Origin of the sequence: Streptomyces sp. NPDC102402, from assembly GCF_044765765.1 — a bacterium.
Lineage (GTDB): Bacteria > Actinomycetota > Actinomycetes > Streptomycetales > Streptomycetaceae > Streptomyces.
Map to the genome: position 1 here is coordinate 460,751 of NZ_JBIWKR010000001.1, position 114,336 is coordinate 575,086.

The 114,336-nt window shown below is 71.0% G+C and carries 99 protein-coding genes, 5 tRNA genes and 1 riboswitch (2 of these 105 only partly in view); of the genes, 61 read left to right on the top strand and 43 right to left on the bottom strand.

Annotation, left to right across the window (positions count from 1 at the left end; translation table 11 throughout):
• Both ACIRJR_RS01835 and ACIRJR_RS01840 read left to right on the top strand, forming a co-directional pair.
• A protein-coding gene (locus ACIRJR_RS01835) for a precorrin-8X methylmutase (RefSeq protein WP_403772288.1) crosses the window boundary here: on the top strand, nt 1–177 show its final stretch. The gene continues 450 nt to the left of window position 1, outside the view; only the last 177 of its 627 coding nucleotides appear in the window; its start codon lies beyond the left edge, outside the window; it ends in the stop codon at nt 175–177.
• 2 nt (nt 178–179) lie between these two features.
• On the top strand, nt 180–1,697 hold the full coding sequence (locus ACIRJR_RS01840; protein WP_403772291.1) for a precorrin-2 C(20)-methyltransferase: 1,518 nt from the start codon (nt 180–182) through the stop codon (nt 1,695–1,697).
• Between the two features lie 152 nt (nt 1,698–1,849).
• Here the strand turns inward: ACIRJR_RS01840 and ACIRJR_RS01845 are convergent, their stop codons facing one another.
• A complete protein-coding gene (locus ACIRJR_RS01845; RefSeq protein WP_403772294.1) occupies nt 1,850–2,599 on the bottom strand; it encodes a cobalt-precorrin-6A reductase in 750 nt (249 codons plus the stop codon).
• A gap of 15 nt (nt 2,600–2,614) precedes the next feature.
• Between ACIRJR_RS01845 and ACIRJR_RS01850 the strand changes: the two genes are divergently transcribed.
• Nucleotides 2,615–3,733 carry a cobalt-precorrin-5B (C(1))-methyltransferase gene (locus ACIRJR_RS01850; protein WP_403772296.1) on the top strand — a complete coding sequence of 373 codons (1,119 nt, stop codon included), beginning with the start codon at nt 2,615–2,617 and terminating at the stop codon, nt 3,731–3,733.
• A 39-nt stretch (nt 3,734–3,772) separates the two neighbouring features.
• Here ACIRJR_RS01850 and cobM read toward each other — a convergent pair whose 3' ends face one another.
• Nucleotides 3,773–4,522, bottom strand: a complete 750-nt coding sequence (gene cobM / locus ACIRJR_RS01855) for a precorrin-4 C(11)-methyltransferase (protein WP_403772299.1) — start codon at nt 4,520–4,522, stop codon at nt 3,773–3,775.
• Entirely contained in the window at nt 4,519–5,853 is a 1,335-nt protein-coding gene (gene cbiE / locus ACIRJR_RS01860) for a precorrin-6y C5,15-methyltransferase (decarboxylating) subunit CbiE (RefSeq protein ID WP_403773750.1), read from the bottom strand. Before cbiE ends, cobM begins: the two co-directional genes overlap by 4 nt.
• Nucleotides 5,854–6,045: 192 nt before the next feature.
• Between cbiE and ACIRJR_RS01865 the strand changes: the two genes are divergently transcribed.
• The 6 genes from ACIRJR_RS01865 (at nt 6,046) to ACIRJR_RS01890 (ending at nt 11,385) form a co-directional block, all read left to right on the top strand.
• Nucleotides 6,046–6,468, top strand: coding sequence for a YciI family protein (locus ACIRJR_RS01865; protein WP_403772302.1), 423 nt, complete (start codon nt 6,046–6,048; stop codon nt 6,466–6,468).
• Nucleotides 6,469–6,495: 27 nt separating this feature from the next.
• The gene (locus ACIRJR_RS01870; protein WP_403772305.1) at nt 6,496–7,740 is read left to right on the top strand and encodes an RNA polymerase sigma factor; all 1,245 of its coding nucleotides are present in this window, start codon (nt 6,496–6,498) and stop codon (nt 7,738–7,740) included.
• A 66-nt stretch (nt 7,741–7,806) separates the two neighbouring features.
• Entirely contained in the window at nt 7,807–8,418 is a 612-nt protein-coding gene (locus tag ACIRJR_RS01875; protein ID WP_403772308.1) for an HhH-GPD-type base excision DNA repair protein, read from the top strand.
• A 176-nt stretch (nt 8,419–8,594) separates the two neighbouring features.
• Nucleotides 8,595–10,118 carry a M28 family metallopeptidase gene (locus ACIRJR_RS01880; protein WP_403772311.1) on the top strand — a complete coding sequence of 508 codons (1,524 nt, stop codon included), beginning with the start codon at nt 8,595–8,597 and terminating at the stop codon, nt 10,116–10,118.
• Between the two features lie 232 nt (nt 10,119–10,350).
• Nucleotides 10,351–10,647, top strand: a complete 297-nt coding sequence (locus ACIRJR_RS01885; RefSeq protein ID WP_014155093.1) for a type II toxin-antitoxin system VapB family antitoxin — start codon at nt 10,351–10,353, stop codon at nt 10,645–10,647.
• Between the two features lie 141 nt (nt 10,648–10,788).
• Nucleotides 10,789–11,385, top strand: a complete 597-nt coding sequence (locus ACIRJR_RS01890; RefSeq protein WP_403773753.1) for a LytR C-terminal domain-containing protein — start codon at nt 10,789–10,791, stop codon at nt 11,383–11,385.
• Nucleotides 11,386–11,464: 79 nt separating this feature from the next.
• Here the strand turns inward: ACIRJR_RS01890 and upp are convergent, their stop codons facing one another.
• Nucleotides 11,465–12,100: a uracil phosphoribosyltransferase gene (upp, locus tag ACIRJR_RS01895; protein ID WP_056793563.1), complete on the bottom strand. Its 636-nt coding sequence runs from the start codon at nt 12,098–12,100 to the stop codon at nt 11,465–11,467.
• Nucleotides 12,101–12,215: 115 nt separating this feature from the next.
• Here upp and ACIRJR_RS01900 point away from each other — a divergent pair, with 115 nt between their 5' ends.
• From ACIRJR_RS01900 to ACIRJR_RS01945, 10 genes are all read left to right on the top strand, one after another.
• Nucleotides 12,216–12,452 (top strand): hypothetical protein, encoded by a 237-nt coding sequence (locus tag ACIRJR_RS01900; RefSeq protein WP_403772314.1) that lies wholly within the window; start codon nt 12,216–12,218, stop codon nt 12,450–12,452.
• Nucleotides 12,453–12,669: 217 nt separating this feature from the next.
• Nucleotides 12,670–13,245 carry a hypothetical protein gene (locus ACIRJR_RS01905; RefSeq protein WP_403773756.1) on the top strand — a complete coding sequence of 192 codons (576 nt, stop codon included), beginning with the start codon at nt 12,670–12,672 and terminating at the stop codon, nt 13,243–13,245.
• A gap of 81 nt (nt 13,246–13,326) precedes the next feature.
• Nucleotides 13,327–13,755 carry a tRNA adenosine(34) deaminase TadA gene (gene tadA / locus ACIRJR_RS01910; RefSeq protein ID WP_403773759.1) on the top strand — a complete coding sequence of 143 codons (429 nt, stop codon included), beginning with the start codon at nt 13,327–13,329 and terminating at the stop codon, nt 13,753–13,755.
• Nucleotides 13,756–13,834: 79 nt separating this feature from the next.
• A tRNA-Ser gene (locus ACIRJR_RS01915) sits at nt 13,835–13,922 on the top strand.
• Between the two features lie 331 nt (nt 13,923–14,253).
• Nucleotides 14,254–14,901 (top strand): TetR/AcrR family transcriptional regulator, encoded by a 648-nt coding sequence (locus ACIRJR_RS01920; RefSeq protein ID WP_403772317.1) that lies wholly within the window; start codon nt 14,254–14,256, stop codon nt 14,899–14,901.
• 99 nt (nt 14,902–15,000) lie between these two features.
• Nucleotides 15,001–16,698 (top strand): MDR family MFS transporter, encoded by a 1,698-nt coding sequence (locus ACIRJR_RS01925; RefSeq protein ID WP_403773762.1) that lies wholly within the window; start codon nt 15,001–15,003, stop codon nt 16,696–16,698.
• Between the two features lie 282 nt (nt 16,699–16,980).
• Nucleotides 16,981–17,145: a hypothetical protein gene (locus ACIRJR_RS01930; RefSeq protein WP_376368441.1), complete on the top strand. Its 165-nt coding sequence runs from the start codon at nt 16,981–16,983 to the stop codon at nt 17,143–17,145.
• Nucleotides 17,146–17,153: 8 nt separating this feature from the next.
• Nucleotides 17,154–17,447: a Dabb family protein gene (locus tag ACIRJR_RS01935; RefSeq protein ID WP_329230960.1), complete on the top strand. Its 294-nt coding sequence runs from the start codon at nt 17,154–17,156 to the stop codon at nt 17,445–17,447.
• 186 nt (nt 17,448–17,633) lie between these two features.
• Nucleotides 17,634–18,491, top strand: coding sequence for an RNA polymerase sigma factor SigF (locus tag ACIRJR_RS01940; protein ID WP_403772321.1), 858 nt, complete (start codon nt 17,634–17,636; stop codon nt 18,489–18,491).
• Nucleotides 18,492–18,725: 234 nt separating this feature from the next.
• A complete protein-coding gene (locus ACIRJR_RS01945) occupies nt 18,726–19,592 on the top strand; it encodes an RNA polymerase sigma factor SigF (protein WP_014155104.1) in 867 nt (288 codons plus the stop codon).
• A 264-nt stretch (nt 19,593–19,856) separates the two neighbouring features.
• On the opposite strand, the gene ACIRJR_RS01950 is transcribed toward ACIRJR_RS01945, so the two are convergent.
• On the bottom strand, nt 19,857–20,072 hold the full coding sequence (locus ACIRJR_RS01950; RefSeq protein ID WP_403772324.1) for a hypothetical protein: 216 nt from the start codon (nt 20,070–20,072) through the stop codon (nt 19,857–19,859).
• A gap of 326 nt (nt 20,073–20,398) precedes the next feature.
• Between ACIRJR_RS01950 and ACIRJR_RS01955 the strand changes: the two genes are divergently transcribed.
• From ACIRJR_RS01955 to ACIRJR_RS01975, 5 genes are all read left to right on the top strand, one after another.
• Nucleotides 20,399–20,911 (top strand): MarR family winged helix-turn-helix transcriptional regulator, encoded by a 513-nt coding sequence (locus tag ACIRJR_RS01955; RefSeq protein WP_403772327.1) that lies wholly within the window; start codon nt 20,399–20,401, stop codon nt 20,909–20,911.
• A gap of 23 nt (nt 20,912–20,934) precedes the next feature.
• Entirely contained in the window at nt 20,935–23,445 is a 2,511-nt protein-coding gene (locus tag ACIRJR_RS01960; RefSeq protein ID WP_403772330.1) for an MFS transporter, read from the top strand.
• Nucleotides 23,446–23,626: 181 nt separating this feature from the next.
• Entirely contained in the window at nt 23,627–24,442 is an 816-nt protein-coding gene (locus ACIRJR_RS01965) for a YceI family protein (RefSeq protein WP_403772333.1), read from the top strand.
• Nucleotides 24,443–24,585: 143 nt separating this feature from the next.
• Nucleotides 24,586–25,056 (top strand): PPOX class F420-dependent oxidoreductase, encoded by a 471-nt coding sequence (locus ACIRJR_RS01970; RefSeq protein ID WP_403772337.1) that lies wholly within the window; start codon nt 24,586–24,588, stop codon nt 25,054–25,056.
• Between the two features lie 8 nt (nt 25,057–25,064).
• Nucleotides 25,065–26,012: an NAD(P)-dependent oxidoreductase gene (locus ACIRJR_RS01975; RefSeq protein WP_403772340.1), complete on the top strand. Its 948-nt coding sequence runs from the start codon at nt 25,065–25,067 to the stop codon at nt 26,010–26,012.
• Between the two features lie 129 nt (nt 26,013–26,141).
• On the opposite strand, the gene ACIRJR_RS01980 is transcribed toward ACIRJR_RS01975, so the two are convergent.
• From ACIRJR_RS01980 to ACIRJR_RS02015, 8 genes are all read right to left on the bottom strand, one after another.
• On the bottom strand, nt 26,142–26,915 hold the full coding sequence (locus tag ACIRJR_RS01980) for a TetR/AcrR family transcriptional regulator (protein ID WP_403772343.1): 774 nt from the start codon (nt 26,913–26,915) through the stop codon (nt 26,142–26,144).
• 82 nt (nt 26,916–26,997) lie between these two features.
• Nucleotides 26,998–28,497 (bottom strand): MFS transporter, encoded by a 1,500-nt coding sequence (locus tag ACIRJR_RS01985; protein WP_403772346.1) that lies wholly within the window; start codon nt 28,495–28,497, stop codon nt 26,998–27,000.
• 196 nt (nt 28,498–28,693) lie between these two features.
• Nucleotides 28,694–30,907 carry a glycosyltransferase family 39 protein gene (locus tag ACIRJR_RS01990; protein ID WP_403772349.1) on the bottom strand — a complete coding sequence of 738 codons (2,214 nt, stop codon included), beginning with the start codon at nt 30,905–30,907 and terminating at the stop codon, nt 28,694–28,696.
• The gene (locus ACIRJR_RS01995; protein ID WP_403772352.1) at nt 30,904–32,199 is read right to left on the bottom strand and encodes a glycosyltransferase; all 1,296 of its coding nucleotides are present in this window, start codon (nt 32,197–32,199) and stop codon (nt 30,904–30,906) included. The genes ACIRJR_RS01990 and ACIRJR_RS01995 overlap by 4 nt, the downstream gene beginning before the upstream one ends.
• 26 nt (nt 32,200–32,225) lie before the next feature.
• A complete protein-coding gene (locus ACIRJR_RS02000) occupies nt 32,226–33,962 on the bottom strand; it encodes an ATP-binding protein (protein ID WP_403772354.1) in 1,737 nt (578 codons plus the stop codon).
• A gap of 4 nt (nt 33,963–33,966) precedes the next feature.
• Nucleotides 33,967–34,704: a response regulator transcription factor gene (locus ACIRJR_RS02005; protein WP_403772357.1), complete on the bottom strand. Its 738-nt coding sequence runs from the start codon at nt 34,702–34,704 to the stop codon at nt 33,967–33,969.
• 138 nt (nt 34,705–34,842) lie between these two features.
• Entirely contained in the window at nt 34,843–35,691 is an 849-nt protein-coding gene (locus tag ACIRJR_RS02010) for an amidohydrolase family protein (protein WP_403773765.1), read from the bottom strand.
• Nucleotides 35,692–35,898: 207 nt separating this feature from the next.
• Nucleotides 35,899–36,789: a DUF2797 domain-containing protein gene (locus ACIRJR_RS02015; protein WP_403772360.1), complete on the bottom strand. Its 891-nt coding sequence runs from the start codon at nt 36,787–36,789 to the stop codon at nt 35,899–35,901.
• Nucleotides 36,790–37,438: 649 nt separating this feature from the next.
• On the opposite strand from ACIRJR_RS02015, the gene ACIRJR_RS02020 reads away from it, so the two are divergent.
• Both ACIRJR_RS02020 and ACIRJR_RS02025 read left to right on the top strand, forming a co-directional pair.
• A complete protein-coding gene (locus tag ACIRJR_RS02020; protein WP_403772364.1) occupies nt 37,439–38,383 on the top strand; it encodes an RNA polymerase sigma-70 factor in 945 nt (314 codons plus the stop codon).
• 93 nt (nt 38,384–38,476) lie between these two features.
• Entirely contained in the window at nt 38,477–39,673 is a 1,197-nt protein-coding gene (locus ACIRJR_RS02025; RefSeq protein WP_403772367.1) for an NAD(P)/FAD-dependent oxidoreductase, read from the top strand.
• Between the two features lie 95 nt (nt 39,674–39,768).
• On the opposite strand, the gene ACIRJR_RS02030 is transcribed toward ACIRJR_RS02025, so the two are convergent.
• The 3 genes from ACIRJR_RS02030 to ACIRJR_RS02040 all read right to left on the bottom strand — a co-directional run bounded on the left by ACIRJR_RS02030 (nt 39,769) and on the right by ACIRJR_RS02040 (nt 40,860).
• Nucleotides 39,769–40,293, bottom strand: a complete 525-nt coding sequence (locus ACIRJR_RS02030; protein WP_403772370.1) for a GNAT family N-acetyltransferase — start codon at nt 40,291–40,293, stop codon at nt 39,769–39,771.
• A gap of 197 nt (nt 40,294–40,490) precedes the next feature.
• Nucleotides 40,491–40,563, bottom strand: a tRNA-Arg gene (locus tag ACIRJR_RS02035).
• A gap of 206 nt (nt 40,564–40,769) precedes the next feature.
• Nucleotides 40,770–40,860, bottom strand: a tRNA-Ser gene (locus tag ACIRJR_RS02040).
• A gap of 367 nt (nt 40,861–41,227) precedes the next feature.
• On the opposite strand from ACIRJR_RS02040, the gene ACIRJR_RS02045 reads away from it, so the two are divergent.
• Both ACIRJR_RS02045 and ACIRJR_RS02050 read left to right on the top strand, forming a co-directional pair.
• Entirely contained in the window at nt 41,228–41,698 is a 471-nt protein-coding gene (locus ACIRJR_RS02045; protein WP_403772373.1) for an SSI family serine proteinase inhibitor, read from the top strand.
• 344 nt (nt 41,699–42,042) lie between these two features.
• Nucleotides 42,043–46,176, top strand: a complete 4,134-nt coding sequence (locus tag ACIRJR_RS02050) for a PAS domain-containing protein (RefSeq protein ID WP_403772376.1) — start codon at nt 42,043–42,045, stop codon at nt 46,174–46,176.
• A gap of 103 nt (nt 46,177–46,279) precedes the next feature.
• Here ACIRJR_RS02050 and ACIRJR_RS02055 read toward each other — a convergent pair whose 3' ends face one another.
• From ACIRJR_RS02055 to ACIRJR_RS02065, 3 genes are all read right to left on the bottom strand, one after another.
• Entirely contained in the window at nt 46,280–47,926 is a 1,647-nt protein-coding gene (locus ACIRJR_RS02055; RefSeq protein WP_403772378.1) for a long-chain fatty acid--CoA ligase, read from the bottom strand.
• Nucleotides 47,927–48,161: 235 nt separating this feature from the next.
• A complete protein-coding gene (locus tag ACIRJR_RS02060; RefSeq protein ID WP_382093958.1) occupies nt 48,162–48,716 on the bottom strand; it encodes a SigE family RNA polymerase sigma factor in 555 nt (184 codons plus the stop codon).
• A 214-nt stretch (nt 48,717–48,930) separates the two neighbouring features.
• A complete protein-coding gene (locus ACIRJR_RS02065; RefSeq protein WP_403772380.1) occupies nt 48,931–49,248 on the bottom strand; it encodes a hypothetical protein in 318 nt (105 codons plus the stop codon).
• Nucleotides 49,249–49,498: 250 nt separating this feature from the next.
• Here ACIRJR_RS02065 and ACIRJR_RS02070 point away from each other — a divergent pair, with 250 nt between their 5' ends.
• Nucleotides 49,499–50,383 (top strand): bifunctional DNA primase/polymerase, encoded by an 885-nt coding sequence (locus ACIRJR_RS02070; RefSeq protein ID WP_403772382.1) that lies wholly within the window; start codon nt 49,499–49,501, stop codon nt 50,381–50,383.
• Between the two features lie 450 nt (nt 50,384–50,833).
• Here the strand turns inward: ACIRJR_RS02070 and ACIRJR_RS02075 are convergent, their stop codons facing one another.
• Nucleotides 50,834–52,162, bottom strand: coding sequence for a hypothetical protein (locus ACIRJR_RS02075; protein ID WP_403772385.1), 1,329 nt, complete (start codon nt 52,160–52,162; stop codon nt 50,834–50,836).
• A 323-nt stretch (nt 52,163–52,485) separates the two neighbouring features.
• Between ACIRJR_RS02075 and ACIRJR_RS02080 the strand changes: the two genes are divergently transcribed.
• The gene (locus tag ACIRJR_RS02080; protein ID WP_403772388.1) at nt 52,486–52,791 is read left to right on the top strand and encodes a hypothetical protein; all 306 of its coding nucleotides are present in this window, start codon (nt 52,486–52,488) and stop codon (nt 52,789–52,791) included.
• A gap of 57 nt (nt 52,792–52,848) precedes the next feature.
• On the opposite strand, the gene ACIRJR_RS02085 is transcribed toward ACIRJR_RS02080, so the two are convergent.
• Nucleotides 52,849–52,935, bottom strand: a tRNA-Ser gene (locus tag ACIRJR_RS02085).
• Nucleotides 52,936–52,994: 59 nt separating this feature from the next.
• Nucleotides 52,995–54,485 carry a S1C family serine protease gene (locus ACIRJR_RS02090; RefSeq protein WP_403772391.1) on the bottom strand — a complete coding sequence of 497 codons (1,491 nt, stop codon included), beginning with the start codon at nt 54,483–54,485 and terminating at the stop codon, nt 52,995–52,997.
• Between the two features lie 197 nt (nt 54,486–54,682).
• On the opposite strand from ACIRJR_RS02090, the gene ACIRJR_RS02095 reads away from it, so the two are divergent.
• From ACIRJR_RS02095 to ACIRJR_RS02105, 3 genes are all read left to right on the top strand, one after another.
• Nucleotides 54,683–55,510, top strand: coding sequence for a glycerophosphodiester phosphodiesterase (locus ACIRJR_RS02095; RefSeq protein ID WP_403772394.1), 828 nt, complete (start codon nt 54,683–54,685; stop codon nt 55,508–55,510).
• A gap of 230 nt (nt 55,511–55,740) precedes the next feature.
• A complete protein-coding gene (locus ACIRJR_RS02100; protein ID WP_403772397.1) occupies nt 55,741–56,265 on the top strand; it encodes an ATP-binding protein in 525 nt (174 codons plus the stop codon).
• A gap of 127 nt (nt 56,266–56,392) precedes the next feature.
• Nucleotides 56,393–57,358, top strand: coding sequence for a DUF5926 family protein (locus tag ACIRJR_RS02105; RefSeq protein WP_403772400.1), 966 nt, complete (start codon nt 56,393–56,395; stop codon nt 57,356–57,358).
• Between the two features lie 684 nt (nt 57,359–58,042).
• Here ACIRJR_RS02105 and ACIRJR_RS02110 read toward each other — a convergent pair.
• Nucleotides 58,043–58,726: a bifunctional DNA primase/polymerase gene (locus ACIRJR_RS02110; RefSeq protein ID WP_403772403.1), complete on the bottom strand. Its 684-nt coding sequence runs from the start codon at nt 58,724–58,726 to the stop codon at nt 58,043–58,045.
• Nucleotides 58,727–59,326: 600 nt separating this feature from the next.
• Here ACIRJR_RS02110 and ACIRJR_RS02115 point away from each other — a divergent pair.
• Together ACIRJR_RS02115 and ACIRJR_RS02120 are read left to right on the top strand one after the other, a co-directional pair.
• Entirely contained in the window at nt 59,327–60,751 is a 1,425-nt protein-coding gene (locus ACIRJR_RS02115; protein ID WP_403772406.1) for a PP2C family protein-serine/threonine phosphatase, read from the top strand.
• A 109-nt stretch (nt 60,752–60,860) separates the two neighbouring features.
• Complete coding sequence (locus tag ACIRJR_RS02120) at nt 60,861–62,324, top strand: aminopeptidase P family protein (protein WP_403772409.1); 1,464 nt, start codon at nt 60,861–60,863, stop codon at nt 62,322–62,324.
• Between the two features lie 48 nt (nt 62,325–62,372).
• On the opposite strand, the gene ACIRJR_RS02125 is transcribed toward ACIRJR_RS02120, so the two are convergent.
• Nucleotides 62,373–62,960: an ATP-binding protein gene (locus tag ACIRJR_RS02125; protein WP_403772412.1), complete on the bottom strand. Its 588-nt coding sequence runs from the start codon at nt 62,958–62,960 to the stop codon at nt 62,373–62,375.
• 259 nt (nt 62,961–63,219) lie between these two features.
• On the opposite strand from ACIRJR_RS02125, the gene ACIRJR_RS02130 reads away from it, so the two are divergent.
• From ACIRJR_RS02130 to ACIRJR_RS02170, 9 genes are all read left to right on the top strand, one after another.
• The gene (locus ACIRJR_RS02130; RefSeq protein WP_403772415.1) at nt 63,220–64,035 is read left to right on the top strand and encodes a hypothetical protein; all 816 of its coding nucleotides are present in this window, start codon (nt 63,220–63,222) and stop codon (nt 64,033–64,035) included.
• A 106-nt stretch (nt 64,036–64,141) separates the two neighbouring features.
• The gene (locus tag ACIRJR_RS02135) at nt 64,142–64,876 is read left to right on the top strand and encodes a YcnI family protein (RefSeq protein WP_403772418.1); all 735 of its coding nucleotides are present in this window, start codon (nt 64,142–64,144) and stop codon (nt 64,874–64,876) included.
• A gap of 48 nt (nt 64,877–64,924) precedes the next feature.
• On the top strand, nt 64,925–65,584 hold the full coding sequence (locus ACIRJR_RS02140) for an SCO family protein (protein ID WP_403772421.1): 660 nt from the start codon (nt 64,925–64,927) through the stop codon (nt 65,582–65,584).
• Complete coding sequence (locus ACIRJR_RS02145; RefSeq protein ID WP_403772424.1) at nt 65,581–66,027, top strand: copper chaperone PCu(A)C; 447 nt, start codon at nt 65,581–65,583, stop codon at nt 66,025–66,027. The genes ACIRJR_RS02140 and ACIRJR_RS02145 overlap by 4 nt, the downstream gene beginning before the upstream one ends.
• A 14-nt stretch (nt 66,028–66,041) precedes the next feature.
• Nucleotides 66,042–67,985: a copper resistance CopC/CopD family protein gene (locus ACIRJR_RS02150; RefSeq protein WP_403772427.1), complete on the top strand. Its 1,944-nt coding sequence runs from the start codon at nt 66,042–66,044 to the stop codon at nt 67,983–67,985.
• A 5-nt stretch (nt 67,986–67,990) separates the two neighbouring features.
• Nucleotides 67,991–69,307, top strand: a complete 1,317-nt coding sequence (efeB, locus tag ACIRJR_RS02155) for an iron uptake transporter deferrochelatase/peroxidase subunit (RefSeq protein WP_403772430.1) — start codon at nt 67,991–67,993, stop codon at nt 69,305–69,307.
• A 39-nt stretch (nt 69,308–69,346) separates the two neighbouring features.
• Nucleotides 69,347–70,282 (top strand): prephenate dehydratase, encoded by a 936-nt coding sequence (gene pheA / locus ACIRJR_RS02160; RefSeq protein ID WP_403772433.1) that lies wholly within the window; start codon nt 69,347–69,349, stop codon nt 70,280–70,282.
• Nucleotides 70,283–71,035: 753 nt separating this feature from the next.
• A complete protein-coding gene (serS, locus tag ACIRJR_RS02165) occupies nt 71,036–72,313 on the top strand; it encodes a serine--tRNA ligase (RefSeq protein ID WP_403772437.1) in 1,278 nt (425 codons plus the stop codon).
• The gene (locus tag ACIRJR_RS02170) at nt 72,310–73,125 is read left to right on the top strand and encodes an HAD family hydrolase (RefSeq protein ID WP_403772440.1); all 816 of its coding nucleotides are present in this window, start codon (nt 72,310–72,312) and stop codon (nt 73,123–73,125) included. The genes serS and ACIRJR_RS02170 overlap by 4 nt, the downstream gene beginning before the upstream one ends.
• 18 nt (nt 73,126–73,143) lie before the next feature.
• Here the strand turns inward: ACIRJR_RS02170 and ACIRJR_RS02175 are convergent.
• The 6 genes from ACIRJR_RS02175 to ACIRJR_RS02200 all read right to left on the bottom strand — a co-directional run bounded on the left by ACIRJR_RS02175 (nt 73,144) and on the right by ACIRJR_RS02200 (nt 78,015).
• Nucleotides 73,144–73,230 (bottom strand) — tRNA-Ser (locus ACIRJR_RS02175).
• Between the two features lie 242 nt (nt 73,231–73,472).
• On the bottom strand, nt 73,473–74,165 hold the full coding sequence (locus tag ACIRJR_RS02180) for a hypothetical protein (protein WP_403772443.1): 693 nt from the start codon (nt 74,163–74,165) through the stop codon (nt 73,473–73,475).
• 280 nt (nt 74,166–74,445) lie between these two features.
• Nucleotides 74,446–75,165 carry an ABC transporter permease gene (locus ACIRJR_RS02185; protein ID WP_329230849.1) on the bottom strand — a complete coding sequence of 240 codons (720 nt, stop codon included), beginning with the start codon at nt 75,163–75,165 and terminating at the stop codon, nt 74,446–74,448.
• 30 nt (nt 75,166–75,195) lie between these two features.
• On the bottom strand, nt 75,196–76,107 hold the full coding sequence (locus ACIRJR_RS02190; protein ID WP_403772446.1) for an ABC transporter ATP-binding protein: 912 nt from the start codon (nt 76,105–76,107) through the stop codon (nt 75,196–75,198).
• Nucleotides 76,104–77,012: an ABC transporter permease gene (locus tag ACIRJR_RS02195; protein ID WP_403772450.1), complete on the bottom strand. Its 909-nt coding sequence runs from the start codon at nt 77,010–77,012 to the stop codon at nt 76,104–76,106. The genes ACIRJR_RS02190 and ACIRJR_RS02195 overlap by 4 nt, the downstream gene beginning before the upstream one ends.
• Nucleotides 77,002–78,015, bottom strand: coding sequence for an ABC transporter ATP-binding protein (locus ACIRJR_RS02200; protein ID WP_403773768.1), 1,014 nt, complete (start codon nt 78,013–78,015; stop codon nt 77,002–77,004). The genes ACIRJR_RS02195 and ACIRJR_RS02200 overlap by 11 nt, the downstream gene beginning before the upstream one ends.
• Nucleotides 78,016–78,395: 380 nt before the next feature.
• Here ACIRJR_RS02200 and ACIRJR_RS02205 point away from each other — a divergent pair, with 380 nt between their 5' ends.
• From ACIRJR_RS02205 to ACIRJR_RS02220, 4 genes are all read left to right on the top strand, one after another.
• The gene (locus tag ACIRJR_RS02205) at nt 78,396–80,177 is read left to right on the top strand and encodes an SDR family oxidoreductase (protein WP_403772453.1); all 1,782 of its coding nucleotides are present in this window, start codon (nt 78,396–78,398) and stop codon (nt 80,175–80,177) included.
• A gap of 352 nt (nt 80,178–80,529) precedes the next feature.
• A complete protein-coding gene (locus ACIRJR_RS02210; protein WP_403772456.1) occupies nt 80,530–81,072 on the top strand; it encodes an RNA 2'-phosphotransferase in 543 nt (180 codons plus the stop codon).
• 215 nt (nt 81,073–81,287) lie between these two features.
• Nucleotides 81,288–82,199 (top strand): LLM class flavin-dependent oxidoreductase, encoded by a 912-nt coding sequence (locus ACIRJR_RS02215; protein WP_403772459.1) that lies wholly within the window; start codon nt 81,288–81,290, stop codon nt 82,197–82,199.
• A 181-nt stretch (nt 82,200–82,380) separates the two neighbouring features.
• Complete coding sequence (locus tag ACIRJR_RS02220) at nt 82,381–83,241, top strand: Cof-type HAD-IIB family hydrolase (RefSeq protein ID WP_403772462.1); 861 nt, start codon at nt 82,381–82,383, stop codon at nt 83,239–83,241.
• A 128-nt stretch (nt 83,242–83,369) separates the two neighbouring features.
• Here the strand turns inward: ACIRJR_RS02220 and ACIRJR_RS02225 are convergent, their stop codons facing one another.
• The 5 genes from ACIRJR_RS02225 to hisC form a co-directional block, all read right to left on the bottom strand.
• On the bottom strand, nt 83,370–85,073 hold the full coding sequence (locus ACIRJR_RS02225) for a GAF domain-containing protein (protein ID WP_403772465.1): 1,704 nt from the start codon (nt 85,071–85,073) through the stop codon (nt 83,370–83,372).
• A 61-nt stretch (nt 85,074–85,134) separates the two neighbouring features.
• Nucleotides 85,135–88,716 carry a thiol reductant ABC exporter subunit CydD gene (cydD, locus tag ACIRJR_RS02230; RefSeq protein ID WP_403772468.1) on the bottom strand — a complete coding sequence of 1,194 codons (3,582 nt, stop codon included), beginning with the start codon at nt 88,714–88,716 and terminating at the stop codon, nt 85,135–85,137.
• Between the two features lie 138 nt (nt 88,717–88,854).
• On the bottom strand, nt 88,855–89,856 hold the full coding sequence (cydB, locus tag ACIRJR_RS02235; protein ID WP_403772470.1) for a cytochrome d ubiquinol oxidase subunit II: 1,002 nt from the start codon (nt 89,854–89,856) through the stop codon (nt 88,855–88,857).
• A gap of 19 nt (nt 89,857–89,875) precedes the next feature.
• On the bottom strand, nt 89,876–91,384 hold the full coding sequence (locus tag ACIRJR_RS02240) for a cytochrome ubiquinol oxidase subunit I (protein ID WP_403772474.1): 1,509 nt from the start codon (nt 91,382–91,384) through the stop codon (nt 89,876–89,878).
• 319 nt (nt 91,385–91,703) lie between these two features.
• Nucleotides 91,704–92,783 carry a histidinol-phosphate transaminase gene (gene hisC / locus ACIRJR_RS02245; RefSeq protein WP_403772477.1) on the bottom strand — a complete coding sequence of 360 codons (1,080 nt, stop codon included), beginning with the start codon at nt 92,781–92,783 and terminating at the stop codon, nt 91,704–91,706.
• Between the two features lie 403 nt (nt 92,784–93,186).
• Here hisC and ACIRJR_RS02250 point away from each other — a divergent pair, with 403 nt between their 5' ends.
• The 3 genes from ACIRJR_RS02250 to ACIRJR_RS02260 all read left to right on the top strand — a co-directional run bounded on the left by ACIRJR_RS02250 (nt 93,187) and on the right by ACIRJR_RS02260 (nt 96,536).
• Nucleotides 93,187–94,299: a LacI family DNA-binding transcriptional regulator gene (locus ACIRJR_RS02250; protein WP_376368300.1), complete on the top strand. Its 1,113-nt coding sequence runs from the start codon at nt 93,187–93,189 to the stop codon at nt 94,297–94,299.
• Between the two features lie 159 nt (nt 94,300–94,458).
• Complete coding sequence (locus ACIRJR_RS02255; protein ID WP_403773771.1) at nt 94,459–95,532, top strand: metallophosphoesterase; 1,074 nt, start codon at nt 94,459–94,461, stop codon at nt 95,530–95,532.
• A 179-nt stretch (nt 95,533–95,711) separates the two neighbouring features.
• Entirely contained in the window at nt 95,712–96,536 is an 825-nt protein-coding gene (locus tag ACIRJR_RS02260) for a hypothetical protein (protein ID WP_403772481.1), read from the top strand.
• Nucleotides 96,537–96,641: 105 nt separating this feature from the next.
• On the opposite strand, the gene thiC is transcribed toward ACIRJR_RS02260, so the two are convergent.
• Nucleotides 96,642–98,444, bottom strand: a complete 1,803-nt coding sequence (gene thiC / locus ACIRJR_RS02265; protein ID WP_403772483.1) for a phosphomethylpyrimidine synthase ThiC — start codon at nt 98,442–98,444, stop codon at nt 96,642–96,644.
• Nucleotides 98,437–98,570, bottom strand: a riboswitch (TPP riboswitch). It overlaps the preceding gene by 8 nt.
• A 71-nt stretch (nt 98,571–98,641) precedes the next feature.
• Here thiC and ACIRJR_RS02270 point away from each other — a divergent pair.
• Nucleotides 98,642–99,997 carry a YibE/F family protein gene (locus ACIRJR_RS02270; RefSeq protein ID WP_403772486.1) on the top strand — a complete coding sequence of 452 codons (1,356 nt, stop codon included), beginning with the start codon at nt 98,642–98,644 and terminating at the stop codon, nt 99,995–99,997.
• A 63-nt stretch (nt 99,998–100,060) separates the two neighbouring features.
• On the opposite strand, the gene ACIRJR_RS02275 is transcribed toward ACIRJR_RS02270, so the two are convergent.
• The 4 genes from ACIRJR_RS02275 to ACIRJR_RS02290 form a co-directional block, all read right to left on the bottom strand.
• The gene (locus tag ACIRJR_RS02275) at nt 100,061–100,498 is read right to left on the bottom strand and encodes an SsgA family sporulation/cell division regulator (RefSeq protein ID WP_403772489.1); all 438 of its coding nucleotides are present in this window, start codon (nt 100,496–100,498) and stop codon (nt 100,061–100,063) included.
• A 101-nt stretch (nt 100,499–100,599) separates the two neighbouring features.
• Nucleotides 100,600–101,367: an IclR family transcriptional regulator gene (locus ACIRJR_RS02280; protein ID WP_403772492.1), complete on the bottom strand. Its 768-nt coding sequence runs from the start codon at nt 101,365–101,367 to the stop codon at nt 100,600–100,602.
• Between the two features lie 294 nt (nt 101,368–101,661).
• A complete protein-coding gene (locus tag ACIRJR_RS02285) occupies nt 101,662–101,871 on the bottom strand; it encodes a DUF5326 family protein (protein ID WP_073751047.1) in 210 nt (69 codons plus the stop codon).
• Between the two features lie 157 nt (nt 101,872–102,028).
• Entirely contained in the window at nt 102,029–102,346 is a 318-nt protein-coding gene (locus ACIRJR_RS02290) for a cupin domain-containing protein (RefSeq protein ID WP_403772494.1), read from the bottom strand.
• A gap of 78 nt (nt 102,347–102,424) precedes the next feature.
• Between ACIRJR_RS02290 and ACIRJR_RS02295 the strand changes: the two genes are divergently transcribed.
• From ACIRJR_RS02295 to ACIRJR_RS02310, 4 genes are all read left to right on the top strand, one after another.
• The gene (locus ACIRJR_RS02295) at nt 102,425–102,802 is read left to right on the top strand and encodes a phage holin family protein (protein ID WP_403772497.1); all 378 of its coding nucleotides are present in this window, start codon (nt 102,425–102,427) and stop codon (nt 102,800–102,802) included.
• A 62-nt stretch (nt 102,803–102,864) separates the two neighbouring features.
• The gene (locus tag ACIRJR_RS02300; RefSeq protein WP_403772500.1) at nt 102,865–103,989 is read left to right on the top strand and encodes a cystathionine gamma-lyase; all 1,125 of its coding nucleotides are present in this window, start codon (nt 102,865–102,867) and stop codon (nt 103,987–103,989) included.
• Nucleotides 103,990–104,259: 270 nt separating this feature from the next.
• Complete coding sequence (locus ACIRJR_RS02305) at nt 104,260–105,156, top strand: LysR family transcriptional regulator (RefSeq protein WP_403772503.1); 897 nt, start codon at nt 104,260–104,262, stop codon at nt 105,154–105,156.
• 52 nt (nt 105,157–105,208) lie between these two features.
• Nucleotides 105,209–105,688, top strand: a complete 480-nt coding sequence (locus tag ACIRJR_RS02310) for an NUDIX domain-containing protein (RefSeq protein ID WP_403772506.1) — start codon at nt 105,209–105,211, stop codon at nt 105,686–105,688.
• Nucleotides 105,689–106,063: 375 nt separating this feature from the next.
• On the opposite strand, the gene ACIRJR_RS02315 is transcribed toward ACIRJR_RS02310, so the two are convergent.
• On the bottom strand, nt 106,064–107,341 hold the full coding sequence (locus tag ACIRJR_RS02315; protein ID WP_403772509.1) for an MFS transporter: 1,278 nt from the start codon (nt 107,339–107,341) through the stop codon (nt 106,064–106,066).
• Nucleotides 107,342–107,478: 137 nt separating this feature from the next.
• Between ACIRJR_RS02315 and ACIRJR_RS02320 the strand changes: the two genes are divergently transcribed.
• The 3 genes from ACIRJR_RS02320 to ACIRJR_RS02330 are packed head-to-tail and all read left to right on the top strand — an operon-like array spanning nt 107,479 to nt 109,621.
• The gene (locus tag ACIRJR_RS02320; RefSeq protein ID WP_403772512.1) at nt 107,479–107,955 is read left to right on the top strand and encodes a MarR family winged helix-turn-helix transcriptional regulator; all 477 of its coding nucleotides are present in this window, start codon (nt 107,479–107,481) and stop codon (nt 107,953–107,955) included.
• A 10-nt stretch (nt 107,956–107,965) separates the two neighbouring features.
• Nucleotides 107,966–108,418 (top strand): GNAT family N-acetyltransferase, encoded by a 453-nt coding sequence (locus ACIRJR_RS02325; RefSeq protein WP_403772514.1) that lies wholly within the window; start codon nt 107,966–107,968, stop codon nt 108,416–108,418.
• A 39-nt stretch (nt 108,419–108,457) separates the two neighbouring features.
• On the top strand, nt 108,458–109,621 hold the full coding sequence (locus ACIRJR_RS02330; RefSeq protein WP_403772517.1) for a winged helix DNA-binding domain-containing protein: 1,164 nt from the start codon (nt 108,458–108,460) through the stop codon (nt 109,619–109,621).
• Nucleotides 109,622–109,850: 229 nt separating this feature from the next.
• On the opposite strand, the gene ACIRJR_RS02335 is transcribed toward ACIRJR_RS02330, so the two are convergent.
• Nucleotides 109,851–111,230 (bottom strand): serine hydrolase domain-containing protein, encoded by a 1,380-nt coding sequence (locus ACIRJR_RS02335; protein ID WP_403772520.1) that lies wholly within the window; start codon nt 111,228–111,230, stop codon nt 109,851–109,853.
• Nucleotides 111,231–111,518: 288 nt separating this feature from the next.
• Between ACIRJR_RS02335 and def the strand changes: the two genes are divergently transcribed.
• The gene (gene def / locus ACIRJR_RS02340; RefSeq protein WP_403772523.1) at nt 111,519–112,181 is read left to right on the top strand and encodes a peptide deformylase; all 663 of its coding nucleotides are present in this window, start codon (nt 111,519–111,521) and stop codon (nt 112,179–112,181) included.
• A 168-nt stretch (nt 112,182–112,349) separates the two neighbouring features.
• Here the strand turns inward: def and dnaB are convergent, their stop codons facing one another.
• Nucleotides 112,350–113,807, bottom strand: coding sequence for a replicative DNA helicase (dnaB, locus tag ACIRJR_RS02345; RefSeq protein WP_356709443.1), 1,458 nt, complete (start codon nt 113,805–113,807; stop codon nt 112,350–112,352).
• 476 nt (nt 113,808–114,283) lie between these two features.
• On the opposite strand from dnaB, the gene ACIRJR_RS02350 reads away from it, so the two are divergent.
• On the top strand, nt 114,284–114,336 hold the beginning of the coding sequence (locus tag ACIRJR_RS02350; RefSeq protein ID WP_403772526.1) for an MATE family efflux transporter. It continues 1,285 nt past the right edge of the window; 53 of the gene's 1,338 nt are visible here — the first part of the coding sequence; the start codon lies at nt 114,284–114,286; its stop codon lies off the right edge, out of view.

The window sequence follows — 114,336 nt, forward strand, 5'->3', positions numbered from 1 at the left end:
GCCCCGCGCCCCGCCGCCGTCATCGGCGTGCCCGTCGGCTTCATCGGCGCCGCCGAGTCCAAGGAGGCCCTGGCCGCCCACCCGTCCGGGCTGGAGCACCTCGTCGTGCGGGGCAGGCGCGGTGGCAGCGCCATCGCCGCGGCCGCCCTCAACGCGATCGCCAGCGAGGAGGAGTGAGCATGCCCGAGCAGCAGCGCGCCACCGGCTCCGGACGGCTGTACGGCGTCGGGCTCGGCCCCGGCGACCCGGCGCTGATGACCGTACGGGCCGTGCAGATCATCGGCGAGGCCGACGTCGTCGCGTACCACTCCGCACGGCACGGCCGCTCCATCGCCCGCTCGATCGCGGAGCGGTACATCCGCGCCGACCACATCGAGGAGGCGCTGGTCTACCCCGTCACGACGGAGACCACGGACCACCCCGGGGGCTACCGGGGCGCGTTGGACGAGTTCTACGCCGAGGCCGCCGCCCGTCTCGCGGTACACCTCGACGCCGGGCGCACCGTCGCGGTGCTCGCCGAGGGGGACCCGCTCTTCTACGGCTCCTACCAGCACATGCACAAGCGGCTCGCGGACCGTTACGAGACCGAGGTCATCCCGGGGGTCACGTCGGTCAGCGCCGCGGCCGCCCGCCTCGGCACCCCGCTCGTGGAGGCCGAGGAGGTGCTGACGATCCTGCCTGGCACCCTGCCGGAGGAGGAGCTGACGGCACGTCTGGCGGCCACGGACTCCGCCGTGGTGATGAAGCTGGGCCGGACCTTCCCCGCCGTGCGCCGGGCGTTCGAGGCATCGGGGCGACTGCCGGAGGCCCGGTACGTCGAGCGCGCCACCATGGCCGGGGAGCGGACCGGAGACCTGGCGGACACCGACGCGGACTCCGTGCCGTACTTCGCGGTCGCCGTGCTGCCCAGCCGGATCGACGCGCCGCGTCCCGAGCGGAGTCCCGGCACCGGAGAGGTCGTCGTGGTCGGCACCGGACCGGCCGGGCCGCTGTGGCTGACGCCCGAGACGCGTGGGGCGCTGGCCGCCGCCGACGACGTGGTCGGCTACACGACGTATCTGGACAGGGTGCCCGTCCGGCCCGGCCAGCAGCGCCACGGCTCCGACAACAAGGTCGAGTCGGAGCGCGCCGAATTCGCCCTCGACCTCGCCCGCAGGGGGCGCCGGGTGGCCGTGGTGTCGGGGGGTGACCCCGGGGTCTTCGCGATGGCCACGGCGGTGCTGGAGGTCGCCTCCCAGGACACGTACACGGACATCACCGTGCGGGTGCTGCCCGGGGTGACCGCGGCGAACGCCGCCGCGGCCAGGGCCGGCGCGCCGCTGGGCCACGACTACGCCACCATCTCGCTCTCGGACCGGCTCAAGCCGTGGGAGGTCATCGCCGAGCGGCTGCGCGCCGCGGCCGCGGCCGACCTGGTGATGGCGCTGTACAACCCCGGCTCCCGGAGCCGGACCTGGCAGGTCGGCAAGGCCCGCGACCTGCTGCTGGAGCACCGCTCCCCGGACACCCCCGTGGTGCTCGGCCGTGACGTCGGGGGCCCGACGGAGAGCGTGCGTACGGTGCGGCTGGCCGACCTGGACCCGATGGAGGTGGACATGCGGACGATCCTCATCGTCGGCTCCTCGCAGACCCGGTGGGTGCACCGGGGCGACGGGCGGCAGATCGTCTGGACACCGCGCCGCTACCCGGAGGCCTGACGGGACGGGCCGAGCCCAGCACGAACCACGGCGCCGCCTCCCACCCGGGGAGGGGGGCGGTGTGGGAGCTTTCCGCCCGGTGAGAACGGGTGCGGGCGCGGTCTCCCGGCGGTCCGGCCGTTGCGGTCACCGCCGCGGTCCGGCCGTTGCGGTCACCGCCGCGTGAGGGTGCTCAGCAGAGCGAGCGCCTCCTCCGGGGTCCCTGCCACCGGCACACCCGGGGGGACCGGCGGCCGGGCGACCACGACCACGGGGATCCCGGCCTCGCGGGCGGCGGTGAGCTTGGGCGCCGTCGCGTCTCCGCCGCTGTCCTTCGTGACGAGGACGTCGATCCGGTGGCGCCGGATCAGCTCCCGCTCGCCCTCCAGCGAGAACGGTCCGCGGTCCAGCAGGACTTCCATCCGCGCCGGGCACGGAGCCTCGGGAGCGTCCACCGAGCGCATCAGGAACCACAGCTGGTCCAGGGCGGCGAACGCCGCCAGGCCCATGCGTCCCGTGGTGAGGAAGACGCGCGACCCCAGTTCCGGCAGCAACTCCGCCGCGTCGGCCAGGGACTCGGTGACACGCCAGCGGTCGCCCTCGACGGGCACCCAGCCGGGCCGCCGGAGAGCGAGCAGGGGAACATGGACAGCGGTGGCGGCCGAGGCCGCGTGGAAACTGATCGTTCCGGCGAAGGGATGGGTGGCGTCGATGACCGCGTCCACACGGTGTGCGCAGAGCCACTCGGCCATGCCCTCGACCCCTCCGAAGCCGCCGACGCGCACCTCGCCGGGCGGCAGCTTCGGCCGGGCGACGCGGCCGGCGAGCGAGCTGGTCACCCGGATCCCGTCCGCGGCCACCAGGGACTCCGCCAGCCGGCGGGCCTCCGTCGTGCCGCCGAGGACGAGTACGTGCAAGGACATCCGATCGGTCCATCCATGAGCAGTGAGCCCCAGGGCGGGCGCGCCGCCCAACTCAAGCACACCGGTCTGCGGCCGGGATGGACGACCGGGGCCTGCGCGACGGCGGCGACCACGGCCGCGTACACCGCCCTGCTGACCGGCGAGTTCCCCGATCCGGTGACCATCACGCTGCCCAAGGGCCAGCAGCCCGCCTTCGCCCTGGCGGTGGAGGAACTCGGCGACGGACGGGCCACGGCCGGTGTGGTCAAGGACGCGGGCGACGATCCGGACGTCACCCACGGCGCCCTGGTGCGCTCCACCGTGCGGTTGCTGCCCGCCGGGTCCGGCGTGGTCTTCCGGGCGGGACCCGGGGTGGGAACGGTGACGCTCCCCGGGCTGCCGCTCGACGTCGGGGAGCCCGCGATCAATCCCGTCCCCCGCCAGATGATGCGGGACCACGTCTCGCGGGTGGCGGCGGAGCACGGCGGCACCGGCGACGTCGAGATCACGGTCTCGGTGGACAACGGCGAGGAGATCGCACGTTTCACGTGGAACATTCGCCTGGGCATCCTGGGCGGGATCTCGATCCTGGGCACGACCGGCATCGTGGTGCCCTACTCGTGCTCGGCCTGGATCGACTCGATCCGCCGCGGGGTGGATGTGGCACGCGCGGCCGGACACCGTCATGTCGCGGGGTGCACGGGCTCGACCTCGGAGAAGACGGTGGTGGCCGAGTACGGACTGCCGGAGATCGCCCTGCTGGACATGGGGGACTTCGCGGGCGCCGTACTGAAGTACGTACGGCGGCACCCCGTGGAGCGGCTGACCATCTGCGGCGGGTTCGCCAAGCTGTCCAAGCTGGCCGCCGGACATCTCGACCTGCACTCGGGCCGCTCCCAGGTCGACAAGCCGTTCCTGGCACGACTGGCACGCCAGGGCGGCGCGAGCGAGGCGCTGGCGGAGGAGATCGAGGTCGCCAACACCGGCCTCGCGGCACTGCAGTCGTGCATGGCGGCCGGGGTGCCGCTCGGCGACCTGGTGGCGGTGGCGGCCCGGGACGAGGCCCTGTCGGTACTGCGCGGAGCGCCCGTGGCGGTCGACGTCATCTGCGTCGACCGGGCGGGAGCAGTCGTGGGGCGCAGCGAGGTGCGCTGAGCGGGCGCGGGGCGGCAACCGCCGCCCCGCGCGGGCCCGTCAGCAGCTGTGGCGATCCCGCTCCGGGGAGTACAGGTGGCTGTCACGGAACTGCTCCGCGCCCAGCGTCCGGCCGACCATGATCACCGCGGTCCGGATCACCCCCGCCTCCTTCACCTGCCCTGCGATGGAGTCCAGCGTGCCGCGCAGGACGATCTCGTCCGGGCGCGAGGCCATGGCGACCACGGCGGCGGGGCAGTCCGCACCGTAGTGCGGCAGCAGTTCGTCGACCACACGGTCCACGTACCGTGCGGCGAGGTGCAGCACGATCAGCGCGCCGCTGCGGCCCAGGGTCGCGAGGTCCTCGCCCTCGGGCATGGCCGTGGCCCGCTGGGCGATCCGGGTGAGGATCACGGTCTGGCCGACCGTGGGCACCGTCAGCTCCCGCTTGAGCGCCGCCGCGGCCGCGGCGAAGGCGGGCACCCCGGGCACCACTTCGTAGGGCACGTCCGCCTCGTCGAGGCGGCGCATCTGCTCGTTCACCGCGCTGAAGACCGACGGGTCGCCGGAGTGCAGCCGGGCCACGTCATGGCCCTCCGCGTGGGCGCGCACCAACTCGGCGGTGATCTGGTCGATGTCGAGCTGGGCCGTGTCCACCAGCCGTGCGCCGGGCGGGCACTCGGCGAGCAGTTCGCGCGGCACCAGGCTGCCCGCGTACAGGCAGACCGGGCTGGCCGCGACGACACGGGCGCCGCGCACCGTGATCAGGTCGGCGGCACCGGGGCCCGCGCCGATGAAGTACACGGTCATCTGTCGTCTCCTGGGGCGTACGGGGGTTCTGGAGCGTGTGAGGGTTCAAAAACGGGAGCGAGTCCGGAAGCGGGCAAGGGTCCGGAAGCGGGCAAGGGCTTCCGTACGGACCACTGGGTGACGGGCATCGCCTGACGCCAGCCCGTGAATCCGCCGACGGGTACGGCGTGCGCCACCGCGAGGCGGACCAGGTCACCGCCCAGCCGCCGGTACCGGTCGGCGAGGAGCGCCTCCGACTCCAGCGTCACGGTGTTGGCGACCAGCCGGCCGCCCGGGCGCAGCGCGTCCCAGCAGGCGTCGAGCAGCCCGGGGGCGGTCAGCCCGCCGCCGATGAACACCGCGTCGGGCTCCGGCAGTCCGGCCAGGGCGTCCGGTGCCCGGCCGGTGACCACGCGCAGCCCGGGGACGCCGAGCCGGTCCGCGTTGCGGGCGATGCGCCCCGCCCGTACCGGATCGCGTTCCACGGTCACGGCACGGCAGGCCGGGTGGGTCCGCATCCACTCCGCCGCGATCGACCCGGAGCCGCCGCCGACGTCCCAGAGGAGCTCACCGGGGGCGGGCGCGAGCACGCCGAGCGTGGCCGCCCGGACATGGCGCTTGGTGAGCTGCCCGTCGTGTTCGTACGCCTCGTCGGGGAGGCCGGGCACAGCTCCGAGCCGCAGGGCCTCCGGGGTGCTACGGCACTCCACCGCGATGACGTTGAGCGGGTCCCCGGGCGGGTGCTCCCACGTGTCGGCCACCCCGTCCACGCACTCCTCGGCCATGGAGCCGAGCTGTTCGAGCACCCGCATCCGGCTGGGCCCGAAGCCGCGCTCGCGCAGCAGGGCGGCCACGGCCGCGGGCGTGGCGGCACCGGCGGAGAGCACCAGCAGCCTGCGCCCGTCGTGCAGCGCGGCGGCCAGCCGGGCGGTGGGCCGTCCGACGAGGGTGACGGTCTCGGTGTCCTCCACCGGCCAGCCGAGCCGGGCGCAGGCGTACGACACCGAGGAAGGGTGCGGCAGGACCTGAAGCGCCCCGGCGCCCAGCTCCTCGGTGAGGGCCCGGCCGACGCCGTAGAACATGGGGTCGCCGCTGGCCAGCACGGCGGTCCTGCTCCCCGCGTGAGCGGCGAGCAGACCGCGCACGGCGGGACGCAGAGGCGAGGGCCAGGGCACACGGCGGCCCGCGCACTCCGGGGGGAGCAGCCTCAGCTGGCGCTCCCCGCCGATCAGGACCTCGGCGTCCAGGAGCACCGCGCGCGCGGTGCCCGGAAGGCCGGCCCAGCCGTCGGCGCCCACGCCCACGACGCTCACGGCGGAGGCGCGCGCCGGGACGGCGGGCGGGGGTGACACGGGTGGCACAGCCGGTACCTCGGGGTTGGCGGGACGACGCAGCCGAACTCTACGGGGGCGGCTCCCGGACCCGTGCGGCGGAGTGATTCCGGAAAACCTCCCGCGTGGTGTCGAGAACCCGCCGCCGGCTCCGACGTCCCCTGTGAGAGTTGCCCACAAGGGGCGGCGACCGAGAAGCCGAGGAGCGACACCATGAAGTACCTCGTGATGGTTCAGGGCTCGCAGGCCGACTACGAGGCCATGAACGGCCGCCCGTCGGCCGGGAGCCCCGCGTGGAGCAAGGAGGACGTGCAGGCGATGTACGCCTTCATGGGAAGCCTCAACAACGACCTGGCCGAGACCGGAGAGTTGGTCGAAGGCCAGGGCCTGACCGAACCCGCCAGGACCCGCTCGGTGCTGCCGGGCGCGGACGGCCGGCCGGTGATCACGGACGGTCCCTACGGGGAGACCAAGGAGCAGCTCGCCGGGTACTGGGTGCTCGACTGCGCGAGTCTGGAGAGGGTCACCGAGATCGCCGGGCGCATCCAGGAGTGCCCACAGCCCGAGGGGGCGCCCGTCTACCCGGTGCTGATCCGTCCCATCGACGAAGGCGGGGACCCGGGCGCTCGTGAGTAGGGTGCCCGCGCTCCGGGCGGGAGCCGTGTGAACGAGACGCCGGCCACCATCGAGGACCTGCTGCGCCACCACGCGCCGCAGGTCCTCGGCGCGCTCGTACGCCGCTACGGACACTTCGACACGGCGGAGGACGCCGTGCAGGAGGCGATGCTCGCGGCCTGCCGGCAGTGGCCCGCCGAGGGGGTGCCCGGCAATCCGCGCGGCTGGCTCATCAGGACCGCGTCCAGGCGGCTGACGGACCAGCTGCGAGCGGACTCCGCCCGGCTGCGGCGTGAGAAGAGGGCCGCGGCGCTCACTCCCCGCGACGCCTTCACCTCCCCGGCCCCCGGGGAGAGCCGGGCACCGTCCGCCGACGACACCCTCACCCTGCTCTTCCTCTGCTGCCACCCCGAGCTGTCCCCGGCCGCCCAGATCGCTCTGACGCTGCGCGCCGTGGGCGGCCTGACGACCGCCGAGATCGCACGGGCGCATCTGGTCCCCGAGGCGACGATGGCGCAGAGGATCAGCAGGGCCAAGCAGAAGGTGCGCGGCGTGCCGTTCCGGCAGCCGGGCGCCGCCGACCGCGACAGCCGTCTCGCCGCGGTGCTCCAGGTCCTCTACCTGATCTTCAACGAGGGTTACACCGCGACGTCCGGCAGCGATCTGCACCGCGCCGACCTGGCCGGGGAGGCGATCCGGCTGACCCGCGCCGTGCGCGCACTGCTCCCCCGGGACGGCCGGGTGACCGGACTGCTGGCCCTGATGGTGCTCACCGAAGCCCGGAGCGCGGCGCGCACCGGGCCGCGGGGCGAGCTGATCCCGCTCGACGAGCAGGACCGCACCCGCTGGGACCGGGCCGCCGTCGACGAGGGCACGGCCCTGGTGGAGGAGGCCCTGTCCGAGGGGCCGGCGGGGGCGTACCAGCTGCAGGCGGCGATCGCCGCGCTGCACGACGAGGCGGCCCGTGCCGAGGACACCGACTGGCCCCAGATCCTGGCCCTGTACGACCTCCTCGTACACCGGACCCCCGAGCCGATGGCGGAGCTGGGCAGGGCGGTGGCCCTCGCCATGGTGCAGGGCCCCAGGGCCGGACTGGCCGCTGTCGCGGCCCTGGAGGACCGGCTGGCGGACCACCACAGGCTGGACGCCGTCCGGGCCCATCTGCTGGAGAGGGCCGGGGACCACGAGGCCGCGCGCGCCGCCTACCGGAGGGCGGCGGGCCGCACGCTCAGCGCACCCGAGGCCCGCTATCTGCGGATGCGGGCAGCCAGGCTGACGCCGCCGGAGCCCTAGCCCGGGCCCGCCGGGGCGGTTCGCACCGAGTCGCCGATCCGGATCTCTCTCGCAATCATCGAATACATGACCAAGAGCGACAACGGCAAGGCGCGCACCCTGCGGATCGCCCAGGAGCCCGAGGCGGACGAGCTGCTGGGCCGCAGTCCGCTGGCCGCCCTCGTCGGCATGCTGCTGGACCAGCAGGTACCGATGGAGTGGGCGTTCACGGGACCGCACACGCTGGCGGGGCGTATGGGGTCGGACGATCTGGACGCCCGGAACATCTCCGCGTACGACCCCGAGGCCTTCACCGGTCTGTTCACGGAGAAACCCGCCCTGCACCGGTATCCCGGCTCCATGGCCAAGCGGGTGCAGCAGCTCTGCCAGTTCCTGGTGGCGGAGTACGACGGGCGCGCGGAAGCGGTCTGGGAGGACGCTGCCACCGGGGCCGACCTGCTGAAGCGGCTCAACGCCCTGCCCGGGTTCGGCACCCAGAAGGCACAGATCTTCCTGGCCCTGCTGGGCAAGCAGCTGGGGGTGCGTCCGGCGGGCTGGCGCGAGGCCGCCGGGGCGTACGGCGAGGAGGGCTCGCACCGGTCGGTGGCCGACATCACCGGACCCGAATCACTCGCCGAGGTGAGGGCGTACAAACAGCAGGCCAAAGCCGCGGCCAAGGCGGCGGGCCGCTCCACATGACCGCGTACGGCCGAGCGCCCCGGCGGGGAGGCGGCACCGGCACGTCCGTCCGGAACCGGCCACGCATCCGGCCAGGAAGGGCCGGACCTGTTCACAGACGCCGGCCCGCTCGCTAACTTGCCCGCACATCCGTTCACACCGGAAGGACTCCTGTGCACGCACAACGTCGCAGAGCCATGGCAGTCGTGGCCGCCACCGCCCTGGCCGCACCGCTCCTCCTCGCCGCGTCCCCCGATCACGGACACGCGCCGAAGGACCCTGCCCGGGACGCCGCCAAGCTCTCACGGCAGCTGGTCAAGAGCTCCTCCGCCAAGGACGCCCACCGGCACCTGGAGCGTTTCCAGGCCATGGCCGACGCGGCGGGCGGGCACCGCGCGGCCGGGTCACCCGGCCACGACGCCTCCGCCGCCTACGTCCACCGGCTCCTGCGGAAGGCCGGATACCGCGTCGAGTACCAGGCGTTCGAGTTCCTCTACACGGAGACCCTCGCCGAGAAGCTCGCCGTGGTCTCCCCGACGCCCCGGGACGTCTCGATCCGGGCGATGACGTACACGCCCTCCACCGCCGAGGGCGGCATCACGGCGGCTCTCGCGGCCGTGCCGACCGACGACACCACCGGCTGCGAGGCCGCGGACTACGCCGCCGAGGCGTTCACCGGCAGGATCGCCCTGATCGAGCGGGGCGGCTGCTCCTTCGCTGACAAGCAGGCGGCGGCCGCGGGTGCGGGCGCGGCCGGTGCGGTCATCTACAACAACACCGACGGGGCCCTCTCGGGCACGCTCGGCGACGCCGCGTCGGGGAGGATACCCACCGGCGGACTCACGCGGGACGAGGGCGAGAAGCTCGTCGCGGACCTGGCGAAGGGCGAGGTGAAGGTCTCCTTCGAGATCCGTGAGTTCCAGGAGGAGCGCACCACCCGCAACGTCGTGGCCGAGACACCCGGCGGGAACGCGGCGAAGACCGTCATGCTCGGCGCCCACCTCGACTCGGTCACCGACGGCCCGGGCATCAACGACAACGCCTCGGGCTCGGCCGGACTCCTCGAAGTCGCCCTGGAACTGGCCCGGTCCCACCGTTCCCCGGCCAACAAGGTCCGTTTCGCCTGGTGGTCGGCCGAGGAGAACGGCCTGCTGGGCTCGGAGGCGTACGTCACGAAGCTCTCCGAGGCGCAGCGCGCGAAGATCGCGCTCTACCTGAACTTCGACATGATCGCCTCCCCGAACGGGGTGCAGTTCGTCTTCGACGGCGACGACTCCGACGGTGAGGGCGAGGGTCCGGGCCCGGCGGGATCCGCCCAACTGGAGCGTGACATCAACGCGTTCCTGGACAGCGAGGGCAAGCCCCACACCGGCACCGACTTCACCGGGCGCTCGGACTACGGGCCGTTCATCGAGGTCGGCATCCCGTCCGGCGGCACCGACACGGGCGCCGAGGGCATCAAGACGGCCGCGCAGGCCAAGACGTACGGCGGCGAGGCCGGCGTCGCCTACGACCCCTGCTACCACGCGGCCTGCGACGACATCGACAACGTCGGCATGAAGTACTTCGACACCAACATCGATGTGATCGCCAACGCGGTCGGCACCTACGCGTACGACCTGCGCTCCCTGAGCCGCCCGGTACCGGCGGCGCCGGCCGCCGGCGAGCACCGGAGCGACGGGGGGCCGCGCGAGGGCCACGCGCACGGCCTCACGGAGTAGCGCGCACGTGCTCCGCGGGCGGCGGACCCGTCCCGCGCGCGGAGCACGGCCCCGGAGCTTCACCGGGCCGCCACCGGGCCGCCGCCGCGGATCCACCCGGATGACCTCACCGAGATGACCCGGACGCATCACGGAGCGTTCGGCAGTATGCACCGCTTCATCCGCATACGACCGGCATTCTGGTCCCGGTCCGCGGCTGCGCCCGGAGGCCCTTGCCCGGTAGGCTTTCCGTGTGATCTTCAAGCGCATCGGAAATGGGCGGCCATATCCCGACCACGGCCGGGAAAGCACCCGACAGTGGGCGGATGTAGCGCCGCGCCCGGTCCGCCTGGACCAGCTCGTGACCACCAAGGGGCAGCTGGATCTCGAGACCCTGCTCGCCGAGGACTCCACGTTCTACGGCGACCTGTTCGCCCACGTCGTGAAGTGGCAGGGCGACCTCTACCTCGAGGACGGACTGCACCGGGCCGTGCGCGCCGCCCTGCAGCAGCGCCAGGTGCTGCACGCACGTGTGCTCGAAATGGGCTGAACCCGCCACTCCCACCCCTGGCGCATTTCGGGCCTTTCGGGTGCTTTTATGCTCGTACGGGTGCCATAGGTTGATCGTTTAGTAGGCATCATCACCAGGTCGCACTACGCTGCGCCCATGAGCATGCTGACCCCTCCGGGCATGGGCGGAAAGTACCGCATCACGGGTAACACCTATCCCCGCATGCGCCGCCCCCGTCATCGCCGCAAGCTGGTCCTTTCCGCGGCTGCCGCCGTGGTGGCCCTCGGCCTGGCCGGTTGGGGCACACTCCAGCTCATCGACGTCTTCACCGGCGGCGACAAGCAGGCCAGCGCGGCGGACCGACCGAAGGCCTGCCCCACCCCGAGCGCCACGGCGGCCGCGAAGGCGCTCCCGAAGCCGGCCGCCATCAAGGTCAACATCTACAACGCCACGCCCCGCAGCGGGCTGGCCAAGGCCGCCGCGGACGAGCTCAAGAAGCGTGGCTTCGCCATCGGCAAGGTGGACAACGCCCCGGCCGCCTACGACAAGAAGGTGCCGGGCACCGGGATGCTGCTCGGCGGCCCGACGGCCATGAACGGCTCCTTCCCGGTGCTCGCCACACAGCTGCCGGGGGCCGCGCAGAAGACCGACGCCCGCAGGACCACGGACGTCGATCTGATCATCGGCACGAAGTTCAAGGCGTTCAGCACGCCCGCGGCCGCCGCCTCGGCGCTCACGGCCCTGACGAAGCCGTCCCCGGCACCGTCCTCCTGCTGAGACAGCTGACCGCCGGCCGTCCGGGGCCCCGGACGGCCGGCGGTCAGTCCGGTCAGTCCGGTCAGTCCGGTCAGTCCGGTCAGTCGACGGTGCCGTACATCCGGTCACCGGCGTCGCCGAGTCCCGGCACGATGTAGCCGTTCTCGTTGAGCCGCTCGTCCACCGAGGCCGTGACCACCGTGACCGGCGTTCCCGCCAGCTCGCGCTCCATCACCTCGACGCCCTCGGGCGCCGCGAGGAGCACCACCGCGGTGACGTCGTCCGCGCCACGCTTGATGAGCTCCCGGATGGCCGCGACGAGCGTGCCGCCGGTGGCCAGCATCGGGTCGAGGACGTAGACCTGACGGCCGGAGAGGTCCTCGGGCATCCGCGTCGCGTACGTCTCCGCCTGGAGCGTCTCCTCGTTGCGGATCATGCCCAGGAAGCCGACCTCGGCGGTCGGGAGCAGCCGCACCATGCCGTCCAGCATGCCGAGGCCGGCACGCAGGATCGGGACGACCAGGGGGCGCGGATACGACAGCTTCACACCGGTCGTGGGAGTCACCGGGGTCTCGATGTCGACCTGCTCGGTCCGCACGTCCCGGGTGGCCTCGTACGCCAGGAGGGTGACCAGTTCGTCGGCGAGCCGCCGGAAGGTCGGGGAGTCGGTGCGCTTGTCGCGCAGCGTGGTGAGTTTGTGCGCCACCAACGGGTGGTCGACGACGTGGATCCGCATGCCGACAACAGTAACCGGGCCCCGGACGGGCTTCCCGCCGGTCCGCACTGGCATCAAGCACCTGTTCGGGGGGAAGGTGGGGGCATACGGACCCGGGCTTGGGGTGGTGTGTCGATTGCGCGACGGGGAGCAGCGGGATCAGCGGCAGGCCGGACGCGACGCGCGCGACCTGCCCGACGCCGGCGAGAACGTGGCGGACGCGCAGGAGAGTGACGCGGCGCGCCGGAGGCGGAGGGCGCAGTTCCTCCGCGAGTTGCACGAGGCGAAGCAGTTGCGCGACCGGGTTCAGCCGCGCCGGGCCCGCGCGGCCCGTATGCGCCAACAGATGCGGATGCGAACGTTCCGCTGGTGAGGCCGTCCGGCGGGGCCGCTCGGGACCTTCCGCGGGACGCGGGCGGACACCGTCGCCCGGCACCCCCTCCAGGAACTGATGGCCGACGCAACGGCCGAAGAGGTCTCGCATCGCGCTCGTTTCTGCCACGATGCCGATTGGGCGGGGCCCAGAGCAGCCGGATGACCGGCTGCCCTCCCGTCGGACCGATTCACCTATGACCAGTGGGAGAGTCACGGTGTACTTCGCCGCACTGCTCGCGCGCACCGAAGACGGGTGGGAAGCGAGCGATACAGAGCTCGACGATGTGGAAACCCTGTCCGACCTGACGGATCTGGCCCGTGAGGCCTCGGTGGACGAGGACACGGTCCTCGTCTACATCGAGCAGGAGGACGCCTGGTTCGGCGTCGTCCGGGTGGACGGTGAGGAGGACCCCCGTATCTACGTCTCGGACGCGTCCGCCGCCGCCCGCTCCTCGTACGGGGAGATCCTGCTCACCGATGAACTGCTCGGCCGCGAACCGGGGGCCGAGGACGAGATCGCCGCACTCGAGGAGCTCGTCGACCTCGACGGTACGGAGGACGGCGAGCCGGACGAAGCCCAGGACAGCGGCGACGGCCGGGCCGGCGCCGCTGTCACCGAACCCGACCTGGATGACGACCCCGACGCCGTACCGGCGGGGCCGCTCGGCGATCTCGGGGTCCTCGCCGACCTCGGGCTGTCCGAGAAGGATCTGCTGACCCTGCGTACCGACGCGCTGGCGGAGATCGCGGACGCGCTGGGAGCGGCCGAGGTCCTGGAGGCCGTCCGTTAGGGTCCGCGGGTGACCGCACCACCATCCACCCCCTCCTCACCGCCGCCCGCCGATCCCGTACGGGACCCGTGGATGGCATCCATGCGCCAGGCCCTGGACGAGGCCGCGCAGGCGGCGTCGGCCGGCGATGTGCCGGTCGGCGCCGTCGTCCTCGCCCCCGACGGCGCCCTGCTGGCCACCGGCCACAACGAGCGCGAGGCCACGGCGGACCCGACGGCGCACGCCGAGGTGCTGGCCCTGCGCCGTGCCGCCTCGGCACTCGGCTCCTGGCGGCTGACCGGCTGCACGCTGGTGGTCACCCTGGAGCCCTGCACGATGTGCGCGGGCGCCCTCGTCCAGTCCCGTATCGGCCGGGTGGTCTACGGGGCCCGGGACGAGAAGGCCGGCGCCGCCGGTTCGCTCTGGGACGTCGTACGCGACCGCAGGCTCAACCACCGCCCCGAGGTGATCCACGGCGTCCTGGAGGACGCCTGCGCGGACCTGCTGACCGCTTTCTTCCGCGAGCGCTGAGGCCGCCGGGCGGGCGCTGCGGGCGGGTGCCGGGAAACGGATTTCGGACCAGGGCCCGGCATGGTCTAAGCTCTCTCTCGGTAGCGTGTCCGAGCGGCCGAAGGAGCTCGCCTCGAAAGCGAGTGTGGCGTAACCCGTCACCGTGGGTTCAAATCCCACCGCTACCGCTGTGAATGAAGGGACCGACCCTCTCGGGGGTCGGTCCCTTCACTGCGTTCCGGCCCGTGCCGAACCGCTGGAGCGGCTTCGTCGACGCAACCTCCACCGATGGCTGGTCCCGGGGCCGCCGCAGGTCACGCTCTCCCTGGTCCGGGCCCGTCGCGCCCGAGGAGCCGAACGGGCCGTTCCGCAGGCCGGCCACGAGGAGGGCGACATCCCGGTGCCCGGCGGTCGTTCCGCGCACTGCCCAGGACGCGGCCGGGCGGGTGAGGGCACCGTTCGGCCATCTTCACGCGGGCGGGGCCAAATAATTTTGCATGATGTGCATCTTTGCCTACTATGCACGTTGTGCCGAAGACGACGACACCCGTTCCCGGGCTGCGGGAGCGCAAGAAGCAGGCCACGCGCAGGGCCATCGCCGAGGCGGCCGTACGGCTCGCCGCCGAGCACGGCGTCGAACACGTCACCGTCGAGGCGATCAGCGAGGCCGCCGGTGTCTCGCCCAGGACGTTCTTCAACTACTTCCCCAGCCACGACGACGCGTTCGTCCTGGTCGACGAGGAAGTGGGCGAGCGCATCCGGGAGTCCGTGCGCCGGGCCCCCGCCGACCGGTCGCCGCTCGATGTCGTGCGCGGCGCCCTCGCCACCGAGCTGGGCGGATTCGAGAGCCGACAGGAGCTGTGGGCCCTTCAGTCCAGAGTGCTCCAGCGGTCCCCGCACCTCATCCACCGCGGGCTGAAGGCCCAGGTGGCGGAGGAGCGGGCGCTCGCCGTCGCCATCACCGAGTGGCTCGACGCCACTCGGCCGGACCAGGCGGGGGCGTCCGGCACCGGACTCTTCCCGAGGCTGCTGGCCGCCGTCACCCAGACCGCCCTCCGGGTCGCCCTGGAGCACTGGTGCGAGCACCCCGGGGAGAGGGTCCTGGCGAACACCTTCCAGGAGGTCTTCGCCCAGCTGGCGCAAGGGCTCCCGCGGCCTGCCGAGTAGTCCGGCCCGCCACCCGCCCACCACCGAACCCGTTCTGATCCTGCACCGAAGAAGGACACCGTGACCGCAACCGAGGCGCCCGCACAGGCGCCCGCCCCCATGTCCAACCGCCAGATACTCCAGGCGATGTCCGGCCTGATGGCGGGCATGTTCGTCGCCATCCTCGCGGGCACGGTCGTCGCCAACGCCCTGCCGCGCATCATCGCCGACCTCGGCGCGAGCCAGTCCTCGTACACCTGGGTCGTCACCTCCGAGCTGCTCGCGATGACGGCCACCGTGCCGCTCTGGGGCAAGCTCGCCGACCTGTTCAACCAGAAGCTGCTGCTCCAGCTGTCGCTCGCCCTGTTCGTGGTCGGCTCCCTGGTGGCCGGCTTCTCCCAGGACGTCGTCACCCTGATCATCAGCCGGGTCATCCAGGGCGTCGGCGCCGGCGGTCTCACCGCGCTGGCCCAGATCGTGATGGCCGCCATCATCCCGCCGCGCCGGCTCGGCAAGTACGCGGGCATCTTCGGCGCGGTCTTCGCCGTGGGCACGGTCGCGGGGCCGCTGATCGGCGGCGTCCTCGTGGACACCTCGTGGCTCGGCTGGCGCTGGTGCTTCTTCATCGGTGTGCCGTTCGCGCTGGCCGGGATCGTGCTGCTCCAGCGCACCCTGAAGCTCCCGACGGTCCGCCGCCAGGTCAGGATCGACTGGACGGGCGCCTTCCTGATCGTGGCCGGCGTCTGCGCGCTGCTGATCTGGACCTCGCTCGCGGGCAACAGCTTCGACTGGGCCTCCTGGCAGACCGCCGTGCTGGTGACCCTGGGCGTCGTGCTGCTGGGGGCGGCGGTCTTCGTCGAGTCCCGGGCCGCCGAGCCGATCATCCCGCTGGACATCTTCCGTAACCGCACGGTGTCGCTCACGACCCTGGCGAGCTTCTTCGTCGGTATCGCGATGTTCGCCGGGACCGTGTTCCTGTCCCAGTACTTCCAGATCTCGCTGGGCAAGTCCCCGACCGTCGCGGGGCTCATGAGCCTCCCGCTGATCGGCGGTCTGCTGGTGTCCTCGACCGTCGCCGGACAGATCATCTCCGCCACCGGCAAGTGGAAGATCTACCTCGTCGCGGGCGCCGTGGTGATGACGGCGGGCCTCGGCCTGCTGTCGACCATCGACGCCGACACGCACTTCGGCCTGCTCAGCGTCTACATGGCGTTCATGGGCATCGGCGTCGGCATGCTGATGCAGAACCTCGTGCTGGCGGCGCAGAACGACGTGCCCGCGCACGAACTGGGCGCCGCGACCTCCGTGCTGTCCTTCTTCCGCAGCCTCGGCGGCACGATCGGCACCAGCGTGCTCGGCGCGGTCCTCGCCAACCGGGTGGCCAGCGAGATGAGCAAGGGCCTCGCGGAGAGCGGCATCCCGGTGACGGGCGGCGGCCACAGCAGCGCCGTCCCCGACATGACCACTCTGCCCGAACCCATGAAGAACATCGTCGAGCACGCGTACGGCGTCGCGACCGGCGACCTCTTCCTCATCGCCACCCCGTTCGCCTTCCTCGGGCTGCTCGCCGTGCTCTTCATCAAGGAGAAGCCCCTCAAGACGACGAGCGGCATGGAACGCCTCGCCGCCGAGGACGCTGCCGCGGTCACCGTCCCGGCACCCCGAGTCGGCTCGGACACCGCTCCCGGCACGGTCGGCCTGCTGAAGGACCGACCCGCAGGCGCGGAACAGCACGAAGGGCCCGGCGCGTGCGCCGGGCCCTTCGGACGTCAGGTCGGGGGGAGCGGCATCGGGGGGACAAGCCGCTCCCCCCGATGAGAACGGGGACCGGGGTCCTCGCCGCGGTCGGGGGGAAGTCACGCGGTGGGGACCTCGTGGAGGTCCCGTTCCTGGGCCCGCGCATTCCTGCGGGTGCGGCGGGCACGCGTCCCATCCTCCCCCTCGACGTAAGCCGCAGCCGCCGACAAAGGGCCTGAATCGCCGGGCCCTTCGGCCTTAAAAGCCGCGTAAGTGATCGGAAACGGCCCATGGATACGGCCATACGTGCGGCTAGAATCACGCGACTGCACAGGTGATCGAAGGGGAGAGGCGGGGCTGGCCGTGGTGCAAGCGAGGAAGATCGCGCTCTACATGATTGTGGTCTTCGTGCTGTACACGATCATCACCTCGCCCGAGCGGGCCGCCGACCTCGTCCAAGTAGGGTTCGAGGGTATTTCGAGCGCCGCGCAGGGCGTCGGAGACTTCATGTCCGAGCTCGTGAAGTAGGAGAACCCATGATCCGCCACCTGGTCCTGTTCAAGCTGAACGACGGCGTCGAGCGGGACGATCCGCGGGTCGTCGCGGGCGCGGAGGCCTTCCGGGAGCTCGGCGGGAAGATCCCCGAGCTGGAGTTCTGGGAGTGCGCCTGGAACATCACCGACCGGCCCATCGCCTACGACTTCGCCATCAACTCGGCGGTCGCCGACGAGGACGCGCTCAAGCGGTACGTCGAACACCCGGAGCACCAGGCGGCGGCCGGTCAGTGGCGCGAGTTCGCCACTTGGGTGATCGCCGACTACCCCTTCTGACCCTTTCGAGCACCCGGTACCGCGAGCCCCTCCCCTACAGGAGAGGGGCTTTTCGGCATGTTTAAACCAAAACACCCTCAACACGACTCCAAGCGGTGCTTGCACGCAGTGGACATGTCTTGTGATGCTATGACCGCTTTTGACGGATGAGTTGACCGTAGTTGACCGCGAAGGGGTGGCGACACCGTGCCGGCCAGTACAGCGCCTCAAGTCCCGCCCCAGAACGTCCAGACGGAGGACGTCCAGACCGAGACCCCCGATCCGACCACGCCCGCCAGGACCCGGGGCGCGGACACCAGGGCGCTGACCCAGGTGCTCTTCGGGCGGCTCAAGGACCTCGAACCCGGCACCGCCGAGCACCACCGGGTGCGCACCGCGCTGATCGAGGCGAACCTGCCCCTCGTGCGGTACGCGGCAGCCCGTTTCCGCAGCCGCAACGAGCCGATGGAGGACGTCGTCCAGGTCGGGACCATCGGTCTGATCAACGCCATCGACCGCTTCGACCCGGAGCGCGGCGTCCAGTTCCCCACGTTCGCCATGCCCACGGTGGTCGGGGAGATCAAGCGCTACTTCCGGGACAACGTGCGGACCGTGCACGTGCCGCGGCGGCTGCACGAGCTCTGGGTCCAGGTCACCGGCGCGACGGAGGACCTGACGACCGCTCACGGCCGCTCGCCGACCACCGCCGAGATCGCGGAGCGCCTGAAGATCTCCGAGGACGAGGTCCTCGCCTGCATCGAGGCGGGCCGCTCGTACCACGCCACCTCGCTGGAGGCGGCCCAGGAGGGCGACGGGCTGCCCGGACTCCTGGACCGGCTCGGCTACGAGGACCCGGCACTGGCCGGTGTCGAGCACCGGGACCTGGTGAGGCACCTGCTCGTACAGCTGCCGGAGCGCGAGCAGCGGATCCTGCTGCTGCGCTACTACAACAACCTGACGCAGTCACAGATCAGCGCCGAACTGGGCGTCTCACAGATGCATGTGTCAAGGCTTCTCGCCAGAAGTTTCGCCCGGCTGCGATCCGCAAACAGGATCGAAGCGTAACCAGAACGGGTAGACCCCCAGAGGGCTGGATCCCGGGGCTCAAAAGCCGTACACCCCCTGTTTCCTGCGCAGTTCAGGCGCTGACTTGTCGACATGTCACTACAGCGTGTTGCCGACATGTGACATTCTGCTCGAACCGCGTTTGCCGCAGCCCTACCTCCGGTATTCAGGTGGAGGCTGCGTTCCTCCGATGGTCGTGGCCACCGCGACCGTCCGCGACCTCAAGGGGGTGGCATGTCCACAGAACAGGGCAGCTCGAAGGTGCTCACGCTCACGAAGAGCGTGCCGGCACCTGCCGTGCTCACCAGCTCGCCGGAAGCCATCGACACCCGCACCCTGTCCCGCTCCCTGTTCCTGCGGCTCGCCGCGCTGGGTCCCGCATCGGGCCCCGACGGAACGGACAGCCCGGAGCGGGCCTATGTGCGGGACACACTCATCGAGCTCAACCTCCCGCTCGTGCGGTATGCGGCGGCACGGTTCCGGAGCCGTAACGAACCCATGGAGGACATCGTCCAGGTCGGGACGATCGGCCTGATCAAGGCGATCGACCGCTTCGACTGCGAACGGGGCGTGGAATTCCCCACGTTCGCCATGCCGACCGTCGTGGGGGAGATCAAGCGCTTCTTCCGCGACACCTCGTGGTCGGTGCGGGTGCCGCGCCGGCTCCAGGAGCTGCGGCTCGCCCTCACCAAGACCAGCGACGAGCTCGCCCAGAAGCTGGACCGCTCGCCGACGGTGCCGGAGCTGGCCAAGGCGCTCGGGGTCTCCGAGGAGGACGTGGTCGACGGCCTGGCCGTGGGCAACGCCTACACGGCCTCCTCGCTGGACTCCCCGTCCCCCGAGGACGACGGCGGCGAGGGCTCACTGGCGGACCGCTTGGGGTACGAGGACGCGGCGCTGGAAGGCGTCGAGTACCGCGAGTCCCTGAAGCCGCTGCTGGCCAAGCTCGCCCCGCGCGAGCGGCAGATCATCATGCTGCGCTTCTTCGCCAACATGACCCAGTCGCAGATCGGCGAGGAGGTCGGCATCTCGCAGATGCACGTCTCCCGGCTGCTGACCCGGACGCTCACCCAGCTCAGGGAGGGGCTCATCGCCGACTGACCCCGCAGCGGGTCCGTACGGCACGGCTCACGAGGCCGCCGGGGCAGCACGATCGCCGCCCCGGCGGCCTCGCCGCGCCCGGGTGCCTCGCGGCGCGGGGGGCAGGGTCACGGCGCCCCCTGCCCGGACGACGCAGACGCTCCCGCCCCGACGTGCGGAGCGGGAGCGGATACGGAAAGGCGGCGCGCACACCCAGGTGGGCGCCTGGCAGGCCCTGAGCCCTCCGGAGAGGGGCGCGACGGACCCGCCGTGAAGGGGACGGGGTCAGCCGAGCGCGAGCCAGGCGACCGCGCCGAGGACGACGATGACCGCGACGACGGCCACGATCACCCCGGACTTCGAGCCGGACGAGGCCGGAGCGGGCTGCTGCCTGCGCTGCGGTTCGCCCTCGTCGACAAACGCGCGGAACATCTGCGTGCTGCCCGCCGGGTCGTGAGTGCCCTCGGGGCCCGGCTGCGGGGCGTGGGGGTTGTGTGCCATGGCCCAGGACCCTAGCGAACACAGGCCTTCCGCCCAACCCCCGGGTCAACGACGGCCGATGCCCCCTCTACGCGCACACGGCCCCTTCACCCGTACGCCGGAGCGCTCCGCACCGCCTCCACGAGCCTCCTCCGGTGGGTCCGCCTGTGTCGAGGAACACATCCGGAGCACCACACCCCCTGTGCGCTGCGGGCTTGACCACGCCCCTACGCAGGCTTTTGCGTTCCTTTACTCCTGCAAGGCCCATTTCGTTTGCCTGCGGCAACCAACCGCTTCTATCGTTGCCCTAAGCAACAAGATGACCTCGCGAGACGTCTGGAGGGTCAGTGGCCGCACGGAGCCAGTACGAAGAACTGGCCCGGCAGCTCAGCGCCGTCGGAGCCGTCAAACGGGGCCTCGCCCGCATCCTGCCCGCCGAGTGTCCCGGTGGCTCGGCCACCGTGCTGACGCTGCTGGGCAAGTACGGGGAGATGCGGATCTCCAGGCTTGCCGAGCTCTTGGCCGTGAACATGTCTGTGACCAGCAGACATGTGACCCACGCGGTGGAGAACGGCTGGGTCGAACGGTCTTTGGACCCGGCGGACAAGCGGTCCCGCATCCTGCGGCTGACCCCCGCCGGCGCCGAGATGATCGATGAGCTGGGCCGACGGACCACCGAGATGTTCGCTCAGAACCTCGACGACTGGTCCGACGAAGAAGTCGGCCAGCTCAACACGTTGTTGTCCCGGCTGCGCGACAGCTTCTCCTGCCGCGTCCCCGGAGGGTGCGCCCCCGGACGGCACAGCGGCGACTGCCGCGCCGGGCACTCCGACGATGCGCACACCCGTACACCCGTGTAACAGAAGCAAAGAGAAGGAATTCAATGGCTACGACCACACCATCCGGTGTGCGGGGCGGCCACGCCAAGCACGGGGCTGCAGAAGCCCCTGCCGGCACGCCGATGACACACCGGCAGATCATGGAAGCGCTGACCGGGCTGCTGCTCGGCATGTTCGTCGCGATCCTGTCGTCGACGGTCGTCTCCAACGCCCTGCCCGAGATCATCTCCGACCTCGGCGGCGGACAGAGCGCCTACACGTGGGTCGTGACGGCCTCGCTGCTGGCCATGACCGCCACCACCCCCCTGTGGGGCAAGCTCGCGGACCTGTTCAGCAAGAAGCTGCTGGTCCAGATCGCGCTGATCATCTACGTCGGCGGATCCATAGTCGCCGGTCTGTCCACCAGCAGCGGCATGCTCATCACCTGCCGTGTGGTCCAGGGCATCGGTGTCGGCGGTCTCTCCGCCCTCGCCCAGATCGTGATGGCCGCGATGATCGCCCCCCGCGAGCGCGGTCGCTACAGCGGCTACCTCGGCGCGGTCTTCGCCGTCGCCACCGTCGGCGGCCCGCTCCTGGGCGGTGTCATCACCGACACCAGCTGGATGGGCTGGCGCTGGTGCTTCTACGTGGGTGTGCCGTTCGCGATCATCGCTCTGATCGTGCTCCAGAAGACCCTGAAGCTCCCCGTGATCAAGCGCGAGGGCGTCAAGGTCGACTGGACCGGCGCGTTCCTCATCAGCGCCGCGGTCTCGCTCCTGCTGCTCTGGGTCACCTTCGCGGGCGACAAGTACGACTGGATCTCCTGGCAGACCTGGACGATGCTCGCCGGGACCGTCGTCCTGGTCGCGCTGTTCCTGTTCACCGAGACGAAGGCCCGCGAGCCGATCATCCCGCTGCGCCTCTTCCGTAACCGCACCATCGCGCTGGCCTCGCTGGCCTCGCTGTTCGTCGGTATCGGAATGTTCGCGGGCACCGTCTTCTTCAGCCAGTACTTCCAGCTGGCGCGGGACAAGTCGCCGACGATGTCCGGCGTCATGACCATCCCGATGATCGCCGGGCTCTTCCTCTCCTCGACCGTGTCCGGTCAGGTCATCACCAAGACGGGCCGCTGGAAGGCCTGGCTCGTCACCGGTGGCTTCCTGCTCACCGCGGGCCTCGGCCTGCTGGGCACGATCCGGTACGACACCGAGTACTGGCACATCGCGATCTTCATGTTCGTCATGGGTCTCGGCGTCGGCATGATGATGCAGAACCTGGTGCTCGCCACACAGAACCAGGTGGCTCCCTCCGACCTCGGTTCCGCCAGCTCCGTCGTGACGTTCTTCCGTTCCCTCGGTGGTGCGATCGGCGTCTCGGCGCTGGGCGCCGTCCTGGGCAACCGCGTCACCCACTACGTCAAGGACGGCATCGCCGACCTCGGCCCCGCGGGTGCGGCCTTCGGCCACGGCGGAACGGGTGGCGGGGGCATCCCCGACCTGGACAAGCTCCCGGCTCCGCTCCGTACGGTCATGGAGGTCGCCTACGGCCACGGTGTCGCCGACGTCTTCCTCTTCGCCGCGCCCGCCGCGCTGCTCGCCTTCCTCCTGACCCTCTTCATCAAGGAGGTCGCCCTGAAGACCAGGTCGGGCAACGACAGCGCCTCCCCCGAGGGCGCCTCCCTCGAGGCGTCGACGGCGACGGAGTCCGACGAGTCCGCCACCGGCACCGCGCCGGTCGCCGGGGGCACGGCCGCGGCCACCTCGGCCGACGTCCTGGAGCAGACGGCTGCCACGAAGGAGCTGACCCTGCGGGGAACGCCCGTACGCGGTGTGGTGCGGGGCGCCGAGGGCGCACCCGTCGCCCGTGCCGCGGTCACGCTGATCTCACTGGGCGGCCGGCAGCTGGGGCGCTCCGTCGCCCAGGCCGACGGCAGCTACGTCCTGGACGCGCCGGGCTCCGGCAGCTACGTCCTGATCGCGTCCGCCGACGGCTTCCAGCCGCAGGCGTCCACCGTGGTCGTCGGCGACGAGCCGCTGGCCTTCGACATCCTGCTCGCGGGTACGAGCGGTCTCTCCGGGACCGTGCGGACCGAGGAGGGCCAGGCCCCGGTCCGGGGTGCCATGGTCGTCGTGACCGATGTGCGCGGCGATGTGCTGGCCACGGGTGTCTCGGGCGACGCGGGTGAGTTCACCTTCGGTGAGCTGATCCCCGGCTCCGTGACCGTCGCCGTCACGGCCGCGGGCTTCCGTCCGATGGCCCTGCCGGTCGAGGTCGGCGGCCAGGGTGTCACCCGGGTCGACGTGGCCCTGCGCTCCGGTGCGCTGGTCCAGGGCGTCGTCCGGGCCGGCTCCGGCCGGGGCCCGCTGAACGACGCCCGGGTCACGCTGATCGACGCGGCCGGCAACGTGGTCGCCACGTCGACGACCGGGGAGGACGGCGTGTACGCCTTCACCGACCTGGACGCCGGTGAGTACTCCGTGATCGCGACCGGCTACCCGCCGGTGGCCGGCTCGCTGACCGTGAGCGGCAGCGGAGTCGACGGACACGACATCGAGCTCGCCCACCCGGGCCAGTAAGAACCGGAAGATCCACAAAGACCCCTGGCGGAACAGCACTTCGAGCGGAGAGGCTGTGTCGCCGGCGGAAACGGGCTCCGTGGCGGGATCGGCAGGCAGGGGACGGCCTGCCGGTCCCGCCCGGGGCCCGACTCATCGGGTCGCTGCTTCACCAGTGATTTGAGCAAGGAGAGAACACGGGATGGGACTTCGCGCACAGGTACGCACACGGGACGGCTGGGCGGTCCAGCACGCGGTCGTGACGGTGACCGACATGACGGGCACGCAGGTGCTCCGGGCCGCCGCCGACGAGAACGGGGCCGTCCGCACCGACGATCTCCTGCAGGCCGGCGCGTACACGGTGATCGTCACGGCGGTGGGTTACGCCCCCGCCGCGTCCACCGCACTCGTCACGGCCAGCGGACGGGTCGAGGCCGGGACGGTCGTACTGGCCCGGCAGGGCGGTGTGGAACTGCCGCCCCCCGGCACCTGGTCGCTGGACCCGGTGCACTCCTCGGTCGCCGCGGTCGCGCAGCACCTGGGCATCTCCAGCGTGCACGGCCGGTTCACCGAATTCGGCGGGCGCATCGAGATCGCCGAGGACGTCCAGCACTCCCGGGTGGAGGCCTTCATCGCCTCCACCAGCATCGACACGGGCAACGCCATGCGCGACAAGCACCTGCGCTCGCCGGACTTCCTGGACGTGGAGACGTTCCCGGAGCTGACCTACCGCTCCCGTGCGCTGACCCCCGCCGGACCGGACCGCTGGACGGTGCACGGCGTGCTGACCATGCACGGCATCGCACGCGACGTCGATCTGGACCTCAGCTACCTCGGCACCGGACCCGACCCGTGGGGCGGGGTGCGGGCGGCGTTCAACGCCACCGCGGAGCTGCGCCGCGACGACTTCGCCATGAACTACAACCAGGTGCTGCAGGCCGGCATCTCCGCCATCGGCACGACGCTGCGCGTCGAGCTCGACATCCAGGCGGTCCAGGGCGACTCCGTCCCCGGATAGGACCGCCCCGGGCCTGGGCCGTGTCACGGCGTAGGACCGCCCCGGGCCTGGGCCGTGTCACGGCGTCACGCCCGGCACACGACGTCCCGCACGTGTCGCGGGCGTGCGCCGGGACTTCGCGGACACGGCCTAGGGTTGGGCGTATGGCACCCAACATCGCGACCAACACCGCTGTGGAACTCGGGGAACTGCTGGACTTCGTGCGCCCCAGGCACCGGGCGATCCTGCTGACGACCCGGTCCGACGGCCGTCCCCAGGGCTCTCCGCTCACCTGCGGCGTCGACGACGCGGGACGGATCGTCGTCTCGACCTACCCCGAACGCGCCAAGACCCGCAACGCCAAGCGGGACGAGCGGGTGAGCGTGATCGTCCTGTCGGACGACTGGAACGGCCCGTGGGTCCAGATCGACGGCTCGGCCGAGGTCATCGACTCACCGGACTCGGTGGAGCCCCTCGTCGAGTACTTCCGCACCATCTCCGGGGAGCACCCGGACTGGGACGAGTACCGGGCGGCGATGGTCAAGCAGGGGAAGTCCATCATCCGGATCACTCCGGAGCGCTGGAGCCCGGTCGCCACCGGCGGCTTCCCGGCCCACCTGGCCGGCGGCGGCTGAGCCGGCCGATGCTCCTGCCCCACCCCGAGCCGCTCGCACACGCCCGGCTGCTGACCTCCCCGTCCGTGGACCCGTCCGTGGTCCGTGAGCTGGAACGGATCACCGGGCGACCGGCCGGACCGGCGCACGCGACCGCCCCCGACGGCCCCTTCGTGTACGTGGGGGACGTCCTGCCCGAGTCGCTGCGGAGTCCGCGGCTGCTGTGGTTCCACAGTGTCAACGCGGGGACGGACGCCCTGCTCGCCGCGGGGCCGTGGCCCGAGGGGGCCCTGCTGACACGGACCGTGGGACGGATGGGCGAGCGCATCGCCCAGTACACGCTGGCCTGGGTGCTCGCCGAGTGCCAGTCCGTCCCCGAGCACACCGCCCAGCACTCCAGGGCGCAGTGGCACCGGATCCCGTCCGAACTCGTCGGCGGGCGTACGGCCGTCGTCCACGGCACCGGACGCATCGGCTCCGCCGTCGCCGGCCTGCTGCGGGCCTGTTCCGTGCGCACGGTGGGCGTGGGCCGCACTCCCCGTGAGGCGCCCGAGGGCTTCGACCGGGTGGTCCTGGCCGGTACGGAGGAGGAGGCCGCCGCGCTGGCGGACGCCCGGTGGGTCGTGTCCGCCCTGCCCCTCACCGGCGCCACGGCGGGCTTCTTCGACGTCTCCCGGTTCACCGCGATGCGGGGCGCCTCCTTCGTCAACGTGGGGCGGGGAGCGACCGTGGACCTGCCGGCCCTGGACGCCGCGCTGCGTGCGGGGAACGTGCGCCGGGCCGTGCTCGACGTGCTTCCCGACGAGCCCGCCGGCCCCGGCCACCCGGCCTGGCGGCTGCCGCGCACGGTGATCACGTCGCACTCGGCCGGAATCACGGCCGACGAGGACGTCGTCGCCGACTTCGGGAGCTGCTGGGAGGCGGTGGCCGAGGGGCGTACGCCCGCGCTGGCCGTGGACACCCTGCGCGGTTACTGACGTCCGGCGGCCCCGCGGGGACGGGACCAGGGCCTCGCGTCCGGATCGTGCCGGGCTCGCGTGCCCCGGCCCCGATCCAGTCCGGTCCGGCCTCGTCCGGCCTCGTCCGGCCTCGTCCGGCCGAAGACCCTAGGACCGGTGCGCCGCCCGGGCGCACATCGCCTCGATGCCCGCGATCAGCAGGTCCAGCGCGAACACGAAGTCCCGCTCGCGCATCTCCTCCACGGTGCCCCCGCCACGCGCCGCCATCAGTTCCTCCGAGGGCCGCATGACCTGCCGGAGCTCCGGATCCGCGCGGATCGTGCCCATCGCGCGCTCGACGTACTCGTCCTGGGTGAGGCCGGCCTCCAGCGTGCGCTGCACGAAATGGCCCTCGGTGGTACCGAATCCGTAGACGAACTGGAAGACGGCCGCCGTCGCACCGGTCTGCCGCTCCAGGGGCAGACCGGTGGTGCGCACGACGTCCTGGACCGCGTACGAGAACAGCATCGAGTGCGGGCCGATGTTCAGGAACCTGCCCGCGAGAGCCGATGCCCAGGGGTGGCGTACCAGCATCGCGCGGTAGCGGCCGGCCAGTTCGCGCAGTCGTTCGCGCCAGTCGGAGTCCTCGGGCGTCGCCGGAATCTCGCCGAAGACCGTGTCCAGGGCGAGTTCCAGCAGATCGTCCTTGGTGTCGACGTACCAGTAGAGGGACATCGCCGTGACGTCCAGCTCGGCGGCGAGGCGACGCATGGAGAACTTCGCGAGGCCGTCGGCGTCCAGCAGGCGCACGCTGGCCGCCGTGATCCTGTCCCGGTCGAGTCCGGTCGGCTGATCCGCCTTGCGGGCGCGCGAGGGTGTCCGGTGGTCCAGCCACACACTGACCCGCGAAGGGCTGTTCTCACGGTCTGCCGCGGACCCCATGGCGCACGCTCCTCGTCTTGCTGCGGCACTCCTGCGTACCGGCACAACCCCTGTCACGATGCTATGCCCGCCACCTGGGGTCTCAGTCCGTTTCCGTACGCTCCGCCCTCCGCAGCAGTGCCGCGGCCAGCAGCCCGCCGGCCAGGACCGCCGTGGCCCCGACGAGTTGGCTGGTCTCCAGACCGGAGGCGAAGGCGTCCGTGACGCGCTCCCGCTCCGCCGGACCGTCCGCCGAGGCGAGCACCGTCGGGAGCGAGGCGGCCCCGACGGCACCGGGGACGAGCGCGGCGAACCGCGAGTTGAGCACGGCACCGAGCACGGCGACCCCGAGCCCGTTGCCGAACTCGGCGAGCGTGCCGTTCACTCCGGCGCCCACGCCGGCCTTCTCGCGCGGGATCGCACTCATGATCGCGTTGGCCATGGCGGGCATGGCGAGCGCGACGCCCGCCCCCATCACGACCAGGCCCAGCAGCATGCCGGCGTAGTCACGCCCGCCCAGCACCGCGATCGCGGCGAGCCCCGCGGCCAGCAGGGACATCCCGGCGCCGATGACGGCGGGTGTCCCCAGCTTCCCCACGAGCCGGGCGCCGAGCCCGGTGAGGTTGAGCGCGACGACGGTGAGGGCGAGCGGGGCGGTGCGCAGCCCGGCCTCCAGCGGCTCGTAGCCCAGCACGAACTGCAGGTGCTGGGTGAGCAGGAAGAGGGAGCCCGTCATCCCGAAGGCGACGAGGATCGCACCGGCCACCGCGCCGGTGAACCGCTGGTTCCGGAAGAAGTGCATGTCCAGCATCGGGTGGGGGATGTGGAGTTCCCACAGGACGAATCCGGTGAGGACGGCGATCCCGGCGAAGGCGGTGAGCAGCACCGGGCCGGATCCCCAGCCGTGCTCCGGCCCGGAGATGATCGCGTAGACGACGGCCGCCATTCCCAGGGTGGAGAGCAGCGCCCCGATCAGGTCGGGACGGTCACCGATCGGGTTCTTCGACTCCGGTACGAGCCGGACCACCGCGATCAGTCCGATGACCGCCACGGGGATGTTGATCAGGAAGATCGCGCCCCACCAGAAGTGGTTGAGCATGGCCCCGCCGAGCAGCGGGCCGGCCGCGAACCCCAGGGAGTTGACGGTGGACCAGATGCCGATGGCCTTCACGCGTTCGGTGTCGTCGAAGATCTGGACCACGACGGACAGGGTCGTCGTGATCAGCAGTGCTCCGCCCACGCCCATCCCCGCGCGGGCCGCGATCAGCTGTCCGGAGGACTGCGCGAGCCCGGCCGCCAGCGAACCCACTCCGAAGACCAGAAGGCCCGCGACCAGCATCTTCTTGCGGCCGTAGCGGTCGGAGGCGCTGCCCGCGGTGAGCAGGAGTCCGGACTGGACGAGCGAGTAGGCGTTGATCATCCACTGCACGTCGGCCGTGGAGGCGTTCAGTTCCGTGGTGAGCGAGGGGATCGCGACGTTCAGGACGGTGTTGTCGAGCAGCACCGTGAGCTGGGCGAGGCAGATGACCCCGAGGATCAGCCAGCGTTGCGCATGGCCGTTCCGGGGGGCGAGGTCGTTCTCCTCGGGCGTGGTCGCCGTCATGCGGACTCCTGGTTCCGGTGCGGTCGTACGGTGTATGGCCAGCGCGTCGCCATACACCGTATGGCAACTCCTGTACGCCGTACAACTCAGTTGTGGAAGGAGCCGCAGCCGACGCGACGGAGGGGCGGTGGTCCCGGAGCCTCCGCCCCGGGACCACCGCCCCTGTCCACGCCGTCGTGCCCGGTGGCCGCGACCGTCAGCCGGCCGGCCGGGTGAGGTCGTAGAAGGTCGCGCTTCCCACCGTGACCTCCTCGAAGTTCTCCTCCACCCACGCCGAGATCCGGGACGAGGTGCCCTCGCCACCGGCACCGCCGCCCATGCCGCCGCCCATGCCGCCGCCCGAGATGAAGTAGTGGATCTTCCCTTGCTCCACGTACTTCTCGAACTCGGCGAGCGTCGGGGACGGGTCGCTGCCGTTGAATCCGCCGATCGCCATCACCGGGTCGCCGGTGGCGAGCTGGTAACTCGCGGCGTTCTGCGAGCCGATGGCCGCGGCGGTCCAGGTATAGGCGTCGGAGTTCTGCTTCAGGAGCGTCCTGGCCTCGGAGCCGACGGAGGCTCCGCCGAGCAGACCGCCCATGCCACCGCCTCCCATGCCGCCTTCGCCCATGCCGCCGCCTCCCGTACCGCCCTGCTGACCACCGGGTGCCTGCCCCTGACCCTGCCGGCCCTGGCCCGGCATCCCGCCGCCCGGGAAGCCGCCGCCCTGCGGCGCGTTGCCCTGCGGCGCGTTGCCCTGCATGCCGCCCGGGGCCTGGCCGCCCTGCGCGTTGCCCGGCGCCTGACCGCCCTGCTGGGTGCCCTGGCCGGGAGGCTGCATGCCACCACCGGGGCCCTCGCCGCCGGGGCCGCCGCCCCGCCCGCCGCCGGGACCGCCCATGCTCGCGCCCGACGGTCCCGCGGTGACGATCGAACCCTGATGCCCGGTGTTCAGCGTGCTGATCGTGTACGCCGTCGGCCCGGCCAGCGACGCCGCGAGGCCCAGCCCCGCCACACCCAGCGCGAGCGCCCGGCCCAGCCGTGCGGCGAACAGCAGCCCCACCGCGGCCACCGCTCCGCCGATCAGGACGGCCCAGCGCAGCCAGGGGAGGTAGTCCGGCGTGCGTCCCAGCAGGACGTACGACCAGACCGCCGTCACCGCGACGGCCGCCCCGAGCGCGGTACCCGCCCACCATGTGGCCCGCTCCTCCCAGAGGACCGCGGCACCCATGCCCACCAGCGCCGCGACGTAGGGGGCCAGGGCGACCGTGTAGTACTGGTGGAAGATGCCGGCCATGAAGCTGAAGACGAGGGCCGTCATCAGCAGCGAGCCGCCCCAGGCGAGGAAGGCCGCGCGGGCCGTGTCGGTCCGCTTGGCCCGCCAGGTCAGCCAGACGCCCGCGACCAGCAGGATCAGCGCGGCGGGCAGCAGCCACGAGATCTGGCCGCCGATCTCGGAGTTGAACATCCGGCCGATGCCGGTCTCGCCCCAGCCGCCGCCCTGGCCACCACCGCCCCCGACACTGCCGGTCTCCTCGCCGTTGATCCGGCCGAGTCCGTTGTAGCCGAAGGTCAGCTCCAGGAAGGAGTCGTTCTGCGAGCCGCCGATGTACGGGCGCGAGGAGGCGGGCCACAGCTCGACGATCGCCACCCACCAGCCGCCGGAGACGATCATCGCCAGCGCGGCCAGACCGATCTGGCCGAACCGCTTCCGCACGGAGACCGGTGCGGACACCGCGTACAGGACGGCGAGCGGCGGCAGGATCAGGAAGGCCTGGAGGGTCTTCGACAGGAACGCGAGGCCCACCGCGACGCCCGCCCAGACCAGCCACTTCGTCCGGCCGCCCTCCAGCGCGCGCAGCACGCAGTAGACGGTGACGGTCATCAGGAGCGCGAGGAGCGCGTCCGGGTTGTTGAAGCGGAACATCAGCGCGGCGACCGGGGTCAGGGCGAAGACCGCCACCGTGATCAGCCCGGCGGCGGCGTTGAAACGACGGCGCACGGCCGCGTACAGCACGCCGGCCGTGGCGACGCCCATCAGCACCTGGGGTGCCAGGATCGCCCAGGAGTTCAGGCCGAAGACCCGGACCGACAGGGCCATCGGCCAGAGGGTGGCGGGGGGCTTGTCGACGGTGATCGCGTTCGCGGAGTCCAGCGAGCCGAAGAAGAAGGCCTTCCAGCTCTGGCTGCCGGCCTGCACGGCGGCGGAGTAGAAGGAGTTGGCGTAGCCGGACGCGCTGAGATTCCACAGGTACCCGAGCGCGATGACCAGCAGCATCCCGAGGAGGGCGGGCCTCGCCCAGCGCGGGTCCTCCGGCCTGCCCCGGAGGACCCGCCGCGCCGCCGGTCCGGGCCGGACCGCGGCGTGCGCCGGCGTCCCGGGGGTGCCGGGTGGTGCCTGGAAGTGGTCGGAGTGCGTGGCCGAGGTCATCGGACGTTCCTCAGTTCGTGTGCGGCGCCCTCGCGGGCGTCCTGATGGTCGGTGCGCCGGTCGGGGAAGACCCAGGCGCGGAAGAGCAGAAACCGCAGCACCGTTGCCGCGAGGTTGGCCGCGATCAGCACGGCGAGCTCCGTGCCGTGCGACGCCGATCCGGACGCCGTGCCCAGCGCGGCGAGCGAACCGCTGGTCAGGGCGAGCCCTATCGCGAAGACGACGAGGCCCTGCGCCTGGTGGCGCACGGCGCCTCCCCGGCCGCGCACTCCGAAGGTGAGCCTCCGGTTAGCCGCCGTGTTGGCGACGGCGGACACGAGGAGAGCGGCGGCGTTGGCGAACTGCGGGCCGACGCCGAGCCGGAAGAGGGAGTAGAGGGCGAGGTAGACCAGGGTGGAGAGCGCCCCCACGACGCAGAAGCCGACCAGTTGCCGTGCGAGTCCGCGCGGCACCCCGGGGACGACCCGGTCGCGCGGGTCGTCCCCGAAGGGGCGTGCCAGCCGGTCCAGCGGCAGCGCTCCGGTGGCCAGGGCCCGGCCCACCCGCCAGACACCCTTCAGGTCGTCGGTCGCGGTCCGCACGATGTGCACCGTGGAGTCGGGGTCGTCGACCCAGTCGACCGGCACCTCGTGGATCCGGAGTCCGGCCCGCTCGGCGAGCACCAGCATCTCCGTGTCGAAGAACCAGCCGGTGTCCTCGACCATCGGCAGCAGCCGCTGCGCGACCTCGCGCCGTATGGCCTTGAAGCCGCACTGCGCGTCGCTGAACCCCGCGGCCAGCGAGGAGCGCAGGATCAGGTTGTAGGCCCGCGAGATGAACTCCCGCTTCGACCCCCGCACCACCCGCGAACTGCGGGCCAGGCGCGAGCCGATGGCCAGGTCGGAGTGGCCGGAGATGAGCGGGGCGACCAGCGGCAGCAGCGCGTTCAGGTCGGTGGAGAGGTCCACGTCCATGTAGGCGAGGACGGGGGAGTCCGAGTGGGACCAGACGGTCCGCAGCGCCCGGCCCCGGCCCTTCTCCTCCAGCCGGTACGACCGCACCTCGGGGATCAGGGCCGCGAGCCCCGCCGCCACCTGGGGCGTCCGGTCGGTGCTCGCGTTGTCCGCCACGGTGATCCGGAAACCGTAGGGGAACGTCCGCGCCAGGTGGTCGTGCAGGCGCAGCACACACGTCTCGAGGTCCTTCTCCTCGTTGTAGACGGGGATCACGATGTCGAGTACGGGAGCGCCGACCGCTGCGGCCAGGAGATGTTCCCGGGCCGGCAGGGTGCTCCAAGGAGTGTCGGTTCGCATGGCACAGACACTCGCCAACCCCGCTGTCACGCCCTTGTGCTGAGCCTGTGGCCCGTCTGTGAGTGCCCCTCGGGGATGTACGAGGGGTGGCCCGGAGCCGCCGCGGGCGCGTACGGAGCACCGCCCGGGACCGCCGCGGGCGCGTACGGAGCACCGCCCGGAGCCGCCGCGGGCGCGTACGGAGCACCGCCCGGAGCCGCCACCTGCGCGCAGGAGGGGCCGCTCGCCCCGTCCCCCGCGTGCACCTCGTCCGCCGGGAGATGTACGGCGAAGACGGTGTTCCCGGGGGCGGAACGCACCTCGGCCGTGCCCCCGTGGGCGGCGACGACGGCCTGGACGATGGCGAGGCCGAGCCCCGTCGACCCGGCGTGGCGGGAGCGCGAGGCGTCACCGCGCGCGAACCGCTCGAAGACGCGCGGCAGCAGCTCGGCCGGGATGCCCGGCCCGTTGTCCTGGACCTCCAGCGTCACCCAGGGCAGCTCCCTGCGCGCCTCGCGCACCCGGACCGTGACGGTGGTCCCGGGCGGGGTGTGCGTACGGGCGTTCGCCAGCAGGTTGACCAGCACCTGCTGGATCCTGGTCGGGTCGGCAGACACCGTCGTGGGCACCTCGGGCAGCTCCAGACGCCAGTGATGCCCTGCCCCGGCAGCCCCCTCGGACACACGGTCCGCGACACGGGCGTCGCTGACCGCGTCGATGACGAGCGGCGAGAGATCGGTGCTCTCGTAGGAGAGCGGCCGTCCGGCGTCGAGGCGCGCCAGGAGCAGCAGGTCCTCGACCATGCCCGTCATCCGCTCCGCCTCGGACTCGATCCGCCCCAGAGCGTGCCGGGTGTCGGGGCCGGCGTCCTCCCGGCCTCTCCGGGTCAGTTCGGCATACCCCCGGATCGAGGCGAGCGGGGTGCGCAGCTCGTGGCTGGCGTCCGCGACGAACTGCCGGACCCGCGTCTCGCTCTTCTGCCGGGCGTCGAGGGCCGAACCGACATGGCCCAGCATCCTGTTGAGGGCCGCGCCGACCTGCCCGACCTCCGTGCGCGGATCGGACTCGGCCTCCGGCACCCGCTCGAAGAGGGCGACCTCGCCGCTGTGGAGCGGCAGTTCGGAGACCCGGGTCGCGGCGGCGGCCACCCGGCGCAGTGGGCGCAGGGCGACGCCGACCATGGCGGCCCCCGCGATCCCGGCGGCGACGAGCCCGGCCCCGGTGACGCAGACCTCGACGAGGATGAGGGTGGTGACGGCCTTGTCCACCTCGGCCGTGGGGATCCCGACGAGGACGGTCGGGCCGGCCGCCGCTCGGACGGCTTCGACGCGGTAGCCGCCCAGACCGGGCAGCTCGACGTCGCGTGCCCCCTCTTCAACCGCGAGCTCCGCCGTCTCCAGGGCCTCCTTCTGCGCTCCGGTCAGGGACTCCGCACTCTCCTGCGCGCCCGGTCCGCCGTCCTCCAGGTACTTCGAATCGGTGACGGCCCCGTCGACGTAGACGGCGCCGACCGTCCTGAAGGGCTGGCCGATCCCGATGAAGGCCAGCGGCTCGTCGCTCCCGGGACCATCCGGTCCGGGCTTGTCGCTGCCGGGCGGGCGCGCCTTGGCGCGCATCGCGATGTCGTGCAGCTGGCCGTCCAGCTTCCCGTACATGTACTCGTGGAAGGCGATCGCCGTGACCGAACCGATCACGGCCGCGACCACCGCGATGAGCGCGACCGCGTACACGACGAGCCGGGTCCGCAGTGTCCACGGGCGTCCCGCGCTCCTCCTCCTGCTCACGGGACTACTCCCCGGGCTTGATGAGGTATCCCGCCCCGCGCCGGGTGTGGATCATCGGGGTCCGCCCCGCGTCGATCTTCTTGCGCAGGTAGGAGATGTACAGCTCGACGACGTTGGCCTGGCCGCCGAAGTCGTAGTTCCAGACCCGGTCCAGGATCTGCGCCTTGCTCAGCACCCGGCGCGGGTTGCGCATCAGGAAACGCAGCAGCTCGAACTCGGTCGCGGTGAGATGGATGGAGTCGTCGCCCCGGCTCACCTCGTGGCTGTCCTCGTCCAGCACCAGGTCGCCGACGACAAGGGTCGACTCGCTGCGTACGGAGGCCGTGCCCGATCGGCGGATCAGCCCGCGCAGCCGCGCCACGACCTCCTCCAGGCTGAACGGCTTGGTGACGTAGTCGTCGCCGCCCGCGGTGAGCCCCGCGATCCGGTCCTCGACCGAGTCACGCGCGGTCAGGAACAGCACGGGCACATCGGAGAGCTCGCGCCGTAGCCGGCCGAGCACGGCGAGGCCGTCCATGTCCGGGAGCATCACGTCGAGGACCACCGCGTCGGGACGGAAGTCACGCGCCGTGCGGAGCGCCCCCGCGCCGTCGCCGGCACTGCGCACGTCCCACCCCTCGTAGCGCAGGGCCATGGACAGCAGCTCGGCGAGCGGGGCCTCGTCGTCGACCACGAGTACACGGACGGGATTGCGATCGGGCCTGAGCAGCTCTGTACGCCCCTGGGGCGAGGTCGTCGTCATGGCTCAAGCCTGTGAGACGGCGGTGAGAGAGAGCTTTCGCCAACCTGTGAATCTCCTGAGAAACGCCGCTCCCGCGAGGCTTCCTGGCAGCACCGCCCGGACACCGCTCCCGGGCGGTACCGCCCGGGCCGCCCTCCCTCACCGGAACAGCGTGCTCGCGTTCCCGTGGCAGACCGCCCGCAGCCAGGCGTCGCCCAGCCCCAGCCGCTCCAGGGCCTCCAGCTGATGGACGTACGGATACGGGATGTTCGGGAAGTCCGTGCCCAGCAGGATCCGGTCCCCCAGATCCGCGAGGCGCCCGCGCTCCACGGCCGGGAACGGCATGAAGCCCTCGGTGAAGTCGGTGAACGCCATGGTCGTGTCGAGCCGCACCCCGGGATACGCCGCCGCCAGCTCCAGGAACTCCGCGTACTCGGGCATCCCCATGTGCGCGACGACCAGTTTCAGCCGGGGGTGGCGGGACAGCAGCCGCCCGATCGGGCCGGGGCCGGTGAACGCTCCGGGCGCCGGGCCGGAGCCGCAGTGCGTCACCACCGGGATTCCGGCTTCCGCGAGCAGCCCCCAGACGGGCTCCAGCAGCGGGTCGTTCGGGTCGTAGGCCCCGACCTGGAGGTGCGACTTGAAGACGCGCGCCCCCGCCTCGACCGCCTCACGCACATAGCCCTCCACGCCCTCCTCCGGGAAGAAGGTCGCGGTGTGCAGGCAGTCCGGCACCCGGGCCGCGAAGCCGGCCGCCCAGGCGTTCAGCCAGGCCGCCATGCCGGCCTTGTGCGGGTAGAGCATCGAGGTGAACCGCAGCACTCCGAACGACCGCAGCAGCGCGATGCGTTCATCCTCGTCCCGCCGGTAGGTGATCGGCCACTCCAGCCCGGTCAGCGGGCCCGCCGAGTCGAAGTACGCCCACACCTTGCTGAGCACCCGCTCCGGCATGAAGTGCGTGTGGACGTCGATGATCCCGGGCAGCCCGATCCGCTTCCGGAACCGCATCACATCGTCACGGTCACGGTCACTGGCACGCTCACGGTCGCTGGCACGCTCACGCTCACGGTCGCTGGCACGCTCACGCTCACGGTCGCTGGCACGCTCACGGGCGCTGGCACGCTCACGGTCGCGCGCACCGTCGTACCCGCTGTCGCCGCTGCACATCAGCCCCACCTGCCTCGTACGTCACCAGGAACGATCCCGGCGACGATCTCAGAACAGGCCGTCCTGCACGCCACCGGCCCCCACCGCCACGGTCGGCACGCTCATCCCCGACCCCGCGTCGGCGCCCGCCAGGTCCCACCCGGTGACGAGCCGCGTGTCCAGCACGACGATTCCGTCGTGCGGGGTCTCCAGGTGGAGATCGGGCCCGGCCGCCGCCACCAGCCGCCCGGCCACCACGCCGCCGTCCACCAGCCCGGTCACCGCGCGCTCCGCCGCCCCCGCACCGGCCAGCCCGAACACCTCCGCGTGGTCGACAGCCTCGAACGGCAGCCGCTCCAGCGCCTCCGGCCACCCGGCGCCCTCCAGCGCCGCGGACCGCCGGTACAGCTTCTCGATCTCGGCGGCCCGCTCGGCCGCCCCCGGAAGCCCGCCCCGCACCGCCCGCTTGCGCGCGTACGGAATCCGGTCGGGCACCCCGAGCGCCGTCCGGAGCAGCTCCTCCGTGCGCCGCGCGGCCATCAGCGGCCCGCGCCCCAGCCAGCTGAACACCACGGCACCCTGCTCCCGGAGCCGGGCCGCGTCCCGTGCCTCGCCGGTGATGCCGACCTTGACCATCCCCGGCCCGAACCAGGCCAGGTAGACGCGGTACGGGCGCGGGTCGTCGGCGAGGGTGTCGGCGGCCACCGAATGGGCCCGGTCCAGCCGCCCGCACTCCTCGCACCGCGCCCCCGTGCTCCGTGCGGGCACCACGGCCCGTACCGGGCACGGGTTGCCGCGCGCCCCCACGCAGTGCCGCTCGCCCCCGGCCCGGAACCCGAGCTCCCTCCCGTACGCCAGGACGCTCACCCGCCCCCGCCCGGACCCGTCGCTCCGCACCCACCCGAGCACGGGACCGCCGTGACCGGGCCAGCTCAGTCCGGTGCACCTCCAGCCGCCCATGCTCAGGCCGTTCGCAGGGCGGTGACCCGGGCCCGGGGGGCCTCGCGGCGCGGGGGCATGGCGGTCTCCTCCGGGGATGTGGCGGCCTCGGCACGGACGCCGCGCGGGACCGGTTCGCGTCCGCGACGGCGAACCCGAAGAGACCCTAACGGAGGGAACGGCCCGGCCGGAGCCCGTCGGAGTGCGGCCGTCGAGCGGCGTGGCGCCGGCCGACGTGTGAATTTCTAGAGTTAACTTCTAGAAATACTCTCCAATTGTGCCTACGCCGGACCACAATGGCCCTCGTGTCCTTACCGGAGATCCCTCTCTCGCTCGCCGACACCGCGCCAGGCCGCCGAAGGTGCGGCGCTCGCACCGCCTGACCCCCGACGGGGCGTCGCTCGGCGAATGCGAGTACGAGTACGAGTGCGAGTGCGAGTGCGAGCACGAGTACCGCCTGGTCGGCCTCGGAGCGTACGCGCGCCGAGGTGCCGCTGGTCCGACCCGTCGGGGGGCGGGTCGGGCCACACGGACGAGCCGCGTTCACCTCCGTCCCCGTAGGGCCCGGGAGGGACGCCATCCGCGGACGGGTGAGCCCGGTTCGTCCTCCAGGCGCTCCGGCCCCTCGGCGCTCTCGGCGTGCAAGTCCCGCCGGGCTACTATCCGGTCCATGGCTCTGACCATGAACGACGTGGCCCGCTTCGAGGCGTCCCGGCCCCGCCTGCAGGCCGTCGCCTACCGCCTCCTCGGCTCCGCGAGCGATGCCGAGGACGCCGTGCAGGACACGTTCCTGCGCTGGCAGGCCACCGACACCGACCGCGTCGAGGTCCCCGAGGCCTGGCTGACCAAGGTCCTCACCAACCTCTGCCTCAACCAGCTCACCTCGGCCCGCGCCCGGCGCGAGACCTACGTGGGCCAGTGGCTGCCCGAACCGCTGCTCGCCGGGGACCCGATGCTCGGCCCGGCCGACACCGCGGAGCAGCGTGAGTCCGTCTCGTACGCGGTCCTCGCCCTCATGGAACGGCTCTCCCCCAACGAGCGGGTGGTGTACGTGCTGCGGGAGGCCTTCGGCTACCCGCACCGCCAGATCGCGGAGATCCTCGACATCACGGAGGCCGCGGCCCAGCAGATCCTCCACCGCGCCAAGAAGCACATCGCGGACGGCAGGACCCGCGCCGAGGTCGACGAGGCCGCCGCCCGGCGGATCGTCGACGAGTTCCTCGCGGCAGCCACCAGCGGCCGGACCGAGCCGCTCGTCCAGCTGCTCACCGCGGACGCCGTCGCGATCGGTGACGGCGGCGGAAAGGTGCCGGCCCGCACGAAGGCGTTCGAGGGCGCCCTCGCGGTCGCGACGTTCATGCGCGGCCTGTTCAAGCCCAGCCAGGCCAAGCGGACCCTCGTGGGCGGCTCGCCCGAGGTCCACGCCGCGACGGCGAACAACACCCCCGCCCTCGTGGTGGTCCTCGACGGACGGGTCATCGGCGTCATGTGCCTGGAGATCACCGCCGACGGCATCGCCGCGTTCCGCAGTCAGGCCAACCCCGACAAGCTGGAGCGCGCGACCCGGCAGTGGGCGGCCACCGACCACGGAGAACCCCTGCTCAACGTCTTCTGACCGCCATGTGAGCTGCTTCACATCCGACTCCTGTCAGGAAACGGCGGGCTGCCCGGTTCAGGGGGCAAAGCCGCGCGAGACAGGAGCCAGGAAATGCCGCACCGGATCATCGTCCTCGGAGCCGGATACACCGGAGCCATCGCCGCCGGCCGCCTCGCCAAGCGGCTGCACCGCGAGGACGCCACCATCACCCTCGTCAACGCCGAGCCCGACTTCGTCGAGCGGGTCAGGCTGCACCAGCTGGCGGTCGGCCAGGACCTCAAGCCCCGGCCGTTCACCGAGATGTTCGCGGGCACCGGGGTCCGGCTGACCCTCGCGAAGGTCACCGGCGTCGACGTCGACCGCAGGACGGTCGCCGTCAGCGGAGCGAACGGCGCCGAGGAACTGGAGTACGACAGCCTCGTGTACGCCCTCGGCAGCGGCTGGGACGCACAGGGCGTCCCCGGCACCGAGGAGCACGCCCACGAGATCGCGGGCCGCCCCGGAGCACTCCGGCTGCGCGAGCGCCTGGCCGGCCTGGAGGCCGGACAACCGGTGCTCGTCGTCGGCGGCGGACTGACAGGAATCGAGGCCGCGACAGAGATCGCCGAGGCCCGCCCGGACCTCGACGTCGCCCTCGCCGCACGCGGCGGGCTCGGCGACTGGCTCTCGCCCAAGGGCCGCGCGCACCTGCGCAAGGTCTTCGGCACGCTCGGCATCACCGTCCACGAGAACACCGCGGTTGCAGGCGTGGAGGCCGACCGGGTCGCCACCGCCGACGGCACGTCCGTCCCGGCCGCGGTCACCGTGTGGACCACCGGCTTCGCGGTCCACCCGCTCGCCCTGGCCACCTCCCTGGAGGTCACCGACACTGGCCGGATCGTGGTCGACCGGACCATGCGCTCGGTCTCGCACCCGGACGTGTACGCCGTCGGCGACGCCGCCATGGCCATGGGCCCCGCCGACCGGCCGCTGCGGATGTCGTGCGCCTCGGGCACCCCCGCCGCATGGCAGGCCGCCGACGCCATCGCGGCCCGCCTGACCGGCGGCAAGGTTCCGACCACACCGATCCGCTACTTCAACCAGTGCATCTCCCTGGGCCGCAGGGAAGGCCTGATCCAGTACGTCACCGCCGACGACCGCGCCGTCCGGGCGGCCCTGACAGGACGGTTCGCCGCCGTCTACAAGGAACTCGTCTGCAAGGGCGCGGCCTGGGGCGTCGCCAACCCGCTGCTCGGCATCCCGGCCCGGCGCCGCCGCGTCGTGCACGAGCAGGCCCGGGAGGGCACGGCCGCCGAGGCGTCGGCCTGACCCGGCCGGCGCACCCGGTCGGCCTCCCGTCGCCCGCTCGACCGTGAGGGGCGCCGCGGAGACCGGGCCGCTGGCCGGCTTCGGGCAGCCCGCCTTCAGCGCAGACCGAGGAGCATCACGTCGTGGAGGTCCGCGCCGCCGCCCCCCGGCCGGGCCTCGCCGACCTTTCGGTATCCCCACGCCCGGTAGGCGGCCGACGCCGCCCCGCTCGCCGGGTGGACGTTCAACAGCACGCGCTCGGCCCCGATGCCGGCGATGAGCGTCCGGTGCAGACGCCGCGCGACCCCCTGTCCGCGCCACGGTCCGCGCACGGCGAGTTCCATCAGCCCGAAGGTGCGGTGCCCGTCCTCGTGCCGCACGGCGTCGGGAACGGGCTCGGCCAGTTCGTCCCACCACACCGTGTCCGGCTGAAGCAGGTGGCCGTACGCCATCCCGATCGGCTCACCGTCCCCGGTACGGGCCAGAGCGGCGTGAAAGGAACGGTTCAGCGCCTGCGCGGGGAAGCGGCGGAAGGCGGCGGCCACGTCGTCCTCGGTCTCGCCGTAAGGAGGCTCCGCGAACGCTTCGGCATAGATCAGCTCGAACGCGTCCTGCGCCCGCACCGCTGCCGGTCCGTCCATACGCTCCACCGTCACGGACCGTGCCGCGTCCTGTGGTTCCCCGTCGTCCAGCCGTATCAACTCCAACGGCTCACCACTCTCCACCACGGATCCCCCTCCGGCTCACACGGTTGCCGTACTCCGCTGCTGTACTTCGATGCCGCACAGCCCAACGCGAGAGGCCCCCAGGATCTCTCCTGGGGGCCTCTCACTTGCTGTGCACTCGGCAGGATTCGAACCTGCAACCTTCTGATCCGTAGTCAGATGCTCTATCCGTTAAGCTACGAGTGCGTGTCCTTGGCCTGGGCCTCGGTCCCGCTTCCCGGACTTTTCTGCCCGGTCGGCGTTGCGAGAACAACATTACATGACCTGCGCCGTGACGCGAAATCCATTACCCAAACCACACCTGACCTGCGGAAACGCCGTTCCTCAGGAAGATTTCACCGCCCGGGTACGACCGAAGCCCCGTGCCTGGGGCACGGGGCTTCGGTTTCCTGCGGAGGCGGAGGGATTTGAACCCTCGATGGGCTTTAAGACCCAAACCGCATTAGCAGTGCGGCGCCATAGACCGGACTAGGCGACGCCTCCAGCACACCCCGCGCGAGCGCGAGTGGTGCGTGCAGATGATGACACAGACGAGCGCGCTGTCACCAATCGCCGCCCACGGTACTAGGCAGGTGGGCGGCGAGGCAAAGCGCTTCCCGCGGTGCCGGGACCGGCCGCCCGACGGAGGGCGCGGCCTCCCCCTCCCCGCGCACGGCGAGACCGGCCGTCCGGGCGGCCGTTCCGGGCGGCCCCCCATGAGTTGCGCAACGTGCGGGCGTAAGGAGCGTTAGAGAGGACGAGGGCTCCGCCCTCCGTCCGTCACCCCCGTGCCGCCCCGCGCGCGTCCCCAACCCCGCGCGCCCGGCAGGCAGGCGCGCCCTCGGGCGCGCCGGAGCAACAGGAGCCCCGCATGCTGCGCCGTCTCACCCTCACCGCCGTCGCCTCCCTCGCCGCGCTGTCCGCGGCGGCGCCCGCCGCAACGGCAGTGGCCCCGCTGGTGCCACTGCCTCCGCTCCCCGTGCTCCAGGGGGACTGGCCGTTGGCGCAGGACACACGGACCCGGCTCACCGTGACGGTCTCGGAGTCCGGCAACCCGTCGGCCGACGGGACCTTCGAGCTGGAGTGCGGCCCGGCGGGCGGCAGCCACCCCGCCGCACAGCGGGCCTGCGACCTGCTGGACGAGGCCGCGGAGTCGGGGGACAACCCGTTCGTGGCGACGGACCGCAACGCCATGTGCACCCAGCAGGCCGGCGGGCCGGCCGCCGCCCGGGTCCAGGGCACCTGGCAGGGGCAGAACGTCGACGCGCGGTTCAGCCGGGCCAACGGCTGCGAGATCTCGCGGTGGAACACCCTCGTGCCGGTGCTCCCCACCGCGAGGTAGCCGGTTCGGCGGGGCGTGCGCCGGGACTTCGGCCGGTCCGGACGGCGCGCGCCCGGGGCGCGCGACGGCCGCTCCGGAGTCCGGCCGGACGGGTTCACGGGCCCTTTCCGGCAGGCTCCGAGCACGCCCGGCACCACATCGGCGCACGTCAGAGGGGGCGCTCGCGGTCACACCAGGACCCACCGGCGTACACCGTGTGCACAGAACCTTGGTGAGAGCTCCCCCTCATCCGCCGCCCGCCACGCGCTCCCTGCCTTTAGACTCCTCCAGTGACAGCCTGAGGCCCGAGGGGCAGGATGGGGCCCGCTGTCGGCAAGGTGCGGTATTCAGGGAGGAAGCGTCTCGTGAGCAGCAGGCCATCCCGAGGCGCTGCTCGCCTCGCAGCCATACTCGACGCCCTCCCGGACGGGCTCCTGCTCGTCAACTGCAACGGCACGGTCGTCAACGCCAACACCATCGCCCTCGAGATGTTCGAGACCCCGGGCACCGCGCTCGTGGGCCGCGGGCTGCTCGATCTGCTTCCGGAGTTCGACTCCAGGCTGATCCCGGGGTCGATGCGAAGGCCGGAGTCTGCGGACGAGCAGGGCAGGACCAAGCCGACGCGGATGACCGCGCGCCGGACCGACGGCACCGACTATCCCGTCGAGGTCACCAGCGCCTCCCTGGACAGCGGCCAGGCGGGCTACAACGACATCCACTCCAGCTACACCGGCGACGAGCTGCTCATGCTCGTCGTGCGGGACCTTTCCGGCACGGTCGACACCGAGGCCGAGCTGGCCCGTTCGCAGCGCCAGACGGAGATGATCCTGCGGGCCGCCTCCGAGGGCGTCGTCGGCACCGACACGGACGGCCGGGTCGTCCTCGTCAACCCCGCGGCCGCTCAGATCCTCGGCTTCCGTGCCAGTGACCTCGGCGGCAAGGAGCTCCACCCGCTGATCCTGCACTCGCGTGCGGAGGGCGGGCAGTTCCCGTACGAGGAGTCGCCGCTCGCCGACACCCTGAAGTCGGGCCGCAAGCACCGGGTCCGCGGGCAGGTCCTCTGGTCCAAGAGCGGTGCGCAGGTGCCGGTCGATCTGACCACCGCACCGGTGCGCGACGGGGACCAGTTGGTCGGCGCGGTCATGACCTTCACCGACCGCAGGCCCTACGAGGAGCTGACGCAGCAGCACACCGACGAGGTCGCCGGGCTGACCGAGCGCCACGCGACGGAGGTCGCCGGGCTCACCGAACGGCACGCGGCGGAGATCGCGGAGCTCACCGAGAGCCACCGTGCCGAGGTCGCCGGGCTCACCGAGCAGCACGCGGCCGAGTCGGCCGACCGGACCGAGCGGTACGCCTCCGAGCTGGAGGAGCAGGCGGAGCGGCTCACGGGCATCGACGCACGGCACACGCAGTTGACCGCCGTGCTCGGCGAGTCCCTGCGCGGGCCGCTGGAGGAGCTGCGGGGCGAGCTCTCGGGGCTCGCCGCCGACCCGGCCGGCCAGCTCTGGCCCGAGGCCAACCAGATCCTGCACCACCTCGCCGCCGGCTACGCGCGCATGACGACGCTCGTCGACAACGTACTGAGCTACCAGCGTCTGGACAGCGGTACCGAGGAGCTCGTCAAGCAGCCGGTGCTGCTCGACGCGGTGGTGACGGCGGGCATCGACGGGGCGGTCGAGCTGATCGGCCCCGGGCGTGCGCAGTTCGCCGTGCACGCGCCGCCGATCGAGGCCGAGGTCGACGCGGGCCGGCTGGTCACGGCGCTCGCCCACCTGGTCGCCGACGTGGCCGGTGTCGACTCGACCGGCAAGGCCCGGCCGGTGCCGGGCGGCGGCTACGTCGACTCCACGATCGTCGTGGCCGCGGCGCAGCGCGGTGACGTCGTGCGGATCGAGGTGCGCGGACCGTTCGCCGGTGGCGACCCGGTGCACGTGCCGATCGTGCGCGGGATCGTGCGGGCCCACGGCGGTGTGCTCCAGACGCACGAGATGCCGGGGATGAGCGGCAGCGCGTACGTCCTGGAGGTACCCCTCGGTTCGGGCGCCGGGGCCATCGCTCCCGAGCCGCTCCCGGCGCCCGCGGAGGCCGACGTACCGGAGCCGTCCTCCCAGTCCTCCCAGTCCTCCCAGTCGGCGCAGTCCCCCCAGTCGGCGCAGTCCTCCCCGTCGGTGCAGTCCTCCCCGTCGGCGCAGTCCCTCCCGTCGGTGCAGGGCGGCCGGCGCAGGGCGCGCAGGGCGTCGACGGACGCCTTCCTGGACAGCCCACTCGACGGTGGAGCGGCCGGTCCCGAGGCCGGTGACACGGCGGCGGCGGAGCCGACCGGGCGGCGCAGGGCGCGTCGTGAGTCCACGGCCCCCCAGGAGCACCAGCCGCAACAGGACATGACCCCGCCTCAGCGGAGCGAGGGTTCCGGCCGCAGGCGCGGCCGTCCCAGCCCCGCCGAGACGGGAGCGGAGGCCGCGGCGGACCAGCCCCGTCAGGCACTGGCCCTCCCCGCGGCGCCGTCGGCGCCCTCGGAGGGTGCTGTCGTGACAGCGGCCGAGAACGCCCAGGGGGGTGGCGGACGCCCGCAGCGCGGACAGACGGTGCCGCCCCAGGGCGTGCCGCAGAACGCCGGCCGGACCGGGCGCCAGGGCGGCGGCCGACCCGCGCTGCCCGCGCTCGCCTCTCCGGACGCCCCCGCCGAGCAGGAGCAGCCGGCACAGCAGCCCGGGGGCCGACGGGCCCGGCGGGCTCTCGCCGCGGCGCAGGAACGCGCTGCCGCGGCCGAACCCTCGGGACCCCGCACGCCCTTCGCGCTGCCTCCGGCGGCGGCGGACCGGATCCCGCCGATGGCTCCGGGCTCGCCCGTCGTGGCACCGCCCTACGCGGTCTCCCCGGCTTCCCCGGCCCCCGCGCCGGTCCCCGCGCCGCCTGCGCGGCCGGTGCCGGACGAGGCCGGTCCGCAGCCCGAGCGCCACGACGCCGTACGCACCGCGCCGGACGCGGACCACACCCCGCCGCAGCCGCATCCCGTGCCGTCGGGCCGCCGTAGGGCCCGGCCCTCGGAGGCACCGGCGCCTCAGGCGCGGCCCGGCCATCCGGCGCCCGGGCAGCCGATGCCCGCCGTCCCTCCGCAGCCCGACTGGGCACAGAGCGGTTCCCCGGAGCAGCCGCCGGCACCGCCGGCCCCACCGGCACCCTCCGCACCCTCCGCACCCGAGGACGGTCCCGGCCCGGTCGCCGAAGGGTCCTGGACGGAACCCGGCACCACCACGCACACCACGGGCACGGCGGGTCCCGTACCCGCGCCGGAACCCGCGCCCATGCAGGAGCCGCATCCGGCCGACGGCGACGCCCCGGCCCCCGTCCCGGACGCGCGGCGCCAGCCGCTGCCCGCGGAGGCGCCGATGCCGGCGTCCGCGGACTCCACCCAGGGGCGTGCGTTCAGCGTGCGGACCCTGGGGCAGGGCGTGCCCTTCGCCCAGCACCTCGCGCACCAGCAGAACCAGACGCTGGGCGGGGCGGGGCGGCGCCGCAAGCTCGCCGCCCCGCCCGGGGCCGAGCGCCCGGCCCCGGCCGCCGTGGCTCCCGCACCACCGCAGCCCACCGGTACACAGGGCGGCACGGTGCAGGGCTCCGGCCGGCTGCTGTCCCCGCCCGCGTCCGAGGGCCGCTCGTACGCGATAGGGGCACCCGACGAGGGTGCCGAGGGCCCGGAGCCGCTGGACGGGCCCGGTGGCGCCGTCGAGGTGGCCAACCGCCCGCAGCCGCAGCCCGTCGACGACGAACTGCCCCCGGAGCCTCTGGACAATCCGCGCCGGCTGCTGGTCTGGCCCGCCCCGGACGTCTCCACTCAGCAGGCCCTCAGCGACCGTGGCTACCGGCCGGTGATCGTGCACTCCCGCGAGGAGGTCGACGCGCAGATCGCGGCGTTCCCCGCCGCGCTGTTCGTCGATCCGCTGACCGGGCCGATCACCCGCACGGCGCTGCAGTCGCTGCGCCAGGCGGCCGTTGCGGCGGAGGTCCCCGTGCTGGTGACGGCGGGTCTGGGGCAGGCGACCCGGGAAGCGGCGTACGGCGCCGACCCGGCGGTACTCCTCAAGGCGCTCGCTCCGCGCGACAGCGACCAGCACCCTCCGAGGGTCCTGGTGATCGAGGAGCACGAGGAGATCGCGCTCGCGCTGACGGAGACGCTGGAGCGGCGCGGCATGCAGGTCGCGAGGGCGTCCGGCGACAGCGAGGCGGTCGACCTCGCCACCCGGATGCGGCCGAATCTGGTGGTGATGGACCTGATGCAGGTACGCCGCAGGCGCGCCGGGATCATCGACTGGCTCCGTGCGAACGGCTCCCTGAACCACACGCCGCTGGTCGTCTACACCTCGTCCGGCATGGAGGAGGCGGACCTGCCCGGGCTCGCCTCCGGTGAGACGGTCCTCTTCCTCGCCGAACGCTCGACGAGCGACGAGGTGCAGTCCCGGATCGTGGACCTGCTGGCGAAGATAGGGACGAACTGACGGCCGGACGCGGTCGGACGCCGTCTGACGACTACGACGAGGGCGGTACGGGAAGACCCGTACCGCCCTCGTCGTGTGCCGTGGCCCTGCGGGAAGCCCGGCCTCAGAGCTGCGTGACGTCCAGCTCCCCGTCGGCGTACTGCCTGCGGATCACCTTCTTGTCGAACTTGCCCACGCTCGTCTTCGGCACCGCCGGGATGATCGTCCAGCGCTCAGGCAGCTGCCACTTGGCGATGGACTGGGCGAGGAAGGTCCTGAGCGCCGCGTAGTCGGCGGTGGCGCCCTCCTTCAGGACGACGGTCGCCAGAGGACGCTCGCCCCACTTCTCGTCCGGGACGGCGACGACCGCGGCCTCGGCCACGTCCGGGTGCGCCATGAGCGCGTTCTCCAGCTCGACGCTGGAGATCCACTCGCCACCGGACTTGATGACGTCCTTGGCCCGGTCGGTCAGCGTGAGGTAGCCCTCGGCGCTGATCACGCCGACGTCACCGGTCTTCAGCCAGCCGTCCTCACTGAACTTGTCCTCCGGACGCAGGTGCTCGCCGTCCGCGCCTCCGTAGTAGGCACCGGCGATCCAGGTGCCCCGTACCTCCAGTTCGCCCGCGGACTCGCCGTCCCACGCCAGGTGCTCCCCGCCGGGGCCGACGAGGCGTGCCTCCACACCGGCCGGGAAACGGCCCTGTGTGATGCGGTACGGCCACTCCTCCTCGTCGGTGAGCCCGGCGGGCGGGTTGGACATGGTCCCGAGCGGCGAGGTCTCCGTCATTCCCCACGCATGGCAGAGGCGGACGCCCAGCTTGTCGTACGCCTCCATCAGGGAGGGCGGACAGGCGGCGCCGCCGATGGTGACGGTGGCCATGGAGGAGAGGTCGCGCGGCTTGGCGGTGACCTCGGCCAGCAGCCCCTGCCAGATGGTGGGGACGGCCGCCGCGTGGGACGGGCGCTCCCGCTCGATCATCTCGGCCAGCGGGGCAGGCTGCAGGAAGCGGTCGGGCATCAGCATGTTGATGCCGGTCATGAAGGTCGCGTGGGGCAGCCCCCACGCGTTGACGTGGAACTGGGGCACGACGACCAGGGTCGTGTCCTTGTCGGTCAGACCCATCGACTCGGCCATGTTGACCTGCATGGAGTGCAGGTAGATGGAGCGGTGGGAGTACACGACGCCCTTGGGGTCGCCCGTGGTGCCGGAGGTGTAGCACATGGCTGCGGCCTGGCGTTCGTCCAGCTCGGGCCAGTCGTAGGAGGTGGGACGGCCGGCGATCAGCTCCTCGTACTCGTGCACCCGGGGCGCGGCACCGTCGAGAACCGAGCGGTCGCCCGGACCGGACACCACCACGTGTTCGACGGTGGGCAGGTGGGGGAGCAGCGGTGCGAGCAGCGGCAGCAGCGAACCGTTGACGAGGACGACCTTGTCGTCGGCGTGGTTGACGACCCAGATCAGCTGTTCGGCGGGAAGCCTCAGGTTGAGCGTGTGCAGCACGGCGCCCATGGAAGGGATCGCGAGGTAGGCCTCGACATGCTCGGCGTTGTTCCACATGAGGGTCGCGACACGCTGGTCGCCGTCGATGCCCAGTTCGTCACGCAGGGCGTTCGCCAGTTGCGAGGCGCGCCTGCCGATGTCGGCGAAACTGCGCCGGTGCGGCTCCGGCTCGCCGGTCCAGGTCGTCACCTGCGACTTCCCGTGGATGGTCATCCCATGGGTCAGGATGCGGGTCACAGTCAGCGGTACGTCCTGCATGGTGCTGAGCACGGCGTCCTCCCGGTGGGCGCTACGCGGCAGTAAGGGTGCGCTGATTCTGCTCACATACCAAGCGGTATGTCACTACTTCCGGGAGTACGAATCGATGTCGGCCTGCGGAAAGGGGCCGGGGCACGGGCTGTACGGGGAGCCCGGCCGCCGGCGCGAAGGGCCGGCCACCCGGGTGCGGGCCGGCGGGCCCATCCGCGGGAAGAGGCCGGCGGAGAGGCGGGGGCGACGGTCCGCGTCACCGCACCGGGCTGAGCTCCGGATCCTCGCGGAGCTTCCCGAGCGCCCGGGACACGGCACTCTTGACCGTGCCGACGGACACCCCCAGCACCTCGGCCGTCTGCGCCTCACTGAGGTCCTCGTAGTACCGCAGGACGACCATGGCCCGCTGCCGGTCCGGAAGCTTGAGCACGGCCCGCCACATCGCGTCGTGCAGCGACTGCTGCTCGGCCGGGTCCGGCGCGGGCGCGGCCTCCTTCTCGGGCAGCTCCTCGCAGGCGAACTCGTCGACCTTGCGCTTGCGCCACTGAGAGGTACGGGTGTTCACGAGGGCGCGGCGGACGTATCCGTCGAGCGCCCGGTGGTCCTCGATCCGCTCCCAGGCGACGTACGTCTTGGTGAGGGCGGTCTGCAGCAGATCCTCGGCATCGCTCGGGTTGGCGGTGAGGGAACGCGCGGTGCGCAGCAGCACCGGGCCCCGGGCCCGCACGTACGACGAGAAGGACGGATAGCGGCGGTGTCCGGCGGAGGCAGCGGCCGCCCTGGAGGCGCCGGTGCAGACTGGCGTGGTCATCACTCCACGCTAGGAGCGGGCGAGGGCGGGGTAATCGGCCACAGGTCCCGAAGCCACGTCCGCCTCAGGTTGTAGGGGCCGGGCGGGCTCCACCTCCTGAAGGTGGAGGGGGCGGCCCCCGTCCTCAGGGTCCTCACCCCGGGACCGCGGCCCCCTCCCCCCTCCGGCGGAGGGTGCCGTGCGGCGCGCGGCGACGCCGCACGGCACCCGGGACTCAGTTCACCCAGAGCGGCGGGAAGATCACGTAGAAGTTGTAGGTGGACTGGTCGATGTACGTGAAGGGCGATCCACTCACCTGGACCGTGTTGCTGTGGTTGGAGGCACCGGCGCCGACGGCCTGCTGCTGCTGCGTGGACGAGTTGCCGGTGTTGTCCCCGCCCACACCGGCGGACCCGATGGTCGCCACACCCGCGTTCGATCCGTCGCTCGCGAACGCGCCGTTGTCCGCCACCGCGACCCCTCCGAACAGCGCTGCGGCAAGGGGCAGAGCGGCGACGGCGGCGAGGGCGCGAGCGGTACGGATACGTGCCATGTCAATTTCCTCCAGTGCCCGGAATGCGGCTTGATACGGCTGGTTCCGAGGCGGTCGGCCGACCGCCTCGCTGCTGATCACGACGTCGCGGGAGCAGAGATGCCCACGGCACCCCCGGCGAACCGCCCACGGCGCGCGGTTCCCCCGCACGCATGAGGGCGCCCCGGCAAACCTCCCGGACGGGGGAGGCGCGACGGTCCGGACGCCGCGCCCCCTTCCGTTCTTCGAACGCTTGTACGAACATGGATCCATGGCCACCACTGACCGGCAGACCGCCACCCCGGCCCTGACCCACGCGCTCGCCGCCGCCGAGCGCGGGCTCCCCGTCTTCCCGCTGTCCGCCACCAAGGTCCCGGCCCTGCGCTCGCCCCACCGCGGCGAGACCCCTCCCGTGCGCTGCAAGGGCGCCTGCGGACTGCCCGGCCACGGCGTCCACGACGCCACCACCGATCCGGCCGCCGTCCGCGCCCTCTTCGCCGCGGCGCCCGGAGCCACCGGGTACGGCATCGCCTGCGGGCGCCCGCCGCACCGCCTCATCGGCATCGACCTCGACATCGACACCACCCACGGCAACGACTCCGTCGCCGCACTCCAACAGCTGGCCCTCCAGCACCTGTTCACCATCCCGGCCACCGTCACGGTCCTCACGCCCAGCGGCGGCCGCCACCTCTGGCTGACGGGCCCGCCCGGCGTCTCCGTGCCCAACTCCGCCGGCCGCCTCGCCCCCGGCATCGACGTACGCGGAGCAGGCGGCTACCTGGTCGGACCCGGCTCGGTCACCACCCACGGCAGGTACCGCCTCGCCCCCGGCACGGCCCATCTGACACCGGCCCCCTGCCCCCGCTCCCTCCTGAGGCTCCTCACACCCCCGCCGCGCCCCCATCAGCCGGACGGCCGGCCCTCTCCCACCTCCCGGCAGGGCGAGGGCCTGGTCCAGTTCGTGCGCGCCGCACACGAGGGCCAGCGCAACACCCGGCTGTTCTGGGCTGCCTGCCGGGCGTACGAGCACGGCTTCGGCGACGCCCTCGCGGACGCCCTCACGGAAGCGGCGATCCGCACGGGCCTCACCGAACAGGAGGCCCGCGCCGCGATCGCCTCGGCCGCCCGCCTGACCACCCCGCGGCGCAACTCCTGACCACTGCGCCTCCGTTGCCGGCCAGCGGCAGCGAGGAGCCGGTCCGAGGCAGGCTGCTGACAGCCGGACAGCCCGCACGCTGCCGGACCTACCGGTACCGGGCCCGCCCGGGCACGACGAAGACCCCTGCCCGCATGTATCCGGTCAGGGGCCTTCGCGCACTGCGGTGGGTGTGGGATTCGAACCCACGGTGACTCGCGCCACGACGGTCTCCAGGACCGCCATGGACGGGGGAAGCGCAAGACGCTGACTCGCGCTCAAGCCCGCTTCAGGCTCCCCATGGGGCCCTCCGGACCACACATGGCCCATAGGGAGGGCTCGGCCGGGCTGAACACCGCTTGAGGAGTTCGCCCGGGGTGGCACTCCGACGCCTCCGGCCGGGGGTACCGATGTCGCTCAGGCTTACCCAGGGTTGCTGCTGTCCGGCGTCGTTGATGTCAGCCGTGGATGTCAGCGGCTCGCCTTCACGGCCTCCGACGTCGCTGCTCGGAACGACCCGGTCGCCTCGAAGTGCGCGCGGAAGTAACCGCGCCCCGCATCGGCGATGTCGGCCGAGAAGGCGTGGCCGCTACCGGACCAGGTGGCCTCCGTCGTGAGCAGGTCCGCCCACTTCTTGCCGTCACGCGAGTACTGGATGTGCACCGGGATGGTGGCGGGCGTCCAGCCCTCGGGGAAGTCCATCGCACCCTCGACGTGCACGCCGTGGTCCTGTGTACGGGTGGCCGAGAACGAGGAGAAGACCGAGGCACGCAGAACGGTGATCTGGGGACTGTTCGTGGAGGCGGGGGCGATGAACGGGTCGTCGCTGCGCGATGTCACGCGGAAACTGCCGGTTTCCCACGGGGCGTGAGTAAAGGTGACCGTACCGTCCTCGCCCGTGGTGAAGTAGCCGACACTGGCCGACTGGCCGCCGGAAGAGGGCTCGAAGAGCACCCCACCGCTCTGGCCCTCGAAGGGAACCCAGCCCTGCGGGGTCTCGCGCTCCAGCGTCGCCGCGAGGGTGACCTCTTGCCCGAAGTCGATCGTCTGGGCCTTTTCCGGGGTCTGGACGGTCCAGCGCGTGGCTACCTGCCGGACGCCGATCTGCGTCGACGGGGACTCGCCGTACAGGACGTACGGGTGCTCGTTGGCGTGCCGGTAGACGGCCTGGACCGGCACCGCGCCGTTCACGTTGACCGTGCCGGAGAAGCGTCCCTCCGTGTCGGTGCGGACGGTGTTCTCCGTCCAGTAGTCCACATCGATGTCCACCGGGTGGTCCGCCAGGGGTTTCAGCTCACGGGTCGCCGGCCATCGTCCCTTCAAGAGGCCGTCGATGCGCACCTGCCGGTGGTCGATGTCGACCTCCGCGCGGTCGGTGCGCACGTTCTCGAACACCGGCGCGACGTAGTAGGCAAGCGAGCCCGCGGAGTTGTCGGTGGTGCGGTCGCCGTCGGCGTCCGTGGCCTCGATTCGGACGGTGTAGCTGCCCAGGTCGGCAAGGCTCAGAGGCTGCTTCGTGTGCCACACGCCGTTGTCCGGTGTGCCGGAGACGAGGCCGAACGCGTCGTTCTCCACGACGGCGACTTCCTGCTGTGTGGCTGCGGAGACGATATGGGCCCTGATCGCCGTGATGGCGCTGTCGGAGCTGATACTGACGGCCAGGGTGCCCAGGTCGTCCGAGACGCTGTTCGCCCACCTGACGTCAGGAGCCTGCCCCTCCGCGGCGTTCGCTGCCGGACTGCCGGCCAACAGGATTGCGAAGGTGCCGATGGCGGCCCAAGCCGCCCGTGTTCTGAACATCAGTCCCCCCAAGGACGTGTCGAACCGTGCCGCGCCTTCTCCGCGTCTCTGCGGTTGATGCCGCGGCTGAACCGCATTTCTATCGCACGGCTGTGACATCGGTTCCATGAGTTTCGCTGCTCGGCGGCAGCGAGACACCGGGCGAGCATCGCGGAATCCCTGGCGGTCGTAACGCCGTCTTCGCCGTCGGCACCGGCGGCCCCCTCTCTGATGCCCGAGTGCCCCGTGGCTCGAAGGACCAGCTCATCTCGCGGGTCGAGGCCGAAGAGCCTCCTGCCGACGTCCGGAGGGCGTTGGAGTGGGTGGGTCAGCACTCAATGCGGGTGGACGAAGCAGCGAAGCCGGAGCATGTCCGCGCGGCACTGACGGCCCTCTCCAAGCTTCTGAACGGGAAGCCCGCGGCGGAGAACACCGCGAACCGCAAGCGCATGGTGCTGAGCAACGCCTTCCGATACGCGGTCGAGGAGCGAGCACTCCTCACCCGTCACCCGTTCCTGTCGGTGGACTGGGCGGCTCCCCAGACCTCGGACGAAATCGACTTCCGTTGGGCGCCCGGCCCTCGGCTCGCCAGGACACTGCTCGCTGCCGTGGCAGAGCAGGGCAACCGTGGCCAGCATCCGGAGGCGTGAGGGCGGGCCTCCGCACCGGAGACCCGCCCTCTGACCTGCTACTTCTCTGACCTGCTGCGGTGGGTGTGGGATTTGAACCCACGGTGACATCGCTGCCACGACGGTTTTCAAGACCGTTCCCTTAGGCCGCTCGGGCAACCCACCCCGCGTCGCGCCTGTCCCGGTGGCCGGGGCCGGCTCGATGCGTGGAACAGCCTAGCCGGTCAGCTGTCGCCCTTGCGCTCGCCCAGGGTGAGTTCGGCCGTGGCCGTCTTGCCGTCGCGCTCGTAGGTGAGCGTGACCTTGTCGCCCGGCTTGTGGGTCCAGATCTCACCGATCAGCGTCGGGCCGCTCTCGACCGCCGTGTCGTTGAACTTGGTGATCACGTCACCGGCCTTCAGTCCCGCCTCGGCCGCAGGGCCGTTCGGAGTGACGGCGGGGGTGCCACCCGCGCCCTCGTCCGAGATGACGGCGCCGCCGGTCTTCTCCTCCATCGTCACCGTCGCGCCGATCACGGGGTAGACGGGCTGGCCCGTCCTGATCAGCTGCTCGGCGACGTTCTTCGCCTGGTTGACCGGGATGGCGAAGCCGAGGCCGATCGAGCCGGCCTGCGACTGGCCGACACCGCCACCGCTGGTGGACTGGATGGCCGAGTTGATGCCGATGACCGCACCGCCCGCGTCCAGGAGCGGACCGCCCGAGTTGCCGGGGTTGATGGAGGCGTCGGTCTGCAGGGCGCTCATGTACGAGTTCTTGTTGCTGGAGCCGTCGCCGGAGGCGACCGGGCGGTTCTTCGCGCTGATGATGCCGGTGGTGACCGTGTTCGAGAGTCCGAACGGCGCCCCGATGGCGATCGTGGAATCGCCCACCGCGACCTTGTCCGAGTCACCCAGAGCCAGCGGGGTCAGCCCGTCCGGGGCCTTCTTCAGCTTCAGTACGGCGACGTCGTAGCCCTGGGCACGGCCGACCACCTCGGCGTCGTACTTCTTGCCGTTGGAGAAGGTCGCGGTCAGCTGGCCGCTGTCCGCCGCGGAGGCCACCACGTGGTTGTTCGTGAGGATGTGGCCTTCCTTGTCGTACACGAAGCCGGTGCCCGTGCCGCCCTCGCCGTCGCCCGACTGCGCGTCGATGGTGACCACGCTGGGCAGCGCGCCCGCCGCGACGCCCGCGACCGTGCCCGCGTCCCGCTTGAAGTCCTTCGGGCTGTTGGAGGCGGCGACCGTGGTCGACCCGGAGGAGCCGGAGTCGTTGCTGTCGGCGGCCCAGTAGCCGAGTGCCCCGCCGACACCGCCCGCGACCAGCGCGGCCACGGCCACGGCGGCGACCAGTCCGCCCGCGCGGCGCTTGCGAGGCGGCTGGGGCTCCGAGTGCACCGGGGCTCCCCAGGCCGGGGGGCTGCCGCCGTCGGCGTACGCGGGGACCGCGGGAGGCGGCGGCGGCCACGCGGCCGGGTCGGCCGGAGGCTGCTGCGGCGACGGCGGCGCGTACGGATACTGCTCATGCCCGGCGCCGGACGGCCCGGCGCCCTCCTGGTACGTCGCGCCCGGAACCTGGGCCGTCGGCGCGTCCGCGGGAGCGGCAGGCGGGGCCTCCGGCGCGGGCGGACCTCCCTGCGGGGTGCCCTCGGGAGCGGCAGCCGGCACGGGAGGTGCGGACGGAACAGACGGTACGGACGGACCCGCGGTGCCCTCGTTGCCCTCGTTCTCGGTGCTCACAGCTCTTTACTCCTCGGTTCCACTCGGCATTCGGCAAGAGATCCGCTGTGCACGTGTCTGCGGTCAGCTTTTCCCACAGCACGTCAGGCCACTGTAAGCAGGACCTGTGCATCCGCACACCAATCTTTACATCAGGCAAAACGGTCCTACGCAACAAGGTGTCAGCACCCGACGCGTCTCGGTGACACGATGTCGCGGTGACCCACGCACGCCTACCCTCCGGACAGCCTCCCATCCAGGTCATCGCCCACCGCGGGGCCTCGGACGACGCCCCCGAGCACACCCTGGCCGCCTACCGGAAGGCCATCGAGGACGGGGCGGACGCCCTGGAGTGCGATGTACGCCTCACCGCGGACGGACAGCTCGTCTGCGTGCACGACCGCAGGGTGAACCGCACGTCGAACGGCCGGGGTGCCGTCTCCGCGCTGGAACTGGCAGATCTCGCCACCCTCGACTTCGGCTCCTGGAAGGACCACGAGGAGTCCCCGGACTGGGACCCGGCACCTGGGGAGCTCACGTCCGTACTCACGCTGGAACGCCTGCTCGAGCTGGCCCACGACGTACGCGCCTCCGGACGGCCGCTCCAGCTGGCCATCGAGACCAAGCACCCCACCCGCTGGGCCGGCCAGGTCGAGGAGCGGCTGCTCCAGCTGCTCGAGCGCTTCGGCCTGGACTCCCCGCCGGCGGACGGGCCCTCGCCCGTGCGCGTCATGAGCTTCTCCGCACGCTCCCTGTACCGCGTCCGGGCCGCGGCCCCCACGCTGCCCACCGTCTTCCTGATGCAGTTCGTCTCACCACGACTGAGGGACGGCCGGCTCCCCGCCGGGTCCCGCATCGCGGGGCCGGGGATGCGGATCGTACGCAACCACCCCGGGTACATCGAACGGCTGCACCGGGCGGGTCACCGGGTGCACGTGTGGACCGTGAACGAGCCGGAGGACGTCGAGCTCTGCGTACGCCTCGGAGTGGAAGCAATCATCACGAACCGCCCCAAACAGGTCCTGTCACAACTTGGCCGCTCTTAACATCAGTTACACGGGGTGCACCGGCGCATTCACTCCGCAAACGATCGTTACGAGTGCATCACTGACAGGGCTTTGGCCGGTTTCCGGCGCAGTCCAGGGGGGCATCCAATCCGTGGCGTGGGGCGAAGGAGGTCTCGGGGGTGGCGTTTGTGGTGGCACAGGAAGTGCCCGCGTCGTCGAGCATGGATGTACCCCACGGCCCTGCGGGCGTGGGGCAGGCGAGGCACCGTATGCGCGAGCAGTTGCGCAGCAACGGAGTCTCGGACGCCGTGGTCGACGACGCTGTACTGATCCTTTCCGAACTCCTCAGCAACGCCTGCCGGCACGGCAGGCCGCTGGGGAAGCACTCAGAGGTGGGTGACGGCGACATCCGCGCCGCATGGCGCGTGGACAGAAGAGGCGGCCTGACCGTCGAGGTCACGGACGGCGGCGGGCCCACCAGGCCGGTCCCGGCCACACCGTCGGTCACCGCGCGCGGCGGGCGCGGGCTCAACATCATCAGCGCCCTCGCCCAGGAGTGGGGCGTCCGGGACGACACAGCCGGCGAGGTCACCGTCTGGGCCCTCGTCTCCGCGGGGCACGGACGCGGCGGCTTCCCGACATCGGCACCGGGCCGCACGAGGCCCTCGCGCCGGAACCGGTCCGCAATGAACGGGCTGGACGGGCTGGACGGACTGCACGGGCTGGGCGGCTTCGGCTCGCTCGACGGGCTGGACATCGCCGACGCCCTGGAAGCCTTCGACGACGCGGGCTGAGAGCGACAGGGCCCCGCGAGGGGCGTGGTGGGCGGCGAGGACGCCACGGCAGGTGTGCCCCGGCGCTGACGGGGACGGCTAGGCTCGCGCCCGAGACCGCACTGTCGCAATCGGGAGAACGCCCACCATGGCCAAGAAGCGCCCTCAGTCCAAGGCCGGGAAGCCGCAGCTCAAGGACGGTGAAATCCCGGTCGTAGGGGCCCGCGAGCCCTGCCCGTGCGGTTCGGGCCGCCGTTACAAGGCGTGTCACGGACGCGCAGCCGCCCACGCGGTGACCGAGCTGGTCCAGCGCCCCTTCGAGGGAATCTCCGGTGAGTGCGACTGGATCGCGCTGCGCGAGCTGGTCCCCGCCGCCACCGTCGAGTTGACGCTGAAGGGCGGGCTTCCCGAGGGCGTGCCGTCCGTGTCGCTCGCGACCGTGCTGCCGATGGCCTGGCCGGCGCTGCGCCGTGACGACGGCTCCGTCCTGCTCGCCCTGCAGAACGACACCTCGTCGGGCGACCTCAGCCGCGATCTCGCGGACACGCTGCAGCGTGCGCTGGAGGCCGAGCCCGGTTCGCCGGTCGCCGCCCGCAGGGTGCCCGCCGACGGCCCCCGGCTGCAGGACGTCCTCGATCCGGACGCCGCCTTCGCGCCGGTCGTGCACTCCGGCTTCGAGTTCTGGGTGCCGGACGCGGAGAACGCCACGCCGGAGGTCTCGGCCTCGCTGGAGCGCGCCAACGCCGCGGCCATCCCCACCACCCGGCTCTCCGGTGTGGACGCGGCCTACTGGTGCGAGACACCGGAGAAGAACCACCTGCGCTGGGTCATGCCTCACCCCGAGGAGCAGCTCCTCGACGCCCTCGCCCGGCTGCACGCGGCCGGCGCCTCCTCGCTGGGCGAGGAAACCCGTCTGGTGGGCTCGTTCCGCGCCCACGGCCTGATGGTCCCGGTCTGGGACCTGCCGAGCGCGATGGGGGCGGAGGAGTGCGAGAAGCCCGCGGCGCAGTTCGCGGAACGGCTCGCCGGGGCCCTCGCCTCCGACGCTCCGCTCACGGCCGACGAGCGCAGGGCACGCGGCGGGCTCACCAACCGCCAAGTGACGCTCAGCTGACAGTGACGAAAGCCGGGGCGCGGCGGTGACTCCCGTCACAACTCGCTGTACTCGTCGGTAAATAGCTGTCCGAATAGGCGAGATCGAATTTGCTCACGGCAGATCTCTTGTTACGGTTCTAGAAGTCCGGTCGCTGGTGCATCCCCCGTCGCCAGCGGCCGGACGTTCTCGTTTCCGGGCCCGTACGGCCGGGGCGCACGCCGGAGCGCGCAGCGCGTCGGCCACCTGCGGGGACCGCCAGGCCCGCGGTCCGCCCCCCGCTCGCCTCCCTGACCCGTCGCAGGCATCCGCCAGGCAGCGGCTGTCCACAGGCCGGCTCCGATTCGACGCCGGGGCCACGCGCGCCCCCGGCCCCCGGCCGTACCGGGCGTTCGCTTTCGGACAGAAACTCCGGGATGCCTCTCGGTTACCTGGAATGCCCCCACGACACGTGGGAATCGCGCACGCCCGCATCACCGTCCGCCCGTTTCCGCGATCCGCGAATGGCAGTCAGAAAGCCTGCGGTCGCCGCCCTTTACCGGGATGCAATTACACGCCCGTCCGGAGCCACCCGTCCCGATCGCACGGGACAGGGCGGCCCCGCGCCCCTGAACGAGCGGGCGGCCCGCCGCCCCCGCGTCACCTTCGCAGCCACCGCCGTTCCCGCGCGGCGGCGCTTCCCGTCATCACCGCGCGGCCGTGCGCTCAGTACGCGAGCCGGCTGCCGCCGTCCGGGGCCTCGTTGCTCGCCTCGACGAGCGCGTCCAGGACCGACTCCACGTCCGGGAGCCACGGCACGGCGTTCCCGGCTGCCGGAGCGCGCTCCCAGCGCACCTGGCCCGTACCCACCTCGGACGGAGGCAGGACGAGGTAGCCGCCCTCCCCGTGGAACCGCAGGGAGCTGGGCACCCGGTCCTTGGCGTGCAGCAGTTCGCCGAGCCGCTCCAGGGTGTAGGGGGCGACCATCAGCGACCACCGGGTGGGGGTCGCCACCACCGGGCCGAGCCGCGGCCCCATGGCGTCGAGCGCGGCCAGCGCACGGGCTCCTGCCACGGCGGGCAGGCTCAGCGCGCAGGGCGACTGGCCACCGGTGGCCAGCAGGACGGGGGCGGTGGGCCGGTTGGTCCACCACCAGCGCACCATGCGTGCGTCGGTGGTCGCCGCGAGGAGACCGGGGTCGAAGGGATGTGCGCCGGGCACGGCGCACTCGGGGTCGGGGCAGGCGCAGCCGCGGCCGCGTTCGCCGCGTACGGCTCCCGCCGCCAGCCCCGCTCCGGGGAGTACGGGCCATCTCCGGACGGTGGCGAAGAACAGCGCCGCGTCGAGCTGGGCGGAACTTCCCTTGCGCCGGGGCCGGTGCCTGCGTCGCCTTCCGAGGATCTCGCGCATGAGCGCTCGTTCCTTTCCGTTGAACGCCGAGGTCCACATCACACCACGCGTTCGTTACACCGCGTGTGCGTCTCTTCGCTGTGCGTGCTTGCTCATCGGGTCTGCGGTACGGACGAGTAGTCGGTGCCGAGCGTGAGCCGAGCCGAGCAGAGTGGAACCGAACAGAATGGAGCTGAGCCGAGTCGAACCGAGTTGAGCCGAGCCGAGTCCAGTCAATACATCGCGCGGTCGGCGTGCGCGTCGCGCGTGCCGTCCCTTGTGCAACCCCGCCGTTCGGGCGGTGGGCGGGCGGCCGTCACCAGTGAGGACGCCCGGGCTCGCTGTCGGGTTCCGGGGCGGTCAGAACTTCCCCTGGCCATCCACGATTACGTACCCAGCATGCTCGGAATGACGCTCCCTCCGGCATTTCACCCCGAGGGTGCCCCCTGTCGAGCGCACCCAGTCGACCGCAAAAAGCGGCCCGGGGGTGCATTTTTCGGCCAAGTTAACTGTCTCACGGCACCATAAACCCCGTAAGGACAATGCTGGACATCACCTCACTTGTACGTGTACATGTGGGTGCGTGTACCTGTGGTTGCACCGATAGCGGCGCAGAACGACATGGGGGTTTGCGATGCTATTCGACACAACGCACCGGTCGGAAAGCCGACTGCCATGAGCGCCCCCCACCTTCCGAAAGTGGCTGGAATCGATCCCATGGTTCCCGTTTCAACGCACACTGCCGCTCCTACGGAAACCGCGCTCTCCGCGCCGGGAGCCTTCCTCCAGGACCGCCTGGCCGGCTGGGTGTCCGACCTCACCACACTGCACGAACTGACCGAACGGCTGGCCGGAACCACCACCCTGGACGGCGCCCTTCACGAGCTCCTGGCCGCCGGAGCCGCCCTCGTCGGGGCGGGCCGGGGTCTCCTCGTCCTGGAACCCGCCGACGGCAGCGCTCCTTCCCGCACGATCGGCCTCGGCCTCGCCCACGCCGAACTGGGCCACATCGAGACGGTGCCGCGCGACACCACCGCCCACGGCCGCTTCCTGGACGGTCTCCCCGACACCGACACCCCTCTGGCCAGCCCCGACATCCTCGGTGACCCCGGCCTCGACCCCCGCTGCCGCGAGGTCGCCGCACAACTCGGATACGCCGCCAGCTACACGCAGCCCCTCGCCACCAAGGACGCGCGCCGGATCGGTGCGGCGGTCTGGCTGTACGACGAACCGGCCCGGCCACTGGAACGCCAGTGCCATCTCGTCGAGGTGTACGCCCGCTACGCCGCCGAGCACCTGGCCCGCCTGCTCGAGCTCGAACGCACCAGGGCCGAGGCCTCGGCCATCACCGAGGAGCTTCTCCCCGGCAGACTGCCCCGGTTCCCCGGAGTGCGACTGGCCGGGCGCCACCGGGCCTCACCCGGGGGCGGTGGGCACTGGTACGACGCGCTTCCCCTCCCGGACGACGCACTCGGGCTGGCCGTCGGCTCGGTCGGCGGTTCCGGGCCGAGCGCCCTGGCCGCCATGGGCCGGCTCCGCGCCGGTCTGCGGGCCTACGCCGTGATGGAGGGAGAGGACCCCGTCGCCGTCCTCTCCGACCTCGAACTGCTTCTGCGGCTGACCGAACCGTCCACCGCGGCGACCGCCCTCTACGCCTACTGCGAACCGGACCGGCGCACGATCCTGCTGGCCGGCGCCGGGCACACCCCGCCGCTGGTGACCGGCGAGCGGCGCACCGAATTCGTGGAGACGGCCCTTTCCGCGCCGCTGGGCATGCTCTCCTGCTGGGAGGCGCCGAGCGTGGAATTCACGCTTCACCCGGGCGAGACCGTGCTCTTCTGTACCGACGGGCTGCTCCACCGGACCGGCGACACCATGGACCGGGCGTTCGCGCGGCTGCACGCTGCGGCGGCGGGAGTGCCGAAGGCCCTGCGCCAGGATCCCGGGGCGATCGCGGACCACGTCCTGCGCCTGATGCTGCCCGACGGCCTCGACGGGAGCCACGGCACCGAGGACGTCGCCCTGCTGGCCGCGCGCTTCGACTGAGGCTCTCCGGCGACCGCCCCAGGGCGGGTAAGAGGTCTTCCGGCACCGGGCCCCCTTCCGTACGCCCGTACGATGGAGACGGTCCAGTGTCGTACAAGGAGGACATAACGTGTCTGAGGAGCTCGCCCCGGAGACCCCGGAAACAGCAGAGACAGAGCCGATCAAGCAGCGGAAGAACGGCCTGTACCCGGGCATTTCCGATGAGCTCGCCGAGAACATGAAGTCCGGCTGGGCCGACACCGAGCTGCACGGCCTGGAGCCGATCGCCCAGGCCTCGCACACCGCCGCCCGTCGCGCCGCGCTCTCCTCGCGCTTCCCCGGCGAGAGGCTCGTCGTCCCGGCGGGCAACCTGAAGACCCGCTCCAACGACACCGAGTACGCCTTCCGCGCCTCCACCGAGTACGCGTACCTCACCGGCGACCTGACCCAGGACGGCGTCCTGGTGCTCGAGCCGGCCGACGGCGGTCATGAGGCGACGGTCTACCTGCTGCCCCGCTCCGACCGTGAGAACGGCGAGTTCTGGCTCGACGGCCAGGGCGAGCTCTGGGTCGGCCGCCGCAACTCCCTCACCGAGGCCGAGCAGCTGCTCGGCATCCCGGCGAAGGACGTCCGCGAGCTCCCCGCCGCCCTGACGGAGGCCACCGGTCCGGTGCGCACCGTCCGCGGCCACGACGCGGGCATCGAGGCAGCCCTGACCGACAAGGTCACCGCGGAGCGTGACGAGGAACTGCGTGTCTTCCTCTCCGAGGCCCGCCTGGTCAAGGACGCCTTCGAGATCGCCGAACTGCAGAAGGCCTGCGACGCCACGGCGCGTGGCTTCGAGGACGTCGTGAAGGTCCTCGACAAGGCCGAGGCCACGAGCGAGCGCTACATCGAGGGCACGTTCTTCCTGCGCGCCCGTGTCGACGGCAACGACATCGGCTACGGCTCGATCTGCGCGGCCGGCCCGCACGCCACCACGCTGCACTGGGTCCGCAACGACGGCGCGGTCCGCGCGGGCGAACTCCTGCTGCTCGACGCGGGTGTGGAGACCAACGAGCTCTACACCGCCGACGTGACCCGCACCCTGCCCGTCAACGGCACGTTCACGCCGCTGCAGCGCAAGATCTACGACGCGGTGTACGAGGCCCAGGAGGCGGGCATCGCGGCCGTGAAGCCCGGCGCCGCCTTCCGTGACTTCCACGACGCGGCGCAGCGGGTCCTCGCCGAGAAGCTGGTCGAGTGGGGCCTGCTGGGCGACCTGACCGTGGAGAAGGTCCTGGAGCTGGGCCTGCAGCGCCGCTGGACGCTGCACGGCACCGGCCACATGCTCGGCATGGACGTCCACGACTGCGCCGTCGCACGCACCGAGGCGTACGTCGAGGGCGTCCTCGAGCCCGGGGTCTGCCTCACGGTCGAGCCCGGTCTCTACTTCCAGGCGGACGACCTGACCGTGCCCGAGGAGTACCGGGGCATCGGCGTCCGGATCGAGGACGACATCCTCGTGACCGAGGACGGCAACCGGAACCTCTCCGCCGCACTGCCGCGCCGGGCCGACGACGTCGAGGCGTGGATGGCCCGGCTCAAGGGCTGACACGGCCCGCGCGTGCTGCCGCGCCCCGTGCACCGGAGGGCGTGCTGCTCAGGACACCATGAGCAGCGCGCCCTCCCGCCATTTGAGGATCTTGTCGAAACTCACCACCGCGCCGCGCCCCGGGCGGTTCCCGAAGTGGACGTGATCGGCGAGCTCCTCGATCAGGCCGAGCCCGCGCCCGCTCTCGGCCGTGTCCGGCGGGGGCATCACGGTGCACGGGTACGAAGGGTCGCCCGAGAGGTGCGCGGGCGACGGCTGCGGGTCCGACGGATACCCGGCGGATGACTGTGCGGCGGTGCGAAGCGTGCGCCGGGAGGGGAACCCTGGTCCCGAGTCGGCGACTTCGATACGGCATTTCTCGCCGTCCAGATACGCGGTGACCCGGTACTGCCCGCAGGCGTGTCCGGGCTGCTCGTCACCGGCGGGGAAGAGACCCACTCCTCCGGCCTCACCGGCGTCCCGGCGGTCGCCGCCGTGCTCGACGGCGTTCGCACAGGCTTCGCTGAGTGCGACGGAGAGATCGTAGGAGACGTCCGGATCCACCCCCGCGGTCTCCATGGTGCCGAGCAGAAAACGACGGGCGAGCGGAACGCTCGCAGCTTCGCGCCGCAAATGGAGTGACCACCACATGCTCATGCTCCAGCCTCCTGGCTGCGGCTCGACATACCGTTACGTATTGCCGCGATGAGCGAGTCGTAAGCGCGGATCCGCTGTGACAGCGCTCATTCGGCGGATGCGGGTATTCCGTTCGCCGGTGTATGCCGGGCCGGAACGAGGCCCCGGAGCATCCATGAACAGGTGCAACACCCCCCGATCACTCCCCGATGGGGACGGATGCCGACCTTCCGGACCTGCCGTACGGAGGCCGGGGTCGCAGTGGGATGATGACCCGGCCATGTCTATGCCTGTCGCACGCGCCGGAGCCGGTATGCGGCTTCTGAGGACCGCGGTGTTCACCGCGGTCTGCGTCGTGCTGGCCGCCGCCGGACATGGGTTCGCCGCGGGCGCGAGTGTGCCCGGGTGGACTCTGCTCGCGGGCTTCGCGGGCGTGTTCGCACTCGCCGCGGCACTCGCCGGACGTGAGCGGACCCTCCTTTCGATCACGGCCGCCCTCGCGGCCGGGCAACTCGCCCTGCACGTCCTCTTCGGGCTCGGACGGCACACGCCGACCGCTGCGGCGGGCTCCGGGGACGACTCGCTGATCCGCTTCGCCGCCGGCCTGGTGTGCGGTGCCGGACCGGCGCAGCTGAGCGCAGGCGAGGCCCACCGCATCGTGACCACGGCGGGCCTGGATCCGGCGGCCGTGGCACAGGGCCACACACACGGGCTGCCGGGAGCCGCCTCCGCGGCCGACCCGACGGCCCTGACGATGGTGACGTCCTGCCTGCCCAGCCTGCCCATGTTCCTGGGGCACCTGCTCGCCGCGCTGGCCACCGGCTGGCTGCTGCGCCGCGGCGAGATCGCGCTCTTCCGGCTGGCCAGGCTGTCCGCGCAGGGCGGCCAACAGCTCGCGGCCGCGGCCAGACTGCGCGCGCTGCGAGCGGCCGTGGCACTCGTGCGCGCCCTGCGCACGGGACTTCCGGGGCGTCCCACGACCGGGCCGCTGCCCCTCCCCCGCTCATCGGACGCCGCCACTCCGGCCACCGGGGATCCTCTGCAGCACATGGTGATCAGGCGCGGGCCACCGCCCGTATACGTCCACGCAGCCTGACGCGACCCCCTCCGCTCCGGTCTCCGGTGACGAGGTGGTCGTGATGACGTCGCGCCCGCGCGCGCCGGACCGCCCCTTCCTCGTGACCCGTGGAGTGATCCCTGCCATGAACGTTTCCCGTATCGCCCTCGTCGGCGGCGTCGCCGCTTCCACCGTCCTGCTGCTCGCCGGCACGGCCTCCGCGCACGTCAGCGTGCAGCCCCAGGGCGAGGCCGCCAAGGGCGGCTACGCCACCGTCAACTTCAAGGTCCCCAACGAGCGTGACGACGCCTCCACCGTGAAGCTCGAGGTGAACTTCCCGACGGACCACCCGCTGGCGTCCGTCAGCGCGCAGCCGGTGGCCGGCTGGAAGATCAAGGTCACCAAGAGCAAGCTGGCCGAACCGCTCGACGTACACGGGAAGAAGATCAACGAGGCCGTCTCCAAGGTCACCTGGACCGCGGACGGCAAGGGCATCGAGCCCGGCTTCTTCCAGCAGTTCCCGCTCTCCGTCGGGCAGCTGCCCGAGGACGCCGACCAGATGGTCTTCAAGGCGCTCCAGACGTACAGCAACAAGGAAGTCGTCCGCTGGATCGAGGAGCCCACGGAGGGCGGCGAAGAGCCCGAGAGCCCGGCTCCCGTCCTCGCGCTGACGGCCCCCGCCGCCGACGCCCACGGCGCACCCGCGGACGACAAGGGCGGCGCCGCGGAGAAGACGAAGGAGACGACGGCGTCCTCGGACGACACGTCCTCGTCGAACAGCGACAGCACTGCCCGTGTCCTGGGCATCGTCGGCATCGTCGTCGGCGTCGCTGGGGTCGCGTTCGGCGTACTGGCCGGCCGTCGCCGCAGCGCCGCCTGATCCCACCGGCTCCACCACCCGCATTCACAGATCAGGAATCAGTTCCCCATGTACAGCAAGAAGACGGTGCTGGCCGCGGCGTTCGCCGCCGTGGCCGCACTGACCCTGTCGGCCTGCGGCAGCGACGGCGGAGACTCCGCGGACGATTCCGTCGCCGATGTCTCCTCCGGGACCGGGTCCGACCCCGCCACCGTGCTCGACCAGCCGTTCACCAAGCCGGATCTCGTCCTCACCGACACGCACGGCAAGAAGTACGACCTGCGCGAGAAGACCAAGGGCAAGCCGACCCTCATCTACTTCGGCTACACCAACTGCCCCGACGTGTGCCCGCTGACCATGAGCAACATCGCGCTCGCCAAGCGGGCCCTGCCCAAGGCCGACCAGGACAAGCTCCAGGTCGTGTTCGTCACCACGGACCCCGAGCGGGACACCCCCGCGTCCCTGGGCAGCTGGCTCAAGGCTCAGGACCCCGACTTCACCGGCCTCACCGGCGACTTCCCGACCATCCAGGCGGGAGCACGGCAGATCGGTATCGGCATCGACGCCCCGAAGAAGGAGAAGGACGGCACGGTCGTCTCGATGCACGGCTCCCAGGTCATCGCGTTCTCCCCGAAGACCGACAAGGGGTACGTGCTCTACAGCGAGGACACCACCGCCGAGGACTACACCGAGGACCTCCCGGAGCTCGTCAAGGGGGAGACCCCGTGAACCGTCGCACGGCCGTCGCCGGCGTCCTGGCCCTCACCACGGGGCTGGCGCTGACGGCGTGTTCCTCGGACAGCGTGCCGCAGCTGAAGGTGACGGGGGCCTTCATGCCCCAGCCCGTCAGCGACATGGCGGCCGGTTTCCTCCTCGTGAAGAACAGCGGCGGTGCCACCGACCGGCTCACCTCGGTGACCAGCGCTCTCTCCGACCACGTCTCCATCCATGAGACGAAGAACCGGACGATGCGCATGGTCACGTCGTTCGAGGTGCCCGCCGGTGGCGAGCTCGATCTCGAACGCGGCGGCAACCACATCATGTTCACGGGCCTCAAGCAGCAGCCCAGGCAAGGGGAGACGGTCTCCGTCGAGCTGCACTTCGAGAAGGCCGACCCCATCACGGTCGACATCCCCGTGAAGGAGACCACCTACAACCCGAAGAAGCAGTGAGGTACTGACACCCCATGACAGCCACCGCCCCGCGCTTCGGGCCCTCCCCGACACGACGGCCGCACGCCGCGGTCGCGCTCCTCGCCGCGCTGATCAGCCTGCTGTTCGGCCTGGTGCTGGCAGGCGCGAGCCCCGCGTCCGCGCACGCCGCTCTCACCGGGAGCGACCCGCAGGACGGGGCGGTGGTCGCCACCGCGCCCGAGGAGGTCACGCTGACCTTCTCCGAACAGATCGCGATGGGCGACGACTCGATCCGGGTCCTCGACCCGAGCGGGAAGCGGGCCGACGACGGCGCTCCCCGTGACCTCACGAGCGGCGGCGCCGTCCGGTACGGCGTCCAGCTGCACAGCGGTCTGCCCGACGGCACGTACACCGTGGCCTGGCAGGCCGTCTCCGCCGACAGCCACCCGGTGGCGGGAGCCTTCACCTTCTCCGTCGGCGCCCCGTCCGACACCACCGTCGCGCTTCCCTCGGCAGGAGCGGGCGGCGGCCTCGTGGGCGCGCTCTACGGCATCGCCCGCTACGCCGCCTACGCCGGCTTCATCCTGCTCGCGGGCGGGTCGGCCTTCGTGCTCGCCTGCTGGCAGCGCGGAGCGGGGGCGCGTCCGCTGCAGCGCCTCGTCGTACGCGGCTGGGTCACGCTCACCGCCGCCACCCTGGTCATGCTGCTCCTGCGCAGCCCGTACACGGGCTCCGGCAAGCTCGCGGACGCCTTCGACCTCGACGGCCTCCAGTCCGTGCTCGACACCAAGCCGGGGGCCGCGCTGGTCTCCCGCCTGCTGCTTCTCGGCGCCTCCGCGCTGTTCATCGCCGTCCTCTTCGGGGCGTACGCGAAGCGCGAGGACGCGACGGAGAGGAAGGACCTCACCTTCGGACTCGCGACGGGCGGCGCCGTCATCGCCGCGGGGATCGCCGGCACCTGGGCCCTGGCCGAGCACGCCTCGACGGGAATCCAGCCGGGTATCGCCATGCCCGTCGACGTGCTCCACCTGCTCGCCGTCGCCGCGTGGCTGGGCGGGCTCGCCGCGCTGCTGGTCGCTCTGTACCGCACACCGGACATCACGAGCGGCGCGGTACGGCGGTTCTCCCGCATGGCGTTCGGCAGCGTGCTCGTCCTCACCGCGACCGGCCTGTACCAGTCCTGGCGTCAGGTGGGTTCGTGGTCCGCGCTGACCGGCACGCGGTACGGCCAGCTACTGCTCGTCAAGGTGGCGCTCGTCGCCGTGCTCGTCGGCGTCGCGTGGATATCGCGGCGGTGGACGGCGCGGCTGACCGAACACGCCGTGCCGGACGACGCCGCTGCCCCGGTGGAACAGTCGGAATCCCCTGTGCCGGAGGAGCCGGCCGTCCCGGCCGCCACGTCAGGAGAGGAAGTGGACCCGGAGCGCGCCGCACAGCTCTCCCGGCAGCGCGCCGCTCTGACGGCGACGAAGGAGAAGCGCACCCGTGACGCCGATCCGGACCGCTCGGGGCTGCGCCGGTCCGTGCTGGTGGAGACGGGTATCGCCGTGGTGCTGCTCGTGGTGACGACGATCCTGACGTCCACCGAACCCGGCCGTACCGAAGAGGAGGCCGCCCGCGGCAACACCACGGCGGCCCCAGCACCTCTGACCGGCGGGCAGGTGAATCTGAGCCTGCCCTTCGACACCGGTGGCCCGAAGGGCAAGGGGACGGTACGCCTGGACATCTCGCCCGGCAGGACCGGCGCCAACAGCGTGCACCTCTGGATCGACGGGCCCGACCGGCGCCCGATGGACGTGCCCGAGGTGAAGCTCGCCTTCACCCTGGAGTCCAAGGACATCGGCCCGCTGCCCGTGGTCCCCGACCGCCTCACCGAAGGGCACTGGACCGCCGGCGGCGTGCAGATCCCGATGGCGGGCGACTGGACGGTCGCCGTGACCGTCCGTACGTCCGACATCGACCAGACCACCATCGACAAGAACGTGAAGATCGGCTGAGCAGGGTGAGCAAGAAGAAGGACGACCCCGAGGTGAGGGGCGCCACCGCCGACCAGCAGGACGGACCGGGGACGGGAGGCACGGGAGCCGTCTCCCGGAGACGGCTGATCGGCGGGGCGGGAGCAGCCGGTGCGGCAGGGCTCGTCCTGGGCGCGGCGGGCGGTGCCGGCGGCTACGCCGCGAGCCGTGGGGAGACTCCGGCAGCGCTGACCTCGGTCGGCTCGACCCGAGCGATGTTTCACGGGAAACATCAAGCGGGGATCACCACTCCACTTCAGGCGCGCGGGCACCTGGTCGCCTTCGATCTGGCTCCCGGAGCCGGGCGCGCCGAAGCGGCCGCCCTGATGCGCCGCTGGTCCGCCGTGTCGGAACGGCTGATGGCAGGTGAACCGGCCGAGAGCACCCGGGGCCACGACACCGGCATCGCGCTGGACGCCGGCCCGTCCTCCCTGACCGTCACCTTCGGCTTCGGTCGGACCTTCTTCTCCCGGACCGGCCTGACCGGCCGCCGTCCGGCCGCCCTGGATCCGCTGCCGGCGTTCTCCTCCGACCACCTCGACGCCAAGCGGTCCGACGGCGATCTCTGGGTGCAGATCGGTGCCGACGACGCGCTCGTCGCCTTCCACGCACTGCGCGCCCTGCAGAAGGAGGCCGGTCCGACGGCCCGGGTGCGCTGGCAGATGAACGGCTTCAACCGTACCCCGGGCGTCACGGACCGGCCGATGACCGCGCGCAACCTGATGGGCCAGGTCGACGGCACCAACAATCCGCGACCGGCCGAGAGCGACTTCCAGGAGCGGATCTTCGTCCCGTCCGGCGGCTCGTCGGAGTACGCCTGGATGGCGGGCGGCTCCTACGCCGTCGTCCGGCGGATCCGGATGCTCCTGGACGACTGGGAGGAGCTCACGGTCACGCGCCAGGAACAGGTCATCGGCCGGCGGAAGGCGGACGGCGCCCCCCTCAGCGGTGGCTCGGAGGACACCGCGATGGACCTGGACAGGGCGGGGCCGGACGGCAGGCTGCTGATCCCCGACAACGCGCACGCCCGTATCTCCTCCCCCGAGAAGAACGGTGGTGCCGCCATGCTGCGCCGCCCGTTCTCGTACCACGACGGCATCTCGGGCGACGGCACCCCGGATGCCGGGCTGCTCTTCGTCTGCTGGCAGGCCGATCCGTTCAAGGGCTTCATCCCGGTCCAGCGCAAGCTGGACCGCGGGGACGCGCTCTCGCCGTTCGTCCGGCACGAGGCGAGCGGCCTCTTCGCCGTACCCGGAGGCGCGGCGTCCGGGGAGTACGTGGGGCAGCGGCTGCTGGAGTCGTGAGGCGCACGGGCCCGTCCGTCGGCCCATTAGGGTGACCGTATGTCAGCCACGCGCTACGCCTATCTCGGCCCCGAAGGCACCTTCACCGAGGTGGCCCTCCGCACGCTCCCCGAAGCCGCCACCCGTGAGCTCGTCCCGATGGTCTCCGTGCCGGCCGCGCTGGACGCCGTGCGCGGCGGGCAGGCCGCGGCGGCACTCGTCCCCATCGAGAACTCCGTGGAGGGCGGGATCAGCGCGACCCTCGACGAGCTGACCACGGGCGCTCCGCTGATGATCTACCGCGAGGTGCTGCTCTCCATCACCTTCGCGCTCCTGGTGCGTCCCGGGACGAAGCTGTCGGACATCAAGACGGTGACTGCCCACCCTGCCGCGCAGCCCCAGGTGCGGAACTGGATGGCGGCCCACCTGCCCAGCGCGGTGTGGGAGTCGGCCGCCTCGAACGCGGACGGTGCCCGGCTGGTCCAGGAGGGGCGCTACGACGCGGCCTTCGCCGGCGAGTTCGCCGCGGCGACCTACGGGCTGGAACCGCTGGTGACGGAGATCCACGACGCGGAGAACGCCCAGACGCGCTTCGTGCTGGTGGGCCGCCCCGCCAGGCCGTCCGCGCCCACGGGAGCCGACAAGACGTCCGTGGTCATCTGGCTCGGCGACGACCATCCCGGCGCCCTTCTCGAACTGCTCCAGGAGTTCGCCGTACGTGGGGTCAACCTGATGCTGATCCAGTCCCGGCCCACCGGGGAGGGCATCGGGAACTACTGCTTCGCCGTGGACGCGGAGGGGCACATCGCGGACCGCCGTGTCGGCGAGGCGCTGATGGGGCTGAAGCGGATCTGCCCGAAGGTGCGGTTCCTGGGTTCGTATCCGCGGGCAGGGGTGACGCCCGACGAGGTGAGCCCCCTGCGGACCGGGACGTCGGACACGGACTTCACCGAGGCGTCCGACTGGCTGGCCCGCAGCCAGGACGGCCGGGTCTGACGTCTGCTGTGGGGATCGGCTCGATCCCACCGGATCGGGTCGGGATCGGCTCGAACCACGATGCGGGTCGGGATCGGCTCGATTCCCGGCGGTGGAGGTCGGCTTCGATTCCCACCGGGCATGCCGTCCGGGCGACTCTTCCGCCCGGGCGACTCTTCCGTCCGGGGGCGCCCTCTCGCTCCACCGCCTGGTCGTACTGTCAGTTTTCCGTTCCACACAGGGCGATCAGAGTTATCCACAGGAGGCGCTCTCAACCTGGGGACAAGTCGACACCGCACTACTACATGGTCGACAAATCACCTCAGCAGCCCTGGATCCCCCACAGGGGAACAGCTCACCTCGTGTCCCCCAATTCCGTTGATCAACTCATTGAGACGGGGAATACCCACCCGAATGAGTGCACAGATCAGGTTTGAGCAGCGAATCGATGCCCCATGATGCCGCTTTCGGAACGATCCCTTCCGGTGTCCACAGATCTTCTTCACAGCCTGTGGATAACTAATGGAATCGCCGGACACCTGTGGACAACGAGATCGCCCGCGCGACGCCAACTCCCCGCGCGCACAACGGCGATGCGCCACGGGGTGGCGGCATTCGCTCCCTTTTCGAGGCGATCCGGCCCTTTCGCCGACGATCCCCCTCCCGTCGGGCGATGATTCGGCTCAGGATTATCGATTCCGGCAATTCGGTCAAAGCGCCGCGCTCGCCGATATCGGTTCGAGCAGCGGACGCCCGCACCGGTAGCCTTGAGGGGTGATTGACCTTCGCCTGCTCCGTGAGGACCCCGACCGTGTTCGCGCCTCCCAGCGCGCCCGTGGAGAGGACGTCGCGCTCGTCGACGCCCTGCTCTCCGCCGACGAGCTGCGCAGGTCGTCCGGCGTCCGCTTCGACGAACTCCGCTCCGAGCAGAAGTCGCTCGGGAAGCTGATCCCCAAGGCCACCCCCGAGGAGCGCGCCGAACTCCTCAAGAAGGCCGATCAGCTGAAGGCCGGAGTCAGGGCGGCAGACGCCGCGCAGGCCGAGGCCGAGGCCGAGGCCAAGCGTCTGCTCCTGCTGCTCGGCAACATCGTCCACGAGGACGTGCCGGTCGGCGGCGAGGAGGACTTCGTCGTCCTGGAGACCCACGGGACGATCCGTGACTTCGGCGCGGAGGGCTTCGAGCCCAAGGACCACCTGGAGCTCGGCGAGGCGCTGGGCGCCATCGACATGGAGCGCGGCGCCAAGGTGTCCGGATCCCGCTTCTACTACCTGACCGGTGTCGGCGCCCTGCTGGAGCTGGCCCTGGTCAACGCGGCGATCGCACAGGCCACCGAGGCCGGTTTCGTCCCCATGCTGACCCCCGCGCTGGTCCGCCCGCGCGCCATGGAGGGCACGGGCTTCCTCGGCCAGGCCGCGGAGAACGTGTACCACCTGGAGAAGGACGACTACTACCTCGTCGGCACGTCCGAGGTGCCCCTCGCGGCCTACCACATGGACGAGATCATCGAGGCCGACAAGCTGCCCCTGCGGTACGCCGGGTTCTCCCCCTGCTTCCGCCGCGAGGCGGGCACGTACGGCAAGGACACCCGGGGCATCTTCCGTGTCCACCAGTTCGACAAGGTCGAGATGTTCTCGTACGTCGACCCGGCGGAGGCGGAGGCCGAGCACCGCAGGCTCCTCGACTGGGAGAAGCAGTGGCTCACCGGCCTGGAGCTGCCGTTCCAGGTGATCGACGTCGCCACCGGGGACCTGGGCTCCTCGGCCTCGCGCAAGTTCGACTGCGAGGCGTGGATCCCGACCCAGGGCAAGTACCGCGAGCTGACCTCCGCGTCCAACTGCGACGGTTTCCAGGCGCGCCGGCTCTCGGTCCGGATGCGCGACGGCAAGAAGGTCCAGCCGCTGGCCACGCTGAACGGCACGCTCTGCGCCGTCCCGCGCACCATCGTGGCGATCCTGGAGAACCACCAGCTGCCCGACGGTTCGGTGCGTGTGCCGGAGGTCCTCCGCCCCTACCTCGGCGGACGCGAGCTTCTGGAGCCGGTCTCCAAGTGACCTTCCCCTACAAGCTCGTCGCGACCGATCTCGACGGCACCCTGCTCCGCGACGACCACACGGTTTCCGGTCCCACCCGGGAGGCGCTGGCCGCGGTCACCGCGGCCGGCGCGGCGCACATCGTCGTCACCGGACGGGCGGTTCCGTGGACCCGGCACATCCTGGACGACCTGGGCTACGAGGGCCTCGCGGTCTGCGGCCAGGGTGCGCAGGTCTACCACGCGGGCGAGCACAAGCTTCTGACCTCCCTCACCCTGGACCGGCAGCTCGCAGGGCTGGCGCTGTCCAAGATCGAGGCGGAGGTCGGTCCGCTCGCGCTGGCGGCGAGCCGTGACGGGCTCGAGGGCGAGGTGCTGGTCGGGCCCGGCTACCAGGTGCAGGAAGGACCGCTGCCGGCCGTCTTCATGAACGACCCCGCAGAGATGTGGACCGCTCCGTTGAACAAGGTCTACATCCAGCATCCGGAGCTCGATGACGACGCTCTCGCCGAAGCCGCGCGCAAGGCGGTCGGCAGCCTGGTGAACGTCGTCATGGCGGGCCCGGGCGTCGTGGAGATCCTCCCCCTGGGGCTGAGCAAGGCGACCGGTCTCTCGCTGGCCGCACGCCGCCTGGGGCTCAAGGCGTCGGACACCCTGGCCTTCGGTGACATGCCGAACGACATCCCCATGTTCGGCTGGGCGCAGCACGGCGTCGCCATGGCCAACGCGCACGACGACCTGAAGGCCGTGGCGCACGAGATCACCGCGTCCAACGAGCACGACGGCATCGCGCTGGTGCTGGAGGAACTGCTCCGGACAGCCACACACGCGTAGGGCTGTTCCGCGCTCGGGCGGAGGATGCGCGGATCGAACGCGCGCGGGGCTCGCACCCCGACGACGGCTCAGCAAGCCGCTGCCTTACCACTCGGCCAATCCTCCGGGGGGTGGCCAGGCGCGACGCGCAGCGGGGGCCACCCGGGGTCCTGCCGCGGGCAGCTGAAGAGGCTACCGCGGTGCGGGCTGCGGACCGCCCTGTCGGGAACACCACGGACTCGTACTCCTGGTCATCGCCGCGCTCCTCTCCCGGTCCTCGATGAGCGGCGCCTTCCCGCGCCGTCCCCCTCACTGTGCAGGAGGCCGCCGTCGGGGGCCACCCGTTTTCCCGTGGCCCCCGACGTGCCTCAGCCGTTCGTGCGGCGGCCCAGATCCCTCAGCAGGTGGGAGAGTTCGTCCATGCGGGCATCGAGCCGGATGACGTCGTGCGAGACGTCGGTGAGCCTGAGGCTGATCGAACCGACGGCCTGATGGGTCGCATCGAGCTTCCGGTCGAGGGAGTCGAGCCGCCCCGACATCCGGCCGAGCACCGGGCCGAGCTCCTGGAGCGCGCTTCCCACACCGGCGAGGCAGCCCTCGATGCGGGTGACGCGCCGGTCGAGCGAGACGTAGGAGGCCCTGAGGTCCTCCTCCGCGTCGAGCAGGTGGGTGCGGACGCTGCGCGCGATGTCGCTGTCCCGAAGAAGCATGGCGACGTTGAGCACGGTCCTGCGGGTGTAGAGACGGAGTTGCGTGGCTGCCTGTGGATAACTTTCCGGCCCCTCACCCTTCCATAGCGACACCATGTCGCTATGGAAGGACTGCAGATCAGCGCCCCGCAGCACCTTCATGCCGTTGCTGACCAACTCGTTCAGGTGCCGGTCCGTCAGCCTCCTCACGGAGGTTGTGGACACTTCGAAGTAGCGAGCCACTTCCTCTGCGCGGAGGTGGATTCCATCAGGGAGCATGGCAAGGCTCTTGACCTTGTCGAGCACTTCGACGCGCCCCATCTGCTCGACCCGGAGGGCTTGGGATTCGAGCAGGGCGACTTCCGTGGGCATGGGTGTTCCTCTCGTGCGTGGGAACTGCGAGGAGAGCCCTGTCCCCGGGCTGCGAGGGCGGAGGACGCTCACGATTGCCACTCACTCGATGACCGACCCGGGCGGGCACTGCCTCACCGCCGTCGGCATTCCCCGAATTCACGAAAGCTCGACGCCACGGATTCCAGTTGCCTCCACGCACCCGTCCAACGAGCCGATAAACGTACGGTTACGCCATTTGTCCTGCGCCCATGCGACAGCCCCCGTCCGAAGGGGACGGGGGCTGGTGAGGAGTCCGGTCTCACTCCTCGCCGGCGAGCTTCAGCGCCCGCAGCTTCTGACCCGCGTACCACGTGGCCACGGCGGTGACTCCGACCAGCAGGACCGTCGCGAGCGGCAGGCCGACGTCCGAGGTGACCAGGCCGTCCCCGGCGACCTTCTCGGCGACGGAGAGGGACCACTGCTGCACGCTGAGCGTCCTGGCCCCCGGGACCAGACTGCCGAACAGCGCCTCCCACACCAGGGCGTACACCAGACCGAAGACCACCGCGTGCCGGCTGACCGTGCCCAGCAGCAGGAACAGCGCGCTGTACGCGATCGAGGCGACCAGCGCCGCGATCGTGTAGGCGACGGCGATCTGTCCGCCGTTGCCGTTGAGGATCAGCCCCGCGACGAACGTCGGCAGCGCCGAGAAGAGCATCGTCACGGCGACGGCCACGATCAGCTTGGTGAAGATGATCGTGGGCCGCTTCACCGGCTTGGCCAGCAGATAGACGATCGACCCGTCGTCGATCTCCGGCCCGATGGCACCCGTTCCGGCGATGACGCCGATGAGCGGCACCATCGTGGCGATCGCGAAGCCGCCGAGCACACCGGAGGCCACGCCGTCATCGGCTCCGGCGAACGCCCGTACCGCCACGGAGATGGCCACCAGGAGGACCGGCAGGACGAACAGGATGGCGGCCCGGCGCCGGCCGAGCAGCGCCCGGTAGGTGAGCCGGGCGACTGTGGGGTCGTACATGACGCTTCACAGCTCCTTATGGGCCACTACTCAGGCCGCTACGAGGTAGGAAAAGACCGATTCGAGGGACTCGTCGGACGGGGAGACGGTGAGCAGCCGGATGCCGTGCTCGCGCGCGACCTTCGGCAGCAGCGTCGTGAACCGCCCGAAGTCGACGGCCTGGATACGCAGGGCCCCCTCCGCCACATCGACCTCGATCCCCGCCGTCGACGGGTCCGCGATGAGCGCGGCGGCGAGCGCCCGGTCGTCGCTGGACCTGACGAGATAGCGGTGCGGCCGGTCCGTCATCAGCCGGCGGATCTTCCGGAAGTCGCCGGACGCGGCGTGGCGGCCCGCCACGATCACCTCGATGTGCGAGGCGAGCTGCTCCACCTCCTCGAGGATGTGGGAGGAGAAGAGCACCGTGCGGCCCTCCGCGCCCATCCGGCGCAGGAGCTCCATCAGCTGCATCCGCTGACGCGGGTCCATGCCGTTGAACGGTTCGTCGAGGAGGAGCACGGACGGGTCGTGGACCAGCGCGGACGCCATCTTCACCCGCTGGCGCATGCCCTTGCTGTACGTCGAGATCTTGCGGTCCTGGGCGTACTCCATCTCGACCGTGGCCAGCGCCTCGTGCGCGGCCGCGTCGCCCAGTCCGTGCAGTTCGGCATTGGCGACGACGAACTCGCGGCCGGTCAGGAAGTCGTACATCCCCTCCCGCTCCGGCACGATCCCGATCGCCTTGTAGACGGACTCGTTGCGCCAGATCCGGGCGCCGTCGAGCGTCACCTCGCCGGTCGACGGCGCGAGGAAGCCGGCCATCATGTTGATCAGTGTGGACTTTCCGGCTCCGTTGGGGCCGAGCAGTCCCGTCACCCCGGGGCCCACGGTCATGCTGACGTCGTTCACGGCGACCACGTTGCCGAACCAGCGGGAGGTGTGGTCGATCTCGATGGTGGTCACAGCCCGACCCTCCGGTAGCGGCGCATCAGCACGGCGTACGAGCCGGCGACGAGCGCGAGTACAACGATCAGATAGACCACGCCGGCGGCGGCTCCCGGTCCCTCACCGCCGGGGAAGGCGGAGGCTGCGCCGAGGAACGCGGTCTGCACACCGTCGATCAGCGTGATGGGCGAGAAGAGCCCCAGCCAGGTGATGGCATCAGCCGAATTCGTCTCCCAGGCGATCGCCTGGACCGTGGAGACCGCTCCGTAGGTGATGGTCAGAACGGCGATCACGGCGGCGACCCCGAAGCCACGGCGCGGCGTCAGCGCGGCGACCACGAGTCCGAGCCCGGCGAACAGCACGGAGAGCAGCGCCACCGAGACCATCCCCTGTCCGAAGCCCTTGCTCTGGTCGGCGAAGTCGAACTTGGCCAGCAGTGCGCCCGCGTACAGGATGACGAGGGGCAGCCCGGTGAGGATGAGCAGGGCCGAGGCCATGGCGGCGAACTTGGCGACCACGTAGTCGACGCGCTCGATCGGCCGCGAGAAGTAGAGGGGCACGCTCTTGAAGCGGAGGTCCCTGGACACGGACTGCGGCGCCTGGGAGGCGATGAACAGCCCGATCACTGCCTGCAGGTAGATCGCGAAGTCCGTGTACTTGATCGGTAGTTTCGTCATGTTGGGCGTGGCCATGGCGACAGCGACCAGGATCAGCGCCACCATGCACATCACCCCGCACAGCAGCATCGGCAGCACCTTGGACTTGGCGGACCTGCCCAGTCCGAACGAGCCGCGAAGCGACTGCGAGAACAGCGAACGGCGCGCGTAGGCACGCCCCAGGCGGACGCCGTCATAGGAGCGGTATCCGATGTTGTGGATCCGGGAGGTGTCGCTCCCGGTCACGGTTCCCGTCTCAGTGCTCATCGTGACCGTTCCCCTTCTGCTGTCCGGCGCCTGCCGGCACGGCCGCGGCAGCCCGGGGCGCCGCTTCGGTGCGGAAGACCTCGGCGATGTGGTGACGCCGTTGTTCCATCCGGATGAGCCCCAGCCCGAGCCGGGCGACGCTGTCGCGGACCACGTCGTACGTCTCCTCGCCCGTCGCCTCCACCAGGAGGATGTGGCCCGCGCCCGGCAGCCCTTCGACGTCGAGTCCGTCGGCTCCGACGAGCTTGATCCCGGCCGCGGTGAGGGCCTGGCGCAGCGCGTCCGTGCCGTCGGGGTGGGCGTCGCTGTCGGTCACTTCGACCGCCAGCGTCGTGGTGGTCTGGGTGAAGTCGCTCGTGGAGCTCGATCGCAGCAGCGCGCCGCCGTCGATGACGACCACGTGGTCGCAGGTGCGCTCCAGCTCGCCGAGGAGGTGTGAGGTGACCAGCACCGAGATGCCGAAGTCCGTGTGGACACGGCGGATCAGACCGAGCATCTCGTCGCGGCCGACCGGGTCCAGGCCGTTCGTCGGCTCGTCGAGAAGCACCAGCTTCGGGTCGTGGACGAGGGCTTGGGCCAGCTTCACCCGCTGTTTCATGCCGGTCGAGTAGCCGCCGATGGGTCGGTAGCGCTCCTCGTACAACCCGACGTGGCGCAGGGTGTCCGCGGTGCGCTCGCGCGCCGCGGTGGGCGGCAGCCCGGACATGCGCGCCATGTGGACGACGAACTCGGTGGCCGAGACGTCCGGCGGCAGGCAGTCGTGTTCGGGCATGTACCCGACCCGCTCCCGGATGGCGGCGCCCTCGGTCGCCACGTCGAGCCCGAGCACCGCGGCCCGGCCTTCGGTGGCGGGGGACAGACCCAGAAGGATCTTGATCAGTGTGGACTTGCCGGCTCCGTTGGAACCCACCAGGCCGGTGACGCCCGGTCCGATGTCCAAGGAGAGCCGGTCAAGTGCGGTCACCCTCGGGAACCGCTTGCTCAGGCTTTCGGTTGCGATCACAGTCACGTCATCGACGGTAGCGGCGAGCGCGCCGGACGTCGTCAGCCCAGACGGCTGTATCCACGTCAGACTCCAGGCGTACGGACCCGTAGGGGGACCCCACGGGGAAGGACATCGCGCACCGGTCCGGTCCCAGGACCCGGGTCACGCGCGACTGATGCGAGGCCGGCCTGTTCCTGTATGTCAGAGTTCCTCCGGAATCAGGGTGCCCGTTCGTCCGAGATCCCCGCGCGCAGTGGTGTTGTCCACAGGATCTCGCCCACGGCCCTTGTCCACAGGTTCGGGGCATCCCTTGACGCGGCGTGCCGTCGGTTGCCACATTTCAGCGGTGTCACGTTACGGACGCGTACCGCAACGCCGGCACCGGACGAGGAGGCTGCGTGGATCTGCGAGGCGCGCGCGAGCGCTGGGTGCGTACGGGCGGAATCGAGCTGTGTGTCGCCGAGTCGGGCGATCCGTCACGGCCGACGATCGTGCTCGTGCACGGCTATCCGGACAGCAAGGAGGTCTGGTCCGAGGTCGCGGCGCGACTGGCCGAGCGGTGGCATGTGGTGCTGTACGACGTCCGGGGACACGGGAGGTCGGCGGCGCCCGAGCCGCTGCGCGGAGGCTTCACCCTTGAGAAGCTGACCGATGACTTCCTCGCCGTCGTGGATGCCGTGAGCCCGGACCGGCCTGTCCATGTGGTCGGCCACGACTGGGGTTCGGTCCAGTCGTGGGAGTTCGCGACGGTGGAGCGCACCAAGGGCCGCATCGCCTCGTTCACCTCCATGTCCGGCCCGTCCCTCGACCACTTCGGGCACTGGATCAAGGGGCGCGTGTCCCGTCCGAGCCCGCGCCGCGTGGGGCAGTTGCTCGGCCAGGGCGCCAAGTCCTGGTACGTGTACGCGCTGCACACACCGGTTCTGCCGGAAATGGCCTGGCGTGGGGTGCTCGGCAGGCAATGGCCGCGGATCCTGCAGCGCATGGAGAAGGTTCCGTCGGACGGGTATCCGACGGCCTCGCTCCCGCAGGACGCGGCGCACGGGGCCTGGCTCTACCGCGACAACGTCCGCTCCCGGCTGCGCCGCCCCCGCCCCGACGCGTACGCGCACGTCCCGGTCCAGCTGATCACACCGACCGGCGACGCCTTCCTCTCACCGTCGCTCTACGACGAACTGGACTCCTGGGTACCACGTTTGGTACGCCACACCCTGCCCGCCAAGCACTGGGTCCCGCGCACCAGGCCGGATCAGCTGGCCTCCTGGATCGGCGAGTTCGCCATCAGGGTGGAGAGCGGCGAACTGGGGGTCGTCGCAGCCGAGCACGCACCGGGCGCGGCGCCCGTGGGCGCCCATGCAGCCAGATTCGGAGGCCAGTTGGTACTGGTGACGGGTGCGGCCTCGGGGATCGGGCGGGCCACCGCCCTGGCGTTCGCGGAAGCCGGCGCACGGGTCGTCGCCGTGGACCGTGACGCGGAGGGGGCCGCCCGCACGGCGGACACGGCACGCACGATCGGCGCTCCGTCGGCGTGGAGCGAAGTGGTGGACGTCGGGGACGAGCAGGCGATGGAGAAGCTCGCGGAGAAGGTCGCCGCCGAACACGGGGTGGTGGACGTCCTGGTGAACAACGCCGGTATCGGACTGTCGGGTTCCTTCCTCGACACGACGAGCGCGGAGTGGCGCAGGGTGCTCGACGTGAACCTGTGGGGAGTCATCCACGGCTGCCGCGTTTTCGGCCGGCAGATGGCCGATCGTGGGCAGGGCGGTCACATCGTCAACGTCGCCTCGGCTGCGGCCTATCAGCCGTCCCGCGCGCTGCCTGCCTACAGCACGTCCAAGGCAGCGGTACTGATGCTCAGCGAATGCCTGCGTGCCGAGCTGGCCGAGAGGTCTATCGGGGTCAGCGCGATATGCCCGGGACTCATCAACACCGGCATCACCGGGACCGCCCGTTTCGCCGGCGCCGACGAGGCCGAGGAGGAGCGCCTCCGCAAGCGCGCCGCTCAGCTGTACGCCCGGCGCAACTACCCCCCGGAGAAGGTGGCTCACGCGATCCTCGAAGCCGTGCTGCACAACCGGGCCGTGGTGCCGGTGACACCCGAGGCCAGAGGGGCACGTCTGCTCCAGCGGATCAGTCCCAGACTGCTGCGAGGCTTCGCGCGGATAGAGCCACCGCTGTGACGTCCAAGTGGAGTTGCGTGCACGAGTGCTGCAACAAGGCTCCGCTACGGCCTGGTTGTCCTCGATCCGGGTGCCCTTCTTGAACTTCGCTCGTTTCGCACGCACTTCGCGATCTGGGTTGGCGTGGGCGGGACTTGTGATGAATGCAGTGGTACGCAACGCATATATCCGGTCATTACAGGGCGAGTTGCCCAAATAGTTTGAATGGCATGTCACTTGTCCACAGGTTCGCCAAAAGACCTGTGGATAAACCGAGTTGGTTGTGGATCAAACCTGGCGCCGGCAACAATCGCAGTGACGGTCGAGTGAAATCGAGGTGCGCCGCAGGAGGCGCCGCGGGCACTCTGACGGGATGGACGAAAGACGCACCGTCAAGGTGTCCAAATACCTGTCGAAGCATCTACGGCACGAACCCGGCCGGATCGGTCTCACTCTCGACGCTCACGGCTGGGTGGCCGTCGACGAGCTGCTCCGCGCATGCGCCCTGCACGGCTTCGCCGTCACCAGGGCCGAACTCGACCACGTCGTCGCGGTCAACGACAAGCAGCGCTTCGCCGTGGTCGGCGACCGCATCCGGGCGAACCAGGGCCACTCCGTCGTCGTCGACCTCGGACTCCCTCCGGCCGAGCCTCCCGCGTACCTCTACCACGGCACCGTGGCACGCTCGCTCGACGCCATCCGCGCCGAAGGACTCCGGCCCATGGACCGCCACCATGTCCACCTCTCGCCCGACCGCGAGACGGCGGTCCGCGTGGGTGCCCGGCGCGGTGCCCCGGTCGTCCTCGCCGTGGACGCGGGGGCCATGCACCGGGCGGGACACCTCTTCCACGTCAGCGCCAACGGGGTATGGCTCACCGACGCCGTCCCGCCGGCCTTCCTCCGTCTGCGGGAGTGACGCGCGGGCCGCAGGGCAGCGCTCCAGGCCCCACGAGCCGCACGCACAAGCCGTCGAGGTTCATGGCGGGCCGCGGGCCGGCCTCGGAACCCGCGCGGCGCCGGACCCCGGTGGCTGTCACCGCCACCCGCCCTGCCGCAGCAGCGCTCCTCCTGTGTGCCGCCGTTCCCGGTCGTCTGCGGAGCTCCTGGGGTCATCGCCGTAAAGTCGTGGTCATGACCTCGACCCGCCGACTGAGCACCGTGATCCTGCCCATCCACCGCTGGCACAACGGCGGCCGGGCCCTGTGGGCCCGTGCCGAGGAGCTGGGCTTCCACGCGGCCTACACCTACGACCACCTGGCCTGGCGGACCTTCCGCGACGGGCCCTGGTTCGGCGCGGTCCCGACGCTGACAGCCGCCGCTGCCTCCACCGAACGGCTGCGCCTGGGCACTCTCGTCACGTCGCCCAACTTCCGGCACCCGGTGACGCTCGCCAAGGAGCTCATCACCCTCGACGACATCTCGGGCGGGCGGATCACGCTCGGCATCGGCGCCGGAGGCACCGGTTTCGACGCCACCACGCTGCGCCGGAGCGACGAGGAACCCTGGACTCCACGCGAACGTGCGGACCACTTCGACGAGTTCGTCCCCCTGCTCGACCGGCTGCTCCGGGAGCCCTCCGTGACACAGGAGGGCCGGTTCTACACCGCGAACGAGGCACGGAACATCCCCGGCTGCGTCCAGCGCCCCAGGCTGCCCTTCGCGGTCGCCGCCACCGGACCGCGCGGGCTGAAGCTCGCCGCGCGGCATGGTCAGGCCTGGGTGACCACGGGTGATCCGAAACTGTTCGAGTCCGGCACCCCTGACCAGTCCGTGACGGCCGTCCGCGGCCAGATCGACCGGCTGGGTGCGGCGTGCGAGGCGGTCGGCCGGGACGCGGCGGTGCTGGACAAGATCCTGCTCACCGGTTTCACACCGGGTCGGCCGCTGCGGTCGCTCGACGCGTTCGTGGACTTCGCGGGGACGCACTTCGACCTCGGCTTCACCGAGATCGTCGTGCACTGGCCGGTGCCGGACTCCGTCTTCGCCCTGGACGCCGAGGTGTTCGAACAGATCGCCACCGAGGCCCTGGCCCAGCTCCGCTGAACGCGGGACCACGGCCTCCGGCCCGGGACGGAGCCGATAAGCCGGGCCCATGAGGCAGCCGGGCGGCGTCTCGGGGGGCCGACAGAAGCCGACCGGCCTTCGGCATATGCCGAAGGCACGTTCCGCAGCTCAAGGGCTCACCCTCTCAGATGTGCGCCCCTCTGCACGCACGTGCGACTGTATGCGGGAGAATGACCCGGTGACCTCAGCTACCGACCCGCCTCTGCCTGCCGTGACCCGGCTGATCGCCACCGACCTCGACGGCACCCTGCTACGCGACGACAAGACCCTGTCGGACCGTACGACCGCCGCCCTCGCAGCCGCCGAAGAGGCCGGGATCGAGGTCTTCTTCGTGACCGGCAGGCCCGCCCGCTGGATGGACGTCGTGAGCCCTCATGTCCAGAGCCACGGCATGGCGATCTGCGGGAACGGGGCCGCGGTCGCCGATCTCCGCGACGGCCGTCTGCTCAAGGTCTATCCGCTGGACCGCACGATCGCCCTGGCCGTGGTCGACCTCCTGCGCGAGGCGGCGCCCGGTGTTTCGTTCGCCGTCGAGCTGACCACCGGCATTCACTACGAGCCCGCCTACCCGCCGTTCCACATGGACCCGGGCGCCACGGTCGCCCTCGCGGAGAAGCTGCTCCACGAGGAGGCCCCGGGCGCGGGCACTCCGGTCCTGAAGGTGCTCGCCCACCACACCGAGCTGGCGCCTGACGCCTTCCTCACGCTGGCCCGCGAGGTCGCGGGGGACCGTGCGTCGTTCACCCGGTCCAGCCCTACCGCTCTGCTGGAGATCAGCGCCCTCGGGGTCTCGAAGGCCGCCACGCTCGCCGCCTGCTGTGCCGAACGCGGGATCGCACCGGCCGAGGTGGTCGCGTTCGGGGACATGCCCAACGACGTGGAGATGCTGAGCTGGGCGGGTGCCTCGTTCGCCATGGGCAATGCCCATCCGGCCGCGGTGGCCGCCGCGTCGGGTGTGACGCTCACGAACGACGAGGACGGTGTCGCGGTGGTCATCGAGCGGATTCTCGCCACCCACTGAGGCCGACGCCGGGACCGCACGGTGCAGGAGGCCCCGGCGCTGTCACAGCCCGGACCCGGCCACGGTGCAGGAGGCCCCGGTGTTGTCACAGCGGGACCCCCGCCACGCTGTGGGAGGCCCCGGCGGTGTCACAGCGGGACCTGCCAGGTCACCGTGGTGCCACCGCTGTCCTGCCCGGCCCCCGGCCCGAACCAGCTCGCGCCGCCCAGCGACTCGGCACGCCTGGCGAGATTCCGCAGACCGCTGCGCCGCCCGCCCTCCGGGATGCCGACCCCGTCGTCCACGACCGTCAGCCGGACCGCGTCACGCCCGTCGGGCAGCACGGCGGTCGCGTCCACCTCCACCTCGACGCGCGAGGCGTTCGCGTGACGGAACGTGTTGGACAGCGTCTCGCGCAGGGCGGCGATGAGGTTCTTGCCCGCGAGCTCGCCCACCAGGGAGTCGACGGGGCCGAGGAATCGGTGTGAGGGCGCGAAACCCAGGGGCACCGCCGCCATGTTGATCTCCCGCAGCACCCGGGTCCGCAGTCCCGACGGCGCCTCGGCCGGTTCCTGCTGCAACGCGAAGATGGCCGTACGGATCTCCTGGATGGTCACATCCAGTTCGGCGACGGCCCGTCCGATCCCGGCCTGCACCGCTGCGACCGGAGAGCAGCGCTGCGCGCCCTCCAGCATGATCCCGGTGGCGAACAGACGCTGGATGACGAGGTCGTGCAGGTCGCGTGCGATCCGGTCCCGGCCTTCGTAGACGACCAGCTGCTCCCGGTCCCGTTGCGTCTCGGCCAGCTTCAGGGCCAGGGCCGCCTGCGCGGCGAAGTGCGCGGCCAGCGTCCGCTCCGTCGCGGTGAACGGCCGCGCCCCCCGGATCCGCGGGATGGAGAGCGCTCCGAGCACGCGTCCGCCGCTGCGCAGGGGGAGCAGCATGTGCGGGCCGAACCGGTCGGCCATCCTGGTGATCAGACGGGGGTCGGTCGCCGCGTCGTCCAGGAACACCTCCTCACCCCTCAGGAGCGCCGCCACCACCGGGCTCTGCGGCGGGATGATCACTCCGAGGGACGCGGACGGCTTGTCCCCGGCCACGGCGACGATCTCCAGACCACCCGCGGCGGCCGGGAGCAGCACGATTCCGGCCGCCGCGTCGGCGAGGCGGCGGGCCTGTTCGGCGACGACCGCGAGTGCCTCGTCCGCGTCCCCGCCCGAGAGCAGGGCGGTGGTGACGGCCACCGAGCCGTCGATCCACTTCCCCCGCTGCCGGGCGTCCTCGTACGTCCGTGCCAGTGTGATGGCGATGCCGGCCTCCGTGGCCAGTACACGCAGCATGTGCAGTTCGTCGTCCCCGAAGACGCCGCCGTCGCGCTTCTCCATCACGTAGAGGTTGCCGAAGATCTTCCCCTGGACCCGGATCGGAACCCCGAGGAAGGTGCGCATCCTCGGATGGGCGGCGGGAAAGCCGGCGAAGCGCGGGTCGGCTTCCAGGTCCTCCAGCCTGATGGGCACGCCCTCCTCGATCAGGGCGCCCAGGAGACCCGTGTGGCCGTCGGGCGGGCGCCCGATCGCCTGTCGGACCTCGTCGGGAACCCCGTGCGTGATGAAGTCGCAGAGGCTGTCACCGGGCCCTTCGACGACACCGATGGCCGCATAGCGGGCATGGGCGAGTTCGGCCGCGGTCTCGCAGATGCGATCGAGGGTGGAGTGGAGCTCCAGGCCCGTTCCGACCGACCTCGTCGCTTCCAGCAGCTGCGGAACGCGCGCGGTGAGCTCGGCGGAGAGCCCTCGTAGGCCTCCGGTGCGCCGCGCGGCTCCGGGCGAGTCCTTGGGATCCGGCTCCGGCATGACCTGAGCCTAGTAAGGAACGAATAGTCCGGAAAGTCGGGCTGTGCCGGAGCCGCCGCCCTCAGGCCCGCACAGACGCCGCAGCCACCGGCCGCCTCCACTCAGACCCCGTCAGCCCCGGCCCCTGCTCGCGTTCGAGCATCCGCCGCAGCGGACCCTCCTGGGCAGCCAGGGCGGCGTACGGGCCCTGCTGCACCACGTGGCCCCCGTCCAGCACCAGCACCTCGTCCACCGCGTCGAGCCCGGCCAGCCGATGGGTGATCAGCACCGTCGTACGCCCTTCGGTGGCCGCCAGCAGATCCGCGGTCAGCGCGTCCGCGGTCGCCAGATCGAGGTGCTCCGCGGGCTCGTCGAGCACGAGTACGGGAAAGTCGGCGAGGAGCGCTCGGGCCAGCGCCAGCCGTTGCCGCTGGCCTCCCGAGAGCCGCGCGCCGTGCTCGCCGACCATCGTGTCGAGGCCGTCGGGCAAGGACTCGGCCCAGTCCAGCAGCCGGGCCGCCGCGAGGGCGTCGGTGAGCTGACCGTCCGTCGCACCGGTGCGGGCGAGCCGCAGATTCTCGCGGATGGAACTGTCGAAGACATGAGCGTCCTGGGCACACAGTCCGACGAAGGTCCGGACCGTGTCCCCGTCCAGCGCGGAAGCGTCGACCCCGCCAAGACGGTACGTCCCCTCCCGGGCGTCCAGGAAGCGGAGAAGCACCTGGGCGAGCGTGGTCTTCCCCGAACCGGACGTGCCCACGACCGCGATCCGTTTGCCGGCATGGAGCGTCAGATCGACGGCGTGCAGGGCGTCGCGTCCAGCGCCCTGGTACGTGGCCGACAGCCCTCGCACCTCGATCGGGAAGGGTGAGTCGGGCGCCTCGGCCGGTGCGGCCGGTTCGCCGACCGGCACGGGAGCGTCCAGCACCTCGAAGACACGCTCCGCACTGCGCTTGACCCGCTGGCGGTACTGCACCGCGAGCGGGAGCCCCGTCACGGCCTCGAACGCCGCGAGCGGAGTGAGGACGACGACGGCGAGCTCCACGCCTTCCAGCCGTCCGTCGAACACCGCGGGAAGTGCCACGGCTGCCGCGCAAACGACGGTGAGGCCGCAGATCAGGGCGGAGAGTCCGCCTCCCAGTGCGGTCGCGCCCGCCGCACGCGAGGCGATCCCCGTGAGGACCCTGTCCGCCACGCGCACCCGCTCCCTCCGTGCCGGCAGCGCACCAGCGACGGTCAGCTCGGCCGTCCCGCCGAGGAGGTCGGCGACCCCGACCGCCAGAGCGGCCCGGGCCGGCGCCAGTCGGCGCTCGGCACGCCGGGCGCAGGCACCGCTCAGCAACGGCACGCCCACACCGGCGAGAAGCAGACCGGCGGCCAGGACGCCGCCTGCCTCCGGCAGCATCCAGCCGGTGAAGGCGACGGACCCCGCACCGACCGCGAGCGCGGTTCCCACGGGCAGCGACCAGCGCAGCCAGTAGTCCTGCAACGTGTCCACATCGGAGACCAGCCGGGACAGCAGGTCGCCCCGCCGCGTCGCACGGAGGCCGGCGGGCGCGATGCGCTCCAGGCCCCGGTACACAGCCACCCTGAGTTCGGCGAGCATCCTGAGCACCGCGTCGTGCGACACCAGCCGCTCGGCGTAGCGGAAGACGGCACGGCCCATGCCGAAGGCCCGCGTCGCGGTGACGGCGACCATCAGATACAGCACCGGCGGCTGCTCGGAGGCGCGCGAGATCAGCCATCCGGAGACAGCCATGAGGCCGACGGACGACCCCACGGCAAGACTGCCCAGCAGCAGAGCGAGACCCAGTTTCCCGTGCTGGGACCCAGCAGCCTTCCGGACCCTGGCCAGTACACGGCCGACGGCCCCCGGCGCGGTGTCCACCAGCAGCCCGCCGGTGTCTCGGAGCCCGGCGGCGTCCGCCCTGGAAGGCTCCCCCGGGCCCAGGACGCCCGCGTCGTCCGGACCACTCCGAGCGGCGGGAACACCTGCGTCCGTGGGGCGCGCCCCCACCCGGCCGGGCAGCGAATCAGGTTCCAGCGCCACCACGCGGTCCGCGACCGAGAGCAGCGCCGGCCGGTGTACGACCAGCAGCACGGTGCGGCCCACGGCCAGCCTCCGCACCGCGTCGACGATGCCCGCCTCCGTCTCGCCGTCCAGGCTCGCCGTCGGCTCGTCGAGCAGCAGCAGAGGCCGGTCGGCGAGGAAGGCCCGCGCCAGGGCGAGCCGCTGGCGCTGCCCCGCGGAGAGTCCGGCACCGTCCTCGCCCAGCAGCGTCCCCGTACCCTCCGGGAGCGCGTCGACGAAGTCGTACGCCCCTGCCTCGCGCAGCGCGGCCGTGACCGCCTCGTCGTCCGCCTCCGGGTGGGCCAGCCGTACGTTCTCCGCGATCGTCCCGGCGAAGAGGTGGGGGCGCTGGGGCACCCAGGCGATCTGCTCGCGCCAGCGCTCGGGGGAGACGGCGGACAGATCGGTTCCACCGATCCGGACCCGCCCCTCGTCGGGTGCCGTGAAACCGAGCACCACATGGAGGAGCGTGGACTTTCCTGCCCCGCTGAAACCGACCAGGGCTACCGTCTCCCCCGGCTCGACCACGAGGGAGGCCCTGTCCAGCGAGGGCGTGGTCCGGCCGTGGTGCCGGACCGTCACGCCCTCGAGCTCCAGCCGCAGCGACCGCGGCACGTCCTGGGTGCCCGCGGCGGCGGGCTCGGTCTCCAGCACCGCGAAGATCTCCTCCGCGGCCGAGAGCCCCTCCGCCGCCGCGTGGTACTGGGCGCCGACCTGGCGGATCGGCAGATATGCCTCCGGCGCCAGGATGAGAACCACCAGCCCGGTGTAGAGGTCGAGCTCTCCGTGGACGAGCCGCATCCCGATCGTCACCGCGACCAGAGCCACGGACAGGGTTGCCAGAAGCTCCAGGGCGAAGGACGACAGGAAGGCGATCCGCAGCGTCTTCAGTGTGGCTCGGCGGTACTGCGTGGTGATGGAGCGGATCGACTCGGCCTGCGCCTTGGCCCGCCCGAACACCTTCAGGGTCGGCAGTCCGGCGACCACGTCGAGGAAGTGTCCGGAGAGCCGTGACAGCAGCCTCCACTGACGGTCCATCCGGGACTGGGTGGCCCAGCCGATCAGAATCATGAAGAGCGGGATGAGCGGGAGCGTCACCACGATGATCGCCGCCGAGACCCAGTCCTCGGTGACGATCCTGGCCAGGACCGCCGCGGGCACGACGATCGCGAGCCCGAGCTGGGGAAGGTAGCGGGAGAAGTAGTCGTCCAGAGCGTCGACCCCCCGGGTGGCCAGCGCGATCAGTGACCCGGTGCGCTGTCCGCTCAACCAGTCCGGCCCCAGGCCGGAGGCCCGTTCCATGAGCCGGTCGCGCAGTTCGGACTTGACCGCGGAACTCGCCCGGTAGGCGGCCAGTTCGGTCAGCCAGGCCACGAACGCCCTGCCCAGCGCGGTGGCGGCCAGCAGAAGCAGCGGTGTGCGGAGTTCGGCAGCCGTCAGGCCGTCCTCGAAACCGCCCACCACCACCTCGGCCAGGAGCATGGCCTGAGCGATGACCAGGGCGGCCCCGACCAGGCCCAGCGCCACCACGGCCGCCAGGAAGAACCGGGTGGCCCGGGCGTACCGGAGTAGACGCGGATCGATCGGTTTCACGTGAAACAGCTCCCCAGTGAGCTCGTCGCTCGCTCAGCTAGTTCAATGCACGGGCCAGGTTCAGTACGTCCCGCCGGCGAGTCCCTGCGGATCGGCGCGGTCACCGTGCGGCGGGTCGTCCAGTGGACGCCGGGACGCTCAGTGCGCGTCGGCGATGTGGTGCGTGCCGATGCGCTTGCGGAACACCCAGTACGTCCAGCCCTGGTAGAGCAGCACCACCGGAGTCGCGATCCCGGCACACCAGGTCATGATCTTGAGGGTGTACGGGCTGGACGAGGCATTGGAGACGGTCAGGTTCCAGGCGTCGTTCAGCGAGGACGGCATGACGTTCGGGAAGAGCGTCAGGAAGAGCATCGCGACCGCCGCCGCGATGGTCACTCCGGAGAACGCGAAGGACCAGCCCTCGCGCCCCGCCGCGATGGCACCGATGGCCAGGACCAGCGACACCACGGCGACGGTCATGGCCGCCAGGCTCCGCCCGTTGCCGTTGTCCGCCTGGGTCCAGACGAGGAAGCCCAGCGCGAGCACCGCGGTGGCCGGTCCCAGCTTCAGGGCCAGCCCACGCGCCCGGCCCCTGATGTCCCCCACCGTCTTGAGCCCGGCGAAGACCGCCCCGTGGAACGTGAAGAGGAACAGTGTGACCAGTCCGCCGAGGAGGGCGTACGGGTTGAGCAGGTCCCAGAGGTTGCCGACGTACTCCATGTCGGCATCGATCTTCACTCCGCGGACGATGTTCCCGAAGGCCACACCCCAGAGAACGGCGGGGATCAGCGAGGTCCAGAAGATCGCGTGTTCCCAGTTGGTCTGCCAGCGCTCCTCGGGCCGCTTCGCCCGGTACTCGAATGCCACCCCGCGCACGATCAGGCAGAGAAGGATGACCAGCAGGGGCAGGTAGAAACCGGAGAACAGAGTGGCGTACCACTCCGGGAAGGCAGCGAAGGTCGCGCCGCCGGCACTGAGCAGCCAGACCTCGTTCCCGTCCCAGACCGGCCCGATCGTGTTGATCAGGACCCGCCGTTCCTTGCGGTCCCTGGCCAGCAGCTTGGTGAGGACCCCGATTCCGAAGTCGAATCCCTCCAGGAAGAAGTAGCCGGTCCACAGGACGGCGATGAGCACGAACCAGACGTCGTGGAGTTCCATCTCTCAGCTCCGCTTGATCTCAGTAGGAGAAGGCCATCGGCCGGTCGGCGTCCTGGTCGTGGCCGCCGATCCGGGTGGGCGGGTTGAGGTCGGCCTCGGTGAGCTCGGGCGGTCCGGCCTTGACGTACTTCAGGAGGAGCTTGACCTCGATGACCGCGAGCACCGCGTAGAGCGCCGTGAACCCGATCATGGAGGTGAGGATCTCGCCCTGCGACACCCCGGGGGAGACGGCGTCCCGGGTCTGGAACACTCCGTAGACCACCCAGGGCTGGCGCCCCGTCTCGGTGAAGATCCAGCCCCAGGAATTGGCGATCAGCGGGAAGAGCATGGTCCACAGGGCGGTGATCCAGTAGAGCCTGGCGAGCTTGGGGCTCAGCACCTTGTTCCTGAAGAGGACCAGATTCGGCACCTCGTCCTCACCGGTACGCAGCGCCGGTGGCAGCAGGAGCTTCCGTCGTGTGAGCCACAGCCCCAGCAGACCGAGCCCGAACGACGCCATACCGAAGCCGATCATCCAGCGGAAGCTCCAGAACGCGACCGGGATGTTGGGCCGGTAGTCGCCCGGTCCGTACTTCTCCTGCTCCGCCTTGTTGATGTCGTTGATACCGGGGACGTACGAGGTGAAGGTGTCGTCCGCCAGGAAGGACAGTATTCCGGGGATCGAGACCTCCACGGTGTTGTGCCCCTCGGCGACGTCACCGACCGCGAAGAGCGAGAAGGGTGCTCCGCTCTCGCCCTCCCACAGAGCCTCGGCCGCAGCCATCTTCATGGGCTGCTGCTTGAACATCACCTTGCCGAGCACATCGCCGCTGACGGCGGTGAGCAGGCCCGCGACCACCACGGTGACCAGACCGAGCCGCAGGGAGGTCCGCATCACCCGGATGTGCCTCTTGCGCACCAGGTGGAAGGCGGCGATCCCGACCATGAAGGCACCGCCCACGAGGAAGGCCGCCGTGATCGTGTGGAAGAACTGGGCGAGCGCGGTGTTCTGCGTGAGCACGTGCCAGAAGTCCGTGAGCTCGGCGCGACCGCGCTCCTCGTTGATCCGGTAGCCGACCGGGTGCTGCATCCACGAGTTGGCGGCCAGGATGAAGAACGTCGAGAGGATCGTGCCTATGGACACCATCCAGATGCAGGCGAGATGGATCTTCTTCGGCAGCTTGTCCCAGCCGAAGATCCACAGGCCGATGAAGGTCGACTCGAAGAAGAAGGCGATCAGCGCTTCGAAGGCCAGCGGAGCACCGAAGACGTCACCGACGAACCGCGAGTAGTCGGACCAGTTCATACCGAACTGGAACTCCTGCACGATGCCGGTGACCACGCCCATGGCGATGTTGATCAGGAAGAGCTTGCCCCAGAACTTCGTGGCCCTGAGGTACTTCTCGTTCTCCGTACGCACCCAGGCGGTCTGCAGGCCGGCGGTGAGCGCCGCGAGAGAGATCGTCAGAGGGACGAACAGGAAGTGGTAGACGGTGGTGATGCCGAACTGCCATCGCGCCAGGGTCTCTGGTGCCAGAGCCAGGTCCATGACTCTTCTCCTTACGTCGCCGTGATCACAGCCGCAGCCCGCCCAGTCAATCCACCCGATCAGGGAGGAAACGGGACGCGCTTGTGAACGCGTTCACATTCACAAGCATTATGGCGCACATGTTCTGGTGCCGGTCGGGTGGGGGGTGCTTTCCGGCCGCCCCGACCGAGCAGACCGAAACCGGACAGTCCCCCGGCCGGGCAGACCGAAGCCGGACGGTCCCCGGACGGCGCGGCACACCGGCACGAAACACGGTGGCCCCGGACCTCGGTGATCGAGGTCCGGGGCCACCGGAGGTCCGTCGGGAGCGTCCGAGCCGCTACAGCTCCTGGCGGAAGGACTCCGCCACCTTCAGGAACACGTCGTTGGCCTCGGTCTCCCCGATCGTGACGCGCACGCCCTCGCCGGCGAACGGCCTCACGACCACACCCGCCCGCTCGCAGACCCCGGCGAAATCGAGCGTGCGGTCCCCGAGCCGCAGCCAGACGAAGTTCGCCTGCGACTCCGGCACGGTCCAGCCCTGCCGCACGAGCCCGTCGTACACCCGGGCACGCTCACCCACCAGCGATCCCACCCGCCCCAGCAGCTCGTCCTCGGCACGCAGCGAGGCGACCGCGGCGTCCTGGGCGACCTGACTGACACCGAACGGGACAGCGGTCTTGCGCAGCGCAGCCGCCACCGGCTCGTGCGCCACGGCGAAGCCGACCCTCAGCCCCGCCAGGCCGTACGCCTTGGAGAAGGTCCGCAGCACCGCGACGTTGGGACGGTCCCGGTAGATCTCGATACCGTCCGGCACCTCGGCGTCGCGGATGAACTCCTTGTACGCCTCGTCGAGCACCACCAGGACGTCGTCCGGCACACGGTCGAGGAACCGCTCCAGCTCCGCCCGGCGCACGACGGTGCCGGTCGGGTTGTTCGGATTGCAGACAAAGATCATCCGCGTCCGGTCCGTGACCGCCCCCGCCATGGCGTCGAGGTCGTGCACCTCCCCGGAGGTCAGCGGCACCTTCACCGACGTCGCACCGCTGATCTGCGTGATGATCGGGTAGGCCTCGAACGAGCGCCAGGCGTAGATCACCTCGTCACCCGGGCCCGAGGTCGCCTGGAGCAGCTGCTGGGCGACACCGACCGAGCCCGTGCCGGTGGCCAGGTGGGAGACCGGCACCCCGAACCGGTCGGCCAGCTCGTTCATCAGACCGGTACAGGCCATGTCCGGGTACCTGTTGAAGCCGGAGGCCGCCGCGAGCACCGACTCCATGACGCCCGGCAGCGGGGGATACGGGTTCTCGTTGGAGGAGAGCTTGAAGGCAACCGGTCCGTCCGCCGCCGCCGGCTTGCCCGGCACATACGCAGGGACGCCGTCCAGCTCGGCGCGCAGCTTGGGGCTCGTCTCGCTCACCGCAGGTCCTCCTCGACCGTCCGTACACATCAATACTGCTCACCTTATGAGGATTGGGCGTCCGTGCGAACGGCCAGGATCCGAAATCGCCCCCTCCGGCAGGAAAGGCCGGTCCCGCATGCCCCCGGCAGGCTCCGGGAGGGGGGAGCACTGCGCATCTCGTCGCGCGCCGGTCGCTCACTCCGTGGCGCGCATCCCTCGAACAGGTGAGTTGAGACCTCTTCGAGACATGGGCCACTTAGCAGGTTCATGCGCGTCGATGCATGACACATTGATCCTTAGGGCCTCAACACCCTTGATTTGCAAGGCATTTACACGTTCTCGATCATGCAAAAACGTGCCTGTCAACGTAGGCATATGCGACCGGCCCAACTCGGCACCGGAGCCCTACTATCGGCTCGCCATGACAGCAGCAGGGAAGCACCAGGTGAGCCGGACAGAGACGCCCCGGCGCAGCGGCCGACAGGGACGGGCGGGGATCCGGGATGTGGCCGCGGCGGCCGGGGTCTCCATCACGACCGTGTCCGACGCGCTCAACGGCAAGGGCAGGCTTCCGGATGCCACCCGCCGCCATGTCCGCGAGGTCGCCGAACGGCTGGGCTACCGCCCGTCCGCGGCGGCCCGAACCCTCCGTACCGGCAAGTCGGGGCTCATCGGCCTGACCGTGACCACGTACGGGGATGAACCTTTCACCTTCACCGAGTTCGCGTACTTCGCCGAGATGGCGAGAGCCGCCACGTCGGCCGCGCTCGCCCGTGGCTACGCCCTCGTGATCCTTCCGGCCACCTCACGCCACGACGTCTGGTCGAACGTCGCACTCGACGGAACGGTCGTCATCGACCCCTCCGACCAGGACCCCGTGGTCACCGAACTCGTGCGCCAGGGTCTTCCCGTCGTCTCGGACGGGCGCCCGGCCGGCACGCTTCCGGTCACCGCCTGGGTCGACAACGACCACCGGGCGGCCGTCCTCGACCTGCTGGATCACCTCGCGGCCGCGGGAGCCCGCCGCATCGGGCTGCTGACCGGCACCACCACCGACACCTACACCCGCCTCTCCACCACCGCCTACCTCCACTGGTGCGAGCGGGTCGGCCAGGACCCGGTCTACGAGTCCTATCCGGCCCACGACCCCTGCGCGGGTGCCGTCGCCGCAGACCGCCTCCTCGCCAGGCCCGACCGCCCCGACGCCGTCTACGGGCTCTTCGACCCCAACGGCACGGATCTGCTCGCCGCCGCCCGCCGCTACGGCCTGAGGGTGCCCGAGGACCTCCTGCTGGTCTGCTGCAGCGAATCCACGGTGTACGCCTCGACCGAACCCCCCATCACGACGCTCTCGCTCAAGCCCCGCAGAATCGGCACGGCGGTCGTCCAGCTCCTCATCGACGCCATCGAAGGGGTCGAGCACGACGGACCGGTGGAGCAGGTGATACCGACGGAACTCATCGTCCGGACGTCCTCCCAGCGGCGTCCGCCGCGCACCACGGTCAGCGCTCCCCGGTCACCCGCCGGGGACTGATCGGATTAATCCGGACCAAACGGCCGATGAACCAGGTGCGCGCACGGATTCACCACCCCTGGTGCGTCACACAGCACGATCCGCATTCCTATGATGGGCGCACGACACCGCGGACCACCTCTACCAGGCAGGGCCCGTCAGGTGTACGGAGGCGCGACGGTGGTGGAGGGGTCGATGACTCAGGGGGCCGGTCAGGAACCCGTAGTGCGGACTGCGACGTTGCGTGACTTCCGCGTACCGCCGTATGCCCAGGTGCCGAGGGAGCCGCTTCCGCCGCATCCCGGCAACGCAGCGGTGGGCGACGAGCTGCCGGAGGGGTACACCCCCACCGAGCGCGACCTGCCGGTGATCAAGCGGGGCGACACCGTCCAGGTGCAGGCGGTGCCCGAGGCCCGGTCCTCCGGCGGATCCGGACGGGGGCCGCTGTTCGTCGTCGGCGACGTCCACGGCTACCTGGACGAGCTCCTGGCCGCACTTCACGAGCAGGGTCTCGTCGACGCCGACGGCCGGTGGGCGGCCGGCACCGCCAGGCTGTGGTTCCTCGGCGACTTCACCGACCGCGGCCCGGACGGCATCGGCGTCATCGACCTCGTCATGCGGCTCTCCGCGGAGGCCGCGGCGGCCGGCGGGTACTGCAAGGCCCTCATGGGCAACCACGAACTGCTCCTGCTCGGCGCGAAGCGGTTCGGCGACACCCCGGTGAACTCCGGAGCGGGAACGGCGACCTTCCAGGCCGCCTGGCTGCTCAACGGCGGCCAGAAGACGGACATGGAGCGGCTCCAGGACGTCCATCTCCAGTGGATGGCCCGGCTCGACGCGGTCGTCGAGGAGGACGGGCACCTGCTGATGCACTCCGACACGACGGCCTACCTCGACTACGGATCCACCATCGAGGACGTCAACGACACGGTGCACGCCATTCTGACGCGGAACGACGCCGACGAGTGCTGGGACCTCTTCCGCAAGCTCACCAAGCGCTTCGCCTTCCGCGACGAGGGCGGCGCACAGGCCGTCCGCGACCTGATGGCGACGTACGGCGGGCAGCGCGTCGTCCACGGTCACAGCCCCATTCCGTACCTGCTCGGTGAGGTCGGGTCGGAGGACGGCGAGGACGTGCAACGGACCGTGGTGGACGGCCCGCACGTATACGCGGACGGGCTCGCCATCGCCATGGACGGCGGAGTGACCATGGCCGGAAAGCTGCTGGTCGTCCAACTTCCCCTGCATGACTGACGAGTACCGGGGAAGACGCATCACGACCTGACACGTCGACGGCTGGGCCTATTTCCGGAAACCCCCTGTCACCCCGCGCCGTAGGCGCTCTACCATCGGCGTATCAGTAGCAGGCTCTCCTCCGTTTCGCCCGACCGCACGGCCCGCACGGCCGGTCAGGCACTACGGAGCATCGGGGGATGCACATGAAAAGCGCTCCGCACCTGCTGGCCGAGGACCGCCCGGAATACGAGCGGATCCTTGCCGACGCGCTGCGTCACGCCCACGAACGGCCGGATCTGGACGGGGTCGGCGACCGTCTCAACACGGAACAGCTGCGGACGATGGCGCTCAACGCCACCCTGCTGATCACCGCGGCGGCCGCCACCGAGTACGACCACTACGTGAAGGTCCGCAGCGAGCTGCGCGGGCCGGAGGCCCCGGATGCCCACGCGTCCGTCCTCGGGACGGCCACGGACGAGGCCGATCCCACGGGGGCCGGAACCCTGGCGGTGATCGCCGTGCTGGCGCCCGTCCTCGCAGGTGCGGCCGCCCTGATATTCCTGCTGATCGGGTACCCCCTGAAGGCACTCAGCCCCGCCCCGGCCTTCGCCGGAACCATGGTCGCCGCCGGCTGGTTCTTCGCGGCCGTCGCCGCCGCGGCCATCCTGGTCGCCGCGGTGGGGCTCCTCGTCACGGCCCTGCGCAACGGCGCCACCGCGCTGCCCGCCGTGGACGAGGAGGAGGAACTGCCGGAGGATGTCGCGCGCGCCCGGGAGGCCTGGCGCCACGCCCTCCTGGAACGTGGCATCCTGCCCTTCCTCCGGGACGCGCTGGCCGACCCGACCGCGGGACCCGCGTCGCGGATGCCGCACCGATCGGCCAACCGGATCCCGAAGATCGGCTACAGCAGACCCGACTTCTCCGGGCCGGAGGACGGCCCGTCGGCCGGCCCCCGGCCGACCTTCACCAGCCCCGACTTCACCAGTCCGGACTTCGGCGGCCCGGAGCACCAGCCGGAGTGACCAGGCGGAGGCGGGCGGAGCGGGACGGCCGGGCCGGAGCGATCAGGGCCTGGTGAGGGTGACGCCCAGGTCAGGGCGGCACCCTCACCCACCCAGGAGAAGGCGTCAGTCGGCGATCGGCAGATAGACCCTGTTGCCCGCCGCAGCGAACTCCTTGGACTTCTCGGCCATCCCCGCCTCGATCTCGTCCTGCCCGTCCCCGTGCTCCCGCCGGATGTCGTGGGAGATCTTCATCGAGCAGAACTTGGGGCCGCACATCGAGCAGAAGTGCGCGGTCTTGGCCGGTTCGGCCGGCAGCGTCTCGTCATGGAACTCCCGTGCGGTGTCCGGGTCGAGCGCCAGGTTGAACTGGTCCTCCCAGCGGAACTCGAACCGGGCGTCGGACAGGGCGTCGTCCCACTCCTGCGCCCCGGGGTGCCCCTTGGCGAGGTCCGCCGCATGCGCGGCGATCTTGTACGTGATGACGCCGGTCTTCACGTCGTCGCGGTTCGGCAGCCCCAGGTGTTCCTTGGGCGTGACGTAGCAGAGCATCGCCGTCCCCCACCACGCGATCATCGCCGCACCGATTCCGGAGGTGATGTGGTCGTAAGCGGGGGCGACGTCGGTGGTCAGCGGGCCCAGCGTGTAGAACGGGGCCTCCTCGCAGATCTCCTGCTGGAGGTCGATGTTCTCCTTGATCTTGTGCATCGGGACATGCCCCGGGCCCTCGATCATCGTCTGGACGCCGAACCGCTTGGCGACGGTGTTGAGCTCGCCGAGCGTGCGGAGTTCGGCGAACTGCGCCTCGTCGTTGGCGTCGGCGATGGAGCCGGGGCGCAGACCGTCGCCGAGCGAGTACGTCACGTCGTACGCGGCGAGGATCTCGCAGAGGTCCTCGAAGTGCTCGTACAGGAACGACTCCTTGTGGTGCGCGAGGCACCAGGCGGCCATGATGGACCCGCCGCGCGAGACGATGCCGGTCTTGCGGCGGGCCGTCAGCGGGACGTAGGGCAGCCGGACCCCGGCGTGCACGGTCATGTAGTCGACGCCCTGTTCGGCCTGCTCGATGACCGTGTCCTTGTAGATCTCCCACGTCAGCTCCTCGGCCCGGCCGTCGACCTTCTCGAGGGCCTGGTAGAGCGGCACGGTGCCGATGGGCACGGGGGAGTTGCGCAGGACCCACTCGCGGGTGGTGTGGATGTTGCGTCCGGTGGAGAGGTCCATGACCGTGTCGGCGCCCCACTTGGTCGCCCAGGTCATCTTGTCCACCTCCTCCTCGATGGAGGAAGTGACGGCGGAGTTGCCGATGTTGGCGTTGACCTTCACCAGGAATCGCTTGCCGATGATCATCGGCTCGATCTCCGGGTGGTTGACGTTGGCCGGCAGGACCGCCCGGCCGGCGGCGATCTCCTCGCGCACGACCGCGGGTTCGACGTTCTCCCGGATGGCGACGTACTCCATCTCCGGGGTGATCTCGCCCCGACGGGCGTACGCGAGCTGCGTGACCGGCTGCCCGTCGCGGCTGCGGCGTGGCTGACGGGGGCGGCCGGGGAACACCGCGTCGAGATTGCGCAGACCACCGCGCGGGGAGGTGTGCTTGAGCCCGTCGTCCTCGGGGCGCGCGGGACGGCCCGCGTACTCCTCGGTGTCCCCACGGGAGATGATCCAGTTCTCCCGGAGCGGGGCGAGGCCGCGCCGTACGTCGGTGTCGGTGGCCGGATCGGTGTACGGCCCTGACGTGTCGTACAGCGTCACGTCCTTGCCGTTGGTGAGGTGCACCTGACGGACCGGCACACGGAGGTCCGGGCGTGAACCCTGGACGTATCCCTTGTGCCAGCCGATGGACTTCCCGGCCTCGTCGTCCTTCACATCCTGCGCATTCCGCGCATCCTGTGTCGAGGCAGGCGTGCGTGCGTCCGCTGTGGTCATGAGACCTACTCCCTACGCCGGCATTACCCGGTAACAGGTTCGGCGGTCGGCGCAGCGTGTCCCGTACGGATGTACGGAGGTCAGCGCCCTCTCAGCCCGGTGCTCCGAGCTCCCGCGTGTGCAAATGTGTCTCCACGCTAGCCTCCCGCCTGGCGTGCTGGCCAGAGGGCCTCCCTCGTTCTTGGGATGATCGCGGGGTGACGTCCCCCGGAAGCGCCCCCGAACCCCACGGCCCCGCAGCAGGCAGCACCCAGAGTCATGCACACGGCCACACACACAGCCACGGTCCCGCCGCGCCCGTGTCCAAGCACCTGCGCAAGGTCATCGCCGCCGTGGTGATCCCCTTCGCCGCAGCGGTACTGGTCGGCCTGGTGGCGTTCTGGCCGGGAGGGGCACCCGCCCATGAACGCACGGGTGTCGGCTTCGACCGGCAGACCCAGGACGGGCGGGTGACGAAGGTCGTCGCGGTCGACTGCGCGGATGTCAACGCCTCGCAGGTACCTCCGACGGGCGACACCTCCACTCCCTCGGGACGGGAAGCCGTCGACGAGCAGTCGGGGGAGTGCAAGAAGGCAACGATCGAAGTGACCACCGGTGAGGACAAGGGCCGTACGTTCGTCGAGGTCGTCCAGCCCGACGCGCCGCGCCAACTGCGGGAGGGCCAGGGAGTGGTCGTGGCCTACGCGCCGGACGCGCCCCGGGACCTGCAGTACTCGGTGACCGATGTGGACCGCACGGTCCCGATGGCGCTGCTCGCGGGGATCTTCGCCCTCGCGGTGGTGGTGGTGGGCAGGCTTCGCGGACTGATGGCACTGATCGCGCTCGCCGTCTCCTTCGGCGTGCTGACCCTGTTCATCCTCCCGGCGATCCTGCAGGGATCGAACCCGCTGGTCGTCGCGGTGATCGGGGCCAGTGCCATCATGCTGATCGCCCTCTACACCTGCCACGGCCTGACAGCCCGCACCTCCGTGGCCGTGATCGGCACCCTCATCTCGCTGCTGCTGATCGGGCTGCTGGGCTCCCTGTTCATCGGCTGGGCCGGCCTGTCCGGCAACACGGACGACAACACCGGCCTCATCCACGGGCTGTATCCGGACATCGACATGAGCGGCCTTCTGCTGGCCGGGGTGATCATCGGCTCCCTCGGCGTCCTCGACGACGTGACCGTCACCCAGACGTCGGCGGTGTGGGAACTGCACCAGGCCGACCCGACGATGGGCGTGCGAGGGCTCTACCGGGCGGGCATCCGGATCGGGCGCGACCACATCGCGTCCGTCGTCAACACGCTCGTGCTCGCCTATGCGGGCGCGGCGCTCCCTCTGCTGCTGCTCTTCTCGATCGCGCAGAGCAGCGTGGGCACGGTGGCCAACAGCGAACTGGTCGCGGAGGAGATCGTCAGGACGCTGGTCGGATCGATCGGGCTGGTCGCCTCGGTGCCGGTGACGACGGTGCTCGCGGCCCTGGTGGTCTCCGCGGACCGCACGGGGCTCGGCGCGGAAGCCGCGGCTCCTGCACCCGCACGGACCGGGAGGGGCCGACGCCGCAAGACGTGAGCCGGGACACCGGACGCGTCACCACGGGCCCCCGGTGTCCGATGAACGGCCGGACCTTCCTCTTCAGCCGGCGTTCTGCTCCTTGGCGAGGATGCGACCCAGTGCCTCTTCCAGATTGCCGTCGAAGTCACCCAGCGTGTGCTCCTGCCCCAGTGGCACCAGCTTGTCCGTCCGGTCGAGAAATGCCACCAGAGGCGCCGTGCCGGCCCTGAAGAGCGCACGGTCGGCGCCGACCTGAAGGCGGATGTGCACATCCGACAGCCCCTCGGGATCGGTCGGGCCGATGTGCACATCGCCGTCACCACTGGGGCTGTTGAGACCGTCGAGCAGCAGCTCACGGCCGAATGCCCAGGTGACGGGGGCGTCACCTGGCAGGTGGAAGGTCATCCGGATCGCATATGGATCACTGACCTCGTACCGGAGCTCCACCGGAATACGGAAGGAGAGCTCCTCGGAGACGAGGAAGCTCATCATGACCTCTGCTTGAACCGACTCGCGCATCGTTCAACCCCGCAGTAGATGAAACTGGCCAGGAATGATCCCCCATGGCCCTATTGACGCCATCGTGATGCACGCGATAGCAGATCACAAGGAGTGATTTTTCAGATACTGATAGAGAACACGAACGAGCGCAACAGAGTGGTCACTTCACAGCGTAGTTGTTCGACTGCGGGGAGCAACCGTTCTTCTTGGTGCAGTGGGAGAGAAACAGCCATCGCCGCCACGGCACTACCGACAGTGATCGGAATGGCCGCACAGACCGTCCCCATGACGTACTCCTGCCGTTCGACGACAGGTTCCGTATGTTTCATCGACCGCAGTCGGCGCAGGAGCGCCTGACGGTCCCTTACGGAGTAACGCGTCAGCGGACGCACGGGGTGCCGGTCCAGGTGATCCTCACGCTCCCGCTCGTCGAGCTGGGCCAGGAGGCACTGTCCGAGGGCGTGGGCATGACCCGTCTCGCGGAACGAGGCCCACTCGCGGACAGCGGGAACGGCAGGGGTGTCGGCGACGGCGACCATCTCGATCTCGCCATCCTTGTACAGGGCGCAGTACACGGGAGCCCCGATGACGTCCGCCCAGTGGGCGAGGGAATCGACGATCACCCCGGGACGCGGGGTAGCCGGGCCGCCGCCCAGACGTTCGGCCGCGGCCCCGAACAGGAAGACGCCGTTCTCCCTGCGCAGATAGCCCTCATGGGTCAGGGTCCGCAGCAGGTGATAGGCGGTGGGGAGGGGAAGTCCGGCCTCCCGGGCGAGCTGCTTCGCCGGCGCCCCGTCCCGATGGGTGCCCACAGCCTCCATAAGTCTCAGCGCCCGCTGAACCGAACCGATCAACGTCGGGACAGCGGTACTCGATGCCGTGGTCACAGGTCACCCCCAGGCATGGTGACGGGCTGTCAGCCCTCCCGCGGGGGCCGCCCCCACGGGCCCGCCGCGAGCCTGGGGTCCGGAGACCGGACGGTCGCACAAACCACTGGGCAGGATGATGACGGACCGTCATTTCCCAGCTGGCGGCAGCGGTACGCCACTGTATCGGCACGCACAGTCACGGGAGAGGTTTCGTCCTGGACTTAGCTCCGCTGGGCTAACGGCCGAATGAACGACCTGTCATGCGGGCCCCCGGCACCGCATGATCCACCACCCGCCGCCCGCCGTTCGTTCCTACCAGTCACTTCGCTCGGACGAGGACATGAACTTCCGCACGACGAAGATCAGACCGCCCACGAGGACGACGAAGACCAGCACCTTGAACAGCAGCCCGATGACGAACCCGACCACGCTGGCGATCAGGCCGCCGAACACGACGATCGCGATGAGTGGCACCGCTACCCACTTCACCCACCAGGGCATCCCCGCGAAAATCTCCCGCACCGCCATCGCCGCTACCTCGTCTCTGTGAGTTCCTTCCTCGATGCTAGAGGCGCCGGGGTGGCCGGCGGGGGCCCGGGAGCCCTTGAAGTCCCCTGAACGATCCCCTAGGGAACATCGGGCCCGGGTCCCGTACCGGCGGAACCTCCGGGAGGCCTGCTCAGCCCTCCGGCGGGGAGAAGACCACCATGACTCTGAGGTCCTCGGTGACGTGGTGGAACTTGTGGGCCGCCCCCGCGGGGACGTAGACGACGCTCCCCCGCCCGACCTGGGTGGTCTCCATGCCGACCGTGATCGAGGCGCGCCCGCTGACGACGAAGTACACCTCGTCCTGCTTGTGCGGCTGCTGAGGATCGAGCGCACCGGCGTCCAGGGCGTACAGGCCGACGGACATGTTGCGCTCCCGGATGAACTGCAGATAGGCGCCGTCGTTGGCGGCGCGCTCCGCCTCCAGTTCGTCCAGTCTGAATGCCTTCATCGTCCGTCCGCCCCTCGCGCCTGTGCTGCTCTGTCCTGCCGGTGTCCGCCACCGATCACGTCTGCCACGATCAGACACATGAAGAATTTCGTAGTCAAGACGATCGCCAACGCGGGTGCGCTGGCCGTAGCGATCTGGTTGCTCAGCGACATCACGCTGACGGGTGACAACACAGGGCGCAAGGTACTGGCGCTGATCGTGGTGGCCCTGTTGTTCGGCGTGGTGAACTTCGTCGTCAAGCCTGTGGTGAAGCTCCTGACACTGCCGCTGTTCATCCTGACACTCGGGCTGATCACGCTCGTGGTCAACGCCCTCATGCTGATGCTCACCTCATGGCTGGCCGGCCTCTTCGATCTGAACTTCCATGTCGACGGCTTCTGGACCGCGGTCCTGGGCGGGCTGATCATTTCCGTCGTGTCCTGGGCGCTCAACGTGGTCCTGCCCGACGAGGACTGACCTGCCCCGATGCACACGGCCCGGAACGGACCGGTCAACACCTGGGAGACGAGGAGACCACCATGAAACCCATGGGCGACGGGACAAGGTCCGTACGGGCGGGCCTCCCCGAACCGGAGCAGTACGAGCCCACCCTTCCCGGCCCGGTCTTCGCCGCGCACTTCCATCTGTCCGGCGAACCGGTCGGCCCCTATACCTACGGCCGGGACACGAATCCGACCTGGACCCACCTGGAGCGCGCCATCGGCGAGCTGGAGGCGCCGGGGGAGCCGGTCGGGACCACGGTCTTCGCCTCCGGGATGGCCGCCGTCTCGGCAGTGCTCCTGTCCCAGGTACGGGCGGGCGACGTCGTGGTCCTGCCCGACGACGGCTATCAGGCACTCCCGCTGGTGCGGGAGCAACTGGAGGCGTACGACGTCGAGGTGCGGACGGCGCCGACCGGCGGCGACGGCCAGCTGGAGGTCCTGGACGGGGCGAAGCTGCTGTGGATCGAGACACCGTCCAACCCCGGGCTCGACGTCTGCGATGTGCGCAGACTCGTCGGGGCCGCCCACGCCTCGGGTGTGCTGGTCGCGGTCGACAACACCCTGGCCACCCCTCTCGGCCAGCGCCCCCTCGGTCTGGGGGCGGACTTCTCGGTCGCCAGCGACACCAAGGGCCTGACCGGACACGGGGACATCCTGCTCGGTCATGTGACGTGCCGGGATCCCGGGCTCACCGCGGGAGTGCGACGTTGGCGCAAGGTGGTCGGCGCGATTCCGGGGCCCATGGAGGCCTGGATCGCCCACCGCTCCCTGGCCACGCTGCAGCTGCGGATCGACCGCCAGTGCGGGACGGCCCTGAAGCTCGCCGAGGCCCTGGCCGGGCGGACGGACGTGACGGGGCTGCGTTACCCGGGCCTGCCCAGCGACCCCTCGTACCCGGTCGCGGTGCGCCAGATGCGGCGCTTCGGTTCGGTGGTGTCGTTCGTGCTGGCGGACAAGGAGACCGCTGAGCGCTTCCTCGCGGCACTCCAGCTGGTCGACGACGCGACCAGCTTCGGCGGCCTGCGCTCCACCGCCGAGCGCAGGGCGCGGTGGGGAGGGGATGCGGTGCCGGAGGGCTTCATCCGGTTCTCGGTCGGCGCCGAGGACCCCGAGGACCTGCTGGCGGACGTGGAACGCGCGCTGGCGGGGTCCGTGCGCTGACCGGCCCTCGCGGTCCTGGCAGGACCGGTCCGGGACGGGCGTCCCCGTCCACCGGACCGGTCCTGCTCGGGACGGGTGGTCCGAGCCTCCCCCCTCGTGGCTCGGACCACCCCGGTTCCGGCGCCTGGAACCGTCTCGACAAGGCTAATTGACTCTGCGTCAGTGTCCAATCACAGTAGCGACAGCGGCCTATCGACATTTTTATAGTTGGGGCGGTCGCGAAGGGCGGTGCGGGACGGCGCAGCGTCACGCCTAGATGGGGGGCTGACCATGGACCTGGCCCTGTTGCGGACGTTCGTCACGGTGCACCGGGCAGGATCCTTCACCCGGGCCGCCGCCCTGCTCGGGCTCTCCCAGCCTGCCGTCACCTCGCAGATAAGGACCCTGGAGAGACAGCTGGGCCGCCCGCTCTTCCTGCGCAGAGCCCGAGGGGTGACCCCGACCACCGTCGGCGACGAACTGGCCCACCGGGCGGCCCCGCATCTCGACGCACTGGTCGACATCGTCGAGGCGGGGCTCGACGAGGCGTCGGGGGTACGGACGCTGCACCTGGCGGGGCCACCCGAATTCGTCTCCCTACGGGCGTTGCCCGCCCTCACCCCGCTGGCCTCCCAAGGGCTCGCGCTGCGCAGCACCTTCGTCGCCAACACCGAGGAAACACTGGAGGGGCTGGCGGCCGGACATCATGATCTGGCCATCACCACGGCTCGTCCGCGCGGTGGACTGCTGACGTCGACCACCCTCTGCGACGAAGAGCATGTACTGATCGCCGCGCCGCGCTGGGCAGCACGCCTGGGCCCCGGAGCGCTGCGGCACAAGGGCCCGGTGCTGCTGGAGCAGCTGCCGGTGGTCGAGGTGCACGAGAGCCTTCCCCTGGTCTCCCGCTACTGGGCGTCCGTATTCGACGGCCGGCCCGCGGCTGCCGCCGCCGTGATCGCACCCGACCTCCGCGCGGTCCTGGAGTGCACGGCAGCGGGTGCCGGCCTCGCCGTGCTCCCGCGCTATCTCTGTGAGGCCGCGCTGGAGCGGGGTGAGGTGGTGGCGCTGCTCGACCCTCCCGTGCCACCGCTGCGCACGTACTTCCTCATCGCGAGGACCGGCACACTGGGTCTCCCGCACATCGCACGGGCGCACGAGTGGCTGGTGCGTGCCGCTGTGGACTGGTGACCGGTCGCCCGGGAGGAGTTTCAGATCGGGTTTCCTGGGCCACTCTCTTGCCATGACCGAACGCCCCGTGGTCAAGCGCACCGCACGCGCCGTCCTGCTCGACGGCGATGACCTCATCCTGATCAAGCGCACCAAGCCCGGTGTCGACCCGTACTGGCTCACACCTGGTGGCGGGGTCGAGCCCGAGGATGCCACCGTCGTCGACGCGCTTCATCGCGAGGTCGACGAGGAACTCGGCGCCAAGATCGTCGATGTCGTGCCCTGCTTCGTCGACACCGTCGAGCACATCGCCGGCGGCGGAGTCAAAGGCGTGAAGGTTCAGCACTTCTTCGTCTGCCACCTAGCGTCGATGGACCTGTCGCTTCGGCACGGACCGGAGATCGACGAACCGCGCGGGGAGTACGAGGTGGTCCGCGTGCCCTTCAGCCGCGTCGGAATCGCTGCCGTGCACCTCGTACCCCTTTCCCTGCGGCACTACCTGGACGCCAACATCGAGGGCGTACGCGCGATGCACGCGCCGGACCTGGGCTGAGACACGGCCACTGGCACGCTGAAGCCGAGCTGGGCAGAGGCACGGCTACTGGCATGCCGAAGCCGAGCTGGGGCACGGCCACTGTCACGCCGCACGACGGTCCGGGCGACACCCCGGCGCCCGGGACCGGACGGTCGGCGAGCAGGCCGCGCACCGCGTGTACGCCGAGGCCGGTAGCGGTGATGCTCCCGCTGCCGGAGGCCCTCACCGCCAGCGCTCGGCGTCTTGTTTCACGTGAAACCGCTCAAGCGACCCGTTCGGCAAGGCGCTGAGCCGCCCTCTCACTCCGCCCAGGCATCAGCGAGGCCGCGGGCCGGGGTACGACCGGCGCAGACCTGACCATCGCACCCTCGGCGGCCGCGGCCACGCCTCTCTTCATCGCTGCGGGATCGGTGCTGAAGCCACGGGGACCGACTCGTCGGCGCCGGGGCCGGCGCCTGGGTCGGCGCCTGGGTCGGCGCCTGCGGCAGGCCCCGGGACGTGCGCGGACACCAGTCGGCCACCGGTGACCGTCCGGCGCTCGATCGCCCCGGAGAGTACGGCCAGAACCAGTGCCGACGCCGCGAGTACGGCACCGACCCAGTTGGGTGCGGTGTATCCGAGCCCCGCCGCGATGACGATCCCGCCGAGCCACGCCGAGAGCGCGTTACCGAGGTTGAAGGCTCCGATGTTGACGGCCGAGGCCAGAGTGGGAGCCCCCGCAGCGTGATCGAGCACCCGCTTCTGCAGCGGCGGTACGGTCGCGAAGCCGAGCCCTCCGATGAGGACGATGGTCACCGCGGCTGCGATCTTGTTGTGTGCGGTCAGCGTGAACAGGGCCAGGACAATGGCGAGCGCGCCGAGCGACACGTACAGCATCGGCATCAGGCGGCGGTCCGCGAACCTTCCTCCGAGCAGATTCCCGCCGACCATGCCGAGCCCGAAGAGGACCAGCAGCCAGGTGACGGATGATGTGGCGTAGCCGGCGGTCTCCGTCATCATCGGAGTGATGTAGGTGATGGCGGCGAAGACGCCACCGAAGCCCAGAACCGTCATCGCCATGGCCAGCAGCACCTGGACGTTGCGGAACGCGGCCAGTTCGTGCCGGATCCGCACACCCTGGGGCTTCGGCTGATCGGGCACGAGCTTCGCCACACCGAGAAGGCCCAGGACGCCGAGTGCGGCGACGACGACGAACGTGACGCGCCAGCCGAAGTTCTGGCCGATGAACGTCCCCAGCGGCACCCCCACGACGTTGGCCACGGTGAGCCCGGTGAACATCATGGCGATGGCACCGGCCTTCTTCTCCGGAGCGACCAGGTCCGCGGCCACGACGGAGCCGATACCGAAGAAGGCTCCGTGGGCGAGCGAGGCGATCACGCGTCCGGCGAGCATCACGCCGAAGACGGGTGCGAGCGCGGACACTACGTTTCCCACGATGAACAGGCCCATGAGGAGCATCAGCATCCGTTTCCTGGTCACCCGGGTGCCCAGGACGGTCATGAGAGGAGCGCCGAGGACCACGCCCAGTGCGTAGCCCGTGACCAGGAATCCAGCGGCCGGGATCGACACGTGGAAGTCCGTCGCGACGTCGGGAAGCAGCCCCATGATGACGAACTCGGTGGTTCCGATACCGAATGCCCCAATGGCGAGGGCGAGGAGTGCGAGCGGCATGGTTCACCTTCCTGAAGATTGCGTCTGCGCCTTACGAGCGCCCACATTAATTGCAGACGCTCATTAATTGCAAGCGCGGGCTATTGCGCACGTGCCCTATCCTGGAGGCAATCAGCTCCCGCACGGAGGAGAGACCCATGACAGCGACAGATCCCGCACTGACGGCCCTCGCCCAGAGCTGGTGCGCCCTCTCTCTGCTCCACGGGAAGATCGAGGCCCGCATCGAACGGGCCCTGCAATCCCGCCACAGCCTCAGCGCGCGTGAGTTCTCCCTCCTCGACGTCCTGAGCCGCCAGCACAGCGGGACGGGTGGCCACCTGCAGATGAAGCAGGTGGCCGACGCCGTGGTGCTGAGCCAGAGCGCGACCACCCGGCTCGTCACCCGGCTCGAGGACCGCGGACTGCTCACGCGGTACCTGTGCGACACGGACCGGCGCGGCATCTACACCGACGTCACCGAAGCGGGCCTCACCCTGCTGAACGAGGCCAGGCCGACCAACGACACCGCGCTCCGGGCCGCGCTCGACGAGGCCGCCGAGAACTCTGAGCTCGCCCCGCTGGTCCGGACGGTGGAAGCGCTGAAGATCCCGGCCCGTACCGGCGGTCTTGCGTAGTCTGCCGATCATGAGCGATCTCGACATACGCCCCGCAGCACTCACCGACATCCCCGCGGTCGTGGCCATGCTCGCCGACGACCCGCTGGGTGCGCAGCGAGAGTCTCCGGACGACCTCGACCCCTATCACGCGGCTTTCCACCGCCTCGCCGAAGACCCACATCAACACCTGGTCGTGGCGGTGCACGAGGAGCGCGTCGTGGGGACCCTCCAGCTCACGATCATTCCCGGGCTGTCCCGGCGTGGCGCGACCCGCTCCGTCATCGAAGGTGTCCGCGTGCACGCCGATGAGCGCGGCAGCGGTCTCGGCACCCAGCTGATCCAGTGGGCGGTCGACGAATCCAGGCGTCAGGACTGCCAGTTGGTGCAGCTGACGTCGGACGCCGTCCGCACCGACGCCCGCCGCTTCTACGAGCGGCTCGGCTTCACAGCGAGCCACGTGGGGTTCAAACTCGTACTCTGAACCGCGGATGCCGGGCAGATCCGGCCGCCAGGAGATCGCATGGACCGCATCACCGACGAACAGCGCAGGATCCGGATCGGCCGACGGCACCTGCTTACCCCTTCCGCGCACGCCGGCTCCCCCGTCGCGGTGGCCGACGCGGTGGTCGCCCTCCACGCGACCGACGCCGCCACCGTCTACCTCTCCGCCTGCGCGCGGCTGACCGATCCCGGGGTCGCCGCAGTGGAGCGAGCACTCTACGAGGATGTCTCGCTGGTGCGGCTGCTCTCCATGCGCAACACCTTGTTCACCATGTCCACGGACGTCGCCCCCTTCGTCGACGCGTCGAACGCGAGGGCGGTCGCGACGAAGGAACGCCGCAGACTCGTCAAGCACCTGCGGGAGGACGGCAACGGCCTGGACGAGCGGTGGCTCGCCGACACCGAGCGGCTGACACTCGCGGCCTTGACCGCACGAGGGCATGCCACGGGGAGCGAGCTCTCCAAAGCCGTACCCGCTCTTCGCACCAAGATCACCATCTTCCCCGGTACGAAGCAGGAGGCGGTGCAGGGCGTGGCTTCCCGGGTCATCCGTGTCCTCGCCGCCGACGGGCGAATCCGGCGGGACCGGCCACGCGGCTCCTGGACCTCCAGCCAGTTCCGCTGGACGGCCGCCGAGGCCTGGCCCGTGTCGGACCCCGCCGCGGCACGTACGGAGGTCACCCGACGGTGGCTGCGTTCCTACGGTCCGGCCACCGAGGCCGACCTGAAGTGGTGGACGGGCTGGGGCGTCCGTGAGACGCGCACGGCCCTGGCTTCCGCCGGCGCCGAGGAGGTCCTGCTCGACAGCGGGGCCGTCGGCTGGGTCGCCCCTGGGGACTTGGCCACCGAGCCGTCTCCGGAGCCCTGGGTAGCACTGCTGCCAGGCCTGGACCCGAGCGCGATGGGCTGGGCGGACCGGGGTTTCCATCTGCCCTCTGATCACCGGACCGCACTGTTCGACCGCGCCGGCAACGTAGGCCCCACGGTGTGGTGCGACGGCGGCATCGTGGGCGGATGGGCCCAGCGCGAAGACGGCGAGGTGGTCTGGCGCCTGCTGTCCGACGTAGGACGGGACGCCTCGCACCTCATCGAGGCGGAGGCGGCCCGACTGTCGGCATGGGTGGGCGCGACTCGCATCACCCCACGCTTCCGTACGCCCCTGGAACGCGCGCTGACGTCCTGATTCCCCTCCGGGGCCCTTGGGGGCGGGGGGTGCCTGGGACCGGCCGTGCAGCCTTCACATCCGTCGTCTCGCGTCTCGCGTCTGTCGTCTCACGCTTCATGTATCGCGTCTCACGCTTCACGTATCGCGCTTCACGTATCGCGCTTCACGTATCGCGCTTCACGTATCGCGCTTCACGTATCGCGTTTCGCTTATCGCGTTTCACGTGAAACCCGCCCGCTCGCCCTGCTCAGGCGCCGAGCCCACGCCAACCGCCCGCGTCCACGCCGCCGGGAACGGCCGCGCTCCGGTCGTAGGGCTCCCGGGTGAAGACGAACGACCCCAGATCGAGGTGGTCCACCGTGCCGTCCGCAGCGCGCACGATCCTGAGCGTCTCCCCCGCGTAGTAGCCGTCGAGCCCCGTCCAGGTTCCGTCGGGTCGCGCCCGGAACCGGGCTCCGCGGCCGGCGCCCCGCAACGGCTGGAACTCGAGTCCACCGTCCGCGATGAGCTTCAGCCCGTGCACCTGCGTGCCCCAGTACCAGGGCCCTGTCAGCGCCAGCAGCTCTTCGTCGAACTCGGGCAGGGGCCGCCAGGGCTCAGGGATCCTGGGCTCCGCGTCGGCGACGATCTGCAGGAGGTCCGCGGCGACTGTGCCGATCAGCGGGCCTGAGGTGGCATTCGACAGCACCACGACCGCCACATCGTCCTCGACGCTGAACCACAGCGTCGCCAGGAAACCGGGGAGCGACCCCGAGTGACCGAGGAGAGTGCGGCTGCCACGCCGTACGACCTGCAGCCCGAGGCCGTACGCCCCTGCCCAGTCGCCCGCCTCAGAAGGCGCGGCCGGAGCGCGCATCTCCACGACCGAGGAGGCGCACAGCACGCGTTCGTCGCCCTGGGCCAGGAAGGCGGCGAAGCGGAGCAGATCGTCGGTGGTCGACCAGAGCTGACCGGCCGGCGCCATCAGACCGAGGTCCTCGGCAGGCTCCGGCAGCATCACGTCGGCCCACGGGTGAACGGCCCAGCCTCCCGCGTGCGGGGCATGCGCCTGGGTGGTCGTCCGGTCCATCCCCAGGGGTTCCAGAATCTCGCGGCGCAGGACCTCGGCCCAGGAGGCACCGCGCAGCCTCTCCACGAGGGAACCGAGCAGCGTGTAACCGGGGTTGGAGTAATGGTGCCGATGGCCCGGCGGGTGGACCGACGGCTTCTCGCCCAGCACATCCGCAAGCTCCGGGCGGGTGGCGCCCGGCGTCCTCTCCCACCACGGAGCGGGCGTCTCGGCCGCCAGTCCCCCGCTGTGGCCCAGCAGTTGGAACACAGTGGTCTGCCCGGCATCCGTGCCCGGCAGGTGCTTCTCCAGCGGATCGTCCAGATCCAGCAGTCCTTCGTCACGCAGGCGCATCACCAGCACCGCGGTGAACGTCTTGGTGATGGAGCCGATCCTGAACTGCGTGTCGCCATCGGGTTCGTGGCCGTCCACGCAGCTGCGCGCACCGCTCCAACCGATCTGTCCGCCCCGCTGGACCGCGGCGACCAGGGAGGGCGTCCGTCCTTCGGCCTGAGCGGTGGCGATGCGGTGCAACAGGGCCCGCCGGGTGGTGGGAAGCAGAACTTCGGAAGAGGTCATGCCCAAGGATGGCCCGTGCGTCGTCCGCCTGGCCAACCTGCAGAGGGGCGACAACGCGGTTGGCCGGGAACCTCCCGAGAGCAGCAGCGCCGGCACACGGCACGCCGCGCGAACCGTGGACCTGGACCGTCACCGTCCGCGCGCCCGACCGGTTGCGCTGCACAGGCAACGCATCGGGCTGCCCGCGCACCGTCCTGTGCGCCCGCGCGCTCGGTGGGTCGTCGTCCTCTTCAGCCGCTCTGGAAACTCGGCTACGTTACACAGCGCGCCGATAAGGAGGCCGCAACCATGTCAGTTCGGCACGAGCAGCCCCGTCCCACCGATCGGCGCGTCCGGCTTCACGGCCGCCCGGTCGACTCGTATCCGGCCTTGTCCCCGGAGGGGGAACGGGGTTCGGTGCGCCGGGTCACGGTGGTGGGTGAGGAGATCCTGAACCGTCCGTGCGTGGAGGTGACCGAGTTCGGCTCCCGCGATCTGTCGGCGCTGATCGACGACATGTTCCGGACGATGTACGTGGCGGACGGCGCCGGCCTGGCTGCCAACCAGGTGGACGTCGGCCTGAGGCTGTTCGTGTACGACTGCCGGGACGACTACGGGATCCGGCACGTCGGTCACCTCGTCAACCCGGTCCTGGACCTGCCCGATCCCGGTGGCCGCCGACTCGTCGACGACTACGAGGGATGCCTGTCCGTGCCCGGGGCCCGCATGGTGGTCCCCCGCACCGATCGTGCCGTCGTTCGCGGGTTCGACATGGACGGCAACGCCCTCGTCATCGAAGGCACGGGCTACTTCGCCCGGTGTCTGCAGCACGAGAGCGATCACCTCGCCGGCCACACCTACCTCGACCGGCTCTCCAGGCGTGACCGGAAGGACGCACTGCGGCAGATGGCCGACCGCTGCGAGGGCGTTCTCGCCCGACGAGACATCAAGGCGGCCGGCCTCAGCCGGTGAGGGCTGGTGCGCTCACCGCCCTGTCTGTCTCTCCGGGCGGTGCCGATCCCTCACCCGCTTCGCCGGCACCAGGAAACCGGCAGGGACCGGGCCGGTGAGACCGGGCCGCTGAGGGCCTCGGGCGGGACGACCGGCCGGCGGCCGCCTCCGGCCTCCGTGCCGCGTGCGTCAGGTCTGGGCCATGTCCACGAAACGGGAGTAATGGCCCTGGAAGGCCACAGTGATCGTCGCCGTCGGGCCGTTACGGTGCTTGGCCACGATCAGGTCGGCCTCTCCCGCGCGCGGAGACTCCTTCTCGTACGCGTCCTCGCGGTGCAGCAGGATCACCATGTCGGCGTCCTGCTCGATGGAACCGGACTCACGGAGGTCGGAGACCATCGGCTTCTTGTCCGTGCGCTGTTCGGGGCCACGGTTCAGCTGGGAGAGGGCGATGACGGGAAGCTCCAGCTCCTTGGCGAGGAGCTTGAGGTTTCGGGACATGTCCGAGACCTCCTGCTGACGGCTCTCGGCGCGCTTGGCCCCACCGGACTGCATCAGCTGCAGATAGTCGATGACCACGAGCTTGAGGTCGTTGCGCTGCTTGAGGCGACGGCACTTCGCGCGGATCTCCATCATCGAGAGGTTCGGCGAGTCGTCGATGTAGAGCGGAGCGGCCGAGACGTCCGGCATCCTGCGGGCGAGCCGCGTCCAGTCCTCGTCGGTCATGGTGCCGGAGCGCATGTGGTGGAGGGCGACCCGGGCCTCGGCGGACAGGAGGCGCATCGCGATCTCGTTGCGCCCCATTTCCAGGGAGAAGATCACGCTCGGCAGGTTGCTCTTGATCGAGCAGGCCCGGGCGAAGTCCAGGGCGAGTGTGGACTTACCCATGGCGGGGCGTGCCGCGATGACGATCATCTGACCGGGGTGCAGCCCGTTGGTCAGGGCGTCGAGATCCGTGAATCCGGTCGGTACACCCGTCATCTCACCGCTGCGGGAACCGATGGCCTCGATCTCGTCGAGAGCACCCTCCATGATGTCGCCGAGCGGGAGGTAGTCCTCGCTGGTGCGCTGTTCCGTGACGGCGTAGATCTCCGCCTGCGCCGAGTTGACGATCTCGTCGACGTCACCGTCGGCCGCGTATCCCATCTGGGTGATCTTCGTACCGGCCTCGACGAGACGCCGCAGCACCGCCCGCTCGTGGACGATCTCCGCGTAGTACGAAGCGTTGGCCGCGGTCGGAACGGACTGGACCAGGGTGTGCAGGTACGGAGCCCCGCCGACTTTGGTGATCTCGCCGCGCTTGACCAGTTCGGCCGCCACCGTGATCGGGTCGGCCGGCTCGCCCTTGGCGTAGAGGTCGAGGATCGCCGTGTAGACGGTCTCGTGGGCCGGACGGTAGAAGTCGTGCCCCTTGATGATCTCCACGACGTCGGCGATGGCGTCCTTGGAGAGCAGCATGCCGCCGAGGACGGACTGCTCGGCGTCGAGATCCTGCGGAGGCACCCGCTCGAAGCCCGACGACCCACCGTCCCAGCCGCTCTCCCGGCCCCGCTCGTGCTGCTCGTCGCGCCCCTTGCCCTCTCCGCGGCGCTGACGGGAAACGGGCAGACGGTCGCTGGGACCGACATCGGCCCAGGGGTCGTCCAAAGGCTCGGGAATGCTCACCGGGCCACCTCCTCCCGTCCGCTTCGCGGACCTAACCGTGCCACTCTTTCTTACGGCACGGCACCGACAAACAAGACGCCCGACTCCGGTTCCGGCGCGTCAGGTTCTGCGGACTTCCAAGCCGGAACGGAGTGCGGGCGCCGCACCACGGTAGGCCGGTCCGCACCGTCAGCCAATCTGGTTATCCACAGGGCATGTGGACGACGGACCAGATGCTGTGGAGAACCCGTCGGATCCTGTGCACGGACCAGGGGACAGCACTGTGGACAAACTCATACGGAGCCTTCGAAGGACGGCCTGACCTGGCGTTTCTCCATCCACCGGCTGTGGGGGAGAAAAACTTTTGCCGTCGGCCCAAGATCACCGCAAACGACCTTCCGTCCTGCCGCCGAACCGAGGCGGTGTAAGGCTCACAGGTGCATTGCATCTCTTACCTGTGGAAGATTAGATTGACCCTCATGATCCAGGCGCCCCCTGCCCAGCCGCCATCCCGTCGCCGCCATGACCGCGA

Excerpts from the sequence above, each read along its gene's own strand:
- ACIRJR_RS01840 (WP_403772291.1), top strand. The coding sequence starts at position 180 with ATGCCCGAGCAGCAGCGCGCCACCGGCTCCGGACGGCTGTACGGCGTC.
- ACIRJR_RS01845 (WP_403772294.1), bottom strand. The coding sequence starts at position 2,599 with ATGTCCTTGCACGTACTCGTCCTCGGCGGCACGACGGAGGCCCGCCGG.
- ACIRJR_RS01850 (WP_403772296.1), top strand. The coding sequence starts at position 2,615 with ATGAGCAGTGAGCCCCAGGGCGGGCGCGCCGCCCAACTCAAGCACACC.
- cobM (WP_403772299.1), bottom strand. The coding sequence starts at position 4,522 with ATGACCGTGTACTTCATCGGCGCGGGCCCCGGTGCCGCCGACCTGATC.
- ACIRJR_RS01865 (WP_403772302.1), top strand. The coding sequence starts at position 6,046 with ATGAAGTACCTCGTGATGGTTCAGGGCTCGCAGGCCGACTACGAGGCC.
- ACIRJR_RS01875 (WP_403772308.1), top strand. The coding sequence starts at position 7,807 with ATGACCAAGAGCGACAACGGCAAGGCGCGCACCCTGCGGATCGCCCAG.
- ACIRJR_RS01880 (WP_403772311.1), top strand. The coding sequence starts at position 8,595 with ATGGCAGTCGTGGCCGCCACCGCCCTGGCCGCACCGCTCCTCCTCGCC.
- ACIRJR_RS01890 (WP_403773753.1), top strand. The coding sequence starts at position 10,789 with ATGGGCGGAAAGTACCGCATCACGGGTAACACCTATCCCCGCATGCGC.
- upp (WP_056793563.1), bottom strand. The coding sequence starts at position 12,100 with ATGCGGATCCACGTCGTCGACCACCCGTTGGTGGCGCACAAACTCACC.
- tadA (WP_403773759.1), top strand. The coding sequence starts at position 13,327 with ATGCGCCAGGCCCTGGACGAGGCCGCGCAGGCGGCGTCGGCCGGCGAT.
- ACIRJR_RS01920 (WP_403772317.1), top strand. The coding sequence starts at position 14,254 with ATGCACGTTGTGCCGAAGACGACGACACCCGTTCCCGGGCTGCGGGAG.
- ACIRJR_RS01925 (WP_403773762.1), top strand. The coding sequence starts at position 15,001 with ATGTCCAACCGCCAGATACTCCAGGCGATGTCCGGCCTGATGGCGGGC.
- ACIRJR_RS01935 (WP_329230960.1), top strand. The coding sequence starts at position 17,154 with ATGATCCGCCACCTGGTCCTGTTCAAGCTGAACGACGGCGTCGAGCGG.
- ACIRJR_RS01945 (WP_014155104.1), top strand. The coding sequence starts at position 18,726 with ATGTCCACAGAACAGGGCAGCTCGAAGGTGCTCACGCTCACGAAGAGC.
- ACIRJR_RS01950 (WP_403772324.1), bottom strand. The coding sequence starts at position 20,072 with ATGGCACACAACCCCCACGCCCCGCAGCCGGGCCCCGAGGGCACTCAC.
- ACIRJR_RS01960 (WP_403772330.1), top strand. The coding sequence starts at position 20,935 with ATGGCTACGACCACACCATCCGGTGTGCGGGGCGGCCACGCCAAGCAC.
- ACIRJR_RS01965 (WP_403772333.1), top strand. The coding sequence starts at position 23,627 with ATGGGACTTCGCGCACAGGTACGCACACGGGACGGCTGGGCGGTCCAG.
- ACIRJR_RS01970 (WP_403772337.1), top strand. The coding sequence starts at position 24,586 with ATGGCACCCAACATCGCGACCAACACCGCTGTGGAACTCGGGGAACTG.
- ACIRJR_RS01975 (WP_403772340.1), top strand. The coding sequence starts at position 25,065 with ATGCTCCTGCCCCACCCCGAGCCGCTCGCACACGCCCGGCTGCTGACC.
- ACIRJR_RS01980 (WP_403772343.1), bottom strand. The coding sequence starts at position 26,915 with ATGGGGTCCGCGGCAGACCGTGAGAACAGCCCTTCGCGGGTCAGTGTG.
- ACIRJR_RS01985 (WP_403772346.1), bottom strand. The coding sequence starts at position 28,497 with ATGACGGCGACCACGCCCGAGGAGAACGACCTCGCCCCCCGGAACGGC.
- ACIRJR_RS01990 (WP_403772349.1), bottom strand. The coding sequence starts at position 30,907 with ATGACCTCGGCCACGCACTCCGACCACTTCCAGGCACCACCCGGCACC.
- ACIRJR_RS01995 (WP_403772352.1), bottom strand. The coding sequence starts at position 32,199 with ATGCGAACCGACACTCCTTGGAGCACCCTGCCGGCCCGGGAACATCTC.
- ACIRJR_RS02005 (WP_403772357.1), bottom strand. The coding sequence starts at position 34,704 with ATGACGACGACCTCGCCCCAGGGGCGTACAGAGCTGCTCAGGCCCGAT.
- ACIRJR_RS02010 (WP_403773765.1), bottom strand. The coding sequence starts at position 35,691 with ATGCGGTTCCGGAAGCGGATCGGGCTGCCCGGGATCATCGACGTCCAC.
- ACIRJR_RS02015 (WP_403772360.1), bottom strand. The coding sequence starts at position 36,789 with ATGGGCGGCTGGAGGTGCACCGGACTGAGCTGGCCCGGTCACGGCGGT.
- ACIRJR_RS02020 (WP_403772364.1), top strand. The coding sequence starts at position 37,439 with ATGGCTCTGACCATGAACGACGTGGCCCGCTTCGAGGCGTCCCGGCCC.
- ACIRJR_RS02025 (WP_403772367.1), top strand. The coding sequence starts at position 38,477 with ATGCCGCACCGGATCATCGTCCTCGGAGCCGGATACACCGGAGCCATC.
- ACIRJR_RS02030 (WP_403772370.1), bottom strand. The coding sequence starts at position 40,293 with ATGGACGGACCGGCAGCGGTGCGGGCGCAGGACGCGTTCGAGCTGATC.
- ACIRJR_RS02045 (WP_403772373.1), top strand. The coding sequence starts at position 41,228 with ATGCTGCGCCGTCTCACCCTCACCGCCGTCGCCTCCCTCGCCGCGCTG.
- ACIRJR_RS02060 (WP_382093958.1), bottom strand. The coding sequence starts at position 48,716 with ATGACCACGCCAGTCTGCACCGGCGCCTCCAGGGCGGCCGCTGCCTCC.
- ACIRJR_RS02065 (WP_403772380.1), bottom strand. The coding sequence starts at position 49,248 with ATGGCACGTATCCGTACCGCTCGCGCCCTCGCCGCCGTCGCCGCTCTG.
- ACIRJR_RS02070 (WP_403772382.1), top strand. The coding sequence starts at position 49,499 with ATGGCCACCACTGACCGGCAGACCGCCACCCCGGCCCTGACCCACGCG.
- ACIRJR_RS02075 (WP_403772385.1), bottom strand. The coding sequence starts at position 52,162 with ATGTTCAGAACACGGGCGGCTTGGGCCGCCATCGGCACCTTCGCAATC.
- ACIRJR_RS02100 (WP_403772397.1), top strand. The coding sequence starts at position 55,741 with ATGCGCGAGCAGTTGCGCAGCAACGGAGTCTCGGACGCCGTGGTCGAC.
- ACIRJR_RS02105 (WP_403772400.1), top strand. The coding sequence starts at position 56,393 with ATGGCCAAGAAGCGCCCTCAGTCCAAGGCCGGGAAGCCGCAGCTCAAG.
- ACIRJR_RS02110 (WP_403772403.1), bottom strand. The coding sequence starts at position 58,726 with ATGCGCGAGATCCTCGGAAGGCGACGCAGGCACCGGCCCCGGCGCAAG.
- ACIRJR_RS02115 (WP_403772406.1), top strand. The coding sequence starts at position 59,327 with ATGGGGGTTTGCGATGCTATTCGACACAACGCACCGGTCGGAAAGCCG.
- ACIRJR_RS02125 (WP_403772412.1), bottom strand. The coding sequence starts at position 62,960 with ATGAGCATGTGGTGGTCACTCCATTTGCGGCGCGAAGCTGCGAGCGTT.
- ACIRJR_RS02130 (WP_403772415.1), top strand. The coding sequence starts at position 63,220 with ATGTCTATGCCTGTCGCACGCGCCGGAGCCGGTATGCGGCTTCTGAGG.
- ACIRJR_RS02135 (WP_403772418.1), top strand. The coding sequence starts at position 64,142 with ATGAACGTTTCCCGTATCGCCCTCGTCGGCGGCGTCGCCGCTTCCACC.
- ACIRJR_RS02140 (WP_403772421.1), top strand. The coding sequence starts at position 64,925 with ATGTACAGCAAGAAGACGGTGCTGGCCGCGGCGTTCGCCGCCGTGGCC.
- ACIRJR_RS02150 (WP_403772427.1), top strand. The coding sequence starts at position 66,042 with ATGACAGCCACCGCCCCGCGCTTCGGGCCCTCCCCGACACGACGGCCG.
- pheA (WP_403772433.1), top strand. The coding sequence starts at position 69,347 with ATGTCAGCCACGCGCTACGCCTATCTCGGCCCCGAAGGCACCTTCACC.
- ACIRJR_RS02180 (WP_403772443.1), bottom strand. The coding sequence starts at position 74,165 with ATGCCCACGGAAGTCGCCCTGCTCGAATCCCAAGCCCTCCGGGTCGAG.
- ACIRJR_RS02185 (WP_329230849.1), bottom strand. The coding sequence starts at position 75,165 with ATGTACGACCCCACAGTCGCCCGGCTCACCTACCGGGCGCTGCTCGGC.
- ACIRJR_RS02195 (WP_403772450.1), bottom strand. The coding sequence starts at position 77,012 with ATGAGCACTGAGACGGGAACCGTGACCGGGAGCGACACCTCCCGGATC.
- ACIRJR_RS02210 (WP_403772456.1), top strand. The coding sequence starts at position 80,530 with ATGGACGAAAGACGCACCGTCAAGGTGTCCAAATACCTGTCGAAGCAT.
- ACIRJR_RS02215 (WP_403772459.1), top strand. The coding sequence starts at position 81,288 with ATGACCTCGACCCGCCGACTGAGCACCGTGATCCTGCCCATCCACCGC.
- ACIRJR_RS02220 (WP_403772462.1), top strand. The coding sequence starts at position 82,381 with ATGCGGGAGAATGACCCGGTGACCTCAGCTACCGACCCGCCTCTGCCT.
- ACIRJR_RS02225 (WP_403772465.1), bottom strand. The coding sequence starts at position 85,073 with ATGCCGGAGCCGGATCCCAAGGACTCGCCCGGAGCCGCGCGGCGCACC.
- cydB (WP_403772470.1), bottom strand. The coding sequence starts at position 89,856 with ATGGAACTCCACGACGTCTGGTTCGTGCTCATCGCCGTCCTGTGGACC.
- ACIRJR_RS02240 (WP_403772474.1), bottom strand. The coding sequence starts at position 91,384 with ATGGACCTGGCTCTGGCACCAGAGACCCTGGCGCGATGGCAGTTCGGC.
- ACIRJR_RS02250 (WP_376368300.1), top strand. The coding sequence starts at position 93,187 with ATGACAGCAGCAGGGAAGCACCAGGTGAGCCGGACAGAGACGCCCCGG.
- ACIRJR_RS02260 (WP_403772481.1), top strand. The coding sequence starts at position 95,712 with ATGCACATGAAAAGCGCTCCGCACCTGCTGGCCGAGGACCGCCCGGAA.
- thiC (WP_403772483.1), bottom strand. The coding sequence starts at position 98,444 with ATGACCACAGCGGACGCACGCACGCCTGCCTCGACACAGGATGCGCGG.
- ACIRJR_RS02275 (WP_403772489.1), bottom strand. The coding sequence starts at position 100,498 with ATGCGCGAGTCGGTTCAAGCAGAGGTCATGATGAGCTTCCTCGTCTCC.
- ACIRJR_RS02290 (WP_403772494.1), bottom strand. The coding sequence starts at position 102,346 with ATGAAGGCATTCAGACTGGACGAACTGGAGGCGGAGCGCGCCGCCAAC.
- ACIRJR_RS02295 (WP_403772497.1), top strand. The coding sequence starts at position 102,425 with ATGAAGAATTTCGTAGTCAAGACGATCGCCAACGCGGGTGCGCTGGCC.
- ACIRJR_RS02300 (WP_403772500.1), top strand. The coding sequence starts at position 102,865 with ATGAAACCCATGGGCGACGGGACAAGGTCCGTACGGGCGGGCCTCCCC.
- ACIRJR_RS02305 (WP_403772503.1), top strand. The coding sequence starts at position 104,260 with ATGGACCTGGCCCTGTTGCGGACGTTCGTCACGGTGCACCGGGCAGGA.
- ACIRJR_RS02310 (WP_403772506.1), top strand. The coding sequence starts at position 105,209 with ATGACCGAACGCCCCGTGGTCAAGCGCACCGCACGCGCCGTCCTGCTC.
- ACIRJR_RS02315 (WP_403772509.1), bottom strand. The coding sequence starts at position 107,341 with ATGCCGCTCGCACTCCTCGCCCTCGCCATTGGGGCATTCGGTATCGGA.
- ACIRJR_RS02320 (WP_403772512.1), top strand. The coding sequence starts at position 107,479 with ATGACAGCGACAGATCCCGCACTGACGGCCCTCGCCCAGAGCTGGTGC.
- ACIRJR_RS02325 (WP_403772514.1), top strand. The coding sequence starts at position 107,966 with ATGAGCGATCTCGACATACGCCCCGCAGCACTCACCGACATCCCCGCG.
- ACIRJR_RS02330 (WP_403772517.1), top strand. The coding sequence starts at position 108,458 with ATGGACCGCATCACCGACGAACAGCGCAGGATCCGGATCGGCCGACGG.
- ACIRJR_RS02335 (WP_403772520.1), bottom strand. The coding sequence starts at position 111,230 with ATGACCTCTTCCGAAGTTCTGCTTCCCACCACCCGGCGGGCCCTGTTG.
- def (WP_403772523.1), top strand. The coding sequence starts at position 111,519 with ATGTCAGTTCGGCACGAGCAGCCCCGTCCCACCGATCGGCGCGTCCGG.